The sequence below is a fragment of the Mesorhizobium sp. B3-2-1 genome (assembly GCF_006439515.1).
Classification (GTDB): Bacteria; Pseudomonadota; Alphaproteobacteria; order Rhizobiales; family Rhizobiaceae; genus Mesorhizobium.
This window is the reverse complement of sequence record NZ_VFTI01000028.1, coordinates 1-92,999: the sequence shown is the minus strand read 5'-3', so window position 1 is coordinate 92,999 and position 92,999 is coordinate 1. Positions and strand designations below refer to the sequence as shown.

At 63.2% G+C, this 92,999-nt stretch carries 87 protein-coding genes, 2 tRNA genes, 4 pseudogenes and 1 riboswitch; of the genes and pseudogenes, 33 read left to right on the top strand and 60 right to left on the bottom strand.

The annotated features are described in order from the left end of the window. Both FJW08_RS32735 and FJW08_RS25120 read right to left on the bottom strand, forming a co-directional pair. Positions 1–260: pseudogene (locus FJW08_RS32735) on the bottom strand (hypothetical protein); the annotation flags it as partial. 85 nt (positions 261–345) lie between these two features. Then, the gene (locus FJW08_RS25120) at positions 346–588 is read right to left on the bottom strand and encodes a hypothetical protein (RefSeq protein ID WP_140758014.1); all 243 of its coding nucleotides are present in this window, start codon (positions 586–588) and stop codon (positions 346–348) included. 516 nt (positions 589–1,104) lie between these two features. On the opposite strand from FJW08_RS25120, the gene FJW08_RS25115 reads away from it, so the two are divergent. Together FJW08_RS25115 and FJW08_RS33080 are read left to right on the top strand one after the other, a co-directional pair. Continuing rightward, on the top strand, positions 1,105–2,175 hold the full coding sequence (locus FJW08_RS25115; protein ID WP_246682544.1) for a LysR family transcriptional regulator: 1,071 nt from the start codon (positions 1,105–1,107) through the stop codon (positions 2,173–2,175). A 433-nt stretch (positions 2,176–2,608) separates the two neighbouring features. Then, positions 2,609–2,746 (top strand): annotated as a pseudogene (locus tag FJW08_RS33080) (aldo/keto reductase); the annotation flags it as partial. A gap of 55 nt (positions 2,747–2,801) precedes the next feature. Here FJW08_RS33080 and FJW08_RS25105 read toward each other — a convergent pair. The 4 genes from FJW08_RS25105 to FJW08_RS25090 form a co-directional block, all read right to left on the bottom strand. Beyond that, positions 2,802–3,029 carry a hypothetical protein gene (locus FJW08_RS25105; protein WP_140812719.1) on the bottom strand — a complete coding sequence of 76 codons (228 nt, stop codon included), beginning with the start codon at positions 3,027–3,029 and terminating at the stop codon, positions 2,802–2,804. Positions 3,030–3,317: 288 nt separating this feature from the next. Then, positions 3,318–4,433, bottom strand: a complete 1,116-nt coding sequence (locus FJW08_RS25100; RefSeq protein ID WP_140812718.1) for a Fic family protein — start codon at positions 4,431–4,433, stop codon at positions 3,318–3,320. A gap of 770 nt (positions 4,434–5,203) precedes the next feature. Next, entirely contained in the window at positions 5,204–6,562 is a 1,359-nt protein-coding gene (locus tag FJW08_RS25095; protein ID WP_140812717.1) for a tyrosine-type recombinase/integrase, read from the bottom strand. Between the two features lie 136 nt (positions 6,563–6,698). After that, positions 6,699–6,783, bottom strand: a tRNA-Leu gene (locus FJW08_RS25090). 234 nt (positions 6,784–7,017) lie between these two features. Between FJW08_RS25090 and lipB the strand changes: the two genes are divergently transcribed. Continuing rightward, positions 7,018–7,761, top strand: coding sequence for a lipoyl(octanoyl) transferase LipB (gene lipB / locus FJW08_RS25085; protein ID WP_140812716.1), 744 nt, complete (start codon positions 7,018–7,020; stop codon positions 7,759–7,761). Positions 7,762–7,768: 7 nt separating this feature from the next. Here lipB and FJW08_RS25080 read toward each other — a convergent pair whose 3' ends face one another. From FJW08_RS25080 to FJW08_RS24970, 23 genes are all read right to left on the bottom strand, one after another. After that, on the bottom strand, positions 7,769–9,019 hold the full coding sequence (locus FJW08_RS25080) for a site-2 protease family protein (protein ID WP_140812715.1): 1,251 nt from the start codon (positions 9,017–9,019) through the stop codon (positions 7,769–7,771). Positions 9,020–9,663: 644 nt separating this feature from the next. Continuing rightward, a complete protein-coding gene (locus tag FJW08_RS25075; RefSeq protein ID WP_135915676.1) occupies positions 9,664–10,344 on the bottom strand; it encodes an ABC transporter ATP-binding protein in 681 nt (226 codons plus the stop codon). Continuing rightward, positions 10,344–11,630, bottom strand: coding sequence for a lipoprotein-releasing ABC transporter permease subunit (locus tag FJW08_RS25070; RefSeq protein ID WP_140812714.1), 1,287 nt, complete (start codon positions 11,628–11,630; stop codon positions 10,344–10,346). The genes FJW08_RS25075 and FJW08_RS25070 overlap by 1 nt, the downstream gene beginning before the upstream one ends. Beyond that, the gene (proS, locus tag FJW08_RS25065) at positions 11,627–12,955 is read right to left on the bottom strand and encodes a proline--tRNA ligase (RefSeq protein WP_140812713.1); all 1,329 of its coding nucleotides are present in this window, start codon (positions 12,953–12,955) and stop codon (positions 11,627–11,629) included. Before proS ends, FJW08_RS25070 begins: the two co-directional genes overlap by 4 nt. Before the next feature lie 616 nt (positions 12,956–13,571). After that, positions 13,572–13,856: a DUF1467 family protein gene (locus tag FJW08_RS25060; RefSeq protein ID WP_140812712.1), complete on the bottom strand. Its 285-nt coding sequence runs from the start codon at positions 13,854–13,856 to the stop codon at positions 13,572–13,574. Beyond that, positions 13,853–14,257, bottom strand: coding sequence for a methylmalonyl-CoA epimerase (mce, locus tag FJW08_RS25055; protein WP_140812711.1), 405 nt, complete (start codon positions 14,255–14,257; stop codon positions 13,853–13,855). The genes FJW08_RS25060 and mce overlap by 4 nt, the downstream gene beginning before the upstream one ends. Positions 14,258–14,633: 376 nt before the next feature. Next, positions 14,634–16,304 (bottom strand): ribonuclease J, encoded by a 1,671-nt coding sequence (locus FJW08_RS25050; RefSeq protein WP_140812710.1) that lies wholly within the window; start codon positions 16,302–16,304, stop codon positions 14,634–14,636. A gap of 95 nt (positions 16,305–16,399) precedes the next feature. Next, complete coding sequence (locus tag FJW08_RS25045; protein WP_140812709.1) at positions 16,400–17,221, bottom strand: biotin--[acetyl-CoA-carboxylase] ligase; 822 nt, start codon at positions 17,219–17,221, stop codon at positions 16,400–16,402. A gap of 4 nt (positions 17,222–17,225) precedes the next feature. Continuing rightward, the gene (gene nuoN / locus FJW08_RS25040) at positions 17,226–18,662 is read right to left on the bottom strand and encodes an NADH-quinone oxidoreductase subunit NuoN (protein WP_140812708.1); all 1,437 of its coding nucleotides are present in this window, start codon (positions 18,660–18,662) and stop codon (positions 17,226–17,228) included. Between the two features lie 19 nt (positions 18,663–18,681). Continuing rightward, on the bottom strand, positions 18,682–20,187 hold the full coding sequence (locus FJW08_RS25035) for an NADH-quinone oxidoreductase subunit M (protein WP_140812707.1): 1,506 nt from the start codon (positions 20,185–20,187) through the stop codon (positions 18,682–18,684). Then, positions 20,187–22,160 (bottom strand): NADH-quinone oxidoreductase subunit L, encoded by a 1,974-nt coding sequence (gene nuoL, locus FJW08_RS25030; RefSeq protein ID WP_140812706.1) that lies wholly within the window; start codon positions 22,158–22,160, stop codon positions 20,187–20,189. The genes FJW08_RS25035 and nuoL overlap by 1 nt, the downstream gene beginning before the upstream one ends. A gap of 10 nt (positions 22,161–22,170) precedes the next feature. Beyond that, on the bottom strand, positions 22,171–22,479 hold the full coding sequence (gene nuoK, locus FJW08_RS25025; RefSeq protein WP_140758028.1) for an NADH-quinone oxidoreductase subunit NuoK: 309 nt from the start codon (positions 22,477–22,479) through the stop codon (positions 22,171–22,173). A 1-nt stretch (position 22,480) separates the two neighbouring features. Further along, positions 22,481–23,101, bottom strand: a complete 621-nt coding sequence (locus tag FJW08_RS25020; RefSeq protein ID WP_140758029.1) for an NADH-quinone oxidoreductase subunit J — start codon at positions 23,099–23,101, stop codon at positions 22,481–22,483. Between the two features lie 241 nt (positions 23,102–23,342). Continuing rightward, the gene (gene nuoI, locus FJW08_RS25015; protein WP_027025978.1) at positions 23,343–23,834 is read right to left on the bottom strand and encodes an NADH-quinone oxidoreductase subunit NuoI; all 492 of its coding nucleotides are present in this window, start codon (positions 23,832–23,834) and stop codon (positions 23,343–23,345) included. Continuing rightward, positions 23,834–24,877 carry an NADH-quinone oxidoreductase subunit NuoH gene (nuoH, locus tag FJW08_RS25010; protein ID WP_015317345.1) on the bottom strand — a complete coding sequence of 348 codons (1,044 nt, stop codon included), beginning with the start codon at positions 24,875–24,877 and terminating at the stop codon, positions 23,834–23,836. Before nuoH ends, nuoI begins: the two co-directional genes overlap by 1 nt. A 2-nt stretch (positions 24,878–24,879) precedes the next feature. After that, positions 24,880–26,961 (bottom strand): NADH-quinone oxidoreductase subunit NuoG, encoded by a 2,082-nt coding sequence (gene nuoG / locus FJW08_RS25005; RefSeq protein ID WP_140812705.1) that lies wholly within the window; start codon positions 26,959–26,961, stop codon positions 24,880–24,882. Positions 26,962–27,034: 73 nt separating this feature from the next. Further along, a complete protein-coding gene (locus FJW08_RS25000; RefSeq protein WP_140812704.1) occupies positions 27,035–27,724 on the bottom strand; it encodes an NADH-ubiquinone dehydrogenase in 690 nt (229 codons plus the stop codon). A gap of 66 nt (positions 27,725–27,790) precedes the next feature. Next, the gene (nuoF, locus tag FJW08_RS24995) at positions 27,791–29,095 is read right to left on the bottom strand and encodes an NADH-quinone oxidoreductase subunit NuoF (protein WP_015317342.1); all 1,305 of its coding nucleotides are present in this window, start codon (positions 29,093–29,095) and stop codon (positions 27,791–27,793) included. A 10-nt stretch (positions 29,096–29,105) separates the two neighbouring features. Further along, positions 29,106–30,386, bottom strand: a complete 1,281-nt coding sequence (locus FJW08_RS24990) for an NADH-quinone oxidoreductase subunit E (RefSeq protein WP_140758032.1) — start codon at positions 30,384–30,386, stop codon at positions 29,106–29,108. Next, positions 30,387–31,577, bottom strand: a complete 1,191-nt coding sequence (locus FJW08_RS24985) for an NADH-quinone oxidoreductase subunit D (RefSeq protein ID WP_140758033.1) — start codon at positions 31,575–31,577, stop codon at positions 30,387–30,389. It lies immediately after the preceding gene. Next, positions 31,578–32,180: an NADH-quinone oxidoreductase subunit C gene (locus tag FJW08_RS24980; RefSeq protein ID WP_140812703.1), complete on the bottom strand. Its 603-nt coding sequence runs from the start codon at positions 32,178–32,180 to the stop codon at positions 31,578–31,580. A 4-nt stretch (positions 32,181–32,184) separates the two neighbouring features. Next, positions 32,185–32,766, bottom strand: coding sequence for an NADH-quinone oxidoreductase subunit B (locus FJW08_RS24975; RefSeq protein WP_013894808.1), 582 nt, complete (start codon positions 32,764–32,766; stop codon positions 32,185–32,187). Continuing rightward, positions 32,757–33,122, bottom strand: a complete 366-nt coding sequence (locus tag FJW08_RS24970) for an NADH-quinone oxidoreductase subunit A (RefSeq protein ID WP_010910112.1) — start codon at positions 33,120–33,122, stop codon at positions 32,757–32,759. The genes FJW08_RS24975 and FJW08_RS24970 overlap by 10 nt, the downstream gene beginning before the upstream one ends. A 332-nt stretch (positions 33,123–33,454) precedes the next feature. On the opposite strand from FJW08_RS24970, the gene FJW08_RS24965 reads away from it, so the two are divergent. The 8 genes from FJW08_RS24965 to FJW08_RS24930 all read left to right on the top strand — a co-directional run bounded on the left by FJW08_RS24965 (position 33,455) and on the right by FJW08_RS24930 (position 43,568). Further along, positions 33,455–34,654, top strand: a complete 1,200-nt coding sequence (locus FJW08_RS24965; RefSeq protein WP_140812702.1) for a winged helix-turn-helix domain-containing protein — start codon at positions 33,455–33,457, stop codon at positions 34,652–34,654. A gap of 29 nt (positions 34,655–34,683) precedes the next feature. Next, positions 34,684–34,891, top strand: a riboswitch (cobalamin riboswitch). Between the two features lie 37 nt (positions 34,892–34,928). Further along, positions 34,929–35,357: a DUF1636 family protein gene (locus tag FJW08_RS24960; RefSeq protein ID WP_140812701.1), complete on the top strand. Its 429-nt coding sequence runs from the start codon at positions 34,929–34,931 to the stop codon at positions 35,355–35,357. 1 nt (position 35,358) lies between these two features. After that, the gene (gene cobW, locus FJW08_RS24955; protein WP_140812700.1) at positions 35,359–36,396 is read left to right on the top strand and encodes a cobalamin biosynthesis protein CobW; all 1,038 of its coding nucleotides are present in this window, start codon (positions 35,359–35,361) and stop codon (positions 36,394–36,396) included. Between the two features lie 18 nt (positions 36,397–36,414). Next, positions 36,415–39,954 (top strand): cobaltochelatase subunit CobN, encoded by a 3,540-nt coding sequence (locus FJW08_RS24950; RefSeq protein ID WP_140812699.1) that lies wholly within the window; start codon positions 36,415–36,417, stop codon positions 39,952–39,954. After that, positions 39,951–41,417, top strand: coding sequence for a precorrin-3B synthase (gene cobG / locus FJW08_RS24945; RefSeq protein ID WP_140812698.1), 1,467 nt, complete (start codon positions 39,951–39,953; stop codon positions 41,415–41,417). Before FJW08_RS24950 ends, cobG begins: the two co-directional genes overlap by 4 nt. A gap of 2 nt (positions 41,418–41,419) precedes the next feature. Next, complete coding sequence (locus FJW08_RS24940) at positions 41,420–42,052, top strand: precorrin-8X methylmutase (protein ID WP_140812697.1); 633 nt, start codon at positions 41,420–41,422, stop codon at positions 42,050–42,052. Then, positions 42,049–42,807, top strand: a complete 759-nt coding sequence (locus FJW08_RS24935) for a precorrin-2 C(20)-methyltransferase (protein ID WP_140812696.1) — start codon at positions 42,049–42,051, stop codon at positions 42,805–42,807. The genes FJW08_RS24940 and FJW08_RS24935 overlap by 4 nt, the downstream gene beginning before the upstream one ends. After that, complete coding sequence (locus FJW08_RS24930) at positions 42,804–43,568, top strand: precorrin-3B C(17)-methyltransferase (protein WP_140758042.1); 765 nt, start codon at positions 42,804–42,806, stop codon at positions 43,566–43,568. Before FJW08_RS24935 ends, FJW08_RS24930 begins: the two co-directional genes overlap by 4 nt. Here FJW08_RS24930 and FJW08_RS24925 read toward each other — a convergent pair. Further along, positions 43,532–44,299, bottom strand: a complete 768-nt coding sequence (locus FJW08_RS24925; protein WP_140812695.1) for a cobalt-precorrin-6A reductase — start codon at positions 44,297–44,299, stop codon at positions 43,532–43,534. The two genes, FJW08_RS24930 and FJW08_RS24925, sit on opposite strands and share 37 nt — an antisense overlap. A 1-nt stretch (position 44,300) precedes the next feature. Between FJW08_RS24925 and cbiE the strand changes: the two genes are divergently transcribed. The 9 genes from cbiE (at position 44,301) to FJW08_RS24875 (ending at position 51,959) form a co-directional block, all read left to right on the top strand. Beyond that, positions 44,301–45,542 carry a precorrin-6y C5,15-methyltransferase (decarboxylating) subunit CbiE gene (cbiE, locus tag FJW08_RS24920; RefSeq protein ID WP_140812694.1) on the top strand — a complete coding sequence of 414 codons (1,242 nt, stop codon included), beginning with the start codon at positions 44,301–44,303 and terminating at the stop codon, positions 45,540–45,542. Then, positions 45,539–45,925 (top strand): cobalamin biosynthesis protein, encoded by a 387-nt coding sequence (locus FJW08_RS24915; RefSeq protein ID WP_140812722.1) that lies wholly within the window; start codon positions 45,539–45,541, stop codon positions 45,923–45,925. Before cbiE ends, FJW08_RS24915 begins: the two co-directional genes overlap by 4 nt. Then, positions 45,922–46,686, top strand: a complete 765-nt coding sequence (cobM, locus tag FJW08_RS24910; protein ID WP_140812693.1) for a precorrin-4 C(11)-methyltransferase — start codon at positions 45,922–45,924, stop codon at positions 46,684–46,686. Before FJW08_RS24915 ends, cobM begins: the two co-directional genes overlap by 4 nt. Further along, positions 46,683–47,501: a uroporphyrinogen-III C-methyltransferase gene (cobA, locus tag FJW08_RS24905; protein WP_140758048.1), complete on the top strand. Its 819-nt coding sequence runs from the start codon at positions 46,683–46,685 to the stop codon at positions 47,499–47,501. Before cobM ends, cobA begins: the two co-directional genes overlap by 4 nt. After that, entirely contained in the window at positions 47,498–48,811 is a 1,314-nt protein-coding gene (locus FJW08_RS24900; protein ID WP_140812692.1) for a cobyrinate a,c-diamide synthase, read from the top strand. The genes cobA and FJW08_RS24900 overlap by 4 nt, the downstream gene beginning before the upstream one ends. Positions 48,812–48,815: 4 nt before the next feature. After that, complete coding sequence (cobS, locus tag FJW08_RS24895; RefSeq protein ID WP_140758050.1) at positions 48,816–49,592, top strand: adenosylcobinamide-GDP ribazoletransferase; 777 nt, start codon at positions 48,816–48,818, stop codon at positions 49,590–49,592. A 38-nt stretch (positions 49,593–49,630) separates the two neighbouring features. Continuing rightward, positions 49,631–50,641, top strand: coding sequence for a nicotinate-nucleotide--dimethylbenzimidazole phosphoribosyltransferase (gene cobT / locus FJW08_RS24890; RefSeq protein WP_140812691.1), 1,011 nt, complete (start codon positions 49,631–49,633; stop codon positions 50,639–50,641). 90 nt (positions 50,642–50,731) lie between these two features. Further along, on the top strand, positions 50,732–51,130 hold the full coding sequence (locus tag FJW08_RS24885) for a hypothetical protein (RefSeq protein WP_140812690.1): 399 nt from the start codon (positions 50,732–50,734) through the stop codon (positions 51,128–51,130). Positions 51,131–51,647: 517 nt separating this feature from the next. Further along, entirely contained in the window at positions 51,648–51,959 is a 312-nt protein-coding gene (locus FJW08_RS24875; RefSeq protein WP_140758054.1) for a hypothetical protein, read from the top strand. Between the two features lie 117 nt (positions 51,960–52,076). On the opposite strand, the gene FJW08_RS24870 is transcribed toward FJW08_RS24875, so the two are convergent. Together FJW08_RS24870 and FJW08_RS24865 are read right to left on the bottom strand one after the other, a co-directional pair. Beyond that, positions 52,077–52,152 (bottom strand) — tRNA-Lys (locus tag FJW08_RS24870). A 106-nt stretch (positions 52,153–52,258) separates the two neighbouring features. After that, a complete protein-coding gene (locus FJW08_RS24865; RefSeq protein ID WP_140758055.1) occupies positions 52,259–53,167 on the bottom strand; it encodes a PhzF family phenazine biosynthesis protein in 909 nt (302 codons plus the stop codon). 101 nt (positions 53,168–53,268) lie between these two features. On the opposite strand from FJW08_RS24865, the gene FJW08_RS24860 reads away from it, so the two are divergent. The 3 genes from FJW08_RS24860 to FJW08_RS24850 are packed head-to-tail and all read left to right on the top strand — an operon-like array spanning position 53,269 to position 56,487. Further along, positions 53,269–54,555 (top strand): efflux RND transporter periplasmic adaptor subunit, encoded by a 1,287-nt coding sequence (locus FJW08_RS24860; RefSeq protein ID WP_140758056.1) that lies wholly within the window; start codon positions 53,269–53,271, stop codon positions 54,553–54,555. Between the two features lie 4 nt (positions 54,556–54,559). Next, positions 54,560–55,267, top strand: a complete 708-nt coding sequence (locus tag FJW08_RS24855; RefSeq protein ID WP_140812689.1) for an ABC transporter ATP-binding protein — start codon at positions 54,560–54,562, stop codon at positions 55,265–55,267. Positions 55,268–55,269: 2 nt separating this feature from the next. Then, complete coding sequence (locus FJW08_RS24850) at positions 55,270–56,487, top strand: ABC transporter permease (protein ID WP_140812688.1); 1,218 nt, start codon at positions 55,270–55,272, stop codon at positions 56,485–56,487. Between the two features lie 60 nt (positions 56,488–56,547). Here FJW08_RS24850 and FJW08_RS24845 read toward each other — a convergent pair whose 3' ends face one another. The 4 genes and pseudogenes from FJW08_RS24845 to FJW08_RS24830 all read right to left on the bottom strand — a co-directional run bounded on the left by FJW08_RS24845 (position 56,548) and on the right by FJW08_RS24830 (position 59,200). Then, positions 56,548–56,973, bottom strand: coding sequence for a type II toxin-antitoxin system VapC family toxin (locus FJW08_RS24845; RefSeq protein ID WP_140758059.1), 426 nt, complete (start codon positions 56,971–56,973; stop codon positions 56,548–56,550). Further along, positions 56,970–57,224 (bottom strand): plasmid stabilization protein, encoded by a 255-nt coding sequence (locus tag FJW08_RS24840; protein ID WP_140812687.1) that lies wholly within the window; start codon positions 57,222–57,224, stop codon positions 56,970–56,972. The genes FJW08_RS24845 and FJW08_RS24840 overlap by 4 nt, the downstream gene beginning before the upstream one ends. A 111-nt stretch (positions 57,225–57,335) precedes the next feature. After that, positions 57,336–58,052: a hypothetical protein gene (locus FJW08_RS24835; protein ID WP_140812686.1), complete on the bottom strand. Its 717-nt coding sequence runs from the start codon at positions 58,050–58,052 to the stop codon at positions 57,336–57,338. A 36-nt stretch (positions 58,053–58,088) separates the two neighbouring features. Beyond that, a pseudogene (locus FJW08_RS24830) lies at positions 58,089–59,200 on the bottom strand (endonuclease/exonuclease/phosphatase family protein). A 162-nt stretch (positions 59,201–59,362) separates the two neighbouring features. On the opposite strand from FJW08_RS24830, the gene FJW08_RS24825 reads away from it, so the two are divergent. Continuing rightward, entirely contained in the window at positions 59,363–59,944 is a 582-nt protein-coding gene (locus FJW08_RS24825) for a BA14K family protein (RefSeq protein ID WP_140812685.1), read from the top strand. 77 nt (positions 59,945–60,021) lie between these two features. Here FJW08_RS24825 and ilvC read toward each other — a convergent pair whose 3' ends face one another. Together ilvC and FJW08_RS24815 are read right to left on the bottom strand one after the other, a co-directional pair. Continuing rightward, positions 60,022–61,041: a ketol-acid reductoisomerase gene (gene ilvC / locus FJW08_RS24820; protein ID WP_023757108.1), complete on the bottom strand. Its 1,020-nt coding sequence runs from the start codon at positions 61,039–61,041 to the stop codon at positions 60,022–60,024. Positions 61,042–61,175: 134 nt separating this feature from the next. Then, positions 61,176–61,829, bottom strand: coding sequence for a TetR/AcrR family transcriptional regulator (locus FJW08_RS24815; protein WP_181183040.1), 654 nt, complete (start codon positions 61,827–61,829; stop codon positions 61,176–61,178). 377 nt (positions 61,830–62,206) lie between these two features. Between FJW08_RS24815 and FJW08_RS24810 the strand changes: the two genes are divergently transcribed. Continuing rightward, positions 62,207–62,716 (top strand): hypothetical protein, encoded by a 510-nt coding sequence (locus FJW08_RS24810; protein WP_140812684.1) that lies wholly within the window; start codon positions 62,207–62,209, stop codon positions 62,714–62,716. A gap of 20 nt (positions 62,717–62,736) precedes the next feature. Here the strand turns inward: FJW08_RS24810 and FJW08_RS24805 are convergent, their stop codons facing one another. Next, positions 62,737–63,189 (bottom strand): MarR family winged helix-turn-helix transcriptional regulator, encoded by a 453-nt coding sequence (locus tag FJW08_RS24805; RefSeq protein WP_140812721.1) that lies wholly within the window; start codon positions 63,187–63,189, stop codon positions 62,737–62,739. Positions 63,190–63,290: 101 nt separating this feature from the next. Between FJW08_RS24805 and FJW08_RS24800 the strand changes: the two genes are divergently transcribed. After that, the gene (locus tag FJW08_RS24800) at positions 63,291–64,028 is read left to right on the top strand and encodes a glutathione S-transferase family protein (RefSeq protein ID WP_140812683.1); all 738 of its coding nucleotides are present in this window, start codon (positions 63,291–63,293) and stop codon (positions 64,026–64,028) included. A gap of 36 nt (positions 64,029–64,064) precedes the next feature. Here the strand turns inward: FJW08_RS24800 and FJW08_RS24795 are convergent. Continuing rightward, a pseudogene (locus FJW08_RS24795) lies at positions 64,065–64,521 on the bottom strand (NAD(P)/FAD-dependent oxidoreductase); the annotation flags it as partial. Between the two features lie 53 nt (positions 64,522–64,574). Beyond that, complete coding sequence (locus tag FJW08_RS24790; RefSeq protein WP_140812682.1) at positions 64,575–64,985, bottom strand: helix-turn-helix domain-containing protein; 411 nt, start codon at positions 64,983–64,985, stop codon at positions 64,575–64,577. Between the two features lie 135 nt (positions 64,986–65,120). Here FJW08_RS24790 and FJW08_RS24785 point away from each other — a divergent pair, with 135 nt between their 5' ends. Next, a complete protein-coding gene (locus tag FJW08_RS24785; protein WP_140812681.1) occupies positions 65,121–66,011 on the top strand; it encodes an SDR family oxidoreductase in 891 nt (296 codons plus the stop codon). A 34-nt stretch (positions 66,012–66,045) separates the two neighbouring features. Here FJW08_RS24785 and FJW08_RS24780 read toward each other — a convergent pair whose 3' ends face one another. From FJW08_RS24780 to FJW08_RS24765, 4 genes are all read right to left on the bottom strand, one after another. Next, entirely contained in the window at positions 66,046–67,083 is a 1,038-nt protein-coding gene (locus tag FJW08_RS24780; RefSeq protein ID WP_140812680.1) for an aldehyde reductase, read from the bottom strand. 38 nt (positions 67,084–67,121) lie between these two features. Next, on the bottom strand, positions 67,122–69,041 hold the full coding sequence (locus FJW08_RS24775) for a potassium transporter Kup (protein ID WP_140812679.1): 1,920 nt from the start codon (positions 69,039–69,041) through the stop codon (positions 67,122–67,124). A 151-nt stretch (positions 69,042–69,192) separates the two neighbouring features. Next, positions 69,193–71,106: a potassium transporter Kup gene (locus tag FJW08_RS24770; RefSeq protein WP_140812678.1), complete on the bottom strand. Its 1,914-nt coding sequence runs from the start codon at positions 71,104–71,106 to the stop codon at positions 69,193–69,195. 95 nt (positions 71,107–71,201) lie between these two features. Then, positions 71,202–71,942: a pyridoxine 5'-phosphate synthase gene (locus FJW08_RS24765; protein ID WP_140812677.1), complete on the bottom strand. Its 741-nt coding sequence runs from the start codon at positions 71,940–71,942 to the stop codon at positions 71,202–71,204. Between the two features lie 160 nt (positions 71,943–72,102). Between FJW08_RS24765 and FJW08_RS24760 the strand changes: the two genes are divergently transcribed. After that, complete coding sequence (locus tag FJW08_RS24760; RefSeq protein WP_140812676.1) at positions 72,103–72,531, top strand: STAS/SEC14 domain-containing protein; 429 nt, start codon at positions 72,103–72,105, stop codon at positions 72,529–72,531. Between the two features lie 24 nt (positions 72,532–72,555). Here the strand turns inward: FJW08_RS24760 and FJW08_RS24755 are convergent, their stop codons facing one another. From FJW08_RS24755 to FJW08_RS24725, 7 genes are all read right to left on the bottom strand, one after another. Beyond that, a complete protein-coding gene (locus tag FJW08_RS24755) occupies positions 72,556–73,683 on the bottom strand; it encodes an ATP-dependent RecD-like DNA helicase (protein ID WP_140812675.1) in 1,128 nt (375 codons plus the stop codon). A 142-nt stretch (positions 73,684–73,825) separates the two neighbouring features. Further along, positions 73,826–74,191, bottom strand: coding sequence for a nitrile hydratase accessory protein (locus FJW08_RS24750; protein ID WP_181183039.1), 366 nt, complete (start codon positions 74,189–74,191; stop codon positions 73,826–73,828). After that, positions 74,178–74,837 carry a nitrile hydratase subunit beta gene (gene nthB, locus FJW08_RS24745; protein ID WP_140812674.1) on the bottom strand — a complete coding sequence of 220 codons (660 nt, stop codon included), beginning with the start codon at positions 74,835–74,837 and terminating at the stop codon, positions 74,178–74,180. Before nthB ends, FJW08_RS24750 begins: the two co-directional genes overlap by 14 nt. Beyond that, positions 74,834–75,439 (bottom strand): nitrile hydratase subunit alpha, encoded by a 606-nt coding sequence (gene nthA, locus FJW08_RS24740; RefSeq protein ID WP_140758076.1) that lies wholly within the window; start codon positions 75,437–75,439, stop codon positions 74,834–74,836. Before nthA ends, nthB begins: the two co-directional genes overlap by 4 nt. Before the next feature lie 80 nt (positions 75,440–75,519). Further along, complete coding sequence (locus tag FJW08_RS24735) at positions 75,520–78,681, bottom strand: efflux RND transporter permease subunit (protein ID WP_140812673.1); 3,162 nt, start codon at positions 78,679–78,681, stop codon at positions 75,520–75,522. Then, entirely contained in the window at positions 78,678–79,946 is a 1,269-nt protein-coding gene (locus FJW08_RS24730) for an efflux RND transporter periplasmic adaptor subunit (protein WP_140812672.1), read from the bottom strand. The genes FJW08_RS24735 and FJW08_RS24730 overlap by 4 nt, the downstream gene beginning before the upstream one ends. Before the next feature lie 331 nt (positions 79,947–80,277). After that, positions 80,278–80,598, bottom strand: coding sequence for an addiction module antidote protein (locus FJW08_RS24725; protein ID WP_140812671.1), 321 nt, complete (start codon positions 80,596–80,598; stop codon positions 80,278–80,280). Between the two features lie 124 nt (positions 80,599–80,722). Here FJW08_RS24725 and FJW08_RS33390 point away from each other — a divergent pair, with 124 nt between their 5' ends. Next, positions 80,723–80,905: a hypothetical protein gene (locus FJW08_RS33390; protein ID WP_181183038.1), complete on the top strand. Its 183-nt coding sequence runs from the start codon at positions 80,723–80,725 to the stop codon at positions 80,903–80,905. Positions 80,906–80,986: 81 nt separating this feature from the next. On the opposite strand, the gene FJW08_RS24715 is transcribed toward FJW08_RS33390, so the two are convergent. From FJW08_RS24715 to FJW08_RS24705, 3 genes are all read right to left on the bottom strand, one after another. Continuing rightward, entirely contained in the window at positions 80,987–81,583 is a 597-nt protein-coding gene (locus FJW08_RS24715; RefSeq protein ID WP_140812670.1) for a LysE family translocator, read from the bottom strand. Between the two features lie 119 nt (positions 81,584–81,702). After that, positions 81,703–82,278 carry an acetolactate synthase small subunit gene (ilvN, locus tag FJW08_RS24710; protein ID WP_140758083.1) on the bottom strand — a complete coding sequence of 192 codons (576 nt, stop codon included), beginning with the start codon at positions 82,276–82,278 and terminating at the stop codon, positions 81,703–81,705. 78 nt (positions 82,279–82,356) lie between these two features. Continuing rightward, positions 82,357–84,153, bottom strand: coding sequence for an acetolactate synthase 3 large subunit (locus FJW08_RS24705; protein ID WP_140812669.1), 1,797 nt, complete (start codon positions 84,151–84,153; stop codon positions 82,357–82,359). Positions 84,154–84,599: 446 nt separating this feature from the next. Between FJW08_RS24705 and FJW08_RS24695 the strand changes: the two genes are divergently transcribed. Next, positions 84,600–86,408, top strand: coding sequence for an NAD(P)/FAD-dependent oxidoreductase (locus FJW08_RS24695; RefSeq protein ID WP_140812668.1), 1,809 nt, complete (start codon positions 84,600–84,602; stop codon positions 86,406–86,408). Between the two features lie 193 nt (positions 86,409–86,601). On the opposite strand, the gene FJW08_RS24690 is transcribed toward FJW08_RS24695, so the two are convergent. Both FJW08_RS24690 and FJW08_RS24685 read right to left on the bottom strand, forming a co-directional pair. Beyond that, complete coding sequence (locus FJW08_RS24690; protein WP_140812667.1) at positions 86,602–87,186, bottom strand: HD domain-containing protein; 585 nt, start codon at positions 87,184–87,186, stop codon at positions 86,602–86,604. Next, positions 87,183–88,334, bottom strand: a complete 1,152-nt coding sequence (locus tag FJW08_RS24685; protein ID WP_140812666.1) for a gamma-butyrobetaine dioxygenase — start codon at positions 88,332–88,334, stop codon at positions 87,183–87,185. Before FJW08_RS24685 ends, FJW08_RS24690 begins: the two co-directional genes overlap by 4 nt. A gap of 119 nt (positions 88,335–88,453) precedes the next feature. On the opposite strand from FJW08_RS24685, the gene FJW08_RS24680 reads away from it, so the two are divergent. Next, complete coding sequence (locus FJW08_RS24680) at positions 88,454–89,341, top strand: LysR substrate-binding domain-containing protein (protein ID WP_140812665.1); 888 nt, start codon at positions 88,454–88,456, stop codon at positions 89,339–89,341. A 6-nt stretch (positions 89,342–89,347) separates the two neighbouring features. Here the strand turns inward: FJW08_RS24680 and FJW08_RS24675 are convergent, their stop codons facing one another. From FJW08_RS24675 to FJW08_RS24665, 3 genes are read right to left on the bottom strand one after another with little or no spacing between them, the layout of a single operon-like run. Then, positions 89,348–89,878, bottom strand: a complete 531-nt coding sequence (locus FJW08_RS24675) for a GNAT family N-acetyltransferase (RefSeq protein ID WP_140812664.1) — start codon at positions 89,876–89,878, stop codon at positions 89,348–89,350. Positions 89,879–89,922: 44 nt separating this feature from the next. Then, a complete protein-coding gene (locus FJW08_RS24670) occupies positions 89,923–90,231 on the bottom strand; it encodes a hypothetical protein (RefSeq protein ID WP_140758090.1) in 309 nt (102 codons plus the stop codon). Positions 90,232–90,235: 4 nt separating this feature from the next. Beyond that, positions 90,236–90,799: an XRE family transcriptional regulator gene (locus FJW08_RS24665; RefSeq protein ID WP_140758091.1), complete on the bottom strand. Its 564-nt coding sequence runs from the start codon at positions 90,797–90,799 to the stop codon at positions 90,236–90,238. Positions 90,800–90,953: 154 nt separating this feature from the next. Here FJW08_RS24665 and FJW08_RS24660 point away from each other — a divergent pair, with 154 nt between their 5' ends. Next, positions 90,954–92,786: an ATP-binding protein gene (locus tag FJW08_RS24660; RefSeq protein ID WP_140812663.1), complete on the top strand. Its 1,833-nt coding sequence runs from the start codon at positions 90,954–90,956 to the stop codon at positions 92,784–92,786. Next, the coding region (locus tag FJW08_RS32725) for a hypothetical protein (RefSeq protein WP_210241213.1) at positions 92,783–92,999 on the top strand (217 nt) is incomplete at its 3' end. The genes FJW08_RS24660 and FJW08_RS32725, both read left to right, overlap by 4 nt.

The window sequence follows — 92,999 nt, the reverse complement described above, 5'->3', positions numbered from 1 at the left end:
TACCTATGCGGACGATATGAAACTGCTGAAGCAGGTTTTTCGATCGCGTTTGCCGCGAGCATGGGTTCGCGGAGGGCGGGCGCCCTCCTTGTTATCAACGTTGACGACTTCAACCTGACGGATGAATTTCTGGCGACCATGCTTGGTTCCCGTCGGTGGCCCGGCACATTTGCCTGCGCCGCGGGCTTGACCCCGCCAGTGGCCATGTTGTCCAGCGGCGGCTTGGCCTGCTCGGCCTTGGCGGCAACGTCCTGCGTCACCGGGACTTTCTTCTGGGCCTCCGCCGTTTGCGACAGGCAAGCACGACAAATTTCCCGACGGTTTTGCTCTCCTGGCTCTGTGGCCTCATGGTTTGAAACCAGACTCGTCGAGCACGGCGACCTGGTTGCCGTCGATGTAGAAGCGGATCGCGTGCGCCTCGTTGTCGATTTCTATGCGCGTCGGTTGCGCGGCCAGCGCCGCCGGGGCGGTCCTGGCATATTTCGAGGGAAAATCCCCAGCCGGTGCGTAGTGGAAGAGTAACGCCAATGCGATGCATCCGGCGGTGAATACAAGGAAGGTAAGTCTGGAAGAGGTGGTCGACGTCATCTAGTCATTCCTTCAGGTTGAAGTGGCATCTACGGTTCGGTTGCTCCAGAAATCGAAACATGACATTTGGCGTAACCAAGCTCTGTTCAAGGATTATGCCATATGACCACAGCTAGAAGGCGGCAGCGGTCAGCGGGCGAAAAAGTGATGGTACGTTCGGCGCGCATACGCGCGACCCGCGCACTAACGCCCAACAAGAATTCCGCGCAATAGATTTCAAATGTCGAGTTTTTCTTTACTAGCGGATCGTTATAGCCGCGCCAAAGAACCGCGGCTTTATGCTCGCCGACATCCGCTAGACACCTTCATCGATGCTAACCTTGGAGGTCACACCACATTGACTAGTATGACCTGGTAGACCCGATCACGCGGTCACGTCGCCTCATTGTTCGGAGGCAATCGCCGATACATTTGCAAGGCAACAAGGTCGAGAGATGCCAAGCTTACAATTGATATGCAGCGCATGGTTACTCATTTTGATTTAACAAAGTTACTGGAAGAACTGGAACAAATCCATTGCCCCACCTTTCGTTGATTCTGAATGATCAATGTCGCTTGAAGATACTTCTTCAATCATATGTCGACAGGTTTAATTATGTCGATGACGGTGCTGCTGTCTTGTGCTATGTTTTGTTCAGCCTGCTGCAGGAATTGCAGCGGTGGTGCCGGGGGCTGCCGATGCGTTACCTGAACTCCGCTCACCATATCGATGTGGTGGCCAAGACCGGTTCGATCCGCGCCGCCGCGGAATTGCTCGCCATAACCTCGACGGCGCTCAACCGGCGTATATTGGCGATGGAGGCCGAACTCGGCGTTGCGATTTTCGAGCGACTGCCTCACGGCGTGCGATTGTCAAGCGCCGGCGAACTTCTAGTGCAGCACATGCGCAACCAGTTATCCGATATGGAGCACGTGAAATCGCAGATTGCAGACCTTGCTGGCGCCCGGCGCGGCCATGTGGCGATCGCCTGCAGCCAGGCGCTATTGCCCTACCATTTGCCGATGCAGATCTCGCTCTACCGCAAGGAACATCCGAATGTGACCTTCGGAGTGCACCTGCGCGACCGGGAGGAGGCCGAGCGTGCCTTGGTCGATCACACGGCCGACATCGCCATCGTCTACGAGCCAACCCGGCTGGCTGCTTTCATGACGCTGATGCGGGTGCACCAGCCGGTGCATGCGGTTATGCGGCCCGATCATCCGCTGGCTTCTCGCGAGACGGTGCGCTTGCGCGCTTGCCTCGACTATCCAATCGCGCTTCCCACATCAAGTTACGGCGTGCGCTACCTGCTCGACATCGGGGCGCAATCGTCATCGCTGCAGCTGGAGCCGGTGATTCAATCGGACAGCTTCGAATTCCTGCGCAACCACGCTATCTCGGAGGATATCATCACCTTCCATTTCCCAATTGGCCTGTCCCACCAGACGATGACCGGTGACATGATCTCCCGGCCGCTCGACCCGCGCGACGTGCCCGCTGGCATGCTCTATGTCGGCCAACTCAAGGGCCGCACCCTGCCGGTGGCCGCTGCCCGTTTCGCCGACCAGCTTTCCGACTCGCTGGCGCAGCAGTATGACGTGTCATGATGGCACCTGCCACTCAGCTTGATGCACTGGATAAGGCTGTCGGGGTAAGCGTTGCCGGTGTATGCGCACCCGTCAGGTGCGCAGCGACACTGTCCGGGCCTTTGTCGGCCCACGACCTGCATGCCGACGATAGCAAAAGAACGCCCCGTCAATAGTGGGTCTTACGATGTAGCGGTCTCCCGCTACCACTTCAAACCCACTATCGTGTCCAACAGCGGGGGTCGCCGGGCTTCACGCACCAAGCGCGGGCGAGATTTCGTTCTTCGAACAGCACCTCGCGTAGCAAAAGCTGATGGCGCCGGTGTCCGCAGCACTGGCGCCGTCCTCGTATCAGAAATGGAGATGGCATGCTGAAGTTATGGATGAGCACTGCCGCCATCACGATTGGAACGGCCGGATCCGCCATGGCTCAACAGCGCATCGAAATATCTTCCTGAAGCGTAGCCCGGTCATGCTGCCGATCCCAGGTACCAGCCGCGTCTCTCATCTTGAGGAAAACGTGCCAGCCGCCGCGATCACGCTGACGGACGAAGAATATCAACAACTCGAGCAGGCTTCCCCGCGAGGCTGAAACGTGACCGCACCCGCCGCCGCACTGCATTCGGCTACGCTACGCGGTTTCTTCGTCAACCATGACTTGGCCGGCTACGAGGTCGCGGTGCATGCCGACATCCCGCGCCAAACTTGTTCTGGAAAATGACGAATTTTTCCAGGCTCTGTAGTACGGCGGATTTCTGCGGACCGATCCTCGCATAATCCGTTCTGATCCCGACAATCAGGTCCCGCCATTGCTGGTGCGTGAGCGCCTCGCCGACCGTGATATGAATCTCGCCCGACATGCCGGAGATATACACGTCGGTCTCACCGGCCTTGAGGCTGTAGTCCCAATGTATCCAGTTATCGCTTTCGTCCTTGCGCGGGAAGTTTTGAAAACCGTTCGGTTCGCCAAAGCGAGCTTTCAGATATCAATGGATGTCTACCGGCTTGAGCCGTGACCTGACCGCGAGAATGGCAGCGCCATCTCTTTTCCTAGGCTTCCGATCGCGGGTAACCCATTTCACGACCTCCTGCTTGGTAGCCCGCCACTCACCAATATTGAGACCGGCTGTTTAACAGCCTGTCCCTTGGTTCGCTGATGGAATTCACGCACGATCGTCGCGAATATTCAGCGTGTAACGTGTGTGTCGGAGTTCACCAGCTCTTGTCAGCGCACCCTTGGCAACCAGATCCTGCAGGTCCCTTGTCGCCGTGGCGCGCGACGCCTGGGTGACGGCGATGTAATTTTCGGCGCTGAGACCACCCTTGAAGCCATCGATACCTTCACGGAACATTCGATCGATCACCTTCTCCTGGCGCTCGTTGAACTGACCCCGATGGCGCTCGTAGAACTTGGCCTTGGCGACGGAGAATTCGACACGAGCAAGCGTTACGCGCTGCGCTTCAAGGATCGTGTTGGCGAAGTAGAGCAGCCAGTCGGTAATCGCGTTGCTCTTGTTGCTGGCTTCCAGGCTGTCGTAGTAGGCCTTGCGATGACGCTCGATTGTATAGGCCAGCGTGATTAGGCTCGGCTCGCCCAGATTTTGCGCCAGCGCCTTTTCGCAAAGGGCACGCCCTATGCGGCCGTTGCCGTCTTCGAACGGATGGATACTCTCAAAATAGAGATGCGCGATACCGGCGCGCGTCAGCGCGGGAAGCGGAGCCTTGCCTTTGGGCGCAGTATTGTTGAACCAGATGGTAAAAGCATCCATTTCGGCCTTCACGCGCGCTGAGGGCGGCGCCTCGAAATGCACTTTGGGCTTGTCCAGCCGATTGGAGACGATCTGCATCGGATCGGCATGCTGGCGGTAATTGCCGATAGTCTCAATGCGCCGTTCGGCCGACATCACCATCTTGTGCCAGGCGTAGAGGGTGCGATGAGAAAGCGGTTCCGCAAAATGCAAGTACACATCGGCCATCATTTCGGAGACGCCTCGCTCCGCTGGCGGAATGCGTCTGTTTTCAGCTCCAAGCCCAAGTTGCTGGCGTAAGGACGATTGCAGGCTCTCGCGGTTGAGATATTCTCCTTCGATGGCGGATGTCTTCAAAGCCTCTTCGCTGATAAGCTCGATGCGGATCTGATCGCGATCCTCGGAACCGACGTGACGAAAGACGCCGAGGAACTCGCCCGATCGCAATAGGAACTCGCTTTCCAGCGGGTCCAATGCCATCTTGTCGTAGGTAAAATGCGGCCAGTCGGCCTGCTCCCAATTCCATGCCATGAGCTATAGAGCGCCTCTCTATAACTCATAATAGCGAACAATGTGAGCTATAGCAATCTTACCTATGCCTCAGCCGGCACCCAATACATGGCCGTAAATACCCATATCTGGGCGCATCCGCCAAAGCCGGCCGGCCGGGCTCTCATGAACCGAACTCAAGCGAATATCGCGCAATATGCCGTTCATCTTCGCGCCGCCCCCGTAAATTCGGCATCGACCGTGAAGAAACCATACCCTTTCGGACTTCCCAGCCCGTTCTTACGCCGCAGCATCCTTTTGTGTGATCGGTCAGATCGAAAACTTCCAACAAGCACCTTGCCGAAGCATCCTCCTGTCCGCGAGCAGGCCAGCGCCCGCACGTCAAATTTCGCGGACTGCACGATGCCCAAATTGGAAATAGATCATTCTCGAAACAGCGAGCCTACCGGAGCCGCAACAAACGAACGCCGCGGCCCTCGCCGTTGGAGAAACCGTGTTGAGAATGAGGGTCGCCTTGCCTCAGATGCCGCTCGGCCTGTCGACATCGGCTTTCAATCTCATACCAGTGACCAGGTGGAGGACTGCTGGGGAGATCGGAAACGCAGTGATGCAAAAGTCCTTTTTCTTCCACGGGTCGAAAAGGCCCTCGCCTATGTTGCCCATTTGATCGAGACACGGCCAGAAGGCGAAAGCTATTGGCCGATTTTCGAGCGCCTGGAGCACGAGCGAGAGCAATTGGCGTCCCGGGCAGATCGCCTGCGTGCTGCCAAGGGTCGGATTTAGTCGTCCGCCTATGCAAGGATCGCAGGATCGAAGGGTAGGACGATTTTCTTGAGCTGATCGCGCCGCCATTCCAACGAACCGCCGTCCCCGTATTGCGGCCGGTCATTGGCGTGTCCCATCAGCCGGCACCTCAAATCGTAATCCAGCCCCGCTTCCTGCATTCGCTTTTCGAAAGAATGGCGGATCGAATAGACACTGTGCTCCTCAGAGGGCAACAGCTTTGCCGATCTGAGGCCCTTCATGAGGGTTGCCGAAAGGTTGGTCTCTTTGTCACTGTAACGAGGGAATCCCTTTGGCGCGCGCTTCATGGCTTCGAGCGAGACACCAAGAAGCGGAATTTCGCGAATGCTCGACTCTGTCTTGATCAGGCGGTCCGGCTGAAACCGGATGGCGAGATGGGGGACCGGATGATTGAGCCTTATGTTCTCTGGTCTCAGATTGCAGATCTCGGAGGGCCGGCAGCCGGTCTCGATCAAGGCGAGGAAAATGAGCCGGGCATCATCGTTGAGACGGCCAAACGCGCCAGGCACAAGGAACTTGGTCTTTATCCACTCGGCTTCGAACGGAGGAACCACACGCCGGTCGCTTTTGCGGTTGCGAAACGACAGACCGTCAAAAGGGTTCCGGATATCGAGCGCGAGCCAGTTCGCGTAGGTTTTGAACAGTTTCCGCATATTGCCGAAACTACGATTTGCGGTGTTTGAGGACATGCGCTTCCCGCCTTTGGAGCCTTTCACGCGGTCGAGCCAGAATTCGTAATACCTCTGGGCATCGGCCCGTGTGATCTCAAGAAGTGGCTTGTTGTCGACGACCGATATGAAGCTTTCCGCCGCATATCTCTTCACCTTTTTCCAGGACGCGAATTGGTATTCGCTCATGCCCCGCGCCTCGTCGGCGGCCATAGTGTTGAAATAATACTCCGTGGCTTCCCGGACGGTAAGCGCCGGCCTCTCATGCGCGCCAAGAAGTGCGGGCGCCTCTCGCCCGCCTGAGCCTTTCGCTTTTTCGACGCGTCGCAGGATCTCGTCCAGCGAACGGCTGGCGGCAAGGTTCGCGGATGACAGGTATTCGAAACCAAGGGCCAGGGCACGGGTTCTCGCGGCATTGTAAGCGGACACGACGGATTCGGCCTGATGTCCGTCGGCGAGTCCCGACCAATAGAGATCGTCGGCCTTCTCGAAGGCATCGCGCTTGATGCGGGCGACTTCGTGGGAGGAGGTTTTCAGTGAAACCTGGATTGTTCCGCGCGGATCGAAGCCCGCGACGTGGGCCGGGACACGTCGGACGTAATGCCATCTCGATGCGCGTTTTTTTAGATATCGATCAGGGTCTGGCGAGCTTGAAGAGGACGGTATTTTCTTGGCCATATCGAACACCCGGCATGATTGCCGATGATGTAACGTGCAGTGCAATTTGTAGTGCAAATCTGGCCAAACTGTCAATAAAAAAGGCGGCAAAGCCGCCTATTTTATTTTAAAATCAGCCACTTACCGATTTTGCCAATGGTGCGGTCGAGAAGACTCGAACTTCCACGGGTTGCCCCACAGCGACCTCAACGCTGCGCGTCTACCAATTCCGCCACGACCGCACGTGGTAGGAGCCGGAACCGACCGGCTCGCGGCGTGTAGCAAATCGTTTCCGGCGAAACAAGTGCGTCGCGAGCAATAATGTCAGGCAATTGGCATAACGTTCCACAGGATTGCAACGAGCATCCGGAACTGGACGTTTGCGCCCGATATCGCCATATGGAGGCCAAAGGCATGTCGCCCAAAAGTGCAAGGCGGTTTTGGGACCACGACATGCATAAGCAAAGCGACATGCCATGACAGAACGCAGCCAGATCGCCACGTCGTTCCTGCCCTTGCCCGGTTCGGCGCCGGTCGAATGGCTGGTCGAGCCCGGCCTTACCGCCTATCCTGATGCGCTGGCCTTCATGGAAGCGCGTGCGGACGCAATCCGCAGCGGAGCTGCCGGCGAAATGGTCTGGCTGGTCGAACATCCGCCGCTCTATACCGCAGGCACCAGCGCCCGCATCGAGGACCTGATCGAGCCTGACCGCTTTCCGGTCTTCGCGGCCGGACGCGGCGGCGAATACACCTATCACGGACCCGGCCAGCGGGTTGCCTATGTCATGCTCGACCTGAAGCGCCGGCGCGAGGACGTGCGCGCCTTCGTCGCGGCGCTCGAACAATGGATCATCGGTACGCTCGCCGCCTTCAACGTGCGCGGCGAGCGCCGCGAGGACCGGGTCGGCGTCTGGGTGGTGCGGCCGGACTGCCCCGCTTTGCCTGACGGCTCGCCGGCCGAGGACAAGATCGCGGCGATCGGCATCCGGCTGCGTCGCTGGGTGAGCTTCCACGGCATCGCCATCAATGTCGAGCCGGACCTCGCCCATTTCGGCGGCATTGTTCCTTGCGGTGTCTCGGACCACGGCGTCACCAGCCTCGTCGACCTCGGCCTTCCCCTGACGATGGCCGACCTTGATCTCGCGCTGAAATCCGCGTTCGAGGATGTGTTCGGTCCTGCCGAGGCCTTGCCCGCCGAAGCGGCCCGCAAGACCGGCTGACGGTGCTTCAGATCAGTTGCCCTGACGCCCACAACACGCCGCAGCCATGGATGGCGAACACCGCCAGCAAGGCCCCTGCGATCACGAAACGGTCGCCGGTGCCGATCGGCTCCAGTTCGTGACGTGGCTTCACCCCGCTGCCGACGGTGAGCAGGCTGAGGATCGAAAAGACCGCACCGGCCGCGAGCAGGAAGCCGGAGGAAAAACCAGCCCGCCAGCCGAGCGCCAGAAAGGCCGAAAGTAGCGAGAAGGACGCCAGCGCCAGGACGACCGGCCCCGGGCAGATCTGGCGCAGCACCTGGCCGCCGTCGAATTTCCACACCGGCACCAGATTGGCGATGTTGAACAGGGCCACGCAGCCTGCAAGCGCGGCCAGCAGCGCGGCCGCGGCCTTGTGACCCTCGTTGCCGGCAAGCACGCTGGCGGCAATGACGATCGGCACCAGGAAGGCTGAGAACCCCGCCCCCATCGACGCCACGAAGGCAACTTCGAAACGGCTGTTGTAGGGCCGGCCGCCAATGGCGATGCCGCCAAGCAGCGGGATGAAGATCATCCGCGCCCTGCGATGGCCGGTCAGCCGGAACGCCGCCATGTGGCCGAGTTCGTGCAGTGCCACCACCGACGTCAGGATCGCGGCCAGCGCCAGCCCGCCGAGATGAAGGCCGAAAAACGGCCACAGCATCAATGCCGACAGCACGGCAAAGCCGACCTGACTCAGCGGATGCTCGAACCAGCCGCCCTTGCGATACTGCCCGGTCCTTGCCCAACGCTGCAGCTTGGAGAGCTCGCGGCGCATGGCGAAGTAACGGAACACCAGGAAGGCGACGCCGCGGTACCGGTCGGTCCGGCTGAGCGTCACGCGTGTACCGCTGCCCTCCGAAACCAGTTCGGCGGTCTCGGCATAGTCCTTCCAGAACGAGCCATCGAGCGCGGTGTCCTCGATCACCCGCATCGAGAAGCGGCTGCCCTCGACGACATCTTCGAACCGCGCCCTGCGCTCGATCGGCTTGCCGTCGCGGCCTTCCCACGACAGCATGATGCGAGCCACGCCCTCTTCGTCCAGCGGCTGCGCCGACAGGATCTCGCCGGACCAGCCGGCATCGCTTCCAAGCGGCCACAGCGCCTGCCACAGGCGCTGCCGGTCCATTGCCACGATGCGGCTGGACCGGACCGTGCGCAAACCAAGCGGCACGGTCATCAAGAGAAAGATCAGCCCGAGATTGCTGGCCACGAGAATGGCCGTGACGATGGGCGACACTGGACGTTGCTCCTGCCTGGAGGCGCACCCTAACGTCGCGGCGGCAAGAAAAGCTTAACGGCGGAGCGGCTTATGGCCATAGGGAACAGCGATGGCGGATGCCGCCAGCTCACATGGCTCCGATCCAGATCGCCATGGAAACAAGAAACGCGCTCATGCAAACCAGCGAGATGACATCCTGAACCAGATCGGTCATAACTCTCTCCTGTTGTGGATATGTTTCCAATTTGTTCTAATTTTGTTCCAATGTCAATCGCTAGGAGATATGGTGACGGGTGGGAATTTTGCACGGTTAGCGAAAGGTTAATCGCTCGCCTGAGGCCCGGTTGAAAGCGTGGCGGCGTAGGCTTCCACTCCCGGAGGATCAGGATTAGCGCGCGCTTGTATTAAAGTTTGGCCGAGACGATAGTTCTTGGGCTGAGGCACTGCTGAGCGAAGGATATGGGGAAATACGGAGGCGCAAATCAAGGTGACCGCTGGCGAAAGCGGATGCGACAGGGCCGCAGGCGACGCCTCTCTCGTAATTTTGTAGTTTGGCTGCTCATTCTGGCGACGAGCGCGATATCGTCCACGCTGATCGCAATGAACGCTCACTGGCGATTCTAAGCCATCTCCGCACGGTACACCCCGGGCGAAACCATTCCTTAAAGCGGCACCACCTTGCCGTCGGCGAGCGTGACACGCCGGTCCATGCGCGATGCCAGCTCGTGATTGTGCGTGGCGATCAGCGCGGCGAGTCCCGATTGCCGCACCAGCGCTTCCAGCGCCTCGAAGACATAAGAGGCGGTGACCGGGTCGAGGTTGCCGGTCGGCTCGTCGGCGAGCAGCACCAGCGGCGCATTGGCAACGGCGCGCGCAATGGCGACTCGCTGCTGCTCGCCGCCGGACAGCTCGGATGGCCGGTGCGATGCCCGCTTGCCGATCTGCATGTAATCGAGCAGCTGCGCCGCGCGCTCGCCCGCTTCCTTGCGCGGCAGCCCCTTGATGAGCTGCGGCATCATGATGTTTTCCAGCGCCGAAAACTCCGGCAGCAGATGATGGAACTGGTAGACGAAGCCGACATCGTTGCGGCGGATCGAGGTGCGCTCATCGTCGGACAACCGGCCGCAGGCCCGGCCGGACAGGATCACGTCGCCGGCGTCAGGACGCTCCAGCAGGCCCGCCGTGTGCAGCAGCGTCGACTTGCCGGTGCCCGACGGCGCCACCAGCGCCACCATCTCGCCGCGCCGAAGCGAAAAGTCGGCGCCGTTCAGGATGGTGAGCTTGCGCGGCCCCTGGACATAGTGCCGCTCGACGCTCTTCAGCTCGATAATGACCTCGGCCACTACTCGTACCTCAAGGCTTCGACCGGATCGAGGCGGGCCGCCCGCCACGCTGGAAACACCGTTGCCAGGAAGGACAGCGCCAGCGCCATGATGATGACGTAGGTCGTCTCGCGCGGATCCATCTTCGCCGGCAACTGGCTGAGGAAATACAGCTCCGGATTGAACAGCACCTTGCCGGTCATCCAGGAGAAGAATTGGCGGATCGATTCGATGTTGGTGCAGATCACCACGCCGAGCAGCACGCCGGCGAGCGTGCCCGTCACACCGATCGCTGCCCCCGTCATCAGGAAGATGCGCAGGATGGCGCCGCGCGAGGCGCCCATGGTGCGCAGGATGGCGATGTCATGCCCCTTGTCCTTCACCAGCATGATCAGTCCGGAAATGATGTTGAGCGCCGCCACCAGCACGATCAGCGTCAGGATCATGAACATGACGTTGCGCTCGACCTGCAGGGCGGAAAAGAAGGTCTCGTTGCGCTGGCGCCAGTCGACGAGGTCGATGGGGCGTTGTGCCGCCTCTTCCACCTTGGGTTTCAGCGCGTCGACATCATCGGGATTGTCGACATAGATTTCGATCGTCTGCGCCCGGCCGTCCATGTTGAAATAGAGCTGCGCCTCGGAGAACGGCATGTAGACGATGGAGCTGTCATATTCCGACATGCCGACTTCGAAGATCGCGGCGATCTTGTAGCCCTTCATGCGCGGCGTGGTACCGAGCGGCGTCACATCCCCGTCCGGCGAGATCAAGGTGATGGTGTCGCCGAGCGCCAAGCCGAGATTCTCGGCCATGCGCTTGCCGATGGCGACGCCGTCGCCCGTATCGAAGCCTTCGAGCGAACCCTGTTTGATGTTTTTGGCCACGATGGCGATCTTGCCGAGGTCTTCACCCCTGATACCGCGCACCAGCGCGCCGGTGCCGCCGCCCACATTGCCTTGCGCCAGCACCTGGCCATCGATCAGCGGAATGGCGTATTTGACCCCGGGCACGCCGTTGATGCGGCTGGCGACCTGGGCATAGTCCTCGAGCGGCGAATCGAGCGGCTGCACGATCAGATGGCCGTTGACGCCGAGGATGCGTGTCAGAAGCTCGGCGCGGAACCCGTTCATGACGGCCATGACGACGATCAGCGTGGCGACGCCCAGCATGATGCCGAGAAAGGAGATCGAGGCGATCACCGAGATCACCGTCTCCTTGCGCCGCGAGCGCAAATAGCGCCACGCAACCGTGCGTTCGAAGATTGAGAACGGGCCGGCGCCCGCCGATCTCGCTGCCGCCGCCTCGCTCATGCGGGGGCACCGAAACGTTTTTTCGCGTCGGCGATCGGCAGCGTCACGCGCTCGCCGCTCTTGCGATTCTTGATCTCGATCTCGCCGGCGGCCACGCCGCGCGGTCCGACGATCACTTGCCAGGGCAGGCCGATCAGGTCGGCGGTGGCGAACTTGCCGCCCGGCCGCTGGTCCGTATCGTCGTAGAGCACATCCTTGCCGGCGGCGGTGAAGGCAGCGTTGAGCTCGTCGCAGACGCGATCGCACTCGGCGTCGCCCGCCTTCATGTTGATCAGGCAGATATCGAACGGCGCCACCGCGTCCGGCCAGATGATGCCGTTCTCGTCGTGGCTCGCCTCGATGATCGCCGCGACCAGCCGCGACGGGCCGATGCCGTATGAGCCGCCCGAGGCGAAATGATCCTTGCCGTCGGGGCCCGTCACCTTGGCGCCCATCGGCTTGGAGTATTTCTCGCCGAAGTGGAAGATATGGCCGACCTCGATGCCGCGCGCCGACACCTGGTCGCCTGTCGGGACCTTCTCCCAGGCCGCCTCGTCATGCATCTCGTCGGTGGCGGCGTAGGGCGTCGTCCACGTCTTGACGATGTCTGCTATCTCGCCGTCATTGGCGAAGTCGGTTTCCGCTCCGGGCACGGCAAGCGACAGATAATCGCGATGGCAGAAGACCTGGCTTTCACCGGTATCGGCCAGGATGATGAATTCGTGGCTGAGATCGCCGCCGATCGGCCCCGTGTCGGCCCGCATCGGGATCGCCTGCAGGCCCATGCGGGTGAAGGTCCTGAGATAGGAGACGAACATCCTGTTATAGGCGGCTCTCGCGCCCTCGAAGTCGAGATCGAAGGAATAGGCATCCTTCATCAGGAATTCGCGCGAACGCATCACGCCGAAGCGCGGCCGCACCTCGTCACGGAACTTCCACTGAATATGGTAGAGGTTGAGCGGCAGGTCCTTGTAGGACTTGACGTAGGCGCGAAAAATCTCGGTGACCATTTCCTCGTTGGTCGGTCCGTAGAGCATGTCACGGTCCTGACGGTCCTTGATGCGCAGCATCTCTTTGCCGTAATCGTTGTAACGGCCGCTCTCGCGCCACAGGTCGGCCGACTGGATGGTCGGCATCAGGATCTCCAGCGCGCCGGCGCGGTTCTGCTCCTCGCGGATGATCTTGCAGACCTTGTCCAGCACCCGCTTGCCCAACGGCAGCCAGGAAAAACTGCCCTGCCCCTGCTGGCGGATCATGCCGGCGCGCAGCATCAACCGATGCGAGACGATTTCGGCCTCGCGCGGATTTTCTTTGAGGATAGGCAGGAAATAGCGCGACAAACGCATGAACTGGTCCGTGAATGAGAATGGCCATGCCAGAATCGGCAGGGCGCAGGCTTGCTTGCCCCGGCTTCATAGCGATTTCATGACGGAATGGAAACCCGGCCATCCCACCACATCAGCCCCTTCCGCCCCGGAATCCCGCGCTTCCGGATCAGTCCGCACCGACAATGGAACGCACCGAACCTCTTCGGAGAGAGCCGCCAATTCTTTGCGCGCGTCAATCGCGAACATGCCGCAAAGGCTGTCTCGACATTGCCTGGTCGTTTCAAAAGCAAAGCCTGCCGCACTATTGTGCAGTGCAGCACGAGAATGCCCGTTTCAAGGCAAAATTCTTCGTGACATTTTCATTTCCGTTAGGCTAATGTGCCCCGATAACCGAGAGGGCAGAAACAAATCTGCCTTCCTACGCGGTCAAAGTCTTGGGAGGATGCGATCTAGGCGCGGTTACTCGCTGCCGCCGGATACCGGAAACAGATCGGACGCGTTTAATTGCAAGGCCTTGTGCCTTGCATTTTTTTTGTGCAATCATCTGGTTAGCGCCGCGAATTGCCAGGCTACATGACCTTGCGTCAGCAGCCCATGGCCGCCGGGCGGGGCGGCATCTCAATCCCAGGACTTTCTATTTCGTTGGGGTCTGGCCGAAATCCGGCACGATGTGCGGGATGTCGTTGAGGCTGTATCCCAGCCCGTGCGTCAAACCATAGAAAATGCTCATCAGGATCGCCGTCGCGATGGTGGTGCGGATCACGGCACGCAACATATGCGGCCCGCGCGGGGCGCTCGGAACCGTGCCCAGCGTCACGTCGTGATCGTCGTCCTGCGTCTTGACGCTGAACGGCAGAACGGCAAACAGCACCACCCACCAGGTCGCGAAAAACAGGGCGGTGAACGAGACCCAGTTCATGATTGCTCCAGTTCAATCAGCGTACCGAAGAAATCCTTCGGATGCAGGAACAGCACCGGCTTGCCGTGCGCACCTACCTTGGGATTGCCGTCGCCAAGCACGCGGGCGCCGGCGGCCTTGAGCTGGTCGCGCGCGGCCAGGATGTCGTCGACCTCGTAGCACAGATGATGCATACCGCCCGACGGGTTCTTCTCGAGGAACGCCGCGATCGGCGAGCGCTCGCCAAGCGGCTCCAGCAATTCGATCTTGGTGTTGCCGACATTGACGAACACCACGGTGACGCCATGCTCCGGCAAGGCCTGCGGCTCGGTCACTTCGGCGCCGAGTGTGTTGCGGTAAGCTGCAATGGCGGCAGCCAAATCCGGCACCGCAAGCGCGACATGGTTCAGCCGTCCGAGCATGTCCGAGCTTTTTCTCCCAGCTCCAATATTGGCGTCATACGTCAAATCAACCGAGACCAACAGCCATTCAGGAGGCGCGCACTGTCGCACCTCTTCCAACCGGTATCTGCAAAGCACAAAGGGAAATGTCCGGAATCAGCCCTGCCCGCGCCCGCGGTTTCACCTTCGATCTCGGGTCGTTCAAGTTGCCGCCCCGCTCGACGCCGTCGATATCAGACAGGCTTGCATCGGCCTTCGCGGCCGGACAGCCGCCGGCGGCCCCTGCTGGCCACCGGCCATCCCATGCGATTTTCCAGGCCTGGGCTACATCGAATCGGCGAAGCGTACTTTTCGCTGGCTTCCCGTCGGCTGCCAGCTGAATGTCCAGCGATTGCCCTCACCGGGTGACGAACACCGTCACCAGCGGTTTCTTGCCCCAGGCTTCGTTGGCCGCGCCGCGCACCGCGCGCCGCACCGCCTCCTGCACGAGGTCGAGGTCCTTGCGGCGCTGGCGGGGGATCGAATCGACCGCGCCGACGGCCGCATCGATCATCAGATCCTCGAGCGTCTCGCCGCGTGCATCTGCCTCGGCGACGCCGATTGCGACCAGATCGGGATCGCCGGCCAGTTCATACTTCTCGTCGAGCACGACATTGACCGCGACATGGCCGGCAAAGGACAATTTGCGCCGGTCGCGAATACCCATCGCCTGATCGGTGCCGATCAGGTTGCCGTCCTTGTAGACACGGCCGAACGGCACCTGGTCTATGATGGTGGCCGGACCTGGCGCGAGCCGCAGCATGTCGCCGTCGCGCACTTGCGCCACCTGGCCGATGCCGGACGTCGACATCAGCGAACCCTGCGCCACCAGATGCGCGGCCTCGCCATGCACGGGAACGCCTATCTGCGGACGCACCCACTCATACATCTTGCGCAGTTCACTGCGCCGGGGATGGCCGGAGACGTGTACCAGCGCATCGCCGTCCTCGATGATCTTGATGCCGAGATCGATCAGGCGGTTCTTGATTTCGAGGATCGCCTTCTCGTTGCCGGGAATGGTGCGCGAGGAAAACACCACCGTGTCGCCCGCCGTCAGCGACACCGATTTCATCTCGTCGCGCGACAGCTTGGCCAGCGCCGCCAGCGGCTCACCCTGGCTGCCGGTGCAGATGATGACCAGGTTCTCGCGCGGGATGAAACCGAAATCCTCCTCGGCGATGAACTCCGGCAGCCCGTCCATATAGCCAAGCTCGTCAGCCACATCGATGACGCGCTTCAGTGAGCGGCCGAGCACGAGGCACTGGCGGCCGGCATCACGCGCCGCCCGGGCGATCGAGACGATGCGTCCGACATTGGAGGAGAAGGTGGTGACGGCGACGCGGCCCTTGGCGGCCTGGATGACGCCTTTCAGGCCCTCGCCGACGGCCACTTCCGAAGGCGACTCGCCTTCGCGCAGCGCATTGGTCGAATCGCAGATCAGCGCCAGCACGCCCTTGTCGCCATAGGCGCGGAAGCGCGCCTCGTCGGTCTTGGGTCCGATCGTCGGTTCCGGATCGATCTTCCAGTCGCCAGTATGGATGACGGTGCCGGCCGGCGAGGTGATCGCCAGCGACATCGGTTCGGGAATGGAGTGCGCCACCGGAATGGCTTCGATCTCGAAGGGACCGACAGTGAACTTTTCGCCCGCCCGGTAGATCGTCAGCGGGATCTTCGGCGCGCCCTGCTCGCCCTGCCGCTTGGCTTCCAGCAGCCCGGCGCTGAACGGTGTCATCCAGACCGGCGCCTTCAGCTTCGGCCAGGTGTCGAGCAACGCGCCGTAGTGGTCCTCATGCGCGTGGGTGATGATGATGCCGCGCAAATTGGCGAGGTTCTCCTCGATGAAGCGCGTGTCGGGCAGGATCAGGTCGACGCCCGGATGCGCCGCGTCGGGAAAGGTGACGCCGACATCGATGACGATCCACTCGCGCGCGCTCGGCGGGCCGTAGCCGTAGAGGGCGAAGTTCATGCCGATCTCGCCGACGCCACCGAGCGGCACGAAGACGAGTTCGGCGTTGTCCGCTTTCGCCATGATTTTTCCCTTCCTTGGCCCTCAGGCCAAGCCGTTAATGCAATTCCAGAAAAAGTATCTAACGGTTTTCAGTCCGGAATTGCTCAAAAACAAAACTATACCCGCGCGGACGCAACCGCGCCGAAATGCACATCGCCGGCGGCGACCGTCAGAACAGACCCCTCATCGTCGCGGATCACGAAACGGCAGTCCTCGTCAATGGTCTCGAAGACGCCACGCACCACATTACCGTCAATTCTGACAGCAACCTCGCCGCCAAGGCCCGCTGCGCGGGCAAGCCAACGCTTCCTGATGGCGGCAAGGCCACGGCCTTCGTCCCAAAGGCGGGCATTCTCGCTCCAGGCATCCGACAGCGCCAAAAACAGCGTTTCGGCATCGCAAGCCGCGCCCAATGCATGAAGCGATGTCGCGGGATACGGCAAATCCCGCGGGTGCGCCACCACGTTGACGCCGATGCCGACCGCCACCGCGAATCGGCCACCGTCAAGCATCGCCGATTCCAGGAGGATGCCGGCGAGCTTGGCTCCGGAGGCGAGCACGTCGTTCGGCCATTTCAGCTCGAAGCGGTTCTGTCCCTGGCTCGCGCCGTCGAGGCCTATCGCGATGCGGCCCTTCGGCACCACCGCGTCGAGTGCGTCGGCCAACGCCAGCCCGGCGACAAAGCCGAGCGTCGCGGCAAGGCGAAGTTCGCCGCCGGTGATGAGGAGCAGCGTCGCCGCCAGATTGCCTTCCGGCGTTGCCCAGGCACGGCCACGCCGGCCGCGCCCGCTTTCCTGCTTCTTGGAAACGACCCAGAGCTTGCCCGAGTCGCCCGCCCGGGCATGGTCCAGCGCCAGCGCGTTGGTGGAGCCGACACTGTCATGCGCCTCGAGCCGGAACCCTTCCGACGCCGCGGTTGGAGCCAGCCGAAATGCCATCCCGTCAGAAAAATGGCTTGGCGGCGGCTTCGGCATAGGTGCCGATCGGCCCGCCGATCAGCACATAGAACAGCACGAAGGCGCCACTGACGCCGAGCACGACACGCAATTCGCTGGCCATCGGCACGAAGCCGCCGACCGGCTCATCGAACCACATGATCTTGATGATGCGCAGATAGTAGTAGGCGCCCACCACCGAGGCCAGCACGCCGATGATCGCCAGCGCATAGAGATTGGCGTTGATGGCGGCGAGGAAGACGTACCATTTTCCCCAGAAGCCGGCGAGCGGCGGAATGCCGGCCAGCGAGAACATCAGGACGGTCAGGATCGTCGCCATCACCGGGTTGGTCGACGACAGGCCGGCGAGATCGCTGATCTGCTCGACATTGCCTTCCTTGCGCCGCATGGCGAGGATGAAGGCGAAGGTGCCAAGCGTCATCACCAGGTAGATCAGCATGTAGATGGCGACGCCGCGCACACCGGCCTGGCTGTTGGCGGCAAGGCCCACCAGCGCATAGCCCATATGACCGATCGAGGAATAGGCCATCAGCCGCTTGATGTTGGTCTGACCGATCGCGGCGAAGGCGCCAAGCGCCATCGAGGCGATCGAGATGAAGACAATGATCTGCTGCCAGTCGGAAGCGATCGGCTTGAAAGCGCCCATGGTGACGCGCACGATCAGCGCCATCGCCGCCATTTTCGGTGCCGCCGCGAGGAAGGCCGTCACCGGCGTCGGCGCGCCTTCATAGACGTCGGGCGTCCACATGTGGAACGGCACGGCCGAGATCTTGAAGGCAAGCCCGGCCAGCACGAAAACCAGGCCGACGACGAGGCCGAGCTGGCGCTCGCCGCCGCCAAGCGCCGTGGCGATCTCGTGGAAGCCCAAGTTGCCGGTGTAACCATAGACCAGGCTGATGCCGTAGAGCAGCATGCCCGAGGACAGCGCACCGAGGACGAAATATTTCAGGCCGGCCTCGGTCGAACGCAGATTGTCGCGATTGATCGCCGCCAGCACATAGATCGCCAGCGACTGCAGTTCGAGGCCGAGATAGAGCCCGATCATACCGTTGGCCGAGATCATCAGCATCATGCCGAGCGTGCAAAGCAGGATCAGCACCGGATATTCGAACTTGTCGAAACGCTCCACCTTGGCAAAGCGCATCGACATGACGAGCGTCACCGCCGAGCCGACCAGCGCCAGCACCTTCATGAAGCGGGCAAAGGAATCCTGGATGAAGGCGTTGCCATAGGCGCTGCCCTGCCCTGCGTGGAAGATCAGCCAGGCGCCTGCGATCACCAGCACGGCGACGGCAAGGCCGGTCACCGTATTGGCGGTGTTGGAACGCGAATAGGCCCCGACCATCAGCAGCGCGAGCGCGCCGATGGCAAGAATCAGCTCGGGCGTCGAGAGCGACAGGCTGGAGAGAAGGTCCGGCGTCATGGTTCGCAAAACCCCTGGGTCAGTTCGCCGCCGCGGTCTGCGCGGCGCCGATGGATGCGGTGACATTGGTGACGAGCGACTTGACCGACTGGGCCGTCGCGTCGAAGACGGGTGCGGGATAGACGCCGAAGAAGATGACCAGCACGACCAGCGGATAGATGATCACCTTCTCGCGGGTCGACAGATCGAGCAGCCCCTTCAGGCTGTCCTTGGTCAGCGCGCCGAAGATAACCCGGCGATAGAGCCAAAGCGCGTAGGCGGCCGACAGGATGACGCCGGTGGCGGCGAAGAACGCCACCCAGGTGTTGACGCGGAACACGCCGAGCATGGTCAGGAACTCGCCGACGAAGCCTGACGTGCCAGGCAGGCCGACATTGGCCATGGTGAAGATCATGAACGCGGTGGCGTATTTCGGCATGTTGTTGACAAGGCCGCCATAGGCCGCGATCTCGCGCGTATGCATGCGGTCATAGATGACGCCAACGCACAGGAACAGCGCGCCCGAGACCAGGCCGTGGCTGAGCATCTGGAAGATCGCGCCCTGCACGCCTTCCTGGTTCATGGCGAAGATGCCCATGGTGACGAAGCCCATATGGGCGACCGACGAATAGGCGATCAGTTTCTTCATGTCCTCCTGCATCAGCGCCACCAGCGAGGTGTAGATGATGGCGACGACCGACAGCGTGAACACCAGTGGCGCGAACATTTCGGACGCCAGCGGAAACATCGGCAGCGAGAAACGCAAGAAGCCGTACCCGCCCATTTTCAAGAGGATGGCGGCCAGGATGACCGAACCGGCCGTCGGTGCCTCGACGTGCGCGTCCGGCAGCCAGGTGTGCACCGGCCACATCGGCATCTTCACCGCGAAGGAGGCGAAGAAGGCTAGCCACAGCCAGGTCTGCATGTTGGCCGGGAAGCTGTGCGTCAAAAGCGTCGGGATGTCGGTGGTGCCGGACTGGTAGAACATCGCCATGACGGCGAGCAGCATCAGCACCGAGCCGGCCAGCGTATAGAGGAAGAACTTGAACGAGGCGTAGACGCGCCGCTTGCCGCCCCACACACCGATGATGATGAACATCGGGATCAGGCCGGCTTCGAAGAAGACGTAGAACAGCACGATGTCCAGTGCGCAGAACACGCCAATCATCAGCGTCTCGAGCAGCAGGAAGGCGATCATGTACGCCTTGACGCGCTTCTCGATCGCTTCCCACGACGCCAGGATGCAAAGCGGCATCAGGAAGGTCGTCAGGATGACGAACAGCATGGAAATGCCGTCGACGCCCATATGGTAGGAAATGCCGGAATCGAGCCAGGCGACCTTTTCGACGAACTGGAAGCCGGCCTGCGAATTGTCGAAGCCGGTCCAGATCAACAACGACACCAGGAAGGTAAACGCCGTGGTTATGAACGCGATGGCGCGAATGTTGCGGCGCGCGTTTTCGCTGTCATCGTTGATGAACAGGATCAGCAGCACACCAACCAACGGCAGGAAGGTGACCAGCGAGAGGATTGGCCAAGCGGTCATCAGAGCATCATCCAGGTGACGAGTGCGGCAACGCCGATCAGCATGGCGAAGGCATAGTGGTACAGATAGCCGGTCTGCAGCTTGACGACGCGGTTGGTGACATCGACGACGCGGGCCGAAATGCCGTCCGGCCCCAGGCCATCGATGATGGTCCCGTCGCCGGTCTTCCACAGGAAGGAGCCGAGACGCTTGGCCGGACGCACGAACAGGAAGTCGTAGAGCTCGTCGAAATACCACTTGTTGAGCAGGAAGGCGTAGAGCCCGCGATGCTGGGCAGCGAGATTCCTCGGCATTTCCGGCGAACGGATGTAGAACTGCCAGGCCAGCGCCAGGCCGATCAGCATGGCGATGAAGGGCGAGAGCTCGACCCACAGCGGCAATTCGTGGATCTCGTGCAGGATGTGATTGTCCGCCAGCGTGAATAGCGACGCCTTCCAGAACTCGGCATAGCCTTCGCCGATGAAGGCGCCGTGGAAGATGATGCCGGCAAACAGCGCACCCGCCGCCAGGATGAACAGCGGCACCAGCATCACCGGCGGCGATTCATGGACGTGATGCATCACCTCGTGGCTCGCCCGCGGCTCGCCGTGGAAGGTCATGAAGATCAGCCGCCAGGAATAGAAAGAGGTGAAGCCGGCGGCGATGACCAGAGCCACGAAGGCCAGGACCGCGACGGAATTGTGCCCGGCAAAGGCGGTTTCGATGATGGCGTCCTTGGAGAAGAAGCCGGCGGTGCCGATGACGGTCACCGGAATGCCGACGCCGGTCAGCGCCAGGGTGCCGATCACCATCATCCAGTAGGTGGTCGGGATCAGCTTCCTCAAACCGCCCATCTTGCGCATGTCCTGCTCGTCGGAGACGGCATGGATGACCGAGCCAGAGCCGAGGAACAGCAGCGCCTTGAAGAAGGCGTGCGTGAACAGGTGGAAGATCGCCGCGCCATAGGCGCCGACACCGAGCGCCACGAACATATAGCCGAGCTGCGAGCAGGTCGAATAGGCGATGACGCGTTTGATGTCGTTCTGGACGAGGCCGACGGTCGCCGCGAAGAAGGCGGTGAAGGCGCCGATGAAGGTCACCACCGTCAGCGCCGAATGCGATAATTCGAACAGCGGCGACAGCCGTGCCAGCATGAACACGCCCGCCGTCACCATCGTGGCGGCATGGATGAGCGCCGACACCGGGGTCGGGCCTTCCATGGCGTCCGGCAGCCAGGTGTGCAGCGGCACCTGCGCCGACTTGCCCATGGCGCCCATGAACAGCAGCAGGCAGACGACGGTCATCGCCGCCTGCTTGTCGAGCGCATGGCCGAGGAAGGTGAGCACGGCCGCACCCTGCGGCGCGCCTTCGGCAGGAATGAACGTCGCTGCATTGGCGAAGATCGTGCCGAGATTGACCGAGCCGAACAGCACGAAGACGCCGAAAATGCCGAGCGCGAAGCCGAAATCGCCGACGCGGTTGACGACGAAGGCCTTGATGGCGGCGGCATTGGCCGACGGCTTCTTGTACCAGAAGCCGATCAGCAGGTAGGACGCGAGGCCCACCCCTTCCCAGCCGAAGAACATCTGCACAAGATTGTCTGCCGTCACCAGCATCAGCATGGCGAAGGTGAACAGCGACAGATAGGCGAAGAAGCGCGGCCGGTTCGGATCGTGGTGCATGTAGCCGATCGAATAGATGTGAACCAGCGCCGACACGGTGTTGACCACCACCAGCATCACCACCGTCAGCGTGTCGATCCTGAGTGCCCAGGAGGCGTCCAGGCCGCCGGACTGGATCCAGTGCAGCACCGGCACGGTGAACACCTCGCCATGGCCGAAGCCGACGGAGAAGAAGGCGATCCATGACAGCACGGCCGCGATCACCAGGAAGCCGGAGGTGATGTATTCGGATGCCTTGGCACCGAGCGACGTGCCGAACAGGCCGACGATCAGGAAGCCGAGCAGTGGAAGGAAGACGATGGCCTGATACATGGTGGTTCCGTCAACCCTTCATGGCGTTCACGTCTTCGACCGCGATCGAGCCACGGTTGCGGAAGAAGACGACGAGAATGGCAAGTCCGATGGCGGCCTCAGCCGCCGCGACCGTCAGCACGAAGAGCGCGAACACCTGGCCGACCAGGTCGCCGAGCGCCGCCGAAAAGGCGACGAAGTTGATATTGACCGCGAGCAGGATCAATTCGATCGACATCAGGATGACGATGATGTTGCGGCGGTTGAGGAAGATGCCGAACACGCCGAGCGTGAACAGGATCGCCGATACGGTCAGATAATGTGCGATGCCGACGACCATCTCAGACTCCTTCGCCCGACTTGACCTTGCGGATTTCCATGCCGGTCGCCGCTGTGCGGCCGACCTGAGCTGCGATCGACTGCCGCTTGACCCCTTCCTTGTGGCGCAACGTCAGCACGATGGCGCCGATCATGGCGACCAGCAGGATGAGGCCCGAAATCTGGAAGTAGTAGAGGTAGTCGGTATAGAGGATGTCGCCGAGCGCTGCCGTGTTCGAGCGCGTTGCAAGATCCGGAATGGGCTTTGCGACGGTCGAGGCGAGCTTGGGCGCGAAGGTGTAGCCGCCCAGCACGATGATCAGCTCCGCCGCCAGGATCAGCCCGACCAGCGCGCCGATCGGCGCGTATTGCAGGGCTCCCTCCTTCATCTCGGCGAAGTCGACGTCGAGCATCATGACGACGAACAGGAACAGCACCATGACGGCGCCGACATAGACGACGAGCAGGATCATCGCCAGGAACTCGGCGCCGGTCAGCATGAAAAGGCCGGCGGCGTTGAAGAAGGTCAGGATCAGGAACAGCACCGAATGCACGGGGTTGCGCGACGAAATGACCATGAACGCCGACGCCACCGCGACAAAGGCGAAGAGGTAGAAAAAGGCCGCCTCTAGTCCACTCAGCATTGGGGATCCCCCGGGTTCCTGTCCAAACAGGACAATCGTCCTGTTCGTTATCTCTGGCTTCGTCCCACTTCCGGTACGGAAGCCGCGTTGTCCTATCGCATGTTCCGATCGGGTTGAAATACCCGATCGAAAGAAACGTGCGACACTTTTGTCTTCCGGAGGATGATCTTGTCCGAAAAGTCCGCAACTTTTCGGGATCACCCTCTAGACGAGGCCTCTCGCCCCGTCCATGCGTCAAATATCAGCGGTACGGCGCATCCAGCGAGATGTTGCGCGCCAGTTCGCGCTCCCACCGGTCGCCATTCGCCAGCAGCCTGTCCTTGTCGTAGTAGAGTTCCTCGCGTGTCTCCGTCGCGAACTCGAAATTCGGCCCCTCGACGATGGCGTCGACCGGGCAGGCTTCCTGGCAGAAGCCGCAATAGATGCACTTCACCATGTCGATGTCGTAACGCACCGTGCGCCGCGTGCCGTCATTGCGGCGCGGGCCGGCCTCGATGGTGATCGCCTGCGCCGGGCAGATCGCCTCGCACAGCTTGCAGGCAATGCAGCGTTCCTCGCCATTGGGATAGCGGCGCAGCGCATGCTCGCCGCGGAAGCGCGGACTGATCGGCCCCTTCTCGTGCGGATAGTTGATCGTCTCCTTCGGCGCGAAGAACTGGCGCATCGACAGGAAGAAGGCGCTGACGAAATCCTGCAGCAGCAGCGATTTTGCGGCCTGGGAAAGAGCGGACATCACGCAAACCCCGTGATCTTGAGGAAGGCCGCGGTGGCGACGACCATGAACAGCGAGATCGGCAGGAACACTTTCCAGCCCAGCCGCATCAGCTGGTCGTAGCGGTAGCGCGGCACGAAGGCCTTCACCATCGAGATGCCGAAGAACACGAAGCAGACCTTCAGCACGAACCAGATGACCCCGGGCACCCAGGTGAAGGGTGCGAAGTCGAAGGGCGGCAGCCAGCCGCCGAGGAACAGGATGGTGGCCAGGGCGCACATCAAGACGATCGCGACATACTCGCCGAGGAAGAACAGCAGGAACGGCGTCGACGAATATTCGACCATGTGGCCGGCGACCAGCTCCGATTCGGCTTCGACCAGATCGAAGGGCGGACGGTTCGTCTCGGCCAGGGCCGAGATGAAGAAGATGACGAACATCGGGAACAGCGCCAGCCAGTTCCAGTCGAGGAACGTGTTGGGCAGGCCAAGCCGCGTACCGAGCCCACCCTGCTGCGACAACACGATATCGCTGAGGTTGAGCGAGCCGGCGGTGAGCAGCACGGTGACGATGACGAAGCCGATCGAGACTTCATAGGACACCATCTGCGCGGCCGAGCGCAGCGCGCCGAGGAACGGATATTTCGAGTTGGACGCCCAGCCGCCCATGATCACGCCATAGACCTCCAGTGAGGAGATGGCGAAGACATAGAGGATACCGACATTGACGTTGGCGATCGCCCAACCCTGGCTGACCGGAATGACCGCCCAGGCCGAGATCGCCAGCACGGCGGAGACCAGCGGCGCCAACAGGAAGACGCCCTTGTTGGCGCCGGACGGGATGACCGGTTCCTTGAACACGAACTTCAACAGATCGGCGAAGGCCTGCAGCGTGCCCCAGGGGCCGACGACGTTCGGGCCGCGGCGAAGCTGCACGGCCGCCCAGATCTTGCGGTCGGCATAGAGGATGTAGGCGACGAAGATCAGCAGCACGACGATCAGCACGACCGACTTCAGCAGGATCAGCAGCGCCGGCAGCACGTAGAAGGAGAAGAAGGTGTCCATGCTTATTCCGCCGCCTGCTTGAAGCCGCTCTTGGCCAGCGCCGAGCATTCCGCCATCACGGCCGATGCCCGCGCGATCGGGTTGGTCAGATAGAAATCCTTGACCGGCGAGGTGAACGTGCCCTTGTTCAGCCGCCCGCCGAGCTTCGCCACGCCGGCGATGTCCTCGGCATTGCCGGCCGCGACCTGGTCGATGCGGGCGAGATGCGGGTATTCGCCATAGAGCTTGGCGCGCAGCTGCGGCAGCGAATCGAACGGCAGTTTCTTGCCCAGCACATCGGACAGTGCCCTGAGAATCGCCCAGTCCTCGCGCGCATCGCCCGGTGCGAAGCCGGCGCGGTTGGTCTGCTGCACTCGACCCTCGGTGTTGACGTAGGTGCCGGATTTTTCGGTATAGGCCGCCGCCGGCAGGATGACATTGGCGCGGTGCGCGCCGGCGTCGCCATGCGTGCCGACATAGACGACGAAGCCGCCGCCGGTCTTGCTCATGTCGATCTCGTCGGCACCGAGCAGGAACAGCACGTCCGTCTCGCCCAGCATGCCGGCGACGTTCTTGCCACCCTCGCCCGGCACGAAGCCGAGATCGAGGCCGCCGACGCGCGCCGCTGCAGTGTGCAGCACGGCAAAACCGTTCCAGTCGGCGCGGGCGGCATTCACGGCCGCGGCGAGCCTGGCCGCCTGGCCGAGCACGGCCGCGCCATCTGCGCGCGCCAGAGCGCCCTGGCCGACGATAACAAGCGGGTGCGTCGCCTTCTTCAGCGTCTGGAAGAACTTGCCGTTGCCATCAGCCAGATCCTTCAGCGAGTCCGGCCCGGCGCCCAGTTGCTCGTAGTCGTAGCGCGTATCGCCGATATCGCCGATGACGCCGACCGGCAGATTGCCGAGGCGCCAGCGCTTGCGGATGCGGGTATTGAGCACCGAGGCCTCGAAGCGCGGATTGGCGCCGATGATCAGCACCGCGTCGGCCCGCTCGATGCCTTCGATGGTCGGATTGAAGATATAGCTGGCGCGTCCGAGCGCCGGATCGAGCGCGGCGCCATCCTGGCGGCAATCGATGTTCTTCGATCCGAGCGAAGCCATCAGAAGCTTCAACGCAAAGATTTCCTCGACCGCCGCGAGATCGCCCGCGATCGCGCCGATCCTCTCAGGCGTCGTCTTCGACACCGCGTCCTTGATCGAAGCGAACGCTTCGGCCCAGCTCGCCGGAACCAGCTTGCCGTCCTTGCGCACATAGGGCCGGTCGAGGCGCTGCGTGCGCAGGCCGTCCCAGATGAAGCGGGTCTTGTCGGAAATCCATTCCTCGTTCACGGCCTCGTTGACGCGCGGCAGGATGCGCATCACTTCGCGGCCACGGCTATCGACGCGGATCGCCGAACCGACGGCATCCATGACGTCGATGGATTCGGTCTTGGTCAGCTCCCACGGCCGCGCCTGGAAGGCAAAGGGCTTGGAGGTCAGCGCGCCGACCGGGCAGAGATCGATGACATTGCCCTGCAGCTCCGACGTCATCGCCTGTTCGAGATAGGTGGTGATCTCGGCATCCTCGCCACGGCCGATCAGGCCGAGTTCGGAAATGCCGGCAACCTCGGTGGTGAAGCGGACGCAGCGCGTGCAGTGGATGCAGCGGTTCATCACCGTCTTGACCAGCGGGCCGATGTACTTGTCTTCCACCGCGCGCTTGTTCTCGTGATAGCGCGAGGAATCGACGCCGAAGGCCATCGCCTGGTCCTGCAGGTCGCACTCGCCGCCCTGGTCGCAGATCGGGCAATCCAGCGGGTGATTGATCAGCAGGAATTCCATCACGCCTTCCCGGGCCTTCTTGACCATCGGCGTGTTGGTGAAGATTTCCGGCGGCTCGCCATTCGGACCGGGGCGCAGGTCGCGCACGCCCATGGCGCAGGAGGCCTGCGGCTTGGGCGGCCCGCCCTTCACCTCGATCAGGCACATGCGGCAATTGCCGGCGATCGACAGCCGCTCATGGAAGCAGAAGCGCGGCACTTCCGCGCCCGCGTCTTCCGCCGCCTGCAGCAGCGTGTAGTGGTCGGGTACAGTAATTTCTTTCCCGTCGACCTTGAGCTTTGCCATTCGTCTCAAACCCCTGCGGATTTCCCGCAATCTCATTTCCCGGGCGCGACAGAAGCAGCGCCCGACATTTCGTTTACTTCTTGGCGGCCAGCGCCGCGGCCTGGGCAGTCCAGTCGTCACGGCCAATGCGGCCCTTGAACGACAGATAGTCGTCGACCCAGGCGATCTCTTGCGGCGACCATGCGGCGACTTGGGCGAACGTCCAGATACCGAGGCCGTTCAGCACCTTCTCCAGCTTCGGACCGATGCCCGATATCGCCTTCAGATCCGAAGGCTCCGCCGGCCTGTCCATGGCCTTGGGCTGACGGAAATCCTCGGGCATCAGCACACCGGGAGCACCGTCCGTTGCCGGACCTGCATCGGCCACGGGCGCCGTGATGGGGGCTTCCTTGGCGGCAATGTCCGTAACTTCCTGCGCAAAGGACTGCGCCTCGGCAATCATGGTCTTCGCCGTCGCCCGCGCCCTGGTGGACGACGCGTCTTCGAATTGCTCGACGCGGGCCTCGAAATCCTCGATCAGCGGCTGCATGAGGCGCTGTGACGCCTCGGCGGCACCCGAAAGCGCGCCCATCCAGACGCCGAAGGCTTGATTGGCGAGCCCCATGCCAAGCGCCGACATCGCCACCGCACCCGCGATAGGGTGCGCGAAAAGGTTGACGGCGCTGGCCATCTCCTTCGGCATCATCCTGGTCAGGTCCTGGTTCATCTTCTCGATCTGGTCCAAATTGGGCATCAACGGGTAGGGTGTCGAATACGGCGCCATAGAGTTCTCCTGGTCGTTTCTTCGTTCGCCCCGCCCCGATTTCTTCCCGCGTTCAAGAGTTTCTTTTTATTCCGCCGCCACCATCACCGGTTCGGCCCGGTGCGCGTTGCGCGAAAACTCGTCGATGCGCCGCTCCACCTCACCACGGAAATGCCGCATCAAGCCCTGGATCGGCCATGCCGCCGCATCACCCAGCGCACAGATCGTGTGACCCTCGACCTGCTTGGTGACGTCGAGCAGCATGTCGATCTCGCGCTTCTGCGCCTCGCCGCGCACCAGCCGCTCCATCACCCGCCACATCCAGCCGGTGCCCTCGCGGCACGGCGTGCACTGGCCGCAGCTTTCATGCTTGTAGAAGTAGGACAACCGCGCGATCGCCTTCACGACATCGGTCGACTTGTCCATGACGATGACGGCGGCCGTGCCGAGGCCGGATTTGAGGTCGCGCAGCGCGTCGAAATCCATCGGCGTGTCGATGATCTGCTCGGCCGGCACCAGCGGCACCGAGGCGCCGCCCGGAATGACGGCGAGCAGATTGTCCCAGCCGCCGCGGATGCCGCCGCAATGCGTCTCGATCAGTTCGCGGAACGGGATCGACATCGCCTCTTCGACGGTGCACGGATTGTTGACGTGGCCGGAAACGCAGAACAGCTTGGTACCGACATTGTTGGGCCGGCCGAAGGACGAGAACCAGGCCGCACCCCGACGCAGGATGGTCGGCGCCACCGCGATCGATTCGACGTTGTTGACCGTCGTCGGGCAGCCATAGAGCCCGACATTGGCCGGGAATGGCGGCTTCAGCCGGGGCTGGCCCTTCTTGCCTTCGAGGCTTTCCAGCAGCGCCGTTTCCTCGCCGCAGATATAGGCGCCCGCGCCGTGATGCATGTAGATTTCGAAATCGTAGCCCGACGTGTTGTTCTTGCCGATCAGCTTGGCCTCGTAGGCCTCCTCGATCGCTCGCTGCAGCGCCTCGCGCTCGCGGATGAACTCACCGCGCACATAGATGTAGGCGGCAATCGCGCCCATGGCGAAGCCGGCCAGGAACGCGCCTTCGACCAGCGTGTGCGGGTCGTTGCGCAGGATATCGCGGTCCTTGCAGGTGCCGGGCTCGGATTCGTCGGCGTTGATGACGAGATAGCTCGGCCGGCCGTCGCTCTGCTTGGGCATGAACGACCATTTCAGCCCGGTCGGGAAGCCGGCGCCGCCGCGTCCGCGCAGGCCCGACGCCTTCATCTCGTTGACGATCCACTCACGCCCCTTGGCGACGATGCCGGGCGTGTTGTCCCAGGCGCCGCGTGCCATGGCGCCGGCCAGCGACTTGTCGAAGAGGCCGTAGATATTGGTGAAGATGCGGTCTTTGTCCTGAAGCATTTTTCGTCCCTCAGACCGGCTTCTTGCCGAAGACGCGGATGTATTCGGCGACGCCGCCCTTGGCGAGCGCCTTGGCTTGGCGGACCCAGTCGTCGCGGTCGATGCGGCCCTGGAAGGAGAGATAGCCGTCGACCCACTCGCGTTCGGCCTTCTTCCACGACGCGACCTGCGCGAAGGTGAAGATGCCTAGTGTGTGCAGGATACCCTCGATCTTCGGGCCGACCCCGGAGATCAGCTTGAGATCGTCGACCGCGGCCGGCCTGTCGATACCGGCTGGGCGATTCTTGTCCTCCAGCGACGGCTTTGCCGGCTTTGCGGCTCGCACCTTGGCTTCCGGCGCCTTGAATGCCGATGCCGGTTCGGCCCTGACCGTCGGTCCACTGCGCTGCTTGGAGACCTTCTCGACTTCCGGCGCTGCCTTGTTGGCATTGGCGGCCGAATGCAGCGGCGCAGCAACGCTCGCCGCCTTCTCCGTCGCCGGCGCCACCTTGGCCTTTGAAGGCGTCTTCAACACCGGGCTGGTCTCGGGCGTATCGGTTTTCGGCTTGCTGGCGTTGGACGGCGCGACAGGGCCGGCAGCCGGTGCCGGCACCGGCGCGGCGATGATCGCGTCGGGCGCCGCCTTGGCGGCCTTGGCTGCTTCCCGGGCTTCCCGGTCGCGGGTCGACTTGAGGATCGCCTTTTCGCTCTTCAGCGTCGTCAAACCGGAGGCCGGCTCCGAGCCGGTGCGGCCGTTCTGCGGTCCCGGCGTCACCGAAGCGCCCTTGCCGGAGTCATAGAGATCGATGATTTCGGCCAGACGCTCGGGTGTCAGATCCTCGAACGTATCCTTGAACACCATGACCATCGGTGCGTTGACGCAGGCGCCGAGGCACTCGACCTCCTCCCACGACAAGGTGCCCTTGTCGTTGGTATGGAACTGGTCGTGATGGATTTTCGAGCGGCACACATCCATCAGCGCTTCCGAGCCGCGCAGCATGCAAGGCGTGGTGCCGCAAACCTGGATGTGCGCACGGGTACCAACAGGATTCAACTGGTACTGCGTGTAGAATGTCGCGACCTCGAGCCCCCGAATACGCGGCATGCCGAGCATGTCGGAGATCGTCTCGATCGCCGCCTTGGTGACCCAGCCTTCCTGCTCCTGCGCTATCATCAGCAAGGGAATGATCGCCGACTGCTCGCGGCCCTTCGGATACTTCTTGATCCATTGCTTGGCAGCCGCCGCGTTCGCCTTGTTGAAGGCGAAGGAGGCTGGCTGGACGCTGGCTTCTGCGAGACGGCGGACTGACATTTAGCGATCGACCTCACCAAACACGATGTCGAGGGAGCCGAGAACGGCGGTGACGTCGGCCAGCATGTGGCCGCGGCACAGGAAATCCATGGCTTGCAGATGCGCGAAACCGGGGGCGCGCAGCTTGCAGCGGTAGGGCTTGTTGGTGCCGTCCGAGACCAGATAGACGCCGAACTCCCCCTTCGGCGCCTCGACCGCCGCATAGACCTCGCCGGCCGGCACGCGGTAGCCTTCGGTATAAAGCTTGAAGTGATGTATCAGCGCTTCCATCGAGCGCTTCATCGCCGCGCGCTTGGGTGGCACCACCTTGCCGTCGAGGTTCGACACCGGGCCGGTGCTTTCCTTGCCGAGCAGCAGGTCGACGCACTGGCGCATGATCCGTGCCGACTGGCGCATTTCTTCCATGCGCAAGAGATAACGGTCGAAGCAGTCGCCGTTCTTGCCGATCGGGATGTCGAAATCCATCTCGGAGTAGCACTCATAGGGCTGCGACTTGCGCAGGTCCCACGGCGAGCCCGAGCCGCGCACCATGACGCCCGAGAAGCCCCAGGCCCAGGCGTCGGCCAGCGAAACGATGCCGATATCGACATTGCGCTGCTTGAAGATACGGTTGCCGGTGAGCAGCTTGTCGAGATCGTCGAGCGATTTCAGGAACGGGTCGATCCACTTGCCGATGTCCTCGACCAGCTGCCGCGGCAGGTCCTGGTGGACGCCGCCGGGCCGGAAATAGGCGGCATGCATGCGCGAGCCGGAGGCGCGCTCATAGAACACCATCAGCTTTTCGCGCTCGACGAAGCCCCACAGCGGCGGCGTCAGCGCGCCGACGTCCATCGCCTGCGTCGTCACATTGAGGATGTGCGACATGATGCGGCCGATTTCGCAATAGAGCACGCGGATCAGTTGGCCGCGCCTCGGCACCTCGATGCCGAGCAGGCGCTCGGCGGCGAGCGCGAAGGCGTGCTCCTGGTTCATCGGCGCGCAATAGTCGAGCCGATCGAGATAAGGCACCGCCTGCAGATAGGTTTTTGCCTCGATCAGCTTTTCCGTACCGCGATGCAGCAGGCCGATATGCGGATCGACGCGGTCGACGACTTCGCCGTCGAGTTCCAGCACGAGGCGCAAAACACCATGCGCCGCAGGGTGCTGCGGGCCAAAATTAATGTTGAAATTGCGAACGGAGGTTTCAGCCATTTACTGCTTTGCCTTCTCGTCCCCGGGCAGCACGTAATCCGTGCCTTCCCAAGGGGAAAGAAAATCGAAATTGCGGAATTCCTGCTTGAGCTCGACCGGCTCGTAGATGACGCGCTTGGCTTCGTCGTCGTAGCGCACTTCGACGAAACCGGTCAGCGGGAAATCCTTGCGCAGCGGATGGCCTTCGAAACCGTAGTCGGTCAGCAGGCGGCGCAGGTCCGGATGGCCCGAGAACAGCACGCCATAGAGATCGTAGGTCTCGCGCTCGAACCAGTCGGCGCCGGGATAGATGCCGGTGATCGACGGCACCATCGTCTCCTCGTCGGCCTGCACCTTGACGCGGATGCGCACATTCTGTTTCGGCGACAACAGGTGATAGACGACGTCGAAGCGCTTGGCCCGCGACGGATAGTCGGCACCGCAGACATCGATGATCGAGATGAATTGGCAGCGCGCATCGTCGCGCAGGAAAGTCATCACTTCGACCAGATCGCCCGGCTCGACCTGGACGGTGAGCTCACCATAGGCGAGCACCGCATCGCCGAAGCGGCCAGGCAGCTTCTCGCCGAGATAGGTCGACAGTTCGCTAAGGGAGGCGGCCATGGATTTACCGTTCGATCGTGCCGGTGCGGCGGATTTTCTTCTGCAGGAGAAGAATGCCGTAGAGCAGGGCTTCGGCGCTCGGCGGGCAGCCGGGCACATAGATGTCGACGGGCACGACGCGGTCGCAGCCGCGCACCACCGAATAGGAATAATGATAATAGCCGCCGCCATTGGCGCAGGAGCCCATCGAGATGACGTAGCGCGGCTCCGGCATCTGGTCATAGACCTTGCGCAGCGCCGGCGCCATCTTGTTGGTCAGCGTGCCGGCCACGATCATGATGTCGGACTGGCGCGGAGACGCGCGCGGCGCGACGCCGAACCGCTCCGAATCGTAGCGCGGCATCGAGGTGTGGATCATCTCGACCGCGCAGCACGCCAGGCCGAAGGTCATGAACATCAGCGAGCCGCTGCGCGCCCAGGTGATCAGCGCCTCGGTCGAGGTGACCAGAAAACCCTTGTCGGCAAGCTCGTTGTTGATTTCGAGGAAGAAGGGATCGTCCTGCCCCACCGGCTTGCCGGTGTTGGGGTCGATGATACCCTTGGGCTTTGGCGCGACGAGGGTGCCTGAACTGTCGTTCAATCCCATTCCAGCGCTCCTTTTTTCCATTCATAGGCAAAGCCGATTGTCAGCACTGCCAAAAACACCATCATCGACCAGAAACCGAGCATGCCGATCTTCGAGAAGGACACCGCCCAGGGAAACAGGAAGGCTACTTCGAGATCGAAGATGATGAACAGGATCGACACCAGGTAGAAACGGATGTCGAACTTCATGCGGGCGTCGTCGAACGAGTTGAATCCGCATTCATAGGCGGACAGCTTCTCGGGATCCGGGTTTCGGTAGGCTACCAGGAACGGCGCCGCGAGCAGCGCCAGGCCGACCACCAGCGCCACGCCGATAAACAGGACGATGGGCAGGTACGAACTGAGGAGTGCGTTCATGCAGCGGCTTTCCGTTGGCGCCAATCCACGTTGATTACAGCACCGGACCTTAATGCGGAAGCGTGACAGATTAACCGCTGAACCGTTTTAAGGAGCCTATGCTGCAACGCGGCGAGGGTTAGCGCAGCACTTCCAGCGAAGCAAGTCAAACCTTGTTCAAAACACCGAGCTGGACGGCAATCCGGGAGAAACTGGTCCCATATGCTCCTGTTTGATTTCCTTCGTCTTTTACTCCACTTTTCTCTCCTGACAAGGTTGCCGCCAAAACCCTGCTAGCATGGACAGGAATCACCCCCCGCAACGCCAGACAGGTCCACCAGAGACGCATCCGCATGAAGGAAAAGATCTCGCTTGCCGCCGCCCGGCGCATCGCGCTCGCCGCTCAGGGATTTCTCGATCCCCGCCCCGCCGGCACGCCCGACCGCCGCCACTTCGCCCGCGTTCTGTCTCGCACCGGCCTGCTGCAGATCGATTCCGTCAGTGCGGTGGTTCGCGCCCATTACATGCCCCTCTATTCGCGTCTTGGCCCCTATCCCCTCGCTTTGCTCGACAATGCCGCCGTGACGCGAAAGCGCACTGTGTTCGAATACTGGGCGCACGAGGCCTCGTTCCTGCCCGTCGAGACCTACCCGCTGATGCGCTGGCGCATGCGGCGCGCCGAGCAAGGCGATGAAATGTATCTGGGGCTGGCCAAATGGGGCCGCGAGCACGCCCCCTATATAGAAGAGATCTACCGCGAGGTCGTGGCACGCGGCCCGATCGCCGCTTCCGCGCTGGAAGGCCAGAAAGGCTCCGGCGGCTGGTGGGGCTGGAGCCACGCCAAGCACGCCTTCGAATGGCTGTTCTGGGCCGGGCGCATCACCACCGCGCACCGGCGCGGCTTCGAGCGCTTCTACGACCTGCCGGAGCGCGTGCTGCCGCAGGCGATCCTCGACCTGCCGGTACCGACCGCCGAGGATGCACATCGCGAATTGCTGCGCATCTCCGCCCGCGCCCATGGCGTGGCGACATCGGGCGACCTGCGCGATTATTTTCGACTCTCCCCCGCCGACATGAAAGGCCGCCTGGAGGAACTGGTCGAGACCGGCGAGTTGCTGCCGGTCCGTGTCGAGGGCTGGGACAAGCCGGCTTACCTCCATAGGGGCGCGCGCTTGCCACGCAAGATCGAGGCCCGCGCCCTGCTGGCGCCGTTCGATCCGGTCGTCTTCGAGCGCTCGCGCAGCGAGCGGCTGTTCGATTTCCACTACCGTATCGAGATCTACACCCCGGCCGACAAGCGCCAATATGGCTACTATGTCCTGCCCTTCCTGCTCGGCGACAGGATCGTGGCGCGCGTCGACCTCAAGGCCGACCGGCCGGCAAGTGTCCTGCGTGTCCATGCCGCCTACGCCGAGCCCGGCGCACCGCCCGAAACCGCCGCTCAGCTCTCCGAGGAATTGAAGCAGATGCAGGGCTGGCTTGGCCTCGAACGCATCGAAGTGACGCCCGCCGGCGACCTGGGCCCGGCGCTGTCCGACATCGCGGTGTCGTAAGCTCGCGTTGACACCGCTGCCCGCAAGAGCCTAAATCCAATCCAGACGGTCTCCTCTCGGCAAAGGGAGGAGCCAAGAGGGAATGCGGTGCGGGATTGAAAATCCCAAATCCGCGGCTGTCCCCGCAACTGTGAGCGAAGAGCCAAGGCCGAAAGCCACTGGGATTGTCCCGGGAAGGCGGCTACCCAAGGCGATGACCCGCGAGCCAGGAGACCTGCCGTCTGGAATGCAAGTATCCGATCGTCCGGCGGGTTTTCCGGGCAAGGAGCCTGATTTGGATCGCGACGGCAGTTTTTCGGCTGAAACAACGGACATTTCGTCCGGCGGGGATGATTCCCTGGCCGGCATCACTGTCATCGTCTGCGCCTCCTGTCGCGACGAGACCGGCTCCGATGCTCATCCCCGGGCCGGCGAACTTTTGGCTGAAGATACGCGCCAAGCCGCCTCGGGCGACAACATCCGCATCCGCACCGTCGAATGCCTCGGCAATTGCAAGCGCCGGCTGAGCGCCGCGATCCTGCGCGACGGATGCTGGAGCTATGTGTTTGGCGATCTGACCCCGACCAGCGGTGCCGATCTCGTCACCGGCGCGAAACTCTTCGCCACCTCCAGCGACGGCCTCATTCCCTGGCGGGGCAGGCCCGATAGCCTCAAACGCGGCCTCGTTGCCCGCATCCCTCCCCTCGACATGCTGAAAGACTGATATGACCGCATCCGTTTCCCGCGTTCCCTGCACCGTCGTCACCGGCTTCCTCGGCGCCGGCAAGACGACCCTTGTCCGCCATCTTCTGGAAAACGCCGGCGGCAAACGGATTGCCATCATCGTCAACGAGTTCGGCGACATCGGCATCGACGGCGAAATCCTCAAGGGCTGCGGCATCGACACCTGCCCCGAGGAAAACATCGTCGAACTGGCCAATGGCTGCATCTGCTGCACCGTCGCCGACGATTTCGTGCCGGCGCTCGACCAGATCCTGTGCCTGACGCCGAAGGTCGACCATATCCTGATCGAAACCTCGGGCCTCGCTCTGCCCAAGCCGCTGGTCCAGGCTTTCCAGTGGCCGTCGGTGAAGAGCCGCGTGACCGTCGATGGCGTCATCGCCGTGGTCGACGGTCCCGCACTTGCCGAAGGCCGGGTTGCCAACGACATGGAAGCCCTGCAGGCGCAGCGCGCCGGGGATGAAAGCCTCGACCATGATGATCCGGTCGAGGAAGTGTTCGAGGACCAGATCGCCTGCGCCGATCTGATCATCCTGTCGAAGAGCGACCTGATGGACGCCGACGGCTCGGCCCGCGCTAACAGCATCATCGGCGAACACGCCGCCCGCGCCGTGAAGATCGTGCCGACGTCTCATGGCAAGGTCGATCCCTCGGTGCTGCTCGGCCTCGGGCTCGCCGTCGAGGACGATATCGAGAACCGCAAATCCCATCACGACGGCGCATTCGACCACGAGCATGACGACTTCGACACGTTCATCGTCGACATTCCCTCGATCGCCAATCCCGACGAGCTGGCAAAGCGCGTCGCCGCGGCCGCCGAACAGGAGAACGTGTTGCGGGTGAAAGGCTTCGTCGAGGTCGGCGGCAAGCCGATGCGGCTCCTGCTGCAGGCCGTCGGCCCGCGCGTCAATCACTACTATGACCGCGCCTGGACCGCCGGGGACGACCGTCGTTCGCGCCTGGTCGTCATCGGCCTCAAGGGGCTGAACCGGCCGGCGATCGAACGCATACTCGCCGGCTGATTTTCGGGCACGGGCGCGATGCACATCCTCACCACGACCTCCGCCTCGCTCGACGACCTCGCCGAGCCTGTCGATCTCAGGCAGACGCCGGCGGATATCGTGGCTCTATCCTTCACCGACAGCGACCTCGCCGGGCTGGCGGCGGCATGGAAGGCCGACGCCGATCGCCTGCCCTCGATGCGGCTGGCGGCACTGCGCGACCTGCGCCATCCCATGTCGGTCGACCTCTGGGTCGACAGCGTCGCCCGCCACGCCAAGGTCGTCCTGGTGCGTATCCTCGGCGGTTACGACTGGTGGCGCTATGGCTGCGACCAACTGGCGGCAATTGCCCGCGAACGCGGCATAAGACTGGCGCTGCTTCCCGGTGAAAGCCATGACGAGGATCTCAGGCTGATCGAAGCCTCGACGCTGCCCCGCGCCGAACTCGACGGCCTGCTCGGCTATTTCCGCGAGGGCGGCCCGGCCAATATGAACGCGCTGGTGCACAGGCTGGCGGGCTTGGCCGGACAGGATACATCAGTCGCCAGTCCGGTCAGCGTGCCGAAGGCCGGTTACTATCAGTCTGGAATGGGGGTCGCAGAGAAGCCGGACCTTTCAAATGTCAGCGCCCCCATCATCCCGATTCTCTTCTACCGATCGATGCTGCTCGCGGCCGATGTCGCCCCGATCGATGCGCTGGCCGACGCTTTGCGCTCCCAGGGACTGGCACCGGTCCCGATCTTTGTTTCCAGTCTCAAGGATCCGCTGTCCCTGGCATTCGCCGAAAATGCCGTCGCATCGCTGAAACCGGCCGCCATCATCGCCGCGACCGCTTTCGCGTCCGGCGCCGAGGCCGGCGTGGAAACCCTGTTCGACCGCGCCGGCGTGCCTGTCTTCCAGGTCATCGTCGCCACCACACGCCGCGACGTCTGGGAAAACAACCAGCGCGGGCTGGCACCCGCCGACCTTGCCATGCATGTCGTGCTGCCCGAACTCGATGGCCGCATCCTTGCCGGCGCCATTTCCTTCAAGGGCGAGAGTGATGTCGACCCGGCGCTGGGCCACCGTGCGTTGGCCAACCAGCCGCAAGCGGATCGTGTGGAGCAAGTGGCTAAGCGCGTAGCGGCCTTCATCCGTTTGCAAGAGACCCCGCGCGCCGAACGCAAGCTCGCGATCCTCATTCCCGATTATCCCAGCGCCCCTGGCCGCACCGGCTATGCGGTCGGGCTGGATGTGCCGTCCAGCGTGATCGCCATGCTGCACGACTTGAGCGAACAGGGCTATGCCGTTGAAGGGATTCCACAAACGCCGCGTGAATTGCTGGATTTGCTGGAGCGCGGCGATCATGGGCTGGGGCTGGAAGACTACGACTCCTTTTCGACGGAGTTACCGATATCGGCAATTGCCGCGGTAGAGGCTGCTTGGGGCAGAGCGGAAAGCGTGACAGGTCTTCGCGAGGCGCCCCCCTCTGTCCTGCCGGACATCTCCCCCTCAAGGGGGGAGATTGGCAGCTCCAGCGCCCCGTCCATCCCTGCAATGTTGGCATTTGGCGAAAGCCGTGACGACAGCGCAATCTCCCCCCTTGAGGGGGAGATGTCCGGCAGGACAGAGGGGGGCGCCTCGCGCAAACCTTCGCTATCAAGCAAGAAACACTTCCCCTTCCGCGCCGCGCATTTCGGCAACATCACCGTGGCCCTCGCTCCCGACCGTGGCCGTTCCGCCGATCGCCGCGCCGACTATCACGACTCGTCCCGGCCTCCGCGCCACGCTTTGATCGCCTTCGGCCTGTGGCTGCGCAGATCGCTCGGCGTCCATGCCTTGATCCATGTCGGCGCCCACGGCACGCTGGAATGGCTGCCCGGCAAGACGGTTGCGCTTTCGCAAAACTGCTTTCCCGAGATCGTGACCGGCTGCCTGCCCGTCATCTATCCCTTCATCGTCTCCAACCCCGGCGAGGCGGCACAGGCCAAGCGGCGGATCGCTGCCGTCACCCTTGGCCATCTGCCGCCGCCGCTGACGGGCGCCGGACTGGACGAGGGCCAGCACAAGCTCGAGCGGCTGGTCGACGAATATGCCCAGGCCGACGGCCTCGACCGCCGCCGCCGCGACCGTCTCGCCAGGTTGATTGTCGAAACCGCGCAAAAGACCGGCCTCGCCTCCGAAGCCGGCGTCGCCGCGACCGATGCGCCCGATGAAGCGCTGCGCCGCATCGACGCCTGGCTCTGCGACCTCAAGGATTTCGCCATCAAGGACGGGCTGCATGTCTACGGCCATGTCCCAGACGACGAGCCGGACCCCATGCGCAGGCAAAGCGCGGAAGCCGAGAAGGCCGCGCTGCTCGCCGCGCTCGATGGCCGCCACGTCAAGGCTGGCCCGGCCGGCGCGCCCGCGCGCGGCCGCTCCGACGTGCTGCCGACAGGCCGTAACCTGTTCACCTCGGACCCGCGCACCATGCCGACGCCGACCGCCTATGATCTCGGCAAGGTGGCTGCCGAGGAAGTGGTGCGCGGCTACATGCAATCGCATGGCGACTGGCCCCGCTCCTTGGTCATCGATCTCTGGGGCTCGGCCTCGCTGCGTACCGGCGGCGAGGAGATTGCGCAAGGCCTGGCGCTGATGGGCTGCCGGCCGCAATGGGATGCTGCCACCGGCCGCATCACCGGCATCGAGGTGCTGCCGCCGGCTACGCTCGGCCGCCCGCGCGTCGACGTCACCTGGCGCATATCAGGCCTGTTCCGCGACATGTTCCCGACCCAGATCGCACTGATCGACGCCGCAGCCAAAGCCGTTGCCGCGCGCGACGAGGACGATTCGGAAAATCCGCTCGCCGCCAGGACCCGCGCCGACGGCAAGGTCAGCCCGCGCATCTTCGGCACCTCGCCCGGCACTTACGGCGCCGGCGTCGAGGAGATTTTGTCCAGCGGCGACTGGGCGGCGCGCGAAGAGATCGGCCGCGCCTATCTCGACGCCACTTCGCATGCCTACGGCGGTGCCGGCGGCGAAGGCGTCTCGGCACCCGGAGCGTTTGAAGGCCGCATCGCCGAGGCCGATCTTCTCGTCCACACTGGCGACGACCCTGGCCGCGACATTCTCGAAGGCTCGGCCGACGTCGCCTTCATCGGCGGCTTTTCGGCCGCCTTGGCCACACTCGGCAGGAACGCCGACGTCATCGTGCTCGACACCACGGATCCGCAAAAGCCGAAACCGCGATCGGTTGGCGAGGCGGTGTCGCGCGTGGTGCGCGCCCGTGCCGTCAACGCCCGCTTCATATCAGGGCAGATGCGCCACGGTCCGCGCGGCGCCTCCGAATTCGCCGAGACGGTCGATCGGCTGGTCGGCTTCGCCGAGACCACCCATGCCATTTCAGGCGCGCTGATCGAGGCGGTGCATGATGCCTATCTCGGCGATGCGGAAGTCCGCGCCTTCATCCTGCGCGAAAATCCCGCAGCCGCCAAGGTCATCGCCGAGCGCTTCCTGTCGGCGCGCCGGCGCGGCCTCTGGCATCCCTTGCGCAATTCCATCGACGACGATCTCGCCGCGCTGATTGCCGAGGCCAACGCGCTCGGGGTCGCGGCATGAACGCCTTCTCGCGCCGCGGCGCCTGCCCTGCCTTGTCGGCGCCGATGCAGACAGGCGACGGCCTGCTGGTGCGGCTCAACCCCGTCGCCGAAGGCCTATCGCCGAAGCTCTTGATCGAGCTGGCCGAATCCGCCTTGCGGCACGGCAACGGCATCATGGAGGTGACGGCGCGCGGCAGCCTGCAAATCCGCGGCCTGACAACGGAAAGCGCTGCGTTGCTTGCAGCGGAGGTCGATGTATTGGGCATCGTGGTGCGCACCAGCGTACCGGTCGAGACCGGCCCGCTGGCCGGCATTGACCCGCAGGAGATCGCCGATCCGAGGCTAATGGCTGAGCGCATTCGGATGGCCGTTGAAGAAGCCGGGCTGGCAACAAGGCTGGGGCCGAAGGTTGCGGTGATCGTCGACGGCGGCGGGCAACTGACGCTGGATGCGGTGACGGCCGATGTCAGGTTGAAAGTGGTGCGGTCCGATATAGCCAGCCGTTGGCTTGTGTCCGTCGCCGGTGATGGGCAGACCGCGAGGTCGCTCGCTGTCGCGGATGAAGATGCGGCGCGCGACATTGCCGTCGCGGCGCTGCGGATGGTTGCCGAGAAAGGCCGCGAGGCGCACACGCGGGATTTGTCGGAGAGGCAGTTGGCGTCTCTCGCAAGCTGGCACTCTACGGCGCCCCCCTCTGTCCTGCCGGACATCTCCCCCTCAAGGGGGGAGATCGGCAGCTTGGGCCCTAGCACTTCCCTTTCAACATCGAAAATTGGCGAAGACAGCGATAACAGCGCAATCTCCCCCCTAGAGGGGGAGATGTCCGGCAGGACAGAGGGGGGCGCCGTAGAGCACAGTCGCCTGCCGATTGGCCTCTTCAATCTGAACAACGGCCACGCCCTCGGCATTGGCCTCCCCTACGGCAGCATGCCAGCGGACAAAATCATCGCCCTCGCGCAAAAAACTCTCGCCCTCGGCGCAACCGAAATCCGCCTCGCCCCGGGCCGCGCCCTGCTGTTCCTAGGTCAGCCGGCGGACACTAGTCAGCCTCTACAGCAAACTGCCGCCACCCTCGGCTTCGTCACCACCCCCGCCGACCCGCGCACGCGCATCGCGGCCTGCCCCGGCGCGCCGGCCTGCGCGTCCGGCCGGATCGCGACCCGTGACATCGCCGAGGCGATCGCCGCCGAAAACGCCGACATCCTCGACTTCACCCTGCACATTTCCGGCTGCGCAAAAGGCTGCGCACATCCCGGCCCGGCAGCACTCACAATTGTCGGCGACGAAAACGGAGCCGGACTTGTCGTGAACGCGACGGCAAAGGCTCTTCCTGCCGGCTACAGGCCGGGCTATGACGCCGCGCGCGGCATCAGCCGCGTCGCGGCGATGATCCACAGCGCACGATTTCAAGGCGAAGCCGCCGCCGCTTGCCTGACAAGGCTGGGCACGGCCGGCATCGCCGAGACCTACAAACAGGAATGAGCATGGCCGCCTACGACTACATCCACGACGGCACGGCGATCTACGAGCGATCCTTCGCCATCATTCGCGCCGAGGCCGATCTCTCGCGCTTCTCGGAGGCCGAGGCCGACGTCGCCATCCGCATGATCCATGCCTGCGGCCAGGTCGAGGCAGCAAGTCATTTCGTTTTCTCCAACGATTTCGTCACCGCCGCCCGCACCGCTTTGGCGGCCGGCGCGCCGATCTTCTGCGACGCTGAAATGGTCTCGCATGGCGTCACCCGAGCCCGGCTGCCGGCCGGCAACGAGGTGATCTGCACCTTGCGCGACCCGCGCACGCACGACATCGCCAGGGAGATCGGCAATACCCGCTCGGCCGCCGCGATCGACCTGTGGGGCGAGCGCATGGCCGGTTCGGTCATCGCCATCGGCAACGCGCCAACCGCACTGTTCTATCTCCTCGAGAAGCTGCGCGACGGCGCGCCCAAGCCAGCCGCGATCATCGGCATGCCGGTCGGTTTCGTCGGCGCCGCCGAATCCAAGGATGCGCTGGCCGAGAATTCCTATGGCGTGCCCTACGCCATCGTGCGCGGCAGGCTTGGTGGCAGCGCCATGACCGCCGCCGCGCTCAATTCGCTGGCGAGGCCGGGGCTGTGAACGCTTTTCCCAAAGGCCGTCTCGTCGGTGTCGGCACCGGTCCCGGCGATCCCGAACTGCTTACGCTGAAGGCCGCGCGGACCTTGGCGGAAGCCGATGTCGTGGCCTATTTCGCCAAGCGCGGCAACAACAGCAATGCGCGCGCCATCGTCGAAGCGCGCTTCCGGCCCGACATGGTGGAACTGCCGCTGCTCTATCCCGTGACCACCGAGATCGACAAGGATCACGACGATTACCGCTCGCAGATATCAGGTTTCTACGAGGAGTCGGCAGACAGGGTCGCCGAGCACCTCGACGCCGGCAAGATGGTTGCCGTGCTGTCCGAAGGCGATCCGTTGTTCTATGGCTCCTACATGCATCTGCATGTGCGCCTCGCCCATCACTACCCGACCGAGGTCATTCCCGGCATCACCGCCATGTCCGGCTGCTGGTCGCAGACCGGTGTGCCGATCGTCCAAGGCGACGACGTGCTGACGGTCCTGCCCGGCACGATGAGCGAATTCGACCTGACGCGCCGCCTCGCCGATACTGACGCTGCCGTCATCATGAAGGTCGGCCGCAACCTGCCCAAGATCAGGCGCGCGCTGGAGGCGACGGGCAAGCTGATGCGCGCCGTCTATGTCGAGCGCGGCACCATGGCCGGCAGCGTCTCGATGAAGCTTGCCGACAAGCCGGACGACAAGGCGCCCTACTTCGCTATTGTGCTGGTTGCCGGCTGGTCCGGCCGCCCAGCCGTCGCTGGAGCCCAGGCATGAGCGGCCGTCTCACTGTCATCGGCCTCGGACCCGGCAATGCCGACCAGGTCACGCCGCAAGCCAGCCACGCTATCGCCGAGGCAAAATTCTTCTACGGCTACAAGCCTTATCTCGACCGGCTCGAGCTGCGCCCGGACCAGACCCGCGTCGCTTCCGACAACCGTGAGGAACTCGCCCGTTCCAAGGATGCCCTGACCAAGGCCGCCGAGGGCCACGACGTCGCCGTGGTGTCCGGCGGCGATCCCGGCGTGTTTGCCATGGCCGCAGCGGTCTGCGAGGCGATCGAGGCCGGTCCGGCCGAATGGCGTGCGGTCGATGTCGCCGTCGTGCCTGGCGTCACCGCCATGCTGGCGGTCGCTGCCCGCATCGGCGCGCCGCTCGGCCACGACTTCTGCGCCATTTCGCTTTCCGACAATCTGAAGCCATGGGATCTAATCGAACTGCGCCTGCTGGCGGCGGCCGGCGCCGGCTTCGTCATCGCGCTCTACAACCCAATCAGCAAGGCGCGTCCCTGGCAGCTTGGCCGCGCCTTCGAATGCCTGACCGCCATCCTGCCCGGCACGACGCCGGTGATCTTCGGCCGCGCCGCCGGCCGCCCGGACGAGCGCATCGAGGTCTATCTGCTGGCCGATGTCGACGCAGAAAAGGCCGACATGGCGACCTGCATCATCATCGGCTCGCCGGAAACCCGGATCATCAAGCGCGGCGACAAGCCGGCGCTGGTCTACACGCCTCGCTCGGCATCGGGCTCGACAAAATGACGCACCATCGCGGCCAGCGCTTCGACGGTTTCGGCAGAAGGCACGTCCGGCAGATCGGGCCTGCGCACCATGATCACCTGGAGGCCGAGCGCCCTGGCAGCGGCGATCTTCCCGTATGTCGCCGCGCCGCCACTGTTCTTCGACACCACGACATCGATGCGATGCTTTTCGAGCAGCACGCGCTCGTCGGTCTCGCCAAACGGTCCGCGCGCCAACAGATACACGGCATCAGGCACAACCAACTTCGGCTCGACCGGATCGACGCTGCGGATGAGATAGTGGTGCTGGGGCGCTACCTCGAAGGCGGCGACCTCCTGTCGGCCAAGCGCCAGGAAAACGCGGCGCGGCACATCGCCAAGCGCCCGTGCCGCGGCGGCAACGCTGTCGACCTCAAGCCAGCGGTCGCCTTGGATGGCCTCCCAGCCCGGGCGCCGCAAGGCAAGGATCGGCACGCCGCTCTTGCGCGCGGCCATTGCCGCATTGGCGGAGATTCGCGCCGCGTAGGGATGCGTGGCATCGATCAGCAGGTCGATGGACGTCTGCCTGAGATAGGTGGCCAGACCATCGGCGCCGCCGAACCCTCCACTTCGCACGGGCACGCCCTGCGCGACGGGACTTTCCGTACGGCCGGCCAGCGAAAGCGTGACCGAGCAATCGGCGCGCGCCGCCAGTTTTCCAGCCAGTTGCCGGGCTTCGGTGGTGCCGCCAAGGATCAGAATGCGGTGGGTCATTATGCCTGCTGAGGGTCCGCGCGGCGCCAAGCTCAACTCAAAATGGCTCACCATCGTCGGCATCGGCGAGGACGGTTTAGCGGGTCTTGGCGACGAGGCCAAGCGGCGGATCGCCGAGGCGGAGTTCATCTTCGGCGGCAAGCGGCATCTGGCGCTCGTCACTTCCTTCGCCAAGGGCAAGCCGCGTCCCTGGCCGGTTCCGTTCGATGCCGGGATGGCCGATGTCTTGGCGCTTGCCGGCAGAAACGTCTGCGTGCTCGCCTCCGGCGACCCGTTCTTCCACGGGGTCGGCGCCACCCTCGCCCGCAAGGTCAACCCGCGCGATATGGATGTCATCCCAGCGCCGTCAGCCATTTCGCTGGCCGCCGCCCGTCTTGGCTGGGCGCTGCAGGACATCGAGATCATCTCGCTGCACGGTCACCCGATCGACCTGATCCGCCCGCTGCTGCAGCCCAACGCACGCATCCTGGCGCTGACATCGGACGGCGATGCACCTGCTGCAATTGGGCGCCTGCTCACCGAACTCGATTTCGGCGCTTCGCGGCTGACGGTCCTGGAGGCATTGGGCGGACCGAAGGAGACATTGCGTTCGGTTCGCGCCGACGCCTTCGACATCGAAAACGTCAATCCGCTCAATGTGCTGGCCATCGAAATTGATTCAGCTCCGCAAGGCCGCGTGCTGCCGCTCACATCAGGCCTTGCCGATCATCTGTTCGAGCATGACGGCCAGATCACCAAGCGTGAAATCCGCGCCGTGACCCTGTCGGCGCTGGCGCCGAGGCGCGGCGAATTGCTGTGGGACGTCGGCGCCGGCTCAGGCTCCGTCGGCATCGAATGGATGCTCGCCCAGCCCTCGATGCGCGCCATCGCCATCGAGGCCGATCCGGCCCGCGCCGCCCGCATCGGCCACAACGCCGTTGCCTGCGGCGTTCCCGGCCTCGTCATCGTGGAAGGCAGCGCGCCCAAGGCGCTTGTAAAACTGGAGACGCCCGATGCCATCTTCATCGGCGGTGGCGGCAGCGACGCCGGCGTCTTGAACGCCGCCATCAAGGCTTTGCGCGCCGGCGGCCGTCTTGTCGCCAACGCGGTGACGCTGGAAATGGAAGCCCTGCTCCTCGCCCAGCACACAAAGCGCGGCGGCGATCTCACACGCATCGCCATCTCCCGCGCTTCGCCGGTCGGCTCCATGCAGGCATGGCGGCCGGCCATGCCTGTCACGCAATGGAACTGGGTAAAGCCATGATGGTCGCGGGCATCGGCAGCCGAAAGGGCGTCACCGTCCAGGAGGTGCTCGCGGCGATAGAAACCGCGCTCGAAGCGCACGGCCTGGCGATGTCCGCTCTTTCGGCACTGGCCACCGCGGCGCTCAAAAAGGATGAAGACGCGATCGCCGCCGCTGGTCGCAAGCTGAACCTTCCCGTCATCATCGTCGACGAGGCGACCCTTGAGGCCGCCTCGCCGCGGACGCTCAGCAACTCCAGCCTCTCGCGGGACCTCGCCGGCACGCCATCGGTTTCGGAAGCCTCGGCCCTTGCCGTCGCCGGCAAAGGCGCCAGCCTGCTTGGTCCGCGCACCGTGCTCGGCGCGGTCACCTGCGCAATCGCCATCAGCGGAGACGCACCATGACCGTCCATTTCATCGGCGCCGGGCCGGGTGCCGCCGACCTCATCACGCTGCGTGGCGCAAGGCTCTTGGCGAGTTGCCCGGTCTGCCTTCACGCCGGCTCCATCGTCGCGCCGGAATTGCTGCAGCATTGCGCGGCGGGAACAAGATTGATCGACACCGCGCCGATGTCGCTGGACGAGATCGAGGCTGAATATGTGGCCGCCCACAAAGCCGGCCATGACGTTGCGCGCCTGCACTCCGGCGACCTGTCGGTGTGGAGCGCCGTCGCCGAGCAGATCCGCCGGCTGGAAAAGCATGGCATCCCCTACACGCTGACGCCGGGCGTCCCTTCCTTCGCGGCCGCCGCCGCCGCACTTCGCCGCGAACTGACCATTCCCGAAGTCGCGCAAAGCCTGGTGCTGACCCGCGTTTCGGGGCGTGCGTCGAAAATGCCGCCCGGCGAAACCTTGGCCGGCTTCGGCCGCACCGGCGCCACGCTGGCCATCCATCTTGCCATCCACGCCATCGACCGCGTCGTCGCCGAACTGACGCCGCACTATGGCGGCGATTGCCCGGTCGCGATCGTCTTCCGCGCCTCCTGGCCGGACGAGCGCGTGCTGACCGGCACGTTGGAGACCATCGAGGCGCTACTGGCCGCCGATCCGATGGAGCGTACGGCGCTCATCTTCGTCGGTCGCTCGCTGGCGGCGGAAGGCTTTGGCGAGAGTTCATTGTATGACGCCCATTATCAGCGGCGTTTTCGCGGACGGGACGGATTGTGAGCGGCAGCACTGGAAATAAAGGCGAAAACGCCACGCTCGAACAGGCGCTCGCGCGGCTGAACTTCAAGCCGCGTCCGCTTGAGCCGGGTCATGTCTGGTTGGCCGGCGCCGGCCCCGGCGATCCGGGCTGCCTGACCCTGGAAGTGCTGGCGGCGCTGGCCGAAGCGGATGCGCTGGTCTACGACGCTCTGGTTTCGCCTGATGTCGTCGCGGTTGCCGATAACGCCGAGCTTTTCTTTGCGGGAAAACGCGGCGGCCAACCCTCGATGAAGCAGGACGACATCACCGCTTTGTTGGTGCGGCTGGCGCGTGAAGGCCGCCGCGTCGTCAGGCTGAAGGGCGGCGACCCCTATATTTTTGGCCGTGGCGGCGAAGAGGCGCTGGCGCTGGCGCGCGAAAACATCGCGTTTCGCGTGCTGCCGGGCCTGACATCGGGCCTCAGCGCGCTGGCGGCCACCGGCATCCCGGCCACCATGCGCGGCATCAACAAGGCTGTCATTCTTGCGACCGGCCACGCCGCAGGCACCGACGACGACATCGACTGGGCGGCCATCGCCCGCACCGGCCAGCCCGTGGTCGTCTATATGGGCATGGCCAATCTGCCGCTGATAGCAGCCGCCCTGCTCGACGGCGGACTGGCGCCGTCGACGCCGGCGGCCGTAATCGTTGCTGCGACCACCCCAAAGGAGCGAACCGTCGTCGCCACGCTCGCCACCATTGCCGAGGCAGCGGCGGCCGCCGGGCTCGCCTCGCCGGCATTGATCGTCGTCGGCGGCATCGTCGCCATGCGCGCGGCATTGGCGGCGCAGGCATGACGGCGCGCGCGATCATCATCGGCGCGCCGCGCTCCGGTTCGGGCAAGACAAGCGTCACCATCGGCATCCTGCGCGCGCTCACCCGGCGCGGCCTGAAGGTTCGTGGCGCCAAATCCGGCCCGGACTACATCGACCCCGGCTTCCACACCGCCGCCACCGGGCTATCCGGCGTCAACCTCGACAGTTGGGCGATGTCGCCGTCGCTGCTCAATGCGCTGGCCGCACAGGCAGCCGACGATACCGACTTCGTCATCCTCGAAAGCGCCATGGGCTTGTTCGACGGCATCCCGGCCTCGCCGGGGCGCACCGGTTCCGCCGCCGATCTCGCCCGGCTTTACGGCCTGCCGGTGCTGCTGGTGCTCGACGTATCGGGCCAGTCGACCACGGCGGCGGCCGTCGCCAAGGGTTTTGCGACTTACGATCCGGATGTGCGCATGGCGGGCGTCGTGCTGAACCGGCTGGGCAGCGAGCGCCACCGGCGGCTCTCCGGCGACGCCATCGAGGCGATCGGCCTGCCCGTCGTCGGCGCTATTTTGCGCGACCCCTCGCTCAATTTGCCCGAACGCCATCTCGGCCTCGTCCAGGCCGGCGAATATGATGACCTGATGGCGCATCTCGACCGGCTCGCCGACATGGCCGAGAAGTCGCTCGACCTCGACGCTGTCATGGCGCTGGCAGCACCCCTCGCCCCGGCGGTTGGCGACTTCGCCGACGCGCTGCGGCCGCCTGGTCAGCGCATCGCGCTGGCCGAGGATGCCGCCTTCACCTTCCTCTACCCGCATGTCGCCGCCTGTTGGCGCAAGGCCGGCGCGGAGATCGTTCCGTTCTCGCCGCTCGCAGATGAAGCGCCCGACGAGGATTGCGATGTCTGCTGGCTGTCCGGTGGCTATCCCGAGCTTCACGCCGGCAAACTCGCAGCTGCCACGAATTTCCACGCGGGAATGGCACGTTTCGCCACGACAAAGCCGATCCATGGCGAGTGCGGTGGCTTCATGGTGCTTGGTGAAGTGCTGGAGGATGCTTCCGGCGAAACGCATCGCATGCTCGGCCTGCTCGGCCATTCCACCAGCTTCGCCAGACGCAAGATGAACCTCGGCTATCGCGAGGCACGGCTGCGCACCGACTGTCCGCTGGGGCCGCAAGGCGCGCTGATCCGGGGGCACGAATTCCACTATGCGCAGATGACGGCGACCGGCAATGACGAGCCGCTTGCAGACCTCGCCGACGGCCAGGGCAATCCGCTCGGCGCATCCGGCTACCGGCGTGGCCATGTCAGCGGCACCTTCTTCCACGCCATCGCGCGGGCCTAGAACCATGAAGTTCCGAAGAATCACCCTGTCACCTCGGCAAGTCCTCGACGACATCGCCCTTTGCCTGGTCTTCTTCACGCGCCTGCCGCTGCCCGTGTTCGATTTTCGTGGCCGCAGCCTCTCCGCCGCGATCTGGGCCGCTCCTATTGCCGGCCTCGTCGTCGGCTTGATCGGCGCCATCGTCTTTGCCACGGCGGAACGCTTTGGCCTTGCCATAGGACCGTCGGCGGCGCTTGCCCTTGTTGCAACCGTGCTCACCACAGGCTGCCTGCACGAGGATGGGCTCTCCGACGTCGCCGACGGCTTCGGTGGCGGCAAGTCGCGCGGACGCAAGCTCGAGATCATGCGTGACAGCCGCATCGGCGCCTATGGGGCCATGGCGCTGGCGCTGTCACTGCTGATCCGCTGGAGCACGCTTTCGGAACTCCCCGATCCCACGCAAGCCCTCTTCGCTCTGGCGGCGGCGCATGCGGCTTCGCGCGGCGTGCTCGGCGCGTTCATGCATCTCTTGCCGGCGGCGCGGTCCGACGGCCTGTCGGCCGGGGCCGGCGCCGTCTCGCTCGAAATGGCAATTGCCGGCGCCGTGATCGGCGCTATTCCGCTGCTCCTGCTTGGCCCCGGCGGCGCCATCGCCGCGCTCATCCTCCTTGGCCTGCTGTTTGCTGCCTTCCACGCCCTTTGCCTCAACCAGATCGATGGCCAGACCGGCGACACGGTTGGCGCCTTGCAGCAATTGAGCGAAATCGTAGTGCTTCTCGTCGCTTCCGTAGCTCTTTCCTGACCCCCTCGACCTGATTCCCTTCTGGAGACCTTGCCCCCATGCCCTTCAAATCCCTCGATGAACTGCGCGAAGCCTGTCTCGACCTGCCAGCCGGCAGCGAGGCCGCGGCCAATGCCGTTGCCCGCCGCCAGGATACACTGACCAAGCCGCAAGGCAGCCTCGGCCGGCTCGAATCGATCGCCGTCTGGCTGGCGCGCTGGCAAGGCCGTGACATGCCGAAGCTCGACCGCGTGAAAGTCTTCGTCTTCGCCGGCAACCACGGCGTCACCGCGCAAGGCGTGTCGGCCTACCCTTCGGAAGTCACCGTGCAGATGGTGGCCAATTTTGCCGGCGGCGGTGCCGCCATCAACCAGCTCGCCCGCATCGCCGGCGCCGAGCTCGACGTCATCCCGCTCGACCTCGACCATCCGACCGGCGACTTCACGCAGACATCCGCGATGGACGAGAAAGCTTTTCTCGCCGCAGTGTCCGCAGGCCATGACGCGGTGACCAAAGACATCGACCTCGTCTGCTTTGGCGAAATGGGCATCGGCAACACCACGCCGGCCGCCGCCATTTCGGCTGCCCTGTTCGGCGGCGGTGCCGAAAAATGGACCGGACGCGGCACCGGCGTCGACGATGCCGGCCTGAAGCGCAAGGTGGTCGCCATCGAAGCCGGCCTGAAGCGCCACGCCGCAGCCCTTGCCGATCCGCTGGCGATCGCAGCCTCCCTTGGCGGGCGCGAACTCGCCGCTATCTTCGGCGCCACGCTCGCCGCGCGGCATCTGGGCATACCCGTGCTGCTCGATGGCTTCGTCTGCACCGCCGCCGCCGCGCCGCTGGCGAAACTGCACCCGACCGGCCTTGCTCATACGATCGCCGCACACGTCTCCGCCGAATCGGGCCATCGCGGCCTGCTCGAAGCGCTCGCCCTGCCGCCGCTGCTCGATCTCGGCATGCGGCTCGGCGAAGGCTCCGGCGCCTGCCTGGCCGTCAACATCGTGCGCTCGGCGCTGGAGTGCCATGCGAGAATGGCAAGCTTTGCCGAGGCGGGGGTGTCGGAGAAGTAATCCGTCAAACTTTCAACGTGATTGAGCCAAAATAATAACGCCGTTTTGATTGTTTCATGAGACCAGTAAATCTCATGTGGAGATCAGACGATGTATTTGAAGGCGATAACTATCATTGCGCTGCTTTGCGGCACTGTTGCGCCGGCTTTTTCGCAGTATGTCGATGAGAATGGCCGCTTCCGGCGCGCCGGCGACGACGGGCTGGCCAAAATCCAATCCAGTCTGACCATGACCCTTCCCGTCAAGGACGACGAGGATGTCGCGGCGCAGCAGCAAACCGCGCTGCGTTCATTCTACAAGGTCGCGGCCGGCAGTTGCGCCATGGTGCTCGATACCGTTGCCGACACATGCGAGGTCACCAGCGTGACCACGAACGTCAACGCCAGGGATCGCAGCATGGGAGGTGCTGCGGGATCGCAGATGACAGTGACCGGGCAGATCGCCATGAAGGTCAAGTTCAAGGCCAGCATCGGCAAACCGGCGCAGTAAGGCACCTGCAGCCCAGCCACCCCACCTGGTTCATCACTGAGGCCTGTTCAAGCGCTCAACGCCGACCAACGTACATATTTCGTCGAGACAACGATCCAAATTCTCGTGAATTTCGGTACCCGTGAACCGAAGGACGGTCCAGCCTTGTCCATATAGCCAGCGATCTCGTTTTGCGTCATGGGCCCAACGCACGGGCAGTGCGGCGTTGCCCGACATCCTCGCGATATGATGCGCCCATGCGCGGACGCCTTGTGTACAAATCCTCATAAATTTTCGGATGCCCCCAAGGGGGGCTCGCGATTTCCTGGCTCGGGCCTACTGAAATTTCGACCGCAAGAAGAAGCGCCGGGCGCCGCTCGGCCTTTCTGCAGGCTCCCGCGAACTTACATTAGCAAGAAAGAATATATTAACGGCTGTGATGCAGCCTTGCATACGGGGACGGGAAACACCTCCTCATCGGACGTTCCAAACGCGCGCCCTCAGGCGCCGGGACGCTCGACCAATGCGGAGCAAACGCATGAGTGTCGGAGCAGCTCTCGAACTATTGCTGCGGTTGATTTATAACCGAGCCATGAAGTTGGCGGCGTTGCCGGAGGACGAAAGGGATACACACTACGATCTCATCCGCCGTTCATGCTGCGAAGCAGCCGAGCACATCGGGCAAAACCCCGACAAGGCAGCCATCACCGCAAACGATATGGTTGAGTTTATTCGCGCACTAGTGGGAATCATCGAAGTGGGCCGTGGATCAAACCAAGGGCCAAGCACAGATCGGCCGCCGCCAGCGCGACATTTTGGCAGCCGGGAGAACGGCATGACGCGCATCTAGATCCAGCATGCAATTTCGGTGCTGGCTCAAAATATCTGGACATAGAGCGGACACGGACTTCCGCCTGCATCCACCAGGGTCCCTCACCTCGTCCAACAAATTGATTTTGTTAGAATTTGGTGGGTGCGCACAGGATTGAACTGTGGACCCGCTGATTAAGAGTCAGCTGCTCTACCAACTGAGCTACGCACCCACTCGGCCGGCAAAAACCGGCGTTGGCGGCCATATAGCCGCCGATGCCGATCCTGTCCAGCCCTGCTGGAATCATTTCCCGACAAATCGACCGAGGCCTCTCCCGGTCAAACGAAAAGCTTGCCTTCCGCCACCTTGATCGCATTGCCGCCAATGCGCGCGGACGCCAGTTTTCCACCCTGTACGGTCAGTTCGAGGCGGATGCGCGATGGCCGCCCCATCTCCAGTCCCTGCTCGATCCATAGCTGCGAAACCCCGTCCGTCGGGCCGTCGAAATGCATGATGGCGCCGGCGAAAGCGGCCGCAGCGGAGCCCGTCGCCGGGTCCTCATAGGACGGCGTGCCGGGCACGATCATGCGCACATGAAAAGCGCTTTCGTGATTCACCGTCTCGCGGCAATAGACGTACGGACTGGCGAAGGCCCATTCGGTCTTGCGCGGTGCCAGTTCCGACCACGCCTGGTTGTCCAGCCTGATCCGGCCCGCCGCCTCGAGGTTGGCGACCGGAATGGTCACATAGGGCACGCCCGCCGACCAGAAGGCGACACGGTGATTCTCGAAGCCGATCTCGTGCGGCGCCAGGCCAAGCGCCGCCCCGACCGCCTCCGGATCGGCATCGAGCTTCAACGGCTCCGGCAGTTTCGCCAGGTCGAATTCGGCGAAGGTGGCGCCATCGTGCTTGCTGACCGCGCAACGCACCGGACCGATGTTTTCTTCCAGCACGAAGATGCCGGCTCCACCCTCACCGGCCAGTTCCGCCAGCGCGATAGCCGAGCCCACCGTCGGGTGGCCCGCGAATGGCATTTCATAGTCGGGCGTGAAGATGCGGATGCGGTTTCGGTGCTTTGGGTTATCAGGCGGCAGCACGAATACCGATTCGGACAGGTTGAACTCGCGCGCGATGGCCTGCATCGCGGCGGTGTCCAGACCTTTGCAATCCAACACCACCGCCAGCGGGTTGCCGGCCAGTCGCTGGGTCGTAAACACATCGTAAAGCAAGTAATTCCGGGTTTGCATTCCTGCCTCAATCCCAACATGGGCGAAATTTAATTTGATATTTGAACCGGTAAGCCTGATCTGTGCACAGATAGGGACATTACGCATCACAGGGGTCCGACGTGGACCAGATTGTCAATCTGCCAAAGACGGAATCGGATTCCGCCATCGAGACGGCGCTTGGACTCGACAGACAAGGTCTGCGCAAGACGCGCCGGCGTGGCTGGCTCTATGCGTTGCTGGCGCTGATCGTCCTCGTCGCGGCTTTTGCGGGCTATCAATGGTACGCCGGCACGCCGACCAGGATAGACTACACGACAGTGCCGGCGGCCAAGGCCGACCTTACCGTCCAGGTGTCGGCGACGGGCACGCTGCAGCCGCTCACCCAAGTCGACATATCAAGCCAGCTCTCCGGCATCATACGCTCGGTCGCGGTCAATGAGAACCAGCAGGTGAAGAAGGGCGACGTGCTGGCGGCGCTCGACACCGCCAAGCTGCAGGTCCAGATCGAACGAGCCGAAGCGTCCGCGAAAGCCGCGGCTGCCAATGTCGAGGACGCCAAGGTAACGCTGGCCGAGAACGAAAGCGCGCTTGTCCGCGCGGCCGCGTTGACCAAGCGCGGCATGGCCACCGACCAGTCACTCGAGGCGGCGACCGCGACGCGCGACCGCTCCAGGGCGGCGCTCGACAGCGCCGCGGCCAATCTGGCCATCGCCAATGCCGACCTGAAATCGCAGCAGACCGACCTCGCCAACAGCACCATCTACGCGCCGATCGATGGCATCGTGCTGACCCGTTCGGTCGACCCCGGCCAGACGGTAGCCTCTTCGCTGCAGGCGCCGGTGCTGTTTATCATCGCCGCGGATTTGAGGAACATGGAGCTGGTGGCGGCGGTCGACGAAGCCGACATCGGTGCGGTCAAGTCAGGCCAGCACGCCCGCTTCACCGTCGACGCCTTCCCCGACCGGCCGTTCGATGCCGAAATCCGCGACATCTCCTATGCCTCGGTCACGACGGATGGCGTCGTCACCTACAATGCGCGGCTCGAGGTCGACAACAGCGAACTTCTGCTGCGCCCGGGCATGACCGCTACCGTTTCGGTGGTCACCCGGCAGGCCAAGGATGTGCTCACCGTGCCCGCCGGCGCCTTCCGCTACCGCCCGGCGCAGCAGGCCGCGCGCGGCTGGAGCCTCAGCGACCTGTTCACCGGCCGCATGGGCCGCCCCAACCGCCAGCGCCAGGCGGCGAAGCCACCGACCGATGGTTCTCGCACGCTCTATGTGCTGGAGAACGGCCGGCCGCATCCGGTCAACGTCAAGATCGGCTCGACCGATGGCGAACTGACCGAGATCACCTCCGGCCTGGAGGAAGGCGCGCAGATCATCACCGCCTCGCAGTCGCGGAGCTGAGGCCGTGGCCGTGGGCGCGCCCCTCATCACCTTCGACAAGGTCTGGAAGAGCTACGGCCAGGGCGAAGCCAAGGTGCATGCGCTGGCCGGCGTCGACCTTGCCATCCGGCGCGGCGAATTCGTCGCCATCATGGGCCCGTCGGGCTCCGGCAAGTCGACGGCGATGAACATCATCGGCTGCCTCGACACGCCGACGGCCGGAACCTACTCCTTCATGGGCGTCGATGCCGGCCGGCTCGACCGCAACCGCCGCGCCATGCTGCGCAACCTCTATGTCGGCTTCGTCTTCCAGGGCTACAATCTGCTGGCCCGCACCACCGCGGCCGAGAATGTCGAACTGCCGCTGATCTATCGCGGCGTCGCCGCCCGCGAGCGCCGCGACCTTGCCATGCAGGCGCTGGCCCAGGTCGGCCTCGTCGGCCGCGAGCATCACACGCCGGCGGAACTTTCCGGCGGCCAGCAGCAGCGTGTCGCGATCGCGCGCGCCATCGTCACCAGGCCGACGCTGCTCGTCGCCGACGAGCCGACCGGAAATCTCGACACGGCTCGCACCCATGAGATCATGGAGTTGCTGACGAAGCTGAACAAGGAGCTTGGCCTGACCATCGCCATGGTCACACACGAGGCCGATGTCGCCGAATATGCCGAGCGCACCATCCGCTTCCTCGACGGCCACGTCGCCTCCGACACCGCGAAACTGGAGACGGCATAACCATGATCTGGGAAACCGTCCGCCTCTCGCTGCGCTCGATCCGCCGCAACGTGCTGCGCTCGTTCCTGACGCTGCTCGGCATCGTCATCGGCGTCGCCGCCGTCATTGCCATGCTGACCATCGGCTCCGGCACCACGCAAAAGGTCAAGGCCGACATTTCCAAGCTCGGCAGCAATCTGCTGGTCGTGCGAGCCGGGCGCCCAGCCGGTCCCGGCGGTCCGGGCGGGCTCGACCAGGCGGTGCGGCCGCTGGCGGAAAAGGACCTGGCGGCGCTGGTTGCGCATCTCACCGGCGCGCGCGCCATTTCGCCGGCCTCGCAAAAGCAGGTCCGCGTCATCTTCGGCACCGAAAGCCTGACTTCAGGCGTTACCGGCACCGACAGCGCCTATCTCGACGCGCGCGACTGGAAGCTGGTGTCCGGCCGTCCGTTCAGCGATTCCGAAACCCGCTCGGGCACCGGCGTGTGCCTGATCGGCGAGACGGTGCGCCAGCAGTTCTTCGGCGCCGGCGATCCCGAGGGCGAAATCATCCGCGTCAACCGCACCTCCTGCAAGATCGTTGGCCTGCTCGAACCCAAGGGCTATACCGGCTTCGGTCAGGACCAGGACAATGTCGTGCTGATGCCGCTCGCCGCCTATCAGCGCCGCATCGCCGGCAACCGCGATATCGACAACATCTACATCGCCGCCGACGACCGCACGCCGACCACCGAATTGCAGCCGCGCGTCGAGGACATTTTGCGCGATGCGCGCCGCATAACTCCCGACCGCGAGAGCGATTTCGGCATCCGCGACATGACCCAGATCGCCGATGCCATGGCCAGCGCCACCACCACCATGACCGGCATGCTGGGTGCGGTCGCCGGCGTCAGCCTGCTTGTCGGCGGCATCGGCATCATGAACATCATGCTGGTGTCGGTCACCGAGCGCACCCGCGAGATCGGCATCAGGCTCGCCATCGGCGCGCATGAAAAGCACATCCTCATCCAGTTCCTGGTCGAGGCGACGGTGCTGTCGCTGCTCGGCGGCATCATCGGCATCCTGATTGGCCTGGCGCTGGCCGGCCTCGCCTCGATGACCCTGACCATACCCTTCGCGCCGAGCCCGGCCGTCATCCTGCTCGCCGTCGGCTTCTCCGCGCTGATCGGCATGGTGTTCGGCTTCTTCCCGGCCCTGCGCGGCGCCAGGCTCGACCCGATCGACGCGCTAAGGCACGAGTAAGCGTCGACACGCCGGCCGGTCTTCTGATCTATTGCTTGCCTATGGCTTAGGAACGCCCGGTTATATCGCTGCTTCCCACGGATTGACGGTGTTCAACCCGGCGGCCGCGAATGGACCGGTGTCGCGTGTGGCGATCGTGAGACCGTGCGCTACGGCCGTCGCCGCGATGTAGCCGTCCGCGTTGCCGATCGCCTTGCCCGCGGCTCTCGCCTGTACCATGAGGTTGGCATAGGCGCGCGACGCATCGAGGTCGAAGGGCAGAATGCGGCCAGCAAACAGCGGCAACGCGTCCTGCTCGAGACGATCCTGCAGGATCGTGCGGCGCTTGCCGGCAGGCATCGCCGCGATGCCGAAACGCAACTCGGCTACGGTGACAGCCGAGAGATACAGGGTTTCGACCGCCTGGGCGTCGATCCACCCGATGACGCGGGGATCGGGTGCAGGTCTCCACGGCTCGGAAATGACATTGGTGTCGATGAGGATCATTCGAATCTCACCGGCCCGCCCGGTGTTTTGTCGCGGAGCTGCTGCAAGGCATCGACGTCCCCATCCGACAATCCGGCCTCGCGGCCGATGGCGGCGAGCAGCGAGCCGAGCTTGACCCGATTGGCCGGCCGCACGGCCGTTTCCAGGATTTCACGCATTTCGGCTTCAGTGCTGCGGCCGTGATGCGCGGCCCGCACCTTCAAGGCCCGGAGCGTTTCCTCTGGCAAATTGCGGATAGTGACGGCGCTCATCGATAGCAGTCCACCTATAGTGACATCGTTGATAGCATTTTATCAAATTCGCTATCACAGCGCAATCTCTCGGCACTCTTCGGCAGGACGCACGCCCAGGGTACTAACGATTTAGCCTTCGTTCGAAAAATGCCACTCGATCAGCGGCTTCATGTGCCGCGACAACCCGTCCGGCAGGTCGCCGGCATGGCGGATCACCACCGGTCCCTCGATCTCCGGATCGGCTTCGGTGGCGACGAAGGCCGAGATTCGGCGCGCAATCTCGTTGGCAGGCTCGTCCACGTGATAACGGCGGAAGATGACGGTGCCGCTTGCCGCCGACAGGGCGTGCCAGCGCACGCCGCGCCTGGCATCCGACAGGTCGAGGCCGGTCTCCTCACGCACCTCGCGGATCATGTTGAAATCGACATCGACCAGCCCATCACGGAAATCGATCGGCTCGAACGAGCCGGCGGCGAAATAGACGCTGCCGGCACCCACTGTGTGTCGTCCCATGCGGATCGCCACCAGCGCATTGTCCCCGGCCACCAGCATGGCATGGCCATAGGCGTGCTCGGCGCCGGAATTTTCCCGTCGCTTGCGCCAGAGCATGAAGGTCGAGTAGTTGACCGCATGGCAGCGGCCAACGAGGCTGCGGTCGCGATAGGCAAGTTCTGAAAGCAGAACCACCGTGCCATCGAACAGCGCCGGATTGGCCGCTATCTCCTGCCGCCAGTTCTCGGCGATCGCCTCGGCATTATCCACCGCGAAGGGATGCGGTCCGGCATCGAGGCGCACATCGATGGCGTCGACCGGCAGGATGACATTGCGCGGAAGATCAAAACTCATGTCGGCTCAGGCCCTATCCTGCCCACATCCTGCCCATCAGACCATGTCCAACGTGATCGCCACCGGGCAATGGTCCGAAGCCTTGGGCCGATCCCAGCCGGTGCGCTGGAAGCGCTCGACTTCCTGGCCGGCGGGAAAGATCGTGCGCCAGGGTTGGCCGTTGCGGATGATGTCGGGTACCGCGGTGGCGTTCTTCGCCGCCAGCCCCTTCGACAGCAGGATGTAGTCGAGTTGGCACAGATGCCGCTCTTGCGGCCCGCGTGTGTGATAGAAGCTCCATCGGTTCATTTCCGGCCGCCGCTCGACGACGTTTTCGCAGAAGCCGCCCGCTGTCAGCACATTGATGCACGACAGGTTCTCGTCGACCACCTGGAAACGGTAGCCGTCGATCTCATCGCCGGCGATCTTCACGCGCTGACGGTAGTCGTTCATGTCGCCGCAGATCGCCCAGCGCTGTCGGCCGCATGATCCACACCGAAACGCTCCTCGATGATGCGCCGCACGGCCTGCGCCTCGGCGATGCGCACCGGCATCGTCGCTTCGCGTCCGTCGAACCCGTTGCGGGGCGACCCCATCGACTTGAAGTGCACGAGATAGAGCGTCAGCGGCACACCGCCCACGGTGACATCGACTTCCAGGCAGTCGCGCCGGAAGATGCGTTCATTGGCCTGGTTGCCGAGGGCTGCAAGCTCCGGCGTGTGCAACCCGAACTGCTCGTAGGTGACATAGGCGTGGCTGGTCATGCGCACGAATTCGATCGGCTGTCCCTGCGCGGTTTCGTTGCGCATCATCAGGGCGACATCGATGCCGCGCGAATCATTGCCCGATGTTGTGTATTTCTGGCGGTAACCCTGCCCCACCATCTTGAACAGATAGCCATATTCGAAGGCCTTCAGGGCCTCGATGTTGTCGACCTCCTGCATGCAGATGATGTCGGCACGGGTGGCGGCGATGGCCAGCGCCGTCAGCTGGCGCGTATCGTCGGATTGCGCGATGGCGCGCGCCTGTTCCAGCATCCTGTATTCGGCCTCGCTCCGGATATCGAACAGCGCCAGCGTCCGGTCTTCGTTGAGCTGGTTGCGATAGCCGGAAAAATCGAACCTGTTCATCAGGTTCTCGACATTGAAGGTGGCAAGGCGCAGCGACATGCCCTGACCTTTGCCTGCAAGCGACAGCCAACACAAGAGTCAAGGCGCATGCCCGTCATGGTTGACGGAACCTTTCCGTTCATCTTCCGTTCATAGGAAAAGTCCCATCAATAGGTCTCTTCCCGGGTGTCGGCGTGGGGCCTTTACTCCTTGGAGAGTGAAATGAAACCGCTCTTTTCTTCCTTCCGGTCCGGGCTGATAAGCCTCGGCCTTGTTGCGGGGCTGACGGTGCCGTCGCTCGCCGGCCCGATCCTGCAACCCGATCTCTCGACCGCAACCGCGACGCCCGCGCCGCAGATCATCCCCGTCCGCGACAGCTGGGCCGGCGGTAACGATCGCCCGATCTGGCGCTGGCGCAACGGCGGCGGCGACTTCAGATTCCGCTCCGGCAACTTCAGCGGTCAACGTCATTTTTCCCGTAACTGGAACGGCGGCAACTGGAATGGCAATAACAACTGGCGGTGGCGGCATCATCGTCGAAACTTCGATGATGGTGACGCAGCCATTTTGGGTCTAGGCCTCGGCCTTGGATTGGGCAGCCTGGCCTATAACAACTATTATGATCCCTATTACTATGACTCCTATCCGCGGTACTATCACCCGCATCGCTACTACCGTGCGGGTCGGCTTTCCAGCGCCCATGTCCAGTGGTGCTATAACAGGTACCGGTCGTATCGAGCCTGGGACAACACGTTCCAGCCCTACAACGGCCCGCGCCAGCAGTGCCGGTCGCCTTACGGTTGAGCTGTAACCGAACCTGGCTATCTGAAGTAAAAAACGGCGCCACGCGGCGCCGTTTTTCATGGTCGAGCCTGGATCGCTCAGTTCTTGGCCTTGTCGACCAGCTTGTTCTTGGAAATCCACGGCATCATCGCGCGCAGCTTGGCGCCGACCTCCTCGATCTGGTGGCTGTCGTTCATGCGGCGGATGCCCTTGAAGCGCGACATGCCGGCGCGGTATTCCTGCATCCATTCCGAGGTGAATTTTCCCGTCTGGATGTCCTTCAGCACGCGCTTCATCTCGGCCTTGGTCTCGGCGGTGATGATGCGCGGACCCGAGACATATTCGCCCCACTCGGCGGTGTTGGAGATCGAGTAGTTCATGTTGGCGATGCCGCCTTCATAGATCAGGTCGACGATCAGCTTGACCTCGTGCAGGCACTCGAAATAGGCCATTTCCGGCGCGTAACCGGCTTCCACCAGCGTCTCGAAGCCGGCGCGGATCAGTTCGACCAGGCCGCCGCACAGAACGACCTGCTCGCCGAACAGGTCGGTCTCGCATTCCTCGCGGAAATTGGTCTCGATGATGCCCGAACGGCCGCCGCCGACGCCGCAGGCGTAGGACAGAGCGAGGTCGAGCGCATTGCCCGAGGCGTCCTGGTTGACGGCGACCAGGCACGGCACGCCGCCGCCCTTCTGGTATTCGCCGCGCACCGTGTGGCCCGGGCCCTTCGGCGCGATCATGACGACGTCGACGGTCGACTTCGGCTCGATGAGGCCGAAATGCACGTTGAGGCCATGCGCGAAGGCGATCGCGGCGCCGTCGCGGATGTTCGGTGCGATTTCGTTCTTGTAGATGTCGGCCTGCAGTTCGTCGGGCGTCGCCATCATCATCAGGTCGGCCCATTTGGCGGCGTCGGCGACGCTCATCACCTTGAGCCCGTCGGCCTCGACCTTCTTGGCGGTCGCCGAGCCGGCCTTGAGGCCGATGGCGATCTCCTTGGCGCCGGAATCCTTGAGGTTGAGCGCATGCGCCCTGCCCTGGCTGCCATAGCCGATGATGGCGACCTTCTTGCCCTTGATCAGGTTGAGATCGGCATCACGATCGTAATAGACACGCATTTTACTTCCTTCCCGTTTTGAAGAGAGCATGATGCCGAAAAGTGTGAAGCGGTTTTCGGACGACATCATGCTCCATCTCTTGATGTAGAGCCGGATTCAGATTTCAGGTCGATTTGACCTGAAATCATCCGGCTCTATGGGCCTTGCGGCCCGGTTTTTGCTCCGAAAAGAGCGAGAAACTGTTGCGTCGCGCGGATGGCATCGCCGCCGATCGCCGCCTCAGTCAATTCCAGCCGGTCACCGAGCAGCAGACGGATCTGCACATCCCGGCCAACCAGCCCGAAAAAGGTGCGAAACGCCGTTTCGGCATCCGCAAAATCAAGGAGCCCGGCCTGCCAGCCGGCTTCCAGCACCGGCTTCAGCCTCTTGGCCAGTGCAAAGCGCCCATTCTCCAGCACGACGGCGCCGAGATTGTCCTTGCCCGATCCTGCATGACCGACCGCCACCCTGTTAAGCGCGATCGAGGTATCGCTGGAGATCACCTTCAACCAGTCGCAGGCAAATCGCTCGAGGCTTGCCGTCAGCGAGGCAAGGTCGAGCCCCTTGCCGTCGACCTGCGCCACCCGCACCTTGGACGCCTGCCACTGCACGGTCGCGGTCAGCAGGCCGTCGCGGTCACCGAACCATTTGTAGAGCGTTTCCTTCGAACAGCTCGCTCGCCGCGCGACGGCGGCCATGGTCAGGTTGTCGCCGTCCTCGACCAGCAACCGCAAAGCCGCATCCAGGACGGCCTGCTGCCGCTCCGTCAGCGTCTCGCTGTTGTCGATGTCGGGCACGCTGTGCAACACGTTCTTCCCTCGCGAACGGCCAAGCCAGTCAATTTCGGCAATCCGTACCGTACGTTACGGTTCGCCACTTCTATGACGTATTGCGTCGGCGTACGCAAGCCCTTTCGCCGCAGCGAGAACCGCCAGCACCTTCGATGCAGCGATCTGCTGTAGAACGGATCGAAACCTACAAAGCCATGCTTGTTGTAAATCTTACCGTAATGCCGAAAAGCTATTCTTGACCAAGCGCAACTTGAGTTCCGACGAGCGATGGCAGAGCTGTGACAGCATCCGACCCTGACCAATTCATTGTCATTCCAGGGGAGCCTACTTTCCGGAAGTCCGTGGTCTCCCCGGTATCGGTCCAGCTTCCGATTACAGCGTATGTGAACAGACGAATGACCGTCTTTGTCGGCGCTTTCTGGACATTTGTTACGCTGATAATGGCCATTGCCGCATTGACGTTGTTTCTCGGCACGCCCCACCACACATTTTTTGAAAACATAGCGCTGACACTGTTTGGACTTTTCGCCCTTGGGATGGTCCCGCTTTCATCGGCTGCCGCGCTTTTTTGCTTCCAGGACGCCCGATCGAATGAACCAGTCTTGATTATCGACAAACAGAGCCTGATCGACAATCGCTCTGGTTTGTCGGTCAGATGGATGGATGTCGTGAGCGCACGGCCAGTCCACAACTGGGGCGTCACGCTGCAAATGCGTGGCCCCACCGCTTTGCCGAAATCCTTGCGGCTCGGATACCCGCTTCTGATCTGGCGCAAACCCGATGAAGTCCATGTTCAGTCGAATTTCCTGAGCGCGCCGCAGCACGAGATCGTCAAATCAATTTTTGGACTCGTCGGTCTGGGCGGAGGTCAGGTTTTGCCCAGCCGACCGTTCCGGCTACTCTGATTCCGAATACACGACAGAGATCAGTCCGCGGCGGGCGGATGGCGCAGCTGGCCAAGCAGTTCCGAGATCATGCTCAGCTCATCCGATGAAAGCTTGCCACCCACCAGTTCGGCGATCGAACGTCCGTAGACCGCCCACATCCGGCGGCGCGTCTCACGTCCCCTGGCCGTGATGCGGATGGTTTGCCCACGACCGTCATCGGCCACCGGCAGTTTTTCGACCAGACCGTCGGTCTCGAGCCGGGCCAACAGCCGCGAGATGTTGTATTGCGCAAAAAGGGTGCGCTCGATCAGTTGAAACGGCCGCAAGCCGCCCTCGCCGGCCTCGGCAAGCTCGTGCAGCACGTCGTACCATGCAAGCGGCGGCAGGCCGCCCTCCTTCAGAGCCTCCTCGGCGCGTTCCATCAATTGGCGCGAAACCCGCATCAGGCGAGCCCAGACCTTGATTGCATCCGGCGAAGGCATCTCTGTCATGGCTGCACCATAAGAGATAGATGCAATTGCATCAAGCTTGACGATCAATGCAAGTGCATCTACATAGATGCGATTGCATCGATATCGAGAGGCATATCCCCATGCAACATCCCGACACCCTCAGTCTCGTCAGCCACCCCCTTTGCCCCTATGTCCAGCGTGCGGCGATCTCGCTGGCCGAGAAGGGCGTCCCGTTCGAACGCGTCGACATCGACCTCGCCAACAAGCCGGACTGGTTCAAGGCGATCTCCCCGCTCGGCAAGGTGCCACTGCTGCGCGTACAGCAAAATGGCGACGAGACGATGATCTTCGAATCCGCGGTCATCCTCGAATTCCTCGAGGAAACACAGGCCAATCCGCTCCACCCGGCCGACCCTTATGCCCGCGCCCGGCACCGCGCCTGGATCGAGTACGGCTCAGCCATCCTCAACGCCATCGGCCGGTTCTATTCAGCGCCGAGCGAGGCCGGCTTCCTCGCCGAGTCCAGTGCGCTGTCGGCGATGTTTGGCCGCCTTGAGGCTGAACTCGCTGACGATACCCTGCGGAGCAGGCCATGGTTCGCTGGCAGCCGCTTTTCCCTCGTCGATGCAGTTTACGGTCCGGTCTTTCGCTACCTCGACGCCTTCGACCGCATCGGCGATTTCGGCATCCTGGACGGCAAGCCGCTTGTCCAGGCCTGGCGCGAGGCGTTGAGCGAACGCACTTCGATCAAGGGCGCCGTCGCGCCCGACTATCCGCAGCGCCTGCATGCTTTCCTGCGGGCGAAGGAGTCTTTTCTCTCGAGTCTCATTCGGCAAGGCGATCCGGCCACCGCGCTTCGGCAAGCCCAGCCCGCCTGAACGGATCGATCACCGTGCCGGCCACCATCGAGGCCAGGAACCGCGGATCAGCATGGCCCGTTCGCCGGTCTCCAGGGTCTCGATTTCGACGCCGGTTTCGATGGGAATCGCCTCGCGTCGCGCCGCACGGAAAAGCACGCCGAATAGGGCCGCCCGGTGCACCGCCAAGCCGAAGCGGTCGCTGTGCTGAGCGTCGTAGCGGACGTCCAGCACAGTGCGGCCGGTCGAGGCGTCGGCGCCATGCAGTCGGTCTATGCGGCGCCGAGCGCCAATATGTCGTCCAGCAGGCCGAGATCGGCAAGCACCGACAGCCCTGTCGGCTGCAGGATCAACCCGGAGCCGACCGGCTTCTGTTCCTCGAAGCGCTCGAAGATGGTGACCCTATGCCCGGCACGCTTGAGATAGAGCGCCGTGGCCAGCCCGGCCGGACCGGCGCCTGCAATTGCGATATCGTGGGAAATGCCGTTGCCCCCAGTCCAACTGGCCGGGACAATCCTTCAGCCGCCGGATGAAATCAAGTCGCGACGCCGAGCGCTACCCGTCTGTTCAAGCCTGCGTCGAGTCAAAGGCATTGCGCGCGTCGCGCACCGCGTCGTGGTTGTTTTCAGCCCACTGCAACAGATACTGCAAAGCGTCGAACATCGATCGCCCAAGGTCGGTCAGGCTGTATTCGACGCTGGGCGGCTTGGTTGGAAACACTTCGCGACGCACATAGCCGTCGCGCTGCAGATCGTAGAGCGTTTGGGTCAGCATGCGCTGCGAGATATCGGGAACCAGCCGCCGCAGCTCGCCGAAGCGATAGGGCTGCTCGGCAAGGGCCGCCGTCAACAGCGAACTCCATTTGCCATTGAGTCCCTGGATGACGTCGCGGACCGGGCAATCCGCGATGTTTCCGCCGTCGGTCATCGCTTTGTAGACTTCGAGTTTGGACTTCAGATTGACGGTCCGGCTGTCCATGGCTGGTTCCCTGCGTGTGCCTACCTCCCGAAAAACTGCCTTCTTTACGGCAGTGGGTCAATTCCTATTTTAGTGCTGGTCTCTTTTTGAGACCGCCACCCGAACCGCCCTTCCGGCGCAATGTCAGGATCCTCCATGACCGCAACTCTTCTCGTCACCGGCGCGTCCGGCCAGCTCGGCCGCAGCGTCATCAACCATCTGCTGGACACGTTCGAGATACCGGCGGCGCGGATCATCGCCACGACCCGCACGCCCGCCAATCTTGCCGACCTGTCGGCGCGCGGCATCACCGTTCGCGAGGCCGATTTCGACGATCAGGCCTCGCTTGCCAAAGCCTTCGCCGGCGCCGACCGGGCGCTGATCATTTCGACCAACGAGCTGGCGATCCAGGGAAAGCGCCGCGAACAGCAGCTCGCGGCGGTCGCTGCGGCCAGCAAGGCCGGCGTCGGCCACCTGCTTTACACCTCCCTGCCCAACACGGAGCCGGGTTCACCGGTGCTCTTCGCGCCCGACCATTACGACACCGAACAGGCGATCAAGGCCAGCGGCATCCCCTACACGATCTTCCGCAACGGCTGGTATGACGAGAACCTGTTCATGGCGATGCCGCAGATCCTCGCCTCGGGCCACTGGTATACGTCCGCGGGCGACGGCGCCATTTCCTATGGCGCGCGTGACGACCTCGCCGCGGCCATTGCGGCTGGGCTGGCTTCGGGCAACACCAAAAGTACGACTTACACGCTGACTGGCCCGAAGGCTTATACCTCGGCCGAAGTTGCTGCACTCGTCACCGAAGTCACCGGCAAGCCGATCCAGGTCGTCCAGCTCTCCGATGAAGCACTGACCGAGGGGATGAAGGCAGCTGGTCTTCCCGAACCGATCGCCAAGCTCCTGGTGTCCTTCGATGCTGCCACGCGCATTGGCGGCCTCGGCATGGTGACGGACTCCGTCGAAAAGCTTTCCGGTCGGAAGTCTGTACCGCTGAAGCAGTTCCTCGAGGCCAACAAGGCCGCACTGGCAGGCTGAAACGCGCGCGGCGGGAAGTCTTTCTCCCGCCGCGCTATTTCGGGGTTTTGACCAACCCAAGCCGGATCAGGCTTTCTCCGGTGGCCGCCAGCGCGTCCTCTCGTGAGCGCGGCGCCCAGCCGAGCATGCGCACCGCCTTAGCGTTGGTGGCGTTCTTGACCTTGCCGAGTTCCGTCACCAGTTGCGCGGCTTCCGCGTTGAACAGCCCCACCGCCCGCACCAGCCAATCGGGAAGCTCCCGCGTCGAGACCCGCGAGGCGGCGGCGCCGAGCCGCGTCTTCACAGTCCGCGCGATCGCCCGCACCGTCATGAAATCGCCGGCGACGGCCAGAAACCGCTCGCCCTTGGCGGCGGGATTGGTCATGGCGCGCACATGCAGGTCGGCCACGTCGCGCGCATCGACCACGCCGAAGGACAGGCGCGGCAATCCCGGCATGGCACCGTTCATCATGCGCTGGACAAATTCGGTGGACGTCGAATGGTCTGATCCGAGGACAGGCCCGAAAATTCCGACCGGATTGACGACCGCCAACTCCAGACTGCCACCCTCGGCGGCGATGAAATTCCACGCCGCACGCTCGGCGAGCGTCTTCGACTTCACATAGGCGCTGACCTTGGCCGTTGGATCGGTCCAGCTCTCCTCGGTGAAGGGCCGGCCGTCGGGCGGCATCTTGCCATAGCCGATGGCCGCGAAGGACGATGTCAGCACGACGCGTTTGACGCCGGCGTCTCGCGCCGCCCTGAGCACGCGCAAGGCACCTTCGCGAGCCGGGATGATCAGGTCATCCTCATGCTTCGGCACGCCAGGCGGAAATGGTGACGCGACATGCAGGACATAATCGCAGCCGGCGACCGCTTGCAGCCAGCCAGCGTCGCTCATAAGGTCGGCGATGGCAAAGGAGAGCCTGTCGCCCGGCTCGCCGCCGGCCTTCAGCATGGCGATAACGTCGGCTTCGCGCTTGGCGGAGCGCACTGTCGTCCGCACGCGATAGCCCGCCTTCAACAGGGCAAGGATACAGTGTGCGCCGAGGAAACCCGATCCGCCGGTGACAAGCACCAATTCGCCGCTCATCTCAGCCCTCCCCGTTCAGGTCGAGACGATCGAACTCGTCAGATCGCCACCTGTGTGCCGATTTCTACCACACGTCCAGTCGGGATCTGGAAATATTCAGTGGCGTCCGCCGCCGTTCGCGCCAGGCCGATGAACAGCCTGTCCTGCCATACCGGCATGCCGGAATTGGGCGAAGCCTTGAGCGAGCGCCGTGACAGGAAAAAGGACGTCGTCATGATGTCGAACTTCCAGCCCTGCTTGCGGCAGATCGCCAACGCGCGCGGGATGTTGGGCTGTTCCATGTAGCCGAAGGTCAGCGTCACCCGCATGAACAGCTCGTTGACCGTCTCCATCTTGACGCGGTCGCTGTCGGGCACGACGGGCTGGGGGGCGGTCACCACCGAAAGGATGACGTTCTGTTCGTGCAGCACCTTGTAGTGCTTGAGGCTGTGCATCAGCGAGGTCGGCGCGCTGAGCGGATCGCTGGTCAGGAACACCGCGGTGCCGGATACCAGCTGCGGCTTTTTCTTCAAAAGGTTGCCGGCGAGGAAATCGAGCGGGATCTCGTTGCGGCGGGTCTTGTCGAACAGATAGCGGCTGCCGCGCACCCAGGTCCACATGCCCAGCACGATGGTGAAGGCCACGACCAGCGACGCCCAGCCGCCTTCGAACACTTTGACGATGTTGGAGGCGAAGAAGCCGATGTCGATGAAGGCGAACAGCACCGTCAGCGGGACCGCCAGCGACAGCTTCCATTTCCAGATACGGGTCATGACGACATAGAGCAGCACCGTCGTCACCAGCATGTTGCCGGTTACCGAGATGCCATAGGCCGAGGCCAGCTTGCTGGACTCGCCGAAGCCGACCACCAGCATCATCACCACCAGGGCCAGCAGCAGGTTGACGCGCGGCATGTAGATCTGGCCGGACTGCTTTTCCGATGTGTGCAGGATTTCCAGCCGCGGCAGCATGTTGAGCTGCACCGCCTGCCGGGTCAGCGAAAAAGCCCCTGAAATGACCGCCTGGCTGGCAATGACGGTAGCCGCCGTCGCCAGCACCACCATCGGGATCAGCGTCCAACCCCCGTTCATCTCGAAGAACGGATGGCCGACCACGCCGCCATTCGCCAGTATGAAGGCGCCTTGCCCTGCATAATTGAGCAGCAGGCAAGGGAACACGATCGCCAGCCAGGCAAGCACGATCGGCTTGCGGCCGAAATGGCCGAGATCGGCATAGAGCGCTTCCGCGCCGGTCACGGCAAGGAAGACGGCGCCGACCGTCACGAAGGCGACGTCGGGCGAATTGATCAGGAAAGCGACGATATAGTGCGGGCTGACGGCCCACAGGATTTCCGGATCGACGATGATGTGATTGATGCCGGATAGACCGATGGCCAGGAACCACACTGCGGTCACCGGGCCGAACACCAGCCCAACGCCGCCGGTACCGAAGCGCTGGACGGCAAACACCACGGCGAGGATGACCAGCGTCAATGGCACGACATAGGGCTGGAAAGTGGGGGTGACGACATTCATGCCCTCGACCGCCGAAAGCACCGAAATCGCCGGCGTGATGACCGCGTCACCGAAAAACAGCGAGGCGCCGACGATGCCGATGCCGAGAATCACCGCCGAGCGCTTCGGAAAACTGCCGCGGGCCAGCGCCATCAGCGACAGCACGCCGCCCTCGCCGCGGTTGTCGGCACGCAGCACGAACATGATGTACTTTACCGTGACGGTAATAGTCAGCGACCAGATGATCAGCGACAGCACGCCGAGAATATCGGCACGGGTCGCGACATCGCTGCCGGACGAAGCGTGCAACGCCTCCCGGAGCGCATAGATCGGGCTGGTGCCGATATCGCCATAGACCACGCCGAGTGCGCCCAGCATCAACACCTTGGTGCTGTGCTGCTCGATTTCGGGATGGCTCGATTGGTCGACGGGTTCTGCCTCACTACCAGCATTGGCAAGGGCCATGCACGACACTCCGATAAACGCGCGGTGCTCTACGCTTGCTGCAGTGCAATATCAAGTGCCGTAGCGTTATGGCGCTCGGTCGGCAGCGCGCGGCTCTTGCGGGGCGACTTCTCGCGGAGGGCAGACCCGCGGCCCGGCAAGCGCGTGTCTGTTAAATGGCGACCTGCGTGCCGATTTCAACGACGCGGCCGGTGGGTATCTGGAAATACTCCGTCGCATCGGCCGCCGAGCGCGCCAGGCCGATGAACAGCCGGTCCTGCCACACGGGCATGCCGGAATTGGGCGAAGCCTTGAGCGAGCGCCGCGACAGGAAGAAGGACGTCGTCATGATGTCGAACTTCCAGCCCTGCTTGCGGCAGATCGCCAGCGCGCGTGGAATGTTTGGCTGTTCCATGTAGCCGAAAGTCAGCGTCACCCGCATGAACAGTTCGTTGACCGTCTCCATCTTGACCCGGTCGCTGTCGGGCACCACCGGCTGGGGGGCGGTCACCACCGAAAGAATGACGTTCTGCTCATGCAGCACCTTGTAGTGCTTCAGGCTGTGCATCAGCGCGGTCGGCGCGCTGAGCGGATCGCTGGTCAGGAATACGGCGGTGCCCGAGACCAGCTGCGGCTTTTTCTTCAAAAGGTTGCCGGCGAGGAAATCGAGCGGGATTTCGTTGCGGCGGGTCTTGTCGAAGAGATAGCGGCTGCCGCGTATCCACGTCCACATGATCAGTCCCATCAGGCAGGCAACGGTGATCGAGACCCAGCCGCCTTCCACGATCTTCACGACATTGGCCAGGAAGAAGCCGCTGTCGATGATGCCGAACAGCAAGGTCAGCGCCAGGGCAAGCGCCAGCTTCCATTTCCACATCTTGCGCATCACCACGAACAGCAGGATCGTCGTCATCAGCATTTCGCCGGTCACCGAGATGCCGTAGGCGGAAGCCAGCGAACTCGAACTGCCGAAACCGACCACCAGCAGCATCACCCCCAACGCGATGAGCAGGTTGACGCGGGGCATGTAGATCTGCCCGGACTGCATTTCCGACGTATGCTGCACCTCGATGCGTGGCAGAAGATTGAGCTGTACCGCCTGGCGGGTCAGCGAAAAAGCACCCGAAATGACCGCCTGGCTGGCAATGACCGTCGCGGCCGTTGCAAGTCCCACCATCGGCATCAGTGCCCAGTCGGGCAGCATCTGGAAGAACGGATTGGTCGGCTTTCCGCCATTGGCGAGCACAAAGGCGCCCTGCCCGAAATAGTTGAGCAGCAGGCAGGGAAACACCACGGAAAACCATGCCAGCACGATCGGCTTGCGTCCGAAATGGCCGAGATCCACGTAGAGCGCCTCGGCCCCCGTCACTGCCAGGAACACGGCGCCGACGGTGACGAAGGCGGCGGTGGGTGTGCAGGCCAGATAGGCGACCGCGTAATAGGGATTGATGGCCAGCAGGATCGATGGATCATCCATCAAGTGCCAGAGGCCCGCGACACCGATGGCCAGGAACCACAGTGCCGTCACTGGGCCGAACACCGCCGCCACCTTTCCCGTGCCGAAGCGCTGCACGGAAAACAGGATGGCAAGGATGACCAGCGTGATCGGCACCACATAGGCGTCCAGCGTCGGGGTCACCACCGTCAGGCCTTCGACCGCCGACAGCACCGAAATGGCCGGCGTTATGATCGAATCGCCGAAAAACAGCGCCGCGCCGCAAAGGCCGATCACGAGGATCAGCCGGGCGCCTTTGGGATAGGCGCTGCGTGCCAACGACATCAGCGACAGCGTGCCGCCTTCGCCCTTGTTGTCGGCACGAAGCACGAAGGCGACGTATTTGATGGTCACGATGATCGTCAGCGCCCAGACGATCAGCGATAGCACGCCAAGCACGTGAACGCGCGTTGCGATACCAGGCGAAGCGTGAAGCGCCTCTCGGAAGGCGTAAATCGGACTTGTGCCTATATCGCCATAGACAACGCCGAGCGCGCCCAGCATCAGAACCTTGGTGCTGTGCTGCTCGACCCCGCCATGGCCTGATTGCTCGACGGTTTCAGCCTCGCTCCCGCTATTGGCAAGGGCCATCGACCACTCTCCGACAAGCGCGCGGTGCTCTATGCATGCTGCGATACGCTATCAAATGCACGCGATGGCTGCCCTACCAATACGAAGCATTACCCCTACCAGCCGCAAGCCCTGAGAAACCGCCCCACCGTGCCGGCCATGCCATACTCCAATGCGTCGGCTGTCAACCCATGTCCGATCGACACTTCGGCTAATGCCGGAATGCGCCTTGCCAACGCGGGCAGATTGGCCACCGTCAGATCGTGCCCGGCATTGACCTGGAGGCCGGCGGCAGATGCCACGTCAGCGGTTCTCCCCAACCTTTCCAATTCCTTGGCCGCTTTAGCGGAATCGGAATGGTAGCTGCCATAGGGGCCGGTATAGAGTTCGATACGATCGGCGCCCGTGTCGCGCGCGGCCCCTATGCCGGCGGGATCCGCGTCGGAAAACAGCGAGACCCTGAAACCGCCCTTCTTCAGACGCCTGACGATCGGCGTCAGGAACGCCGCATCGGCAACGAAGTTCCAGCCATGGTCGGAGGTTGCCTGCGCGGGATCGTCAGGCACCAGCGTCACCTGTTCGGGCTGGTGCTTTTCCACGAGCGCCAGGAAATCCTCGCTTGGGTAGCCCTCGATATTGAATTCCGCCTGCGGGAACTCATCGTCGATCAGCGCCCTGATCTCGGGCAGGTCGGAATGCCGGGTGTGACGTTCGTCGGGGCGCGGATGCACCGTCAGCCCGTGCGCACCGGCGGCAAGGGCAAGGCGGCCGACACCGATCACGCTTGGCCACGGCAGGTCGCGCCGATTGCGCAGCATGGCGATGGCGTTGAGGTTGACAGAAAGCTTGGCGGGCATGATTTGGCGTCCGTGAAACAGGCGATCGAGGCGCGCCACGCTCATTCGTTTCGGCGCGACGCATTTTGAAACGGCGCATCTATAGCGTCTTTGACGGGAACAGATAGGGCCTTTCCGGTGTTCCAGAAGCCAACATATTCCGCGAAAGGGAGGTTCCACCTTGAATTTCCTCCAATCCGTGCCGGCGATTCGCCGCATCGACACCAGCCGCGACGACCTCTTTGCCATCGATGTGGTCGGCCATGTCTCGGCTGCGGATGCCGAGAACCTGTTCGGCCTGCTGGAGGCGGCCTATTTGCTCCATCAGAGAATCGACGTGGCCGTGCGCATAATCGATCACGAGGGCGTCGACTGGGCGGATATCTCCGATGAGACCATCAAGAAGGGTGCCGTCCAGGCATTGGAACATATTGGCCGTTGCGCGGCAATCGGCGCCCCTGACTGGACGTCGAACGCGCGACGCGCCTTGCCCGATTCGTCGCCCGTCGAATTCAGGTATTTCAAGCTCGAGGACGAAGCTTCTGCCTGGGAATGGCTCGGCGCGCAGCCGACGAGTGAGGAGGCCACACCCGCTCCAGAAAAACAATGAAACGCGGTTTCCGTCTCCCCGCTTCTATCTGACGATGGTCAGTCGTTCTGCGGCCCGGGTGATGGCCGTGTAAAGCCAGCGCTGGCGCGTTTCCTTGAAGGCCCAGCTTTCGTCGAACAGCACGATCTCGTTCCACTGCGAGCCCTGTGCCTTGTGCACCGTTAGCGCATAGCCATAGTCGAAATCGTCGAAGCGCTTCTTCTGCTGCCAGGGGATTTCGGCGTCCGGATCCTCGAACGCCGCCTTGAGCAGCTTGATCTTGGCGACGCCGCGATCCGGATCGTCCTCTTCGGGCGAAACCAGAAGGTTGATGCCGGGCTTCACCGTCTCGCGCGACGACGTCATCACTTTCCACAGCGAGCCGTTGAGCAGGCCTTTGGCCGGATCGTTGCGCAGGCACACCAGCTTGTCGCCCGCTTGTGGGTAATCAGCATTGAAGCCTTTCAGTTCGCGCAGGCGCTGGTTGTAGCGCCGCCGCGTGCGGTTGGTGCCGACCAGCACCTGGTCGGCCCGCAGCACCAGTTCCTGGTTGACGTCTTCCTTGCCGATCACCTGCGCTGTGCCATAGTCGCCGCGCATGAATTCGCGGCCCTCGCGCACGTCGAGCGCCAGCCGGAGGATCGGATTGTCGCGCGCCTGCCGGTGGATTTCGGTCAGCAAGAAGTCGGGCTCGTGATCGGTGAAGAAGCCGCCGCCCGAGATCGGCGGCAACTGGCCGGGATCGCCCAGCACCAGGATCGGCGTTCCGAAACTCATCAGGTCGCGGCCAAGCTGCTCGTCGACCATCGAGCATTCGTCGATGACGACCAGTTTCGCACGCGAGATCGGGCTCTGCCGGTTGAGCGAAAAGGTCGGCGACATCGAGGTCTTGCCGGTCACCTCGTCGGCCACCGATTCCTCGCCCTTGGGCCGGTAGATCAGCGAATGGATGGTGCGGGCGTTGACCGCGCCCTTGGAGCGCAGCACTTGCGCCGCCTTGCCGGTGAAGGCGGCGAACTGCACCTGGCCGTCGACATGCTCGGCAAAATAGCGCGCCAGCGTCGTCTTGCCGGTGCCGGCGTAGCCGAAAAGCCGGAACAGCTGCGGCTTGCCGGTCTTCAGCCAGCGGGCGACCGCCTGCAGCGCCTCATCTTGTTGGGGTGAAAATTCCATCTGATCGTGTGACCGGATTCGCAAGGCAAAGGCAAGATAGCCGCCACCAGCATCGACACAGCCTGTGGTGGACTCCCCTGTGGTTCAGGCTATCAGCCGCGAGCAAGAACGTAAAGGGAACGAAAAGGGCAGCCGCGCAACTTCAGTTGGCAGCGCGCGGATCGTTCTCCAGCAGGATCGGCTTGCCATGCGGCGTGGCATGCGCGGCGCGCTCCCAGGCCTGCGCCATAGCGTCGACATCAGGCTTGGCGGCCAGCCCCTTCGACGCCAGCAGGTTTTCCAGCGCCGCCAGCCAATGCTCGTAATAATCATGGCCGTCCGCCGCGGCACCTGGCTTCTTCACCTCGGCCGACAGGGCATCCGCCCACTCGCTCCACGAAAACAGGCCCTTGTCGTGCAGCGCCACCGTCATGGCGAAGGCTTCGGCCTGCCAGGGTTCGGCAAACACCGGTGCGTCGAGGCCGGCGGGCAAACCGCCGGCAGGCCCCTTCGCTTCAGGCCGGCTCAAGATAACTCTCCCAGGCGTCGATCGAGACGGTCAGCGTCGGGTCGGCGCCCTCGCCCCAGATCTCCGAGCCATCGAAAACCACGGTATAGACCCATTGCGGATTCTCGCCCTGCCCATGCGCGTTGCTGTCGGGAAAGACGAAGCCGTCGCGCACCGCCTCGATCGTGCCCTGCTTGTCCCGCGCATAACGCGGCAGCCTGGTATGACCGGTCGGGTTGGTGTTTTTGGTTCGCACCGAATCACCGGCCTTGAAGCGCGGCGCTGTCTCGACCGGCCGGTCACAAGGACCGCCCTTGGCCAGAACGGCCGGCACATTCTCGGCCTTCAGCACCCGTTTCGGGGTCGCCGCCGGATCGATCGCCTCGCCTGCCCTGAGGTCGCGCTCGCTGACGAAGCCGTGCCGCTTGAGCAGGGTCTCCAGCGCCTTGATCCAGATTTGATAGTAGCTCGAGCCATAATAGTCGGCCGGATGCAGCGATTCCCGCGCGTGCCGGCTCTCGTCGATGTTCCAGGCCCCCATGCCGCCGGCGCAGAGCGTCACGCCGAGCGCCCGCCTCTCCCATTCCGCATGGAAATAGGGTTCATCCTTTTCGGGCGAGATCGGGCCGAATCCCATCTGTCCGCCGAGATCCTGCGGCCCGTTCATGCCGGTTGCCTCGCCAGAGCGGTGCCGATCATCGCATCGCGGCTGACCAGTTCGGCCAGCCGCTCCTCGCTCCAGCCTTCGGTGCGCTCGGGCCGCATCGGCACGACGAGATAGCGCAGTTCCGCCGTCGAATCGCAGACGCGTATCTTCGTCCCGGCCGGCAGCACCAGCCCGAATTCCTCGAGCACGCCGCGCGGATCGATCACCGCCCGCGACCGGTAGGGCGGCGCCTTGTACCACACCGGCGGCAAGCCAAGCACCGACCAGGGATAGCAGGAGCACAGCGTGCAGACGACGAGGTTGTGGGTATCCCCGGTGTTGAAAACCGCCTGCATGTGCTCGCCTTGGCGCCCGCTATAGCCCAGCGATTCGATCGCCGCCGTCGCATCGCGCTTCAGCCACTCGGCAAAGGCGGGATCGCTCCACGCCTTGGCCACCACCCTGGCGCCGTTGCGCGGGCCGATTTTCGTCTCGTAGGTATCGACGATGACGTCGATCGCGGCCGGATCGATCAGCCCCTTGCGGGTCAGGATGGTTTCGAGCGCCCGCACCCGGGCGGCAAACGGATCGAGTTCGTTGTCATGGTCATGATCGTGGGACATGACGGCAAATTACGGTTCCGACCCGCCGGCCGCAAGCTCCATGGCTTGGGCCAACGGGGACCGGCGTCTTGCCTGCCCTGCTACTCGGCGGCCGTCTTCTGCGGCTCAGCCGGGATGTCGTCATTGGTGCCGAACAGCGAAGGCTGATCGCCTTCTTCGACCAGATGCATCTCGCCCTTGCGCTTTGGCAAGAGACCGACGAGCCAGCCGGAGAAGTTCTCCATATAGACGTAGATCACCGGCGTCACGAACAGCGTCAGCGCCTGCGAGGCGAGCAGGCCGCCGACGACGGCTACGCCCAGCGGCTGGCGAAGTTCCGCGCTGGCGCCGGTACCGAGCGCGATCGGAAACGTGCCCATCAGTGCCGCCAGCGTCGTCATCATGATCGGCCTGAACCGCATCAGGCAGGCCTTGTGGATGGAGTCCGTGGCCGACATGCCTTCTCGTCGCAGTTCGAGCGCGACGTCGACCATCATGATGCCGTTCTTCTTGACGATGCCGATCAGCATCAGGATGCCGATCACCGCGATGACCGACAGGTCCATGCCGGCGAAGCGCAGCGCAACGAGCGCTCCCAACACCGCCGATGGCAGGCCCGTGAGAATGGTGAGCGGGTGGATGAAGCTCTCATAGAGGATGCCGAGCACGATATAGATGGTCAGGATCGCGCCGCCGATCAGCAGGCCCTGGTTGGCAAGTGAATCCTGGAAGGTCTTGGCCGTGCCGGCAAAAGTGGTCGAGATCGCCTTCGGCATGCCGATCTGCTCTTTGATCGCGTTGATGCGCGTCACGCTGTCGCCGAGCGCCACGCCTTGCGGCAGATTGTAGGAGATCGTCACCGCCGGGAGCTGACCGAGTTGGTTGACGGTCAAAGCTCCAGCCGTGCGATCGACACGGGCGAAGGCGCCAAGCGGCACCAACCTGCCGCTCGCCGTCCTGACCTGAATGGCCAGCATCCGCTCCGGCGACCATTCGATTTTCGGATCGAGCTCCATGACGACCTCGTAGCTGTCGGCCGAACCGAAGATCGTCGAGACCTGTGCGGTGCCGAAACCGCCATAGAGACTTGAACGCAGCGTATCGGTGTCGATGCCGAGTTGGGCGGCCTTGTCACGGTCGACCACCAGCGTTGCCTGCAGCGCATTGTTCTGCAGATCGCTGGTGACGTCGGTGAAGGTCGCGTGGTCCGCCGCCATGGCGTCGTCCATCTTCTGCGCCCAGATATCGGCCTGCGCCGTATCGAGGCCTTGCACGACAAGCTGATAAGCGCTGGCGGAGGAACGCGAACCGAGCCTGAGGTTCTGCACCGGCTGCATGTAAGTTTCGATACCGGCCACACTGGAAAGCTGCCGCCTCAGATCGGCCTGCACCTTCTCGATGTCGGGGCGCTGGCTCTTATCCTTGAGCTGCACATAGAGACGGCCCTGATTGAGGGCGCTGCCCCCCCCGCCGACTGACCAGGCCACATGTGTTACGTATGGGGAATGCGAGAAGACATCGGCAACCTGGCTCTGCAGTTTGACCATGGCGTCGAAGGAAATGTCCTGCCGGGCAATCGTCGTCACCGACACTTGGCCGATATCCTCTTGTGGGAAAAAGCCTTTTGGAGAGATCTGGATCAGCCATACCGACAGTGCAGCCGTTCCGATGAAGACCAGAAACACTAGGAAGGTGTGCCGCAGGCAGAAGGTCAAAATCCAGTCATAGCTGCGTGTGAAAAGATCATGCCTGTGGCCACCGCCATGTGCCTCACGGTCGGCCTTGCTGACAGACAGCAGCCGCGAACAAAGCATGGGCGTCAGCGTCAGCGACACGAACATCGACGCCAGGATCGCGACGGTCACCACGACGGCGAATTCGTTGAAGATGCGCCCGATCACACCGCCCATCAGAAGCACGGGAATGAACACAGCCACCAGCGAGATCGAGATCGAGATGATGGTGAAACCGATCTCGCGCGCGCCTTTCAGCGCCGCGTCGAACGCTGACAGCCCATCCTCTTCCATGTGACGGAAGATGTTCTCGAGCATCACGATGGCGTCGTCGACGACGAGCCCCACCGCCAGTGTCAGGCCCATCAATGAGATATTGTCGATGGAAAAGCCGAACAGGAACATCGCGCCGAGCGTTGCGATCAGCGAAATCGGCACCGCCACCGCAGGAATGATCGTCGCGGTGACACGGCGCAGGAACACGAAGATCACCATCACCACCAGCGCGATGGTCAGAAGCAGCGTGAACTGCACGTCGTTGACGGCCTGGCGGATCGATGTCGAGCGGTCGTTGAGAAGCTTGATCGAGGCAGCTGCCGGCATCTGATCCTGGAACGAGGGCAGCATCGCCTTGACCTTGTCGACCACGTCGACCGTGTTGGCGTCGGGCTGGCGCTGGACTGCGAGGATGATGGCGCGGGTGCCATCATACCAGCTCGCCGTCGTGGTGGTCTGAACCGAATCGATGACACGTGTCACCTCCCCCAACCGCACGGGATGGCCGTTCTTGGTGGCGATGATGAGGTTGGAGAAGCCGGCAGCGTTGGTGAGCTGGGTGTTGGCGGTGATGGTGAGCTGCTGCTTGTTGTTCTGCAGCACGCCGAGCGGCGTGTTGCTGTTGGCGGATGCGATCGCCGTCTGCAACTGGTCGATCGAGATGCCGCGCGCCGCCAGCGCGGTCGGATCAATCTGGACACGCACCGCATATTTCTGCTGGCCATAGATCGAAACCTGCGCCACACCATCGATCGTCGAAAGCGAAGGCGAGATGACATTTTCCGCGAAAGCATCGAGATCCGTCAGCGGGACCGTATCGCTGACCAGCGACATCAAAAGGATCGGCGCGTCGGCCGGATTGACCTTGCGGTAGCTGGGCGGGGCCGTCATCTCCGGCGGCAGTTGCCGCTGCGTGCGCGCGATTGCCGCCTGGACGTCGGCCGCGGCCGCGTCGATGTCGCGGTTGAGCACGAACTGGATGGCGATCGAAGTCTGACCGAGCGAGTTGGTGGTCGAAATGGAATCGATGCCGGCGATGGTCGCGAACTGCTTGATCAGCGGCGTCGCCACGGATGTGGCCATGGTTTCCGGCGATGCGCCAGGCAGCTGTGCCGACACGTTGACCACCGGGAACTCCGCGCTCGGCAGTGCCGCCACCGGCAGGAACTTGTAAGCGAAAATACCGCCCAGAATGAGGGCGAACGACATCAGCAGCGTTGCGACGGGCCTGCGAATGCAGAATTCGGAAATCATTGGGCCGCCTCGCCGGCGTTGGTCGCCTCGGCCACCTTGGGCGCGGCATTCGCCGTGGCCTTGCCTTCATGCACCGCCGCACCGTCCTTCAGCCTTGTCTGGCCTTCGGTGACGACCTTCTCACCGCTTTTCAGCCCTTGGCTGATGGCGCTGTTTTGGCCTTCGGTCAGCGCCACCTGCACCGGCCGCATCTCGACGGTGTTGTCGGGCTTGACCACATAGACGAACGACCCCTTCTGGCTGGGCTGGACCGCGACGGTCGGAACCGAGGTCATCCGCGGCATGACGCCGGCGTCGAGCACGACGTTCACATATTGGCCGGGCCATAGCGAAAGATCGGCATTGGGAATGCTTGCCCGTGTGGCGATTGTGCCCGACGCGGTGTCGACGCTGGAATCGACGAAATCGAGCGTGCCCTTGCCGATCGGCGTCGGGTCGCCGCTTTGGGTCAACGTCACGGCGTTCTGCTGTGGATTGGCAAGCGCCTTGTGCAGCAGCGCAAGGTCGCTTTCCGGCAGATTGAAGTTGACCTGCAGCGGGTCCATCTGGGTGATGGTCACCAGCGGCGTCGCCGTGCTGCTGTTGCCATTGCTGACAGTCACGAGGTCGCCGACGGCGACATTCACGGCACCCAGCCTGCCGGCGATCGGCGCGGTGATGGTGGCAAAGCCAAGCTGGACATTGTCCGCGTCGATCGTCGCCTTGTCGGCATCGACGGTCGCCGCCGCCGCCTTCTGCGCGGCAACGGCCTGATCGTAAGTCTGCTGCGTACCGGCCTGTTTGGCGACAAGGTCCTTGGCGCGCTGAAGATCGGAACTCGAACTGGCGAGCAGCGCCTGGTCCTTGGCAAGTGTTGCCTGGTCCTTGGCGAGTTGAGCCTTCAGCGCCCGGTCGTCGAGCGAGAACAGGAGGTCGCCTGCCTTCACCATCTGCCCGTCCTTGACGTCGATCGACACGATCTGGCTGGAGACGCGCGCGTTGATGTTGACCACGGCCGGAGAGGAGACGAAGCCGATGGCATAGCGGCGGATCGGAAAGTCGGCCGTCGTTGCCGTCGCCGAAACGATCGAGGCCGAACGGGCGCCACCGCCGCCACCGGACTGTTTGCCGCCTGCCGGCTTGTCGGCCGCCGGCTTGTCTGTCGCGGCGACCTGCTTTGCGCCGATGATCTGCCGTGCCTTGTTCAGCGCGTCTGGCGACAGATAGAGCCAGGCCGCGCCGACACATGCGACCGCAAGCAAGGATAGAATGACTTTTCCACGCATCGACAAAAAGACCTCTCCGTCCGACACGCCATAGCCAGGTGGTCGTATTCTAGCGCAATTCACGGCTCATTGCCGCGATTTCGCCGAATAGATAGGACGCGGGTTTGTCGGAAAAGGGCCAAAACACGGCATTACGAAGATTTAATGTGCACTGCACAATAGTTGTGCAGCCGGGCCGATGGGACACATTCAGCGTCGTGAGACGAGATCACGCACTTTCGTCCGGCCTCAACCAGGCCGGCTTTGGGGGCTTTCATGCCGTGAGTTACTTGGCAAGCCATCTCGTCGAAGCCATCGGGCGCCACGTTGGTTACGTCGCTTTTATGGCGAGCTAGCCTGCGAGGCGTGCCTCGGCATGATTGTCCTTTGGTACGGCCTCCGCCGTCAATCTGAGCCCGAGTGCCCTCATGACGCCGAGCAGGGTTGAAAGTTTGGGATCGCCCTTGTCGCTTAGAGCCTTGTACAGCGCCTCACGTGTCACGCCAGCGTCTTTGGCAATGGATGTCATGCCCCGAGATCTGGCCACGTTGCCGAGCGCATGGGTGATAAGGGCGGGATCGCCGTCTTCGAAGGCCGCTTCGATATAAGCGAAGATTGCCTCCTCGCTGTCGAGGAATTCTGAAGCGTCCCATTTGGTGGTTTCGATGGTCATTTGACCTCCTTCGCCATGCCGATGGCTTTCTTGATGTCAGCCTTTTGTGATGACTTGTCGCCGCCGCAGAGCAGGATAATGATCGTGTTGCTCGCCTTGACGAAATAGATGCGACGCCCGGACCATGGTCGACCCGCAAATCGCCGATGCCATCGAAAAACTTGGCATCGCCAAGGTTGCCAAGCTCGACACGATCGATCCGAATCTGAATGCGAGCCTTGGCGCGGACATCCTTGAGGGACTTGAACCAGCCGGCGAATTCAGCTGTTTTCCGGACTTCGATCATGGATCGCTTTGTAATCCATAGTTCACAAATAGTCAAAATAGATGTGAACCAGAGTTTACAGAATGCCCCCGCTTTGTGCGTGCCGCGCCTGAAGGCCTTAACTTACCGCAGCATCGGCCAAAGCGTCGCCGCCAGCAGCACGCCCATGGCTATGTTGAACCATTTCAGCCGCATCGGGTCGGACAGGAAACCGCGTAACGCCGTACCGAATCCCGCCCAGACCGAGACGCTGGGAAGATTGACCACGGTGAAAGCCATGCCAATCAGGACGACGGACAGGAACGGCCGCTCCGGATTGGTGTAAACGGCCATAGCGGTGATCGCCATCACCCAGGCCTTGGGATTGACCCATTGGAAAGCCGCCGCATCGATGAAGCGCATCGGCCGCGCATCCGTCTCACGCTTGCCGCCAAGCGAGCGTGACATCGCGATCTTCCAAGCCAGGTAGAGCAGATAGACGGCGCCGGCTATCTTCAGCCCGGTGTGCAGCGTCGGGAACGCGGTCAGCACCGCGCCAAGCCCGAAGCCGACGGCGAGCAACAGGACGAGAAAACCGATGCTGATGCCGAGCATGTGCGGCACGCTTCTGACCAGTCCGAAATTGACGCCGGAGGCCAGCAGCATGAGGTTGTTCGGCCCCGGCGTGATCGACGTCACGAAGGCATAGACGAGCAGTGCGAGGAATGCATCGAGTGACATGATATCCTCCCAGGTACGTCAGTACTGTTGTCTCTTTCCGACGGCTGCACAAAGGCCAGTGCCGGCCGTTGGTCACGCCAGTCCCTGCACCCGTACAAACTCGGCTGGGTTAAGTCGGCCTACATCCCCTGCGAGCCGCGGTTCATCGCCGCCACGCCGGTGCGGCAGATCTCGACCAGGCCGAGCGGCTTCATGATGGCGATGAATTGGTCGATCTTGGAGCCCTTGCCGGTGATCTCGAAGATGAAATGCTCGGTGTTGGCGTCGATGACACTGGCGCGGAAGGCGTCCGCCAGGCGCAGCGCTTCGACCCGGGCCTCGCCGGTGCCGGCAACCTTGACCAGCGCCAGTTCCCGCTCCAGCGGCCGCTCCTGCCCGAACTCGTGCGAACGCACGGTGAGATCGACGACGCGGTGGACCGGCACGATGCGCTCGAGCTGATGCTTGATCTGTTCCAGCACATGCGGCGTGCCGCGCGTCACGATGGTGATACGTGACAGGTGTTTTTCATGCTCGGTCTCCGAGACAGTCAGGCTCTCGATATTGTAGCCGCGCCCGGAAAACAGGCCGATGACCCGGGCAAGCACGCCCGGTTCGTTATCGACCAGCACGGAAAGCGTGTGGTTTTCCGGCCTCTCCGTCTCCTTGGCGATGAAGTAGGCGGACCCGGTGGGTTGAAGGTGCTGTGCGTTCATGACATGAATCTCAAATTCTGGACCTAATTATCTGTTTTCGCACGGCTTCTTTTGACAAGCCCTGCCTCGGCTCGTCGTCTACACCAGTTCCCGGCCCTTGGCGTCGACGGCATTGGCCACCGCCTCGTCGGTCGCCTCGTCGGGCAACAGCATCTCGTTATGCGCCTTGCCCGAAGGGATCATCGGGAAGCAGTTGGCGAGCGTTGCCACGCGGCAGTCGAACAGCACCGGCTTCCTGACCGAAATCATCTCCTTGATCGCGTCGTCCAACTCGTCGGGCTTGTCGCAGCGAATGCCGTGGCCGCCATAGGCCTCGGCCAGCTTGACGAAGTCCGGCATCGCCTCGGTGTAGGAATGCGACAGACGATTGCCGTGCAGCAACTGCTGCCACTGCCGCACCATGCCCATATACTGGTTGTTGAGAATGAATATCTTGATCGGCGCGTCGTGCTGCACCGCCGCACTCATCTCCTGCATGGTCATCTGCACCGAGGCGTCGCCGGCGATGTCGACGACCAATGCATCGGGATGCGCGATCTGCACGCCGAGCGCGGCCGGCAGGCCGTAGCCCATCGTGCCCAGCCCGCCCGATGTCATCCAGCGGTTCGGCTTCTCGAAATGATAGTGCTGCGCCGCCCACATCTGGTGCTGACCGACCTCGGTGGTGATGTAGGTGTCCATGGTCTTGGTCAGTTCATAGAGCCGCTGGATGGCGTATTGCGGCATGATCACGTCGTTGTTCATCTTGAAGGCGAGTGAATCGCGCGCGCGCCATTTGGCGATCTGCTCCCACCAGGGATAGAGCGCCTTCTTGTCGGTCTTGGCGGTTGCCCGCCACAGCCGCACCATGTCTTCCAGCACCCGGCCGACATCGCCGATGATGGGCACTTCGGTGTGGACGTTCTTGTTGATCGAGGACGCATCGATATCGATATGGATTTTTCGCGAGTTCGGCGAAAACGCATTCAGCCTGCCAGTGATACGGTCGTCGAAGCGCGCGCCGATGCAGATCATCACGTCGCAATCATGCATGGCCATATTGGCTTCGTAGGTACCGTGCATGCCCAGCATGCCCAACCAGTTCTTGCCCGAGGCCGGGTAGGCGCCGAGCCCCATCAGCGTCGAGGTGATCGGGAAACCGGTGAGGTCCACCAGTTCGCGCAGGAGATGGCTCGCTTCCGGGCCGGAATTGATGACACCGCCGCCCGAATAGATGACCGGCTTCCTGGCGGTAGCCATCAGTTCGACCGCGGCCTTGATCTTCTCCAGGTCGCCCTGGACCTTCGGCTGGTAGCTGGTGCGCGGCGCGATCTGCGGCGGGACATAGAAGCCCTTGGCGAACTGCACGTCTTTCGGGATGTCGACCACGACCGGACCGGGACGGCCGGTCGTCGCGACATGGAAGGCCTCGTGGATGGTCGCGGCGAGCTCGTTGACGTCCTTCACCAGCCAGTTGTGCTTGGTGCAGGGGCGCGTGATGCCGACCGTATCGCATTCCTGGAACGCGTCGGAACCGATCAGCGAAGTCGGCACCTGGCCGGTCAGGCAGACCAGCGGGATCGAATCCATCAGCGCGTCCTGCAGCGGTGTCACCGCATTGGTCGCGCCGGGGCCCGATGTCACCAGCATGACGCCGGCCTTGCCGGTCGACCGCGCATAGCCCTCGGCGGCGTGGCCGGCGCCCTGTTCGTGCCGCACGAGAATGTGCTCGACCTCGTCCTGCTGGAAAATCTCGTCATAGATCGGGAGAACGGCGCCGCCCGGATAGCCGAAGACATGCTTGACGCCATTGTCCTTCAGCGCCTGCACCACCATTTCGGCGCCAGTCATTTCCCTACTTGGCATTTCGCGCCGCTCACTCTGTCCATTGTTCATCGGTCTGGTCCCGTACTGCCGCCATTTGGGCGTTGCTGGTCGTTTAGTCGTGTTTCAGGCAATAAAAAAGGCCCCCGAGGGAGCCTGTGTGTGCGCATGGGAGGTCTTCGCCCGGCGGTTACACCGCCTTGCCCACGCGCCTTCCTACGAGAATGAGTGCCGTTTTCATGGTGGCGGACCATAAAGGCGAACGCGCGGGGTCGTCAATGGGGTACGGCACGAATTCACTTGCCTGTGAGATGGGGCTCCGCCACGCGCTACCATAGTACAGTTGAGCCCGTCCCATCGACGCACCACTATCCCGAGCTGACGACGTGCCTGGGAGGAGACGCGTTGCCGGCGAATGGGAGTCCCTTCCCCAGGTAGGGAGGTCCTGGCCGGCCGCTTGCTGTTCCAGTGGAAGCCTGAACAGGCGTTCTTGGAAACCGACAACCGGAGGAGAAACCATGCTCGAGAGAACACCCACAACGAAGGCGCAGGCGCTGCTCGACAAGTTCGGCAAGGCGCTGGAGACCGGCGACATCGACGCGGCCGTCAACTGTTTCCAGGCGGATTGCTACTGGCGCGACCTCGTCACCTTCACCTGGAACCTGAGGACGATGGAGGGCCAGGATCAGGTCCGCGACATGCTGACGGCAACCCTGGCTGGGACCCGGCCGAGCGAATGGAAAGTGGCCGAAGGCGAGGAGGCGACCGAGGCCGACGGCGTCACCACCGCCTGGATCACCTTCGAGACCGAGGTGGCGCGCGGTTTCGGCCTGGTGCGGTTCAAGGGCGAGCTGATCTGGACCTTGCTCACCACCATGGCTGAACTCAAGGGTCATGAGGAAAAGGCGGGGTTCACCCGCCCGCTCGGCGCCAAACACGGCCACGGCAAGGACAGGAAATCCTGGCGCGAGGAACGTGACGATGAACTCGCCGAACTCGGCCGCAGCAAGCAGCCTTATGTCGTGATCATCGGCGGCGGCCAGGGCGGCATCGCGCTCGGCGCGCGCCTACGCCAGCTCGGCGTTTCAGCCATCATCATCGAGAAGAACGAGCGCCCCGGCGATTCCTGGCGCAAGCGCTACAAGTCGCTCTGCCTGCACGATCCGGTCTGGTACGACCATCTGCCCTATATCGACTTCCCCAAGAACTGGCCGGTCTTCGCGCCCAAGGACAAGATCGGCGACTGGCTCGAAATGTACACCAAGGTGATGGAGTTGAATTACTGGTCCTCCACCTCGGCGAAATCCGCGAAATACGACGACAAGGCCAAGGAATGGACCGTCGTGGTCGAACGCGACGGCGAAGAGATCGTGCTCAAGCCCAAGCAGTTGGTGCTGGCCACCGGCATGTCCGGCAAGGCGAACTGGCCCAAATACAAGGGCCAGGACATCTTCAAGGGCGAGCAGCAGCATTCCTCGACCCATCCGGGCCCGGACAAATATCGCGGCAAGAAAGTCGTGGTCATCGGCTCCAACAACTCCGCCCACGACATCTGCGCGGCTCTCTGGGAGGGTGGCGCTGACGTGACCATGGTGCAGCGTTCCTCCACGCACATCGTCAGGTCCGACACCCTTATGGATATTGGGCTCGGCGCGCTCTACTCGGAGCAGGCGGTCGAGAACGGCATGACGACGCGCAAGGCCGACATGATCTTCGCCTCCCTGCCCTACCGCATCCTGCACGAATTCCAGATCCCGCTTTACCAGCAGATGAAGGAACGCGACGCCAAGTTCTACGCGGACCTGGAAAAGGCCGGCTTCCTGCTCGACTGGGGCGATGACGGCTCGGGCCTGTTCATGAAATATCTGCGCCGTGGTTCAGGCTATTATATCGATGTCGGCGCCTGCGACCTCGTCATCGACGGTTCGATCAAGCTCAAGAGCGGACCAGGCGCCGCGGTTCAGGAGCTGACGCAAACCGGTGTCAAATTCGCCGATGGAACCGAATTGCCGGCGGATCTCGTCATCTATGCCACCGGCTACGGCTCGATGAACGGCTGGGCGGCGGACCTCATTTCGCAGGAGGTGGCGGACAAGGTCGGCAAGGTCTGGGGTCTTGGCTCCAACACCGCCAAGGATCCCGGCCCCTGGGAAGGCGAGCAACGCAACATGTGGAAGCCGACCCAGCAAGAGGCGCTGTGGTTCCATGGCGGCAACCTGCATCAGTCGCGCCATTATTCGCAATATCTGGCGCTGCAGCTAAAAGCCCGGCAAGCTGGCTTGCCCACACCGGTCTACGGATTGCAGGAGGTTCATCACAAGGCTTAGTCCTGCCTCTTGGGGTTTGAACGAAACCGCGGCGGCGGGACGGCTGAGCCCGCCGCTCGGATGATCGACAACCGGTGCGATAGCACTTGCGTCAGCCAAACGCTCGCGACAGGTCTCCGGCCGGTATGCGGCCACCGCGCTTTCGCCATCGAAGCAGAAACACATGGTCGTCTCCTCGCGGTGATTGGTCGCGTCAGGCGCGGTTGGCGAAGTCGTGCACGACGCGCTGCAGCAACGGCACATAGTCGCGGAACGCCCGCGTTCGCATATTGGCGACCTTGCCGCCCTCGTCCCAGATGCGAACCCGCACCGCTTCCTCGTGGAACGGATTCTTGCGGAACGCGGCGACCTCGTCGGCACTCATCGGTCCACCCTGCAGCGACAAGGTATGAACCGACGCCGGCGACAGCCTGGAGAAATAGGTCGGGTCCGTGGCGCAGAGATAGCGTTTGGCGGCGACATGCAGCCGGACGCATTCGACGATGACCGGCGGGAAGAACGGCGCCAGCACCTCGCCGCCGGCCTCGTCATGGTGCTTGTCCTCGACATCGTCGGGGGAATAGGTGCCGAACTCACTGGTGTAGTGGCCGATGTCGTGCAGCAGCGCGGCGGCCACCAGCACCTCGGGCGCTCCGTCCTGTTCCGCCAGCCAAGCTCCTTGCAGCATGTGCTCGGACATCGTCACCGGCTCGCCGAGATAGGATTCGGCACCCCTGCGCTCAAAAATGTCGGCGATGAATTCGACGATGGTGTCCGAGTTCAGATCCTGGCCGCTCATTCCGCGGCCTCCTTGAAGCCGTGTTCGATCGCGGCGAGAGTCGACAGCAGGCCGTCCTTGTCCGCGTAGCATCCCTGCAGCCAGCGCTTGCCGGTGCCGGAAAACGCCTTGCGCGCATGCATGACGCGGGTGTTGTCGACGATGAAGGCCTGGCCGGGCTCAAGCTTGAAGGTGACTTCGAAGGACGGATCCTCGATCAGTTCGGCGAAGCGGCGGTAGGCGGCATAGTAGCGATCCATGTCGGCGAACGGCACATCGACGGTCGGCGCCAGCGAGCGGTTGTTGAAGCGGATGCAGATCAATTCGCCATCGGGTCCGAGCTCGATCATCGGCCGTTTGGACTGCAGCCGCACACCGGACGACCCCGCATATTCGAACCGCGCCGCATGGGAGCTCAACAGCCGAAAACCTTCGGGATTTTCCGCCTGCAAGGCGGCCGCCACGGCAAAGCCGTCGACGACGCTGGATTCACCGCCCTTCACCGTGTTCTCGATGCAGGACAGGATCTGCAGCGTCGGCACCGGATCGCGATAGGGATTGTCGGTATGCGCCTGCAGGCCGAGATTGGTGTAGGCGAGGTTGTTCGGATTGACCTCGGCGCGCACTTCGAACCAGCGCCCGTAATTGGTCTCCCTGATGTAGCCGAACAGGTCGGATACCTTGCACAGCGCCCCGGATTCGGCCGGCAGCCCGTCCATCACCGCAAAGCCATAAGTCCTCACCGCCGAAAGCCATTCGCGCAGGACACCGCGGCCATGGAAGGCCGCCGGATAACTGGCGCGCGGCAGCGAGTTCTGCATCGTCGCCTTGGTCCAGCGCTGGATGACATCGCCTGTCCAACCGGGCTGGCGTGTCTCGTCGCGATCATAGGCGTTTGCATCAAGCCATTGGGCGGGAAAGCTGACCGTTTTTCCCTCCGGTTCGAAGCTGATCTCCAGCGCTTCGGCCTTGATCGAAGCAGCGCCAATTCTCGTACCGGCCGGAATGTCGAGGATGGTGACCAGGCGCTGGCCATTGCCGGCGCTGCGCGTCTTATCGTCGAGCGCGTTGTCACGCAGCCACATGGCGTGAAAGCGGGTGCGCCTTCCATCCTGCCAGCCAAGTTCGATTGTTCTGCCTTCGTCGCCGATCAGCGCGTGGGTCAACATCGAGATCAGGTTCCCGTGTCTATCCGCCCATGGCCAGATCCTGGGCTTCGATTGCATGTTGAGCGCGCCACAGGCATAACTCAAATTATCATTTTTTAGCCAAAGGCCGAATTTTCATAATGGCTCGGAGACCTATCCCCACGCTGCCTCCACTCGACTGGCTGCGCAGTTTCGAGGCTGCCGCACGGCTGTCGAATTTCACCGCGGCGGCTGCCGAACTCGGCCTGACCCAGGCGGCCGTCAGCCAGCATATCCGGCTGCTCGAGGAACGGCTGAAGACGCGGCTGTTCTCGCGGCTGGCGCGTGGGGTCGCGCTGTCGCCCGAGGGCGCTGCTTACCTGCCGCACATCCAGTCGGCCTTCGCCACCATTGGCAGCAGCACCACGGAATTGTTCAAACCGCGCGCCGTCCGGACCGTCCCGATCCGAGCGCCGATCTCGTTTGCCTTGCTGGTATTGGTCCCGGCGCTGCCCGATCTCGCCGAGGCGCTGCCGCGCGTCCAACTCGATCTGGTGACGATCCACCGGCCGACCGACTACCATCTGCCGGGCTCGGCTCTCGACATCCGTTTCGGCAATGGATCCTTTCCTGGGCGCGAGGCCGAGAGGCTGACCGCCGAGCGGCTTGTGCCCGTGGCAAGTCCGGCCCTGGCCAAGGCCGCCGACTGGACATCGCTGCCGCTGCTTCTCGTGGCTGGCGCGCGCGAGATGTGGGCGGAATGGTTCGCGGCGGCCGGATTGGCCGGCCATACCCAGCGGTCTCATCGCTTCGACAGTTTCGTCGCCGCGATGGAGGCGGCGAGCGCCGGTGCCGGCGTGCTTCTGGGTTCCCGCCCCTTGATCGACGCGGCGCTCGACAGTGGGGCGCTGGTCCCGCTTTCCGATTTTGAGCTCCCCAGCACGTCGGGGCATTTTCTGACCAGGCCGTCGACCGCGCATCTGACCAGCGCCGAGCAGGATTTCCGCCACTGGCTGATAAAGCGCCTTGCCGGAAATGCCCGGACCTGACTGGCGCTACCGCGATGCTGTGCCGATACGCTTCCAGTAGATCAGCGTGCCCGTCAGCCCGCCATGCGGCTTCAGCGCATAACCCGGTACCTCGCCGGCCAGGGTGAAGCCGAGCTTCTCATAAAGTCCTGAAGCACCCTCCTCCGTCGCCGTATCCAGAACCAGCAGCGTGCGCCCCTTCTCCACCGCGAGGCGTTCGGCGGCCCGCATCAGGCGTGTCCCGACACCCCTGCCCCGCTGCTCGACCGATGTCATCAGCTTGGCGATCTCGGCCCGATGCGGCTGATTGGGCGGGCAGTCGAGCAGCAAGGTGACGGTGCCGACCAGAGCCCCGCCGTCCCATGCCCCAAGCACCACTCTTTGCCCTCGTGCCGCCGCGGCCAGCGACGTCTCCCAGAATGCCCTTGCCGCCTCCGGTGCCAGCGGATGCATGAAGCTGACCGATCCGCCGGCGGCAACCGTTTCGACCAGCAGATCCGTCAGCAGTGCGAGTGTTTCCTGGCTGGCGGTCAACGGCCCGATTTCTATGGCATTCATATCTGGTCCTCTGGAAACGATTGATGGGATCGACAGCGCTGGCGTCAGTCGAGATGGCGCACACGCCGCCGCTTGCGCGCGGCCTTGATGGCGCTGATGCGTTCGGTGTCCTCTTCCCTGAGATGCCGACCGCGCTCGAGGATTTCGAGCGTGTATTCCTCATAGGTCAGGCCGAGCCGTTCAGCCTTGTCCATGCGCATCAGCATCACTTCGCGGCTCGGCGCCTTCCATGCCTTGGCGTGCGCCGCCTGCCAGGCCAGGAAGATGTAAGGATCGCCCTTGCCCCATGGCGGTCCCTTGTAGTCGTCAAGAGGCGGCCCCCCATTGTGGGAGCGCTTTGGCCGTCTTGCCATGATGTCAGCCCCTGACCAGCGCGACGAGATAGTCGGCGCCCGGCTCCAGCGCATGGAAGGTGCAATCCGATGGCGCCCCAAGTGCCAGGCAGTCGCCGGGCTCGAGCCTGTGCACCTGATCCCCCTCGGTGAATTCGAGTTTTCCCGAAATCAGCCAGATCTGTTGCTTGATGAAGGCGTAGGAAGCCGCCGGCAAGCTGACTTTCGCGCCTGCCGGCAGATGGACCTTGATCAGTTCCAGCGGCATGTCGCAGGCCGGCGACAGATGCCGCCTGACATAGCCCGTATCGGGGTCGCGCCACACCGGCTGGTCGGCCGTGCGCAGCAGCCCGCCGCCTTGCAATTCCGCGCGCGCGATGAGGGTCGAGAGCGTCATTCCGAAGGCCGCCGCGATGCGCACCAGAAGCGCGGCCGTCGGGCTGGTCATGCCGCGCTCGATCGTGCTCAGCATCGCCTTGGAAACGCCGGACCTCTCGGCGAGTTCGGCCAGCGACCAATCCCGCATGATCCTCTCGGCGTGAATGCGCCTGCCGATGGTCGAGGAAATATCGTTCGCTATATCATCCATTCGTCCATTATAGCGAAACAGAAACCCGAGTGAAGAGCCATCTCACGATAATTTTCACCCGGACCTTAATCCTCTCTACACCATCCGACCTCATCCGACCTTAACCCCGATCCTGTAGGGTCCGGTCTCCAGGGAAATGGGGATTGGCCTGTCCATGTATGTCGAACGCGAGGCTTCCGTCGGAGAACCGACATCGCAGGAGCGCCGCAACGCAGAGCAGAACGTTCGGCGCATCCTGGGCAACGTCGTGCAATGCGACGGCGCGCGCGCCACCATCAGCGCCTATGCCGAGGATGTCGACGGCGCGGTCACCGGCCTGTGGACAGTGGGCAAGATGATCTCCATCAATCTGGGCACCACGCGCACCGTTGGCCTGGTCTATGCGATCGGCAAGTCGGATCGCGCCTGGAGCAATGAGGGCCAGAACGCCATCGAGGTCAGCATCGAGCTGATCGGCGAAGTGCGCGACGGCGCCGAGCCCGGCGCCAAGCCGATCTTCGACCGCGGCATCACCAGCTATCCGCATATCGGCGCCGTCGCGCACCGCATCCGCACCCGCGACCTGCAGGCAGTCTATGACCTGGCCGGCCGCCATTCCCTTACCATCGGCTCGCTGGCGCAGGACGAGGCCATCGCCGCCAACATCGCGATCGACGATACGCTGGCGCGCCATTTCGCCATTGTCGGCACGACCGGCGTCGGCAAGTCGACCGCCGTGTCGCTGCTGCTGCGCAAGTCGATCGCGGCGCGACCCGACCTGCGCATCCTGATCCTCGATCCGCACAACGAATTCGCGGCTTCGCTACCCGAATATTGCGTCAGGGTCGATTCCAAGACACTCGACCTGCCGTTCTGGATGTTCACGCTGGAGGAATTCGCCGAGGTGCTGTTTCGCGGACGCGAAACGGTGCCGGAAGAGATCGACGCTCTTCGCGACCTCGTTCCGATGGCCAAAAACCTCTATCGCAACCCCAATTCCGGCGCCTACCTCAGGCGCGGCAGCGATGCGCTGACCGCCGATACGCCGGTGCCTTATCGCATCGCCGACTTGCTCAAGCAGATCGACGAGCGCATGGGCTTGCTCGAAAGCAAGAACGATCGCCCGACGCTCAAATCGTTGAAGACGCGCATCGAATCCGCGGCTGCCGATCCGCGCTACCGCTTCATGTTCAATTCGCGCCTCATCGAGGACACCATCCACGAGACGATCGGCAACATCTTCCGCGTGCCGCATCATGGCCGACCGGTAACCTGCTTCGAGATGGCCGGGATGCCTTCGGAAGTGGTCAATTCCGTCTGTTCGGTGCTGGCGCGCCTGGCCTTCGACCTTGCCTTGTGGAGCGAAGGCAAGCTGCAACTCCTGTTTTTATGCGAGGAAGCGCACCGCTACATGCCGGCCGATGCGCGTCTCGGCTTCGCGCCGACCCGGCATGCGCTGTCGCGCATCGCCAAGGAAGGCCGCAAATATGGCTGCTATCTCGGCGTCGTCACCCAGCGCCCCGGCGAGCTCGACCCGACCATCCTGTCGCAATGCTCGACCTTCTTCGCCATGCGGCTCGCCAACGAGCAGGACCAGGCGATCATCCGCTCGGCAATCGCCGACTCGTCCGCCTCAACGCTCGCTTTCCTGTCTTCCATGGGCCAGCGCGAAGCGATCGCCTTCGGCGAAGGCGTGGCGACGACCATGCGGCTGAAATTCGAAAGACTGCCCGCTCACCTGCTTCCCGGCACGGCCAAGCGCGACGAAGAAGTGACGTCGAAAGCCGGCGAGGTCGATCTGGTGGCGATCGTCGAGCGGCTGCGCAACGTGCCGAAACCACAGAGCCAGGCGATGGCCTTCGCCGAGGTGGTCGATTCCAGCCGGCAGGCCGGTGACCCCGACTACCGTAAAGCGCCAGCGGCCGCCCGCGTGCAGTCGGATGAAGATTTCGACACGCGCTACGGCCTCAAACCCGCCACCTTCGGCCTGCGCCCGCAGAGCGATTGAGCTTAACCGCTGCTTTCGCGTCAAATTTCCGTGGTTCTGCTTCGCTGGACAGCTTGGGTAAATCCCGTCAGGAAATTCGTCAGGCTGAGTCGATTGGTGTCGACTTCGAGAACCGGAGCGGAGCGGACGTTTGGTCCGTGTTGGGGTGGACGGCCCCCGACGGCATCGCAATGTGCCAGAATGAGGTCGTTGCAGATCTCAACAAGGGAGACC

Excerpts from the sequence above, each read along its gene's own strand:
- FJW08_RS25120 (WP_140758014.1), bottom strand. The coding sequence starts at position 588 with ATGACGTCGACCACCTCTTCCAGACTTACCTTCCTTGTATTCACCGCC.
- FJW08_RS25100 (WP_140812718.1), bottom strand. The coding sequence starts at position 4,433 with ATGGCATGGAATTGGGAGCAGGCCGACTGGCCGCATTTTACCTACGAC.
- FJW08_RS25095 (WP_140812717.1), bottom strand. The coding sequence starts at position 6,562 with ATGGCCAAGAAAATACCGTCCTCTTCAAGCTCGCCAGACCCTGATCGA.
- lipB (WP_140812716.1), top strand. The coding sequence starts at position 7,018 with ATGACAGAACGCAGCCAGATCGCCACGTCGTTCCTGCCCTTGCCCGGT.
- FJW08_RS25070 (WP_140812714.1), bottom strand. The coding sequence starts at position 11,630 with ATGAGCGAGGCGGCGGCAGCGAGATCGGCGGGCGCCGGCCCGTTCTCA.
- proS (WP_140812713.1), bottom strand. The coding sequence starts at position 12,955 with ATGCGTTTGTCGCGCTATTTCCTGCCTATCCTCAAAGAAAATCCGCGC.
- FJW08_RS25060 (WP_140812712.1), bottom strand. The coding sequence starts at position 13,856 with ATGAACTGGGTCTCGTTCACCGCCCTGTTTTTCGCGACCTGGTGGGTG.
- mce (WP_140812711.1), bottom strand. The coding sequence starts at position 14,257 with ATGCTCGGACGGCTGAACCATGTCGCGCTTGCGGTGCCGGATTTGGCT.
- FJW08_RS25050 (WP_140812710.1), bottom strand. The coding sequence starts at position 16,304 with ATGGCGAAAGCGGACAACGCCGAACTCGTCTTCGTGCCGCTCGGTGGC.
- FJW08_RS25045 (WP_140812709.1), bottom strand. The coding sequence starts at position 17,221 with ATGGCATTTCGGCTGGCTCCAACCGCGGCGTCGGAAGGGTTCCGGCTC.
- nuoN (WP_140812708.1), bottom strand. The coding sequence starts at position 18,662 with ATGACGCCGGACCTTCTCTCCAGCCTGTCGCTCTCGACGCCCGAGCTG.
- FJW08_RS25035 (WP_140812707.1), bottom strand. The coding sequence starts at position 20,187 with ATGACCGCTTGGCCAATCCTCTCGCTGGTCACCTTCCTGCCGTTGGTT.
- nuoL (WP_140812706.1), bottom strand. The coding sequence starts at position 22,160 with ATGTATCAGGCCATCGTCTTCCTTCCACTGCTCGGCTTCCTGATCGTC.
- nuoK (WP_140758028.1), bottom strand. The coding sequence starts at position 22,479 with ATGGTCGTCGGCATCGCACATTATCTGACCGTATCGGCGATCCTGTTC.
- FJW08_RS25020 (WP_140758029.1), bottom strand. The coding sequence starts at position 23,101 with ATGCTGAGTGGACTAGAGGCGGCCTTTTTCTACCTCTTCGCCTTTGTC.
- nuoI (WP_027025978.1), bottom strand. The coding sequence starts at position 23,834 with ATGTCCGCTCTTTCCCAGGCCGCAAAATCGCTGCTGCTGCAGGATTTC.
- nuoH (WP_015317345.1), bottom strand. The coding sequence starts at position 24,877 with ATGGACACCTTCTTCTCCTTCTACGTGCTGCCGGCGCTGCTGATCCTG.
- nuoG (WP_140812705.1), bottom strand. The coding sequence starts at position 26,961 with ATGGCAAAGCTCAAGGTCGACGGGAAAGAAATTACTGTACCCGACCAC.
- FJW08_RS25000 (WP_140812704.1), bottom strand. The coding sequence starts at position 27,724 with ATGGCGCCGTATTCGACACCCTACCCGTTGATGCCCAATTTGGACCAG.
- nuoF (WP_015317342.1), bottom strand. The coding sequence starts at position 29,095 with ATGCTTCAGGACAAAGACCGCATCTTCACCAATATCTACGGCCTCTTC.
- FJW08_RS24990 (WP_140758032.1), bottom strand. The coding sequence starts at position 30,386 with ATGTCAGTCCGCCGTCTCGCAGAAGCCAGCGTCCAGCCAGCCTCCTTC.
- FJW08_RS24985 (WP_140758033.1), bottom strand. The coding sequence starts at position 31,577 with ATGGCTGAAACCTCCGTTCGCAATTTCAACATTAATTTTGGCCCGCAG.
- FJW08_RS24980 (WP_140812703.1), bottom strand. The coding sequence starts at position 32,180 with ATGGCCGCCTCCCTTAGCGAACTGTCGACCTATCTCGGCGAGAAGCTG.
- FJW08_RS24975 (WP_013894808.1), bottom strand. The coding sequence starts at position 32,766 with ATGGGATTGAACGACAGTTCAGGCACCCTCGTCGCGCCAAAGCCCAAG.
- FJW08_RS24970 (WP_010910112.1), bottom strand. The coding sequence starts at position 33,122 with ATGAACGCACTCCTCAGTTCGTACCTGCCCATCGTCCTGTTTATCGGC.
- FJW08_RS24965 (WP_140812702.1), top strand. The coding sequence starts at position 33,455 with ATGAAGGAAAAGATCTCGCTTGCCGCCGCCCGGCGCATCGCGCTCGCC.
- cobW (WP_140812700.1), top strand. The coding sequence starts at position 35,359 with ATGACCGCATCCGTTTCCCGCGTTCCCTGCACCGTCGTCACCGGCTTC.
- FJW08_RS24950 (WP_140812699.1), top strand. The coding sequence starts at position 36,415 with ATGCACATCCTCACCACGACCTCCGCCTCGCTCGACGACCTCGCCGAG.
- cobG (WP_140812698.1), top strand. The coding sequence starts at position 39,951 with ATGAACGCCTTCTCGCGCCGCGGCGCCTGCCCTGCCTTGTCGGCGCCG.
- FJW08_RS24940 (WP_140812697.1), top strand. The coding sequence starts at position 41,420 with ATGGCCGCCTACGACTACATCCACGACGGCACGGCGATCTACGAGCGA.
- FJW08_RS24930 (WP_140758042.1), top strand. The coding sequence starts at position 42,804 with ATGAGCGGCCGTCTCACTGTCATCGGCCTCGGACCCGGCAATGCCGAC.
- FJW08_RS24925 (WP_140812695.1), bottom strand. The coding sequence starts at position 44,299 with ATGACCCACCGCATTCTGATCCTTGGCGGCACCACCGAAGCCCGGCAA.
- cbiE (WP_140812694.1), top strand. The coding sequence starts at position 44,301 with ATGCCTGCTGAGGGTCCGCGCGGCGCCAAGCTCAACTCAAAATGGCTC.
- FJW08_RS24915 (WP_140812722.1), top strand. The coding sequence starts at position 45,539 with ATGATGGTCGCGGGCATCGGCAGCCGAAAGGGCGTCACCGTCCAGGAG.
- cobM (WP_140812693.1), top strand. The coding sequence starts at position 45,922 with ATGACCGTCCATTTCATCGGCGCCGGGCCGGGTGCCGCCGACCTCATC.
- FJW08_RS24900 (WP_140812692.1), top strand. The coding sequence starts at position 47,498 with ATGACGGCGCGCGCGATCATCATCGGCGCGCCGCGCTCCGGTTCGGGC.
- cobS (WP_140758050.1), top strand. The coding sequence starts at position 48,816 with ATGAAGTTCCGAAGAATCACCCTGTCACCTCGGCAAGTCCTCGACGAC.
- cobT (WP_140812691.1), top strand. The coding sequence starts at position 49,631 with ATGCCCTTCAAATCCCTCGATGAACTGCGCGAAGCCTGTCTCGACCTG.
- FJW08_RS24885 (WP_140812690.1), top strand. The coding sequence starts at position 50,732 with ATGTATTTGAAGGCGATAACTATCATTGCGCTGCTTTGCGGCACTGTT.
- FJW08_RS24875 (WP_140758054.1), top strand. The coding sequence starts at position 51,648 with ATGAGTGTCGGAGCAGCTCTCGAACTATTGCTGCGGTTGATTTATAAC.
- FJW08_RS24865 (WP_140758055.1), bottom strand. The coding sequence starts at position 53,167 with ATGCAAACCCGGAATTACTTGCTTTACGATGTGTTTACGACCCAGCGA.
- FJW08_RS24850 (WP_140812688.1), top strand. The coding sequence starts at position 55,270 with ATGATCTGGGAAACCGTCCGCCTCTCGCTGCGCTCGATCCGCCGCAAC.
- FJW08_RS24845 (WP_140758059.1), bottom strand. The coding sequence starts at position 56,973 with ATGATCCTCATCGACACCAATGTCATTTCCGAGCCGTGGAGACCTGCA.
- FJW08_RS24840 (WP_140812687.1), bottom strand. The coding sequence starts at position 57,224 with ATGAGCGCCGTCACTATCCGCAATTTGCCAGAGGAAACGCTCCGGGCC.
- FJW08_RS24835 (WP_140812686.1), bottom strand. The coding sequence starts at position 58,052 with ATGAGTTTTGATCTTCCGCGCAATGTCATCCTGCCGGTCGACGCCATC.
- FJW08_RS24825 (WP_140812685.1), top strand. The coding sequence starts at position 59,363 with ATGAAACCGCTCTTTTCTTCCTTCCGGTCCGGGCTGATAAGCCTCGGC.
- ilvC (WP_023757108.1), bottom strand. The coding sequence starts at position 61,041 with ATGCGTGTCTATTACGATCGTGATGCCGATCTCAACCTGATCAAGGGC.
- FJW08_RS24810 (WP_140812684.1), top strand. The coding sequence starts at position 62,207 with ATGACCGTCTTTGTCGGCGCTTTCTGGACATTTGTTACGCTGATAATG.
- FJW08_RS24805 (WP_140812721.1), bottom strand. The coding sequence starts at position 63,189 with ATGACAGAGATGCCTTCGCCGGATGCAATCAAGGTCTGGGCTCGCCTG.
- FJW08_RS24800 (WP_140812683.1), top strand. The coding sequence starts at position 63,291 with ATGCAACATCCCGACACCCTCAGTCTCGTCAGCCACCCCCTTTGCCCC.
- FJW08_RS24790 (WP_140812682.1), bottom strand. The coding sequence starts at position 64,985 with ATGGACAGCCGGACCGTCAATCTGAAGTCCAAACTCGAAGTCTACAAA.
- FJW08_RS24785 (WP_140812681.1), top strand. The coding sequence starts at position 65,121 with ATGACCGCAACTCTTCTCGTCACCGGCGCGTCCGGCCAGCTCGGCCGC.
- FJW08_RS24780 (WP_140812680.1), bottom strand. The coding sequence starts at position 67,083 with ATGAGCGGCGAATTGGTGCTTGTCACCGGCGGATCGGGTTTCCTCGGC.
- FJW08_RS24775 (WP_140812679.1), bottom strand. The coding sequence starts at position 69,041 with ATGGCCCTTGCCAATGCTGGTAGTGAGGCAGAACCCGTCGACCAATCG.
- FJW08_RS24770 (WP_140812678.1), bottom strand. The coding sequence starts at position 71,106 with ATGGCCCTTGCCAATAGCGGGAGCGAGGCTGAAACCGTCGAGCAATCA.
- FJW08_RS24765 (WP_140812677.1), bottom strand. The coding sequence starts at position 71,942 with ATGCCCGCCAAGCTTTCTGTCAACCTCAACGCCATCGCCATGCTGCGC.
- FJW08_RS24755 (WP_140812675.1), bottom strand. The coding sequence starts at position 73,683 with ATGGAATTTTCACCCCAACAAGATGAGGCGCTGCAGGCGGTCGCCCGC.
- nthB (WP_140812674.1), bottom strand. The coding sequence starts at position 74,837 with ATGAACGGGCCGCAGGATCTCGGCGGACAGATGGGATTCGGCCCGATC.
- nthA (WP_140758076.1), bottom strand. The coding sequence starts at position 75,439 with ATGTCCCACGATCATGACCATGACAACGAACTCGATCCGTTTGCCGCC.
- FJW08_RS24735 (WP_140812673.1), bottom strand. The coding sequence starts at position 78,681 with ATGATTTCCGAATTCTGCATTCGCAGGCCCGTCGCAACGCTGCTGATG.
- FJW08_RS24730 (WP_140812672.1), bottom strand. The coding sequence starts at position 79,946 with ATGCGTGGAAAAGTCATTCTATCCTTGCTTGCGGTCGCATGTGTCGGC.
- FJW08_RS24725 (WP_140812671.1), bottom strand. The coding sequence starts at position 80,598 with ATGACCATCGAAACCACCAAATGGGACGCTTCAGAATTCCTCGACAGC.
- FJW08_RS33390 (WP_181183038.1), top strand. The coding sequence starts at position 80,723 with ATGGTCGACCCGCAAATCGCCGATGCCATCGAAAAACTTGGCATCGCC.
- FJW08_RS24715 (WP_140812670.1), bottom strand. The coding sequence starts at position 81,583 with ATGTCACTCGATGCATTCCTCGCACTGCTCGTCTATGCCTTCGTGACG.
- ilvN (WP_140758083.1), bottom strand. The coding sequence starts at position 82,278 with ATGAACGCACAGCACCTTCAACCCACCGGGTCCGCCTACTTCATCGCC.
- FJW08_RS24705 (WP_140812669.1), bottom strand. The coding sequence starts at position 84,153 with ATGAACAATGGACAGAGTGAGCGGCGCGAAATGCCAAGTAGGGAAATG.
- FJW08_RS24695 (WP_140812668.1), top strand. The coding sequence starts at position 84,600 with ATGCTCGAGAGAACACCCACAACGAAGGCGCAGGCGCTGCTCGACAAG.
- FJW08_RS24690 (WP_140812667.1), bottom strand. The coding sequence starts at position 87,186 with ATGAGCGGCCAGGATCTGAACTCGGACACCATCGTCGAATTCATCGCC.
- FJW08_RS24685 (WP_140812666.1), bottom strand. The coding sequence starts at position 88,334 with ATGTTGACCCACGCGCTGATCGGCGACGAAGGCAGAACAATCGAACTT.
- FJW08_RS24680 (WP_140812665.1), top strand. The coding sequence starts at position 88,454 with ATGGCTCGGAGACCTATCCCCACGCTGCCTCCACTCGACTGGCTGCGC.
- FJW08_RS24675 (WP_140812664.1), bottom strand. The coding sequence starts at position 89,878 with ATGAATGCCATAGAAATCGGGCCGTTGACCGCCAGCCAGGAAACACTC.
- FJW08_RS24670 (WP_140758090.1), bottom strand. The coding sequence starts at position 90,231 with ATGGCAAGACGGCCAAAGCGCTCCCACAATGGGGGGCCGCCTCTTGAC.
- FJW08_RS24665 (WP_140758091.1), bottom strand. The coding sequence starts at position 90,799 with ATGGATGATATAGCGAACGATATTTCCTCGACCATCGGCAGGCGCATT.
- FJW08_RS24660 (WP_140812663.1), top strand. The coding sequence starts at position 90,954 with ATGTATGTCGAACGCGAGGCTTCCGTCGGAGAACCGACATCGCAGGAG.